Here is a 114,735-nt window from a genome sequence, read left to right as displayed (position 1 = left end):
GCCGAGCGGCGCATTCTGTTCGCCGCCTTCGCCCAGACCGATTGCCATCGGCACCATGCCGATCACCATCGCGAGTGCGGTCATCAGCACCGGACGGAAACGTGTGAAGCCCGCTTCGATTGCGGCGCGCACGGCGTCGCCGTGTTCGAGCAGTTGCTCGCGCGCGAAGCTGACCACCAGGATCGAGTTCGCGGTCGCAATGCCGATACACATGATCGCGCCGGTCAGCGCCGGAATCGACAGCGTCGTATGCGTGAGGAACAAAATCCAGACGATCCCCGCGAGCGCGCCCGGCAGGCCGGTAATGATGATGAACGGATCGAGCCACGACTGGAAGTTCACGACGATCAGCAGATACACCAGCACGATCGCGAACACGAGGCCGGCGAACAGGCCGTTGAACGACGAGTTCATCGTCTGCACCTGGCCGCGCAGCTCGATGGTCGAGCCCTTCGGCAATTGGGCTTTCGAATCCGCGATGATCTTGTTGATGTCGTCGGACACCGCGCCGAGATCGCGGCCGTCGGCCGTGCCGTAAATATCGATCGTGGTTTGCGCGTTGTAGTGCGTGAGCACCGCGTTGCCGGCCTGCCGGTGCATCGTCGACAGCGCGCCGAGAATGTTGCTGTGGCCGTTCGCGGTAAGCGGAATGTTGGCGAGCGACTGCAGCGAATCCATCGTGTACTGCGGCGCTTCGGTGATCACGTTATAGCTGACGCCGTTGCGCGGATTGAGCCAGAAAGTCGGCGTGGTCTGCTGGCTGCCCGACAGCGTGATCAGCAGATCGCTGGCGACGTCGTGCTGCGAAAAGCCGGCCTGCTGGGCGCGCGTGCGGTCGACGTCGATGAAGATGCGCGGCAAGTCCGCGGGCTGCTGGATGCGCGCATCCGCGAGGCCCGGGATGTTGCGCAGCTTGTTCAGCAGCTGCGCGGCGAACACGCGATTGGCCGCCACGTTGCGGCCGACGATTTGCACGTCGATCGGCGAGGGCGCGCCGAAGTTCAGCGTCTGGCTGACGATGTCCGCCGGCAGGAACGAGAACTGCACGCCGGGGAATTCGTCGGTCAGCGTGCGGCGCAGTATGCGCACGTAGTCGGCAGTCGGACGATGGTCTTCGTTCAGCGCGATCAGGACGTCCGCATCCGATGTGCCGATCGTGCCGGTGTTCGAGTACGACAGGTTGATACCCGACACCGGCAAGCCGATGTTGTCGATGATCGAATGCAGTTCGTCGCGCGGAATCAGCTGGCGAATCCGCGTATCGACGCGATCGGTGATGACCGCGGTTTCCTCGACGCGCATGCCGGTTTTCGCGCGCAGATGCAGCGCGATCGTGCCCGCGTCGACCGACGGGAAGAAGTCGCGGCCGAGAAACGGAATCAGCAGCAGCGACAGCAGACAGCACACCAGAAAGCCGGCGGTGAACGGACCGGGACGTGCGACGCGCGCCACCAGAAAGCGCCGGTAGCGCTCACGCAGAACCGAAAAACCGCGCTCGAACGCGAGGTGCACGCGCATGAACGGGTTGCGCGTTCTCGCGTGCGCGTGCATGTCCTCGGGACGATGGTGATTGCGCAGCAGATACTTCGCCAGCGTCGGCACCAGCGTACGCGAGAAGAAGTACGACGCGAGCATCGCGAACACCACCGCTTCTGCAAGCGGAATGAACAGATAGTGCGCGACGCCTGAAAGCAGGAACATCGGCACGAACACGATACAGATCGACAAGGTCGACACCAGCGTCGGCACGGCGATCTGGGCGGCGCCATCGAGAATGGCCTGTTCGAGGTTCTTGCCCTGCTCCAGCTGATGGCTGATGTTCTCGATCGCCACCGTCGCATCGTCGACCAGAATCCCGACCGCGAGCGCGAGACCGCCGAGCGTCATGATGTTGATCGTCTCGCCCAACGCCGACAGCGCGATGATCGACGTGATCATCGACAGCGGAATCGATACCGCGATGATCAGCGTAGCGCGCCAGCTGCCGAGAAACAGCAGGATCATCAGGCCAGTCAGGCACGCGGCGATCAGCGCCTCGCGCAGCACGCCCTGCACCGACGCGCGAACAAAGATCGATTGGTCCGCCACCGGATCGATCTTCATTGACTCGGGCACAAGGTTGTGCAGGATCGGCATCATCTCCTTGATGCGGCTGACGATCTCGAGCGTCGACGTATTGCCGCTCTTGTTGATCGTCAGCAACGCCGCACGCTGGCCGTCCACCCGCACGATGTTGGTCTGCGGCTGGAAGCCGTCGCGTACGTGCGCGACGTCGCGGATATAGACGGTGCCGTTCGCGGTGGTCTTGATCGGAATGTTGTTCAGACCCGCGAGCGAATCCGGGCTGCCGTTCATCTGCACCGAGTATTCGGTCGAGCCGATTTTCGCGGTGCCGGTCGGCACGATCAGGTTTTGCGCGGTGATCGAATTGACCACGTCCATCGGCGACAGATTGCGCTCCTGCAGCTTGCGCGAATCGATGTCGACCATGATCTGCCGCTGCTTGCCGCCATAGGGCAGCGGTGCCGATGCGCCCGGTACCGTCGCGAGTTCGGTCTTCAGGAAGTTATTGCCGTAGTCGAACAGTTCCTGCTCGGTAAGCGTCGGCGACGATAACGCGAGCCGCAGAATCGGGACCGTCGACGCGTTGTAGCGCAGGATGTTTGGCGGCGTGATGCCGGCCGGCAGCGAACGCAGTTGCGATTGCGACAGTGCCGTGACCTGCGCGAGCGCTTCCTGAATATTTGCGTGAGGCTGAAAGAAGATCTTGATGACCGCAATGCCATTCAGCGAAGACGATTCGACGTGCTCGATATCGTTGACGCTCGTGGACAGGCTGCGCTCGTAATTGAGCACGATGCGCCGTTCCATCTCGTCTGCGGGAAGACCCTGGAATGTCCAGATCACCGATAGAACCGGAATATCGATGTTCGGGAAGATGTCGGTAGGCGTGCGCAGGATCGTCAGCGGCCCGACGATCATCAGCAGCAGCGCGAGAACGACAAACGTATAGGGGCGCCGCAGCGCGAGACGAACTATCCACATGTACGGTGCGGTCCGTTGAGGGCCGAAGGGACGGCGCCGCCGAGGCAGCGAGCGTAGCGCCGGCGCGGCAAGCTGGTCACCGCGCGCGACAGGAATATAACGCGTATCGTAGTGTACATGTCCAGTTTCGCGAGTTGCATGCCGAACGGTTTATCATCGGTCTGTTACTGCACGTTACAAGTCAGCGTTTCGTAAGTCGAATTTATGGCGGACGTCATTGAATTAATGGGCACGCCCTTTTTGTTTATGGTTTGAACGCGCGTGTAATGTGGTATCAATGATGACGTAACAAACCGGTGGTAACTATGAGCCTGCCCCTTTCATTTTCGAATCGGGTGCGTGCACAACGGTTCGCACGAAGGGCGTTTTTATCGTCACATTGACCGGCGCAATCATAAAGCCGGCAGATGGAACGGGGAAATATCATGCAAGTCGGTTCTATTGTTCGTTCCGTTCATATCGCTGTCCCGCACGGCGCACGCGGCATCGTGATGCGCATTCTCGGCGACATGGCCATGGTCACCTGGTACGCAGGCGAACCCGGCACGTCCACGCAACTGAGCACCGAACCCTTCTTTCTCGAAGACCTGATCGACACCGGCGACCTCGTGCGTCCGGCCGGTACCCAGGTCCACTAGGCGAGTGCAACGCCGCGTGTGCGCTGCAACGCTCGTCACAGACGGCGGCGCGGCGCACAATGCGGCATGAACGACGAAACCCACGATCCCGAGGGCAGCGCCGCTGTCCCCTTCGCCCGGCTCACGCCGGAACGCGTGCTCGATGCGCTCGACACCGTGCTGATGACGGTCGGTGTACGCACTGACGGCCGCATGCTGCCGCTCAACAGCTATGAGAACCGCGTGTACCAGATCGGCGTCGAAGATGGCGCGCCGGTGGTCGCCAAGTTCTACAGGCCAGAACGCTGGACCGATGCGGCGATTCTCGAGGAACACGCGTTCGTCAGCGAGCTTGCTGCGCGCGAGATTCCGGCGGTGCCGGCGCGTGAGTTTGAAGGCCGCACGCTGCATGAATTCGAGGGCTTTCGCTTCTCGATCTTCGAGCGTCGCGGCGGCCGGGCGCCGGATCTGGACCGGCGCGATACGCTCGAGTGGCTGGGGCGGTTCATCGGGCGCATTCATGCGGTGGGCCGCACGCAGCGCTATGTCGAACGGCCGACTCTCGACATTCAGAGCTTCGGTTATGAGTCGCGCGAGTTCCTGCTGACGGAGGGCTTCGTGCCGTCGGACCTGCGCGAAGCGTGGCTTACGGTAGTGAATCTCGCACTGGAAGGCGTCGAACAGGCGTTTGAGCGTGCGGGCGAAATCGACTTGTTGCGCACGCACGGCGACTGCCACCCGAGCAACGTGCTATGGACCGACGCAGGGCCGCATTTCGTCGATTTCGACGACAGCAGAATGGCGCCCGCCGTGCAGGATTTGTGGCTGTTGCTGCCTGGTGAGCGCCACGAGGCGTCGCGCGCGCTGACCGATCTGCTTGCGGGCTATGAGGACTTCTGCGAGTTCGAGCCGCGCGAACTGCATCTGGTCGAAGCGCTGCGCACGCTGCGGCTGATTCACTACGCGGCGTGGCTCGCGCGGCGCTGGAACGATCCGGCGTTTCCCGCTGCATTTCCGTGGTTCAACAAACAGCGCTATTGGGAAGACCGCATTCTCGAATTGCGCGAGCAGATCGGCGCGATGCAGGAAGGGCCGCTGTGGCCGGTGTGATGCGTGCCGGTGCGGTTGCGGCGGTTGCTGCGGGTGCCGCGCCGTAAGCCTGCGATGCTGCAATTGCGTCAAACGGTGCGGTGCGCGTTCAAGGCGCTTCAGCGACGACTTTCGATTGCCTTGCCGGTTTAAAGACCGGCAGCTCGTTTTGTGCGGAGCCGTTCGACGCGGCCGGCGCTGCCGCGCCGGCGCGCGCGGTGCCCGGCAGCGTCGATTTGACGATGACCTGCGCACGGACATCCCGCCCGATGGTTTCCATGCCCGCCCGCATTTGTGCGAATTCGCCGGGCGAACACACTTCGCTTGCAAAGCGCGTGCTGCCGTCGCGTGTCATCGTGATTGCGTTCGACGCGCGATCGTAGCGGTAGCTCGAGCGGAAATCGACGAAATGGTCATCCGCCTCTGCGGCTTCGGGCATGTCCAATACCTCGAAGTTCGCGGGTAGTGCGATGCGCGCGCGTTCATGCAGCGCCACATTGCGGCAGATGAATGGCTGCGTGCGCTGCCGTTCGCCCAGCCAGTAGCGCGCATCCGACTGGAAACCGCCGACGAAACTGGTCAACGCCGGAATCGACGCGGCAGCGCCCGGCAACACGAAATCTTCCAGCGTGCCTTTCATGGTGATCACCAGCGGACCTTCGGCGACGTCGAGGCCGTTCGTGGCGAGTGTCGCGCTGCCGGTCAGATTGACCGAGCGTAGCTCTGCCTGAATCGATTCTTCGCGCTGCGCGGGCGTTTGCATGCGCAGCAGCGTACGCGCCTGCTCCGCGGCCCAGCCGTTTGCTTCTAGCTGATAGACGAAGCTTGCCGAGCCGTCCGGCGCGACCGTGATCGTCAGATCTGTGTTGCGCGCCATTGCTTCGGTTGCCGGTGTATGGGCCAGCGTGCCCTGGTTGACCAGCACCGCGGGCCGGTTCATATCGCCGGCAGGCAGATAGCCGAAGCCGACATTGGGCGCGGTCGAATCGGCATAGATCTGCAGGTCGGGCAGCCAGGTGATCACATGATTGAGCACGCCGAAGCCGGGCACGGACGGCAACGAATAGATCGAGCCGCTGTTGATCAGCGCGGGTTCGTTGCGGATGCCGACGGCGTCCAGCAATGCGCCGTATAGCGCGACATGATCCTTGCAATCGCCGTAGCGCAACTTGAGCACATCGGCGGCGCGATGCGGTACGACCGCGCCGCGCCCCACGTTGACCGCGACATAGCGGATGTTCTTGCGCACCCAGTCGTACAGCGTTTTCGCCTGCGCGCGCGGTGTGGAATCCGCGGCGGTCAGCGTACGCGCGAGCTTGCCGATCGCGGCGTCGTTCGCGCTCGGATCGATTGCCGATGCGCGGTATGTCGCGGCAAAGTCCGCGTAGTCGCGATAGGTCGACACCATCAAGCGGTCGCCGTAGCTCACATACGAGATCGAGCCGTATTCGAGGCGGCCGAAGCGCGCCTTGTCGTAGCGAAACACATAGCGGGTGCGGCCGTCGCGCGTGACCGCCGGTTCCGCGGTGAAGCCGCGAGCATCGGAGTAGAGCGGCTTACCGGCCGGCAGGTCGTAGATCAGCGTGAAATTGTGCGTGGGCGCGAGATCGGGCGGCGTGAAGTCGCTGAAATAGCCGGGCACGATCGGCACCTGCTGGTTTTTGCGGTACTTCAGATGGACGCGTGCGCCCGGCTCCACCGCGGGAAATACGATCACCTTTTCGAGGATGTCCTGGAAGGTCGGCGCGTCGAACGAGCGGGCTTCCTGCACGTCGCGGATCTGCTCGGGCTGGACGTCATGGCGTACGCCATCGGCGCCTGTCGTGTAAGCCTCGAGAATGTCGACGCTCGCCATATTGCGGTTGAACCAGATGTAGTACTGCGCCACGCGCGCCACGCCGGCTTCGGTATTCACGCGCAAGGTCATTTCGTCGACCTTCGCATATGAACCGTCTGCGTTGACGGTGAAGGTTTGTGTCTCCCGTTCGTTTGTGTACGGCTCGACGGGCTGGGCGCTCGGGTTGGTTTCAGCGCTGGAAACCGTGGGCGGGTTGGCGAACTGGTTGGAAAGCGGCCCGCCGCCGGTCGAAGCAGAGCCGGTGTTGCCGCTTGCCGCCGCTGCGCCGCTGCTCAACTGTGCAGCGACGACAAGGGCAGACGCAAAGAAACGCGTGAGGTTGCGCATGAGGTCGGATCAGCGGGCAAATGAGGAGCGGGCAAATGAGCTGGCGGAGGACCGGGTAATAGCGGACAAACAAGCGGGCGATGTTCTTGCGAAGCCTCAAGTCCATTGCGACACTTAAAGTTTCCACAAATCTGTTGTCAAGCGGCGGGCGCACACAGGCCTGCAACAGCACGATAACGCTGAAGACACGAGCGCGCACGGCGTCCGCCGGCAGCAAGCAGTACCAAGGCGCAGCGCGCGGTGACACTAACCGCGCGACGCCAGGCGTTTGGGTGCATCCACTTGCTGAGGTGCTTCTTCCTGCTGCGCTTCCCGGTGCTGCACGGCGTCTTCAACGGATGTGCCCAGATTGGCCAGCTTCACCGCACCATCGGGAAAGCGCGCGATGATCTCGAGCTCACCGCCTAACGCGCGGATATGGTCGCGCAGCGTGGACAGGTACATGTCCGAGCGCTGCTCGAACTTGGCGACGCTCGGCTGCTTCACCTGCAGCGCCGCCGCCAGTTCTTCCTGCGACAGGCCGCGCGCGCGGCGCAGATCGCCGAGCGCCATCTCGGCCATCAGCTCACGCGCCTTCTCGTCGGCGCGGGCTTGGGAGGCGGGTGACATTTTGGCCCGCAAATCGGCAAACTTCTTGGCCATGATCGTTTTCCTCTTTCAATTGCGCGAGATGCTCGCGAAACAATGCTTCGGCATGCGGAATGTTCCGTTCGTACCAGCGGCCCTGGCCGGTCTTGTTGCCACCCAACAGCAGGATGGCGGTGCGCGTGGGATCGAACGCATACAGCACACGATAGGGTTCCCCCTCATGCTGGACGCGCAATGCGCGCAACTGACCAAACTGTGAGCCCTTTATCTGGCTCGAATACGGATGACGCAATTCCGGACCGTACTCTTCGAGCAGCCTGACTGAAGCCGCAACCGACTCCTGTTCGGACTCGCCCAAAGCGTCCCACCACTCGCCGAAGAAGTTGGTGTATTCGACGTTCCACGACATAAATATAGCCTCCGGTGAATATTCCGTCAAGGGAATGATTGACGGAAATTTCGACGTGGCGGCACGGCGGCCGGCACGCACGCCGCTGCCGGCGCGCGCGGCGCGGCTCGGCAGCAATGAGGCTTTATGCTAGGGATATCGAGGTTGGTCGGGCAGTCAGCCGAATGGCTAACGATGGGGAGCGAGGGCGTCGCAACGTGCCATGGAGGCAATGGCAGCGAGCAAGGCCACTGCAAGCGTGCCTGCGGCCACCGCACGTCGCATGCGCCAGCCGGCAGGCGGTACCGCTTTCTATCTATCGATGCGGTGCGCTGAAGTCGGCCACGACGCCGCACACCGTACCGCCGTTCGCGGCGATTTCACGCGCGGCCTTTGCGCCTTCCACCTGCAGCAGCGTCGGCAGCGATACGCCGTTCTTGGCAGCCGTGACCTCGGCGAGAATCGACACCGCGATTTCCGGCGGCGTGCGGCTGCCGATATAAATGCCGACCGGCCCATGCAGCCGCGCCAGTTCGGTATCGGTCAGATCGAATTCCTTCAGACGCTCGCGGCGCGCCGCATTGTTGCGGCGCGAGCCCAGCGCGCCGACATAAAACGCAGGCGTCTTCAGCGCTTCCATCAGCGCGAGGTCGTCGAGCTTCGGGTCGTGCGTGAGTGCGATCACCGCGCAGCGTTCGTCGAGCTTCATGTCGAGCACGGTATCGTCGGGCATCGTGCGCACGATCTTCGTGCCGGGCACGTTCCACTCGTCGGTGTATTCTTCGCGCGGGTCGCACACCGTCACCTGATAATCGAGGCCCACGGCGATGTTGCACAGATAGCGCGACAGCTGCCCGGCGCCGATCACCAGCATCCGGTAGCGCGGCCCGTGAATGGTCAACAGGCGCAGTTCGTTGAAGTCGACGCCGTCGGTGGCCTGCGCCGGACCGTAATGCACCGCGCCGTTCGCCATGTCGAGTGTGCGCGCCACCAGCCGTCCGTCTTCGACCGCCTCGCACAGTTCGGCAATGCCGCTTGCCAGCGTCAGCGGTTCGAGCACCAGCTGGATCGTGCCGCCGCACGGCAGTCCGAAGCGATGCGCCTCTTCGGCACTGATGCCGTATTTGACGGCTTCCGGCCGGGTCTGCTCGATACCGCGGCGGCGCACGCGGTCGATCAGATCGTCTTCGATGCAGCCGCCCGATACCGAGCCAACCACCAGCCCGTCGTCGCGCACCGTCAGCATCGCGCCTTCCGGCCGTGGCGAAGAACCCCACGTCTTCACCACCGTGACCAGCAACGCCCGGTGGCCCTCTTCGAGCCAGCGTGCGCTGGATTTCAGGACTTCGAGATCCACGCTGTCCATGATTTCTTTCCTTTCGTTTCGGTGCCGTCCGCGATTTGCGCGGTGGCGTCTGTTTGCTCGTCAGCGTGGGCGGAAGTATCGCCCGCGCCAGCGTCCGCGCCGGTTACCTGCGCGCTGAAGCGCTTGAAAAATTCGCCGGCGATCTTGCGCGCGGCGCCGTCGACCAGCCGTGAGCCGATCTGCGCCAGCTTGCCGCCCACCTGTGCGTTTGCCGTGTAGGCAAGCGTGGTGGCTTCATCGCCATCCGGCTCGAGGGTTACGTGGGCGTTGCCTTTGCCGAAGCCGGCCGCCCCGCCCTGACCTTCGAACACGATGGTATACGTATGCGGCGCGTCGATGTCGGTGAGCAGCATACGCCCTTTGAAGCGCGCCTTAACAGGACCGACCGACGCACTCATCGATACCACATACGCATTTTCGCCGTCGGGATCAATGCTTTCGCAGCCCGGAATCGATGCGCGCAGGATCTCGGTGTCGTTCAGCGCTTCCCACGCACGTTGTTGCGGGACGGGCAGCTTATAACTTTCGGTCAATTCCATGGCGTCGCTCCTGAGGATATCCTCACGTTTGCCGGGTTACGGCCTCGCGCGGGTCAGCTGGGTCAGTTGGGCCAGATCGCGGCCGAATGCGGCGAGGCTGTCGAGATTATGAACTGGCCGGTGTGCATCCACGTGCGGCAGGATCGCCTGCACGCCGCGCGCTTTCGGCGTGAATTCGCGGTAGCGCAACAACGGGTTGAGCCACACGATGCGGTGCGCAAAGCGGCGCAGGCGGGCCATTTCAGCGCTGAGCAGGTCGATCGCTTCGTGATCGAGACCGTCGGTCACGAATACAACGGTCGCCCTGCCGGCGAGCACGCGACGTGCCCAGCGCCGGTTGAATTCGGCAAGCGCCGCGCCGATGCGCGTGCCGCCGGACCAGTCCAGCACCTGGTCGGTAAGCGCGGCGATCGCCACGTCCGGATCGCGTTCGCGCAGCGCGCGCGTCGCGTTGGTCAGCCGCGTGCCGAACAGGAACACCTGCAGCCGTTCACGCGATTGCAGCAGCGCGTGGCAGAAGTACAGCACCGCGCGCGAATAACTGCTCATCGAACCCGAGATGTCGAGCAGCAGTACCAACGGCGGTTTGCGCTCCACTACGGCGCGGTATTTCCACACCGTCCAGTCGCCGCCGGCGCGCACCGCGTGCCGCGCACTCGCGCGCAGATCCGCGTGGGTGCCGCGCGAAGCCGCTTTCAGGCGCCGCGTCGGTTCCAGTGCCAGAGGCATCCGGTGGCTGCGGATCACATGGCGCAGCGTGCGCCATTCGTCTGCGGTGAGCGTGTCGAAGTCGCGGTGGCGTAAGCGCTCTTCGGCGCTGAAGGTGACGTGGGCGTGTAGCTCGTGCTGCTCGGTCGGCGGCGGGTTGCGCGCCTTGCTGGTTGCCGGTGCGCGTACCGCGAGCGCGTCGGCCAGCCGGTTGTTGCGCTTTGGCGGCGGCATGCCGTCGCCTACTTTTGGCAGCAGCAACGCGCGCAGCTTGCCTTCCCAATCCGGGTCGCGCCAGAACAGGTCGAAGGCAGCATTGAACAGGTCGCGCTCGTCAGGCGCGCACACGAGCAGCGCCGCCAGTGCCGAGCGTACGTCGTCGCGGCGTGTGAGGTCGATCCAGCGCAGTGCGGCGAGCGCGTCGACGGTTTGTGCCGGCGACATCGGCAAGCCGGCCGCGCGCAACAGCCGCACGAAATGCACGACGTTGCGGGCGATCGCAGGGAAGCCGGCTATCTCGGGGGTGTCTGGGGTGAGCGCGGATACCGGCGCTTGCGGGCGCGCGCGAGGCGATGCACCCGACACACCAGACACACCCAACGCCCCGCCCTGCGCGCCACGCACAATGTCCAGCCGGTCGTCGCGCCCAGGTCCGGTCGTCACGCGCGTGGCTCCGTGGTCGTCAGGCACTGTTCGATCTGCTCAGTGTTGAGTTGAGCAAGATCGTCCTGATACTTCAGCAGCACCCCAAGCGTGTCCTGCACCGATTGCGGATCCAGTTCCGTCACGCTCAACGCAGCGAGCGCGCGGCACCAGTCGATCGTTTCCGCGATGCCCGGCGCCTTGAACAGATCCATGCTGCGTAGCCGATGCACGAAATCGACCGCGCGCCGCTGCAGCTCAGCGCTGGTTTCGGGCGCGCGCGCCGCGACGATCGCCAGCTCGCGCTCGCGGTCTGGGTAGCCGATCCACTGGTACAGGCAGCGCCGTTTCAACGCGTCGTGCACTTCGCGCGTGCGGTTCGACGTCATCACCACGAGCGGCCGCTGGTCGGCTCGCACGGTACCGTACTCGGGGATCGACACCTGGAAGTCGGACAGCAGCTCCAGCAGAAACGCCTCGAACGGTTCGTCGGCGCGATCGATTTCGTCGATCAGCAGCACGCGGCGCGCGCCCGGGTGCTGCTCGTCGGGCAGCAGTGCCTGCAGCAGCGGCCGCTTCAGCAGGAATTCGCTGCGGTACAGCGTGTGGCTGTCCGGCCGCTCGCCGGCCGCTTCGGCCACGCGCAGCGCCATGATTTGCCGCGGGTAGTCCCATTCGTAAAGCGCGCTCGCGGTGTCGAGGCCCTCGTAGCACTGCAGCCGCAACATCGACGTGCCGAGCATGCCCGCCGCCGCCTTCGCCAGCTCGGTCTTGCCGACGCCCGGTTCGCCTTCGACGAACAGCGGCCGCTCCATGCGCAGCGCGAGGAACAGCGCGGTCGCGAGTTCGCGGCTCGCAAAGTAGCTTTGTGCGCCGAGTTGCGCGAGAGTGTCGTCGATGGAGGCGGGCGGCATGGCGATGGACATGATGGTCTCGAACGGAAAGCGCGCAGGCCGCGTTCACGCAGTGCTGCACGGCCCGGACGCGCCGGGCCATGCACTGCGCGACGGCAACGCGTAATCGATCGCCTAGCCGTTGGCCCGCTCGACCGCGCGTGCGGCGATGATCGGAATCAGGTGTGCACGATATTCTGCGCTTGCGTGCAGGTCCGTGTTGAGACCTTGCGCCGACACCGTCACCGCGCGCGCCGCGGCCGGCGAAAAGTCCGCCGACAACGCCTTTTCGAGTTCCGGCACGCGAAATACCGAAGGCGCCGCACCGGTTACCGCCACGCGCACGCTGCCGCCGGCCTGCTTCGCGACGAACACGCCGACCAGCGCGAAGTGAGAGGCCGGATTCCTGAACTTCTCATAAGCGGCCCGTTCGACCAGCGGGAACTCGACCGAGACGATCAGTTCGTCCGCGGCGAGCGCGGTCTCGTACATGCCGACGAAAAAGTCCCCGGCGGAGATGCGCCGGCGGTCGGTCACCACCGTTGCGTCAAGGCCGAGCACTGCGGCCGGATAGCATGCCGCCGGGTCGTCGTTGGCGAGCGAGCCGCCGAGCGTGCCGAGCGAGCGCACCTGACGGTCGCCGATATGCGCGGCGAGCTCGGCGAGGCCGGGCAGCAGGCGGCGCACGTCCGCGTGGCTCGCGACGTCCGCATGGCATACCGCGGCGCCGATCGAAACCATCTTTGCGTCTGCGCGGATTTCCTTCAACGCCGCGATGCGCGTCACGTCGATCAGCTGGCTCGGCTGCGCGAGGCGCAGGCGCATGGTCGGCAACAGGCTTTGGCCGCCGGCCAGATATTTGGCATCGGCGTCCGCTGCGAGCGCCGTTACCGCGGCTTTCGGGTCGGCTGCACGTTGATATTCGAAGGTGTACATGTCGGCTCCTCGGCTCAGGGTTGTTTAGCGGTGCGCGCGGCTTCCAGCGCGGACCAGATGCGGTGCGGCGTGGCCGGCATCTGCAGATCGGTCACGCCGAGCGGCGCGAGCGCGTCGATCAGCGCATTGATCACCGCCGGCGGCGAGCCGATCGCGCCTGCCTCGCCGCAGCCCTTCACGCCGAGCGGATTGTGCGTACACGGCGTGCCCTTGGCCGTTTCCACCGTGAAGTCCGGCAGATCCGACGCGTGCGGCATCGCGTAGTCCATATACGAACCGGACAGCAGCTGGCCGCTTTCGTTGTCGTACACGCAGCGCTCGAGCATCGCCTGACCGATGCCCTGGCCGAGGCCGCCGTGCACCTGGCCTTCGACGATCATCGGATTGATCACGTTGCCGAAATCGTCGACGGCGGTGAAGCGCTGGATGCGCGCCTCGCCGGTGTCGGTATCGACTTCGATCTCGCAGATATACGCGCCGGCCGGATACGTGAAGTTGGTCGGATCGTAGAACGCGCTTTCGTCGAGACCGGGCTCGAGCTTGTCGAGCGGGTAGTTGTGCGGCACGTAGGCAGCCAGCGATACGTCGGCGAACGCCTTCGTGCGGTCCGTGCCGGCTACGCGGAAGATGCCGTCCTTGAACTCGATATCGTCGGCCGATGCTTCGAGCAGATGCGCGGCGATCTTCTTCGCTTTCGCCTCGATCTTGTCGAGCGCCTTCATGATCGCCGAGCCGCCGACCGCTATCGAACGCGAGCCGTAGGTGCCCATGCCGAACGGAATGCGGCCGGTGTCGCCGTGCACGATGTCGATGTTTTCGAGCGCAACGCCGAGCCGGTCCGCCACCACCTGCGCGAAGGTCGTCTCGTGCCCCTGGCCGTGGCTGTGCGAACCGGTGAACACGGTGACCGAGCCGGTCGGATGCACGCGGATCTCGCCCGCTTCGAACAGGCCCGCGCGCGCGCCGAGTGCGCCCGCGACGTTCGATGGCGCGAGGCCGCACGCTTCGATGTAGCACGAGTAGCCGAGGCCGCGGCGCTTGCCGTTCTGCTCGGACGCTTGCCGGCGGGCGGCGAAGCCGTCGACGTCGGCCAGTACCATCGCGCGATCGAGGATCGTGTCGTAGTCGCCGGTGTCGTAGGTGAGTCCGACCGGCGTCGCGTACGGGAACGAGCGGATGAAGTTGCGGCGCCGCAATTCGGCGGGCGCCAGGTTCAGCTCGCGCGCCGCGGTTTCGACGAGCCGCTCCACTACGTAGGTCGCCTCAGGCCGACCCGCGCCGCGATAGGCATCGACCGGCACGGTGTTGGTGAACACCGCTTTCACTTCGGCATAGATAGCAGGCGTCGCGTACTGGCCGGCCAGCAGCGTCGCATAAAGGATCGTCGGCACGCTCGACGCGAAGGTCGACAGATACGCGCCCATGTTGGCGATCGTGTGCACGCGCATCGCAAGGAACTTGCCGTTGCCGTCGATGGCGAGCTCAGCCTTCGTCACGTGATCGCGGCCGTGCGCATCGGACAGAAATGCTTCGGATCGCTCAGCGGTCCACTTCACCGGGCGGCGCACCTTTTTTGACGCCCATGTCACCGCGACGTCTTCCGCGTACAGAAAGATCTTCGAACCGAAGCCGCCGCCGACGTCAGGCGCGATCACCCGCACCTTCGATTCGGGCAGCGCGAGCACGAAGGCGGCCATCAGCAGCCGTTCGACGTGCGGGTTCTGGTTCGACACATACACCGTGTAGCTGTCGTCGGCGGGCGACCAGGCCGTGTTCACCGCCCGCGGTTCGATCGCGTTCGGCACGAGGCGGTTGTTGACGATGTCGAGCGTCGTGACGTGCGCGGCCTTGGCAAAGGCTGCGTCGGTGGCGGCCTTGTCGCCGTGGCCCCACGTGTAGCAGGTGTTGTCCGGCACGTCGTCGTGCACGGCCGGCTGGCCCGGATCGGCCGCGTGCGCGGTATCGACCGTGGCCGACAGCACGTCGTAATCGACTTCGATCAGCTCCAGCGCGTCTTTGGCAGCGCTGACCGATTCGGCGATCACCAGCGCGACCTGGTCGCCGACATGGCGCACCTTGGTGTGCGCGATCACAGGATGTGCGGGCTCGTGCATCGGCTTGCCGTCGACGCTGTGAATCAGCCAGCCGCACGGCAGCCCGCCGACGTTGTCCGCCGCCATATCCGCGCCGGTGAAGATCGCGATCACGCCCGGCGCCTGTCTGGCCGCGGTCGTATCGATGCTGTTGATGCGCGCGTGCGCATGCGGCGAGCGCAGGAACACCGCATAGCTTTGCTGCGGCAGGACCACGTCGTCGGTGTATTGGCCGGCGCCGGTGAGAAAACGCGCGTCTTCCTTGCGTTTGACGGAGGCGCCAATCATGCGATGGGTTTCGGGTGCGTTCATCGTCGGCTCCTCAAGCGGCTTTGGCAGCGGCGGCGACTTCCGGTTGCATGGCGGCAGCGCCCTGCACGATCGCCTTGACGATGTTGTGATACCCGGTACAGCGGCACAGGTTGCCGTCGAGCTGGGCGCGCACGTCGGCCTCGCTCAAATCAGGCTGCGTCGCGACCAGTGCGGTTGCACTCATCACCATGCCCGGTGTGCAGAACCCGCACTGCAGCCCATGGCACTCGCGAAAGGCGGCCTGCATCGGATGCAGCTGGCCGTTCTGCGACAAGCCTTCAATTGTCGTGAGCGTTGCGCCTTCCGCCTGCACGGCGAGGATGTTGCACGACTTGATCGCGCGCCCGTTCAGATGAATCGTGCAGGCGCCGCATTGAGCTGTATCGCAGCCGATATGCGTGCCGGTCAGCCGCAGCTGATCGCGCAAAAACTGAACAAGTAGCGTGTTGGACTCGACGTTCGCGGTAACGGGCGCGCCGTTCACCGTCAGACTGATGCTGATCGCCATGAACTGTCTCCTGGGTGGGGATCGAGACCGGTGCGGGCCCACATTCACTACCTTCCGCCTGCCTGCTGAGGGTCCGGTTCGGTTGGTGCTGTTTGTATTTGGTGAGCGAAAAGTAAAGCACAAATCGGCGGGGGCGGCTATCGGGGGAAATCGTCGCGGGGCGCGGCGTTCGATGCGTGGCGTATCGCTGGGCATATCCGCAGGCCGCATTTGCCGACGGCGAGCACGACAAAAGACGGCGCGCTCGCGTGTGGCGGCCGTGCTGTTTGAACTGCCTGGAGTGGGTTAGTAAGGAAGCCGCGCTGGGCCGCGAGAGGTGCGGCGCGGCGGCGCGCTCTGCAGATGGGTATATCGCCACAAGCGGCTGCGGCGCGCTTGTGGCTTCAGGCTTTGCGCTTCCGGCAAACAGACTGTCGCCTGCATCCGCGGACTGCCGCTGGCCGGGTTCAGTGAGGCGTTGCGCCGTGCGCGAGCTTCGAATGGCGGCGCGCGTAGCCGAAGTAGATCAGCATGCCGATCGCGAGCCACACGATAAACGCGATCCACGTGATCGCGGCGAGGTTCACCATCAGGAACACGCACGACGCGACCGCGAGCACCGGCACGACCGGCACGCCGGGGCAACGGAAGGCGCGCGGCAGTTCGGGATGCGTACGGCGCAGGATCAGTACGGCAATCGACACCATCGAAAAGGCCGCAAGCGTGCCGATGTTGATCAGTTCGGCAAGCACATTGAGCGGCACCAGCGCGCCGATCAGACCGAAGAACAGCCCGCACAGCCAGGTGGTCAGAAACGGCGTGGCAAAGCGTGGGTGCACGCGCGACAGCGCGGCAGGCAGCAGGCCGTCGCGTGACATCGCGAAGATCACGCGGGTCTGGCCGTAGGCCATCACGAGAATCACGGTCAGCATGCCGAGCACGGCGCCCAGGTCGATGAAGCCGGCCACCCACGTCTGGCCCGCGACCTGCAACGCATACGACACCGGGTGCGAAATGTTCGCGAACTGCGCGGACGGCACGATGCCGGTCACGACGGCGGCCACCACCACGTACAGCACCGCGCACACCGCGAGCGACGCAATGATGCCGATCGGCAGGTCGCGCTTCGGATTCTTCACCTCTTCCGCCGCCGACGATACCGAATCGAAACCGATGAACGCAAAGAACATCACGGCTGCCGCGCCGAATACGCCGGACCAGCCGTTCGGCATGAACGGATGCCAGTTGGCCGGCTTCACGTGAAATACGCCGACGGCGATCACCAGCAGCACGACGATCACCTTGATCGCAACCATCACATTATTGATGCGGGTCGACTCGCGCACGCCGACCGACAGCAGCGTGGTGATCGCCATCATCACGAGGAACGCCGGCAGGTTGAACAGCGTGGTGTGGCCGGGCAATGCGCCGGGCGCCGCGCTGAGGATGACCGGCAGCGAGATGCCGAAACCCGACAGCAGCGACTGCAGATAGCCGGACCAGCCGACCGAGACCGCCGACGTGGCGAGCCCGTATTCGAGCATCAGGTCCCAGCCGATGATCCACGCGGCGAGTTCGCCTAACGTTGCGTACGAGTAGGTGTAGATCGAGCCTGCGACCGGGATGGTCGATGCGAACTCGGCGTAGGCGAGCGCGGCGAAGCCGCAGGCGATCGCCGCGAACACGAAGGCAATCATCAGCGCCGGGCCGGCTTGCACGGCGCCGGTGCCGGTCAACACGAAAATGCCGGTGCCGATGATGGCGCCGACGCCGAGGAAGGTCAGGTCGAGTGCGCCGAGCGCTTTCTTCAGGCCGGCGTTGCGCGCGCCGGCCAGCATGTGTTCGACGTTCTTCTTGCGGAAAACGGACATTGGCGGTGGGTCTCGTAAAGGCGCGTGGGGCGCGCCGGATGCCGTGAAACCCTCAATTTTAGCGGATCGGCGCCGGGATCTTTTGGGTTGCTGAAGGATCGGCCGTCGCCAAATTTGAGATGGCGCGAGCGGGCGTCATGTCTGGCCTGCCGCGCACGGTTCCGGCAGTGCGGACGGCGCCGGTGGCAGGCGCGTCGGCAGGGGGCAAACCGCTTGAACAGGTTGAGCGGAGCCGATCAGCGCGGCCAGCCTGGACAGCCAGGGCCGATCAGGCGGTCATCGCCGGATTCAGATCGACGAGCCGGTTCGACATCACGTAGAAGGTGAGCTCCGCGTTGTTGCGCAGCTTCATTTTCTCGAGCAGCCGTGTGCGGTACACGCTGACCGTCTTTACCGACAGCGATAGCGCATTCGCGATATCGGTCAGCCGCTTGCCGGATGCGAGCATGCACAGCGTCTGGTATTCGCGGTCGGACAGCTTCTCGTGCGGCATCTGCTCGCCGTCGAACGACACGTAGTCGGCCAGCGCCTCGGCCATCGCCGGGCTCACGTATTTGCGGCCAGCCGCGACCTGCTGGATCGCGGCGATCATCTGCGCGGCATCGACCGTCTTCGACAGGTAGCCCGCTGCGCCGGCTTTCAGCGCGCGCACTGCGTACTGGTCTTCGCGGTACATCGAAAACATCAGCACCGGCACGCGCGGCACTTTGCGCTTCAGACGCTTCAGCACTTCGACGCCGTTCAGGTCGGGCAGCGAGATGTCGAGCAGAACCACGTCGTACGCGTGCTTGACCGCTTCGGTCAGCGCCTCGGCGCCGGTCTGTGCCTCGGCGACGTCGCTTGCGACGCCGCGGTCGAGCAGCAACTGGCGAACGCCCTGGCGTACCACGGCGTGATCTTCGGCAAGGAGGATGCGCAGGTTCATCGCAATGGGCTCACGAACGAAGGGCGGTGCGTCGGCGGCTGGGGCGCGCGGCGGCGGGAACCAGCGCATGCCACGCGAACTGTGCGTGCACTGTGGTGCCGCGCGTGACGCGTGTACCGTCGTGCCGCGGCGCCGCGGTCAGGCTCAGCGTGCCGTCGTAGGCTTCGCAGCGGGCGCACATGCCGGACACGCCGAAGCGGTGCGTCGTCTGCTTGCCGGTGCGGCGCCGCAGGCCGATGCCGTCGTCAGTGACGCTCAGCACGAGGTGCGCGGGCGTCGCTTCGATGCGCACGTCGGCGGCGCGTGCGCGCGCGTGCTTGGCAACGTTGTTCAGGGCTTCCTGCGCGACGCGAAACACCGCCAGTGCCGCATCGGCAGGCAACTGGGGCAGGCGCGCGTCGGCGCTGCAGACGAAACTGGTGCGCAACCCGGTGCGCGCAGCGAAACTGTCGATCCATCGCGTCAGTGCATGGACGATGCCGTGCTCGAGCGGCGGCGCGTGCAGATCGTCGATGGCGCTGCGGGTCGCCTCGCTGGCGGCGTCAAACGACCGCTGCGCAAGGGCCAGCGCGCTCGCGCACTGCGGCGCGGCGTCGGCCGGCAGCCAGGTGGCAACGTTTGCGAGCGCGAAGCGAGAAGCGGTCAGTTCGGCGCCGGCGCTGTCATGCAGCTCTTGAGCGAGCTGGCGGCGCACGGCTTCATGCGCATCGACCACTTGTGCGGCGAGTTCGCGCACGCGTGCATGCAGGCGCGCGATCTCGGCTTCGTGCTCAGTCGGGGTGTTGGGGCTTGTGTTGTTGCAGACGGGCGCACTTGCCGCCACCGGCAGGCGCGGCGCGGCATGATTCGGCACGGAAGCGGCGGCGACGCCGCGCGAGGCAGGCGTACTGACGTCCTCGCCGGCGACGTAGAGCGGCGCATGTGCGCCGATCGGGACGACCATCGACGTATCCATGCAGGCTGTCAAATCGCAGATGAAACGGTGAACCGGCTGTGCCGAAGCGGCACGTAGTCGGAAAAACGCATGCGAACTCCGCTTCCAGACGTGTCCGCCGCGGACGGTGCCGTGACGGACATTCGCTATATCGTGGCGTAACGAAATTTACATTCGGTAACAAGTCGGCGCCGCGTATGGCAGCCGGCGCGCACTAGGTGTAGCGCCGCGATGATATCTCAAAAACAGAAAAAAATGCTGATAGACATAGACCTGGCATGCGATTCTCATGCATTGGGTAATCTTTGCTGGTCGGTTCTATGTAGGAAAAATGCCTACAGGCGCCGTACGGTTCGCTGTGTCAATTTGTAACTGTAAGCGCGAAGTGTTACTGGATAAGGCCGTCCGAGAATTTTTCCCGCGCCAGCCAGACTTCGCGCCGATCCGCACCTGCTTTGCGACACGCGAAAAAAAAGACCGGAACAAAAGTTCCGGCCCTTGTTGTTTTTTTGCAGCTAAGCGACGCGCTCAGTGCGCGCTGCCGTCAACGAGGCTCAGCCGACGAAGGCCTTTTCGATCACATAGTGGCCCGGCTGGTTGTTGCTGCCTTCCTTGAAGCCCAGCCCGTCGAGCAGTTCGCGCGTGTCGCGCAGCATGTGCGGGCTGCCGCACAGCATCACACGGTCGTTTTCCAGCGAGAAGCCCGGCAGGTCGAGATCGGCGAACAGCTTTTCGGTTTCGATCAGCTCGGTGATGCGGCCGCGGTTCTGGAAGGCTTCGCGCGTGACCGTCGGGTAGTACACCAGCTTGTCGCGGATCAGCTCGCCGATGTGCTCGTGCGCCGGCAGGTGATCGGTGATGTATTCCTTGTACGCGAGTTCGTCGACGAAGCGGCAGGTGTGCGTCAGCACGACCTTGTCGTAGCGGTCGTACACGTCCGGATCCTTGATGATCGACATGAACGGCGCGAGGCCCGTGCCGGTGGACAGCAGCCACAGCGTCTTGCCGGGCAGCAGGTTGTCGGCCATCAGCGTGCCGGTGGGCTTCTTGCCGATGAGTACCTGATCGCCGACCTTCAGATGCTGCAGCCGCGACGTCAGCGGGCCGTCCTGCACCTTGATGCTGAGAAATTCGAGGTTCTCTTCGTAGTTCGCACTCGCCATGCTGTAGGCGCGGATCAGCGGTTTGCCGTCGACTTCGAGGCCGACCATCGTGAACTGGCCGTTTTCGAAGCGGAACGACGCATCGCGCGTGCAGGTGAAACTGAAAAGCGTATCGGTCCAGTGGTGGACGCTCAGAACGGTTTGTGGATTCAGGTTGCTCATGGCTTCTTGGATGGTGCGAATACAAAGATGGCCGGGTAAAAATGACCGACCGGCACGGCAAGTCGATGCGCCGGCCTGAGTAGGCCAAGACGCGGGCAAATGCTGCGTAGTCCGCTATTTTACCGCGTTACGGCTTTGCGGGCCGCCTGGCGGTAACGGCGGCCATCGTCGCCGATCTTGGCGGATCATCGCGTGAGCGCTTCTGGCGAGGTGACGGCCGCTTGATAGCCGGCCGATGGCTGGCTTGACTGCGCTGATAAAGATGCTCAAAGCAACGCTCGAAGCACGTACAAAGCCGCCGCGCGGTGCAATAACGGCACTGCGCCGCACCGCGACACGCAGGTGCGGCGAGTGCCGCGACCTGGGCCACGGCGGTGAATGCGAAGCAGCCGGATCGTGCAGCGGCTGGCGGCGCGTGGCGGCTCTCGCTGACGCTTCGGGCTTCGTGTGCTCTCGGCGCCCGGCAACCCGGCGCCAGCAAGGACGACAGGTGGGGCGATCATACCGGAAAGGCGCCGCGCGGCGCGCCATTGACCCTGCTTGCGAAGCTGGAACCTGGCGTGCGGTGCGCCGGCCCGCTTCAGCGCTCCGCGATAAGCTTCGCACCCAGCCCGACGAAGACCGCGCCACATGCCGCATCGATCGGACGGCGCAGCTTGCGGTAACTGCGCTGCGTGCGCTCATTGGCGAACATCAACGCGACGCTGCTGTACCAGCCGACCGACAGCATCGCGATCATCGCGAGCACCGCGCCGCAGAACCATAGCGGCGCGTGCGCCGGCATCATCGTCGCGAACACGCTGGTCCAGTACGCACACGATTTGGGATTGGTCAGACACGTGACGAGCCCGGAGCGCCACGCGCGCAAGTGCGAGCCGGCCTGATCGGCGCTAGTGTCGACGCCGTCCGCCGGAGGCGGCGCGCTCACGGCCGGCACTGCGCCGTCGCGCTGCGCACTTGAGCGCAGCAGCTTGATGCCGAACCACAACAGATACAACGCGCCGGCAATCCGGATGCCGCTGTACAGCCAATCGATCTTCTGCAGCACGGTGGCGAAGCCGAGCATCGCCAGCGCGGCCCAGATCGTCGATGCAGTGCCGACGCCGAGCGCGGACGCTGCGCCGAGCTTGCGGCGGCCGGCCAGCGACAACTGCGTGATCATGAAGAAGTTCGGACCGGGAATCATCGCCGCGAGCAGATAGACGAAGGCGATCTGCAGCAGGGTCGGCAGGTAGTGGTATGCGTGCATGCGATTAGGGGTGTTTCGCGTGGGCAGAGGAAAGAACCGCGATCTTACCGCGCGGCGCGCGTGTTCATGACTGGCATCCGCGCAGCCCGCGCCGGCGCGCTTGCGACGGGCATCCGCGTATCGCGGACGGCGCACTCGCAATGAGTCACCGTGCAGCGCAGCGACTTACTCGCGAGACCACGTGCCGGCACGCGGGCGAGCCTGAGCGCCGCCACTTACGCCGCGCGTCACTCGATACGCAAGCGCGCGATATACGGCAAGTGATCCGACAGCCACGCCGTTTCTTGCGCCGGCGTGATCCACTCGATCGGCTTCATGCCGCGCACGAACATCTTGTCGAGCGCAAGCGCCGGCGAAAAAGCCGGAAACGTGCGCCCCGGTTCGCCCAGCAGCGTCGCGACTTCGAACAGCCCATGTTCGCCGAACAGCGGCACCGAGTCGTTGCGCCAATCGTTGAAGTCGCCCGCCAGCACCAACGGGCCATCCGGTGCCTCCTTCGCGATCCAGTGCGCAATCCAGTGCATCTGCCGCAAACGCGCAGAGCGCGTCAACGCAAGATGCGCGCACAGCAGCGTGACCGCCTCGCCGCCGAAGGTCGCTCGCGCGACCAGCAGCCCGCGCCGCTCGAAGCGGTGCGCGGAAATATCCCAACGCCCACCGAGATCGAGCGGATGCGGCGACAAAATCGCATTGCCATGCCGCCACGACGGCTTGAATACATTCGGCCCGAGCGCGATCTGCAACTCGAGCGCTTGCGCAATTTCAGTCGCCTGGCAATGCCAGATGTCGTCGGCGGGCTCGGTGAGCGGCGCGCCGAACGTGCGCGACAGCACCGGCGCCGGCATCCGGCGCGCCATCGCTTCCTGCAGGAAATAGGCGTCGGCGTGAGTCGACTCGACCCAGCGCTGCATCGCCTGCCAGGCCTGAAAGCCGAGCGGCGAGCGCCCCTTGTGCAGATTCCAGCTCACTGCGATGAAGTCGTTGTGCTGCGCGGTTTCGCGTATCAGTTCTTCGGGGTTTCGCATGCCGCGTTATCCACGTTGTTCGATGAAGTCACGGAGTCACGGTTGTCACGGGTTCGCGGCGACGCTTGCGCGTACGCGATAGACGAGGTTCGGATCCTTGTCGACGATTTGCCAGCTGGTCCACTGATTGGGCGGCACCGCAAGGCCCGGATGGTTGGCCGCGATCTGACGCGGCTGCGGCGGCAGCTTGCAGCCTTGCCCCGTTTTCTGTGGGCCTGGCTCTTCGAGCGTTTCCTGCGCGTCGATGGCGAGCGTCACGCCGTTCGCGTCCGCCTGGGTCGGCGACACCGTCAAGGTGCGCTGCAGGTCGATGCTGCCGGCTGGCTGGTCTTTGCAGCCGACGTTGTTCTGTACGACATGATGATGCGTGTCGGTGCGTGCCTGGCCGACCGTGGTCGTGCCTTCGAACGTGTCGATCTGCTGGCCGTCGCGCATCACCTGCAACTGCCATTGCACGACGGGTTGCGCCGTGCGCTGCTGCGCCGGCGCGACAAGGGGCATGCACGCGACCAGAGCGACAAAGCTGGTCTTCCACATGAACAGGGTCTCCGTTAAGTCATTGCGGCAGGCCGGTCTGCGATAGCCGACCATCTTACGCCTGAAGCGAAAACCTTTTTCTGACCCTCGTCGGCAGGCCGGGTTCAGTCACCCGGTCTTGCAGATTGTGGCGCAAACCCCGCAACACAAGCACTTATTAGCAGCAGACCCGCGCCGCTGCTGGCTTGCATGGCGGTTGCACATGGTTACACTGAATCAGCGGCGCGACCTGTGCGCCTGCGCCGCACCGACAACGAGCAGGACGTCAACAACGGGGTGAGCGATGACAACAGCGATGATCAAACAACAGATCGCGGTAGCGTCTTTCAGCAAGGTGTACGAGCTCGAACAGGTGGAGACTGCGCTGAACGATCTCGGCGACGGCGCCAACGAAGCGCTGCGCGCAACCTACGAAAAGATGCTGAAGACCGGCAATCTGCGCTTTTGCGTGAAGCCGAACCGGATGCCGTCGATCGACGATCTGATCGGCACACTGCCGAATTTCGCCGAGCCGCTCGACGATGTGCGCAAACAGGTCGCGCTGTGCCTCGAAACCGAAGACCGCCTCGAACTGATGCCGATCCTGCTGCTCGGCGACCCGGGCATCGGCAAGACGCACTTTGCGAAGCAGCTGGCGCGCCTGCTCGGCACGTCGTATCACTACGTCGCGATGGGTGCGCTGACCGCGGGGTGGATCCTGTCGGGCGCGTCTTCGCAATGGAAGAACGCGAAGCCCGGCAAGGTGTTCGATGCGCTGGTGCACGGCAGCTACGCGAACCCGGTGATTGCCGTCGACGAAATCGACAAGGCAAGCGGCGATTCGCAATACGATCCGCTCGGCGCGCTGTACGCGCTGCTCGAGCACGATACCGCGCAGACCTTCATCGACGAATTCGCCGAGATACCGATCAACGCGGGCCACGTGATCTGGATCGCGACGGCCAACGATGCGCACGCGATTCCCGAGCCGATCCTGAACCGGATGAACGTGTACGAGATTCCCGCGCCCGATCGCGACGGCGCGCGGCGCATCGCGCAGGCGATCTACGATGAGATCCGCTCGGCGCACGGCTGGGGTTTGCGTTTTCCGGCGCACCTGGGCGACGCGGCACTCGAGACGCTGCAGCGTGCGTCGCCGCGCGAGATGCGGCGCGTGATCCTGAACGGCTTCGGTGCGGCGCGGATCGGCGGCCGCGACGAGATCACCGCGTCCGACCTCAAGCTCGACCAGAACGCGCGGCGCAAGCCGATCGGCTTTTAGCGGATGGCCGCGAAGCGACCGACAGCAAACCGAACTTGAGTGTCCGGTCGCTAACATTAAACTTTTCTTATTAACGGGAATTGACGATAGGTGCTAACTAAACTGCGTCGACGCAACGCACGGGTTGCCGCAACGCATCCGTGCGACCCGCACGCGACACGCTTACGGAGGCGCCATGAAGCTTTTCCCGTTCGCCGCATGGCTGATTCTCGCCACAGCCCCCGCATCCGCTTTCGCTGCCACCGACAGCGTCACACCTGCGCAAACGATTGCCGCAAACGACTCCTTCCCGAAAACACGCGCGCAGGTAAAAGCTGAACTTGCTGCCGCGCGTGAACCCGGCGGCGAACTCAGTACGAATCCGAACCAGCCGCCGTATCCCGAGCAATTTTCGACCGGCGGCTATACCGTGCCGATCGAGCGCTTCAACGCAGCTCGCGACGCACCCGCGCGCGCTTCATCACCCATCGATTGAGTGCCGCACGCGCCATTCCTGTCGCATTCGTGCCGCGCAAAGCGCGCGAATCGTCTGCCGCGTCACACAGTTTGTCCGTCGACGGCGTACACTCCTTCGTCGCGATCATGCGATGCACATTGCGATGCCCGCCGCCGCATCCGGCTGCGGGCATTTGCGTCTCTTATTTGCGTCTCTTAGGCGTCGTACAATTTTGCGGTGCGCATGTGATTGCGTGCGGCGGCGAACCGTCGATGGTTTGAGTTCGGCCGGGCGCGCGTTATCTTCATCTTCACTGTATGGACGAGGCAGAGCGCGGCGTTTGAAGCCGCGCCAACGGACATGGATCAAATCGAATGTGTAGTGGTGGGCGCGGGCGTCGTGGGGCTGGCCGTGGCGCGCGCACTGGCGGCACGCGGGCGCGAGGTGATCGTGCTCGAAGCCGCCGAAGCAATCGGCGTGGGCACCAGCTCACGCAATAGCGAAGTGATTCACGCGGGGATCTACTATCCGCGCGGCTCGCAAAAAGCCGCGCTCTGCGTGCGCGGCCGCGAACTGTTGTACGAATACTGCGCGGCGCGCGGCGTGCCGCATCAGCGTTGCGGCAAGCTGCTGGTCGCAACGGCGCGCAATCAGACTCCGCAACTCGAAAGCATCCTCGCGCGCGGCAAGGAAAACGGCGTGCTCGATCTGATCCGGATCAGCGGCGCGGAAGCGCAGGCGCTCGAGCCCGCGCTCGAATGCGTCGACGCGGTGTTCTCGCCGCAAACCGGCATCGTCGACAGTCATCAGCTGATGCTCGCGCTGCAAGGCGATGCACAACGCGATGGCGCGATGTTCGCGTTTCATTCGCCGGTCGAATCGATCGAAGCATCGAATGGGCGCTTCGTCGTCAAGGTCGGCGGCGCCGCGCCGACCACCATCGGCGCGGCGTGCGTGATCAACAGCGCGGGCCTCTACGCCAACGCGCTGGCGCGCAAGATTCGCGGGCTCGATCCGCGTTATGTGCCGCCGCTTTATCTCGCGCGTGGCAATTACTTCAGCATGTCGGGGCGCGCGCCGTTTAGCCGGCTGATCTATCCGATGCCGAACGAGGCCGGCCTCGGTGTGCATCTGACCATCGATCTCGGTGGCCAGGCGCGTTTCGGTCCCGACGTCGAATGGGTCGACGCGATCGGCTACGACGTCGATCCGCGCCGCGCTGACTCGTTCTATGCAGCGATTCGTGCGTACTGGCCGGCGTTACCGGATCGGGCGCTGCAGCCCGCCTACGCCGGTATCCGGCCGAAGCTGTCGGGCCCCGGCGAAGCGGCCGCCGACTTTCTGATTCAGGGCGCAGCAGCGCATGGCGTGCGTGGGCTCGTCAATCTGTTCGGGATCGAGTCGCCGGGACTGACCGCATCGCTGGCGATCGCGGTGCGCGTATGTGAACTGGCGGGGCGCGCGTAGCCGCACTCAGCCGCTGATAGCCGCGCCCGCCCTGTCAAGCGGCGGGCGGGACCCCAAGCCCGCGCGCTCTGCGCAGGCTGCATGTCGGCAACGCGAGATCCGGCGCTGCGACGCTGTGTCGCAGCGCCGATTCCATGCGCCCGCTGCGCCGTGCCTTGCAAATCCCTTATGGTTGCGATCCGGCACGCCAGTGCGCCGGCTTCATTGCTATCCTTGGGGGCCGCTGTCGACAGAACAGCGCGTCACCACAATACAAATGGAGATTCGCCCCCATGAGTACTTCCCGTCGTACGTTTTTGATCACGAGTCTTGGCGCTGCGTCGGCGCTTGCGCTGACGCGCGAAGCATTCGCCGATGCACCCAAGGTGTCCGAGTCCGATCCCACGGCGCAGGCGCTCGGCTACAAGGAAGATGCAACCAAGGTCGACAAGGCCAAGTTCGCCAAATATGTAGCCGGTGAACAGTGCAGCAACTGCAGCTTCTACCAGGGCAAGCCGACCGATGCGTATGCCGTATGTCCGATGTTTGCCGGCAAGCAGGTCAACGGCAAAGGCTGGTGCAGCGCGTACAACAAGAAGGCCTGACACCGGCCGGTTTATCCCGTCGCCCGGCGCTCTCTATGCCATCTGAATAGCAGCATGAATGCATGGCGCTACAGCGCTCGTGCAACGCGGCGCACACGATGTATCCGCAAATCGAAAAGCGTCTGCCGCTCACCACGCGGCAGGCGCTTTTTGCTTGATAACGCATGAAGCGCTCTTTACACTTCGCAAAACCCGCTGGCTTGCCGCAATCAAACTGCACAACAACACGCTTGCAACGCACTGCACGCGGAGCTGCACTCCGCCGTGCCGGAGAAAACAATGGCACCCGCATTCAGAACGCTCAACGCCCGGGCGGTGACGGCGGCCGTCATCGGCAATGCGCTCGAGTGGTACGACTTCACCGTGTTCGGCTTTATGACGGTGGTGATCGCGGAGCTGTTCTTTCCCACCAGCAGCGACTATTCATCGGTTCTTCTCGCTACCGCGAGTTTCGGCGTCGCCTTTGTGATGCGGCCAGTCGGCGGCATCGTGCTTGGCCTGTATGCGGATCGCGCCGGACGCAAGGCCGCGCTTTCGCTGGTGATCGGCCTGATGACGCTCGGCATCGCGGTGCTCGCGTTCGCGCCGCCTTATTCGGCGATCGGTATTGGCGCGCCGTTGCTGATCGTGGTCGGGCGTCTGGTGCAGGGCTTTTCCGCCGGCGGTGAGTTCGGCAGTTCGACCGCGCTGCTGATCGAAGCCGCGCCTTTTTCGAAGCGCGGTTTCTACGGCAGCTGGCAGATGTCGAGCCAGGCGGCCGCGCTGCTGCTTGGCGCGATCGTCGGGGCGCTCGTGACGCGCGGCTTGTCGCCTGACGCGCTGAAGTCGTGGGGCTGGCGTGTGCCGTTTTTGCTCGGCTTGCTGATCGGCCCGATCGGCTTCTATATCCGCCGCAATCTGGCCGATTCAGAAGCGTTTCTGCACGCGAAGCACCATGCGCGCCGTGCGACGCTCGGCGAAGTGTTCAGGCATCACTCGCGCGATATCGTCTGCGGGCTGGGCGCCGTCATCGCGTTGACGGTGACGATCTATGTGTTGATCAGCTATCTGCCGACCTTCGCGGTCAAGCAGCTGAAGCTGCCCTATGGCGAATCGTTCTATGCGGTGATCGTCGGCAATCTGCTTCTGACGGTGCTGTCGCCGATCGCCGGCGCATGGTCGGACCGGATCGGGCGCAAGGGCTTGTCGCTGTGGTCGCTGGTGTGCACGCTGGCGCTGATCTATCCGCTGTTCGTCTGGCTTGAAAGCGCGCCGAGCGTGTCGAGGCTGATCGTTGTGCAGGCAACCTTGTCGGTCACGCTGTCCGGCTACTACGGTCCGTTCGGCGCGTTGATGGCCGAGCTGTTTCCCGCCAACGTACGCTCGATTGGCCTCTCGCTTGCGTACAACATCGCGGTGATGCTGTTCGGTGGCTTTGGCCAGTTCGTCGTGACGTGGCTGATCAAGACGACCGGCTCGCCGCTCGCGCCGACTTACTACGTGATGGCCGGGCTCGCGCTGTCGATCGTCGCGATCGCGTGCGTGCCGGGGCAGCGTCACGCGGATCTCGACGCGCGGCGCAAGGCGGCGTGAAAAGGGGCAATGCTGGGCTGTAGGGCTGTAGGGCGTTGTGCAACGCGCGCTGCCTGCATGCGCGCCGCAAACCGGATAGGTCCTATCCGATACACCTACACCGGTGGCATTTTTTCGCGCTCAGTTGCTGACCCAGTTGTCTAGCTCTAGCGACGCGCCGGAATCAACGGTGGCCGGCGGTCGAACCACGGCCGCGCCGCCTCGAGCTGAGCAGCAAGCCGCAGCAAGGTCGCTTCGCCGCCATGACGGGTTGCGAACTGCACGCCGATCGGCAAGCCGCGTGCGTTCCAGTAAAGCGGCACCGACATCGCCGGCTGTCCGCTCAGATTGAACAGCTCGGTGCAGCCGGCCCACGCGAAGGCCTTGTCGGCCACTTCCGAAAGCAGTTTCTTCATCAGCACTTCGACGCGCAACATCGTCACCGCGCGCATTTGCAGGCGCTCGGACGCGGTGGGCTGCATCTCGCCAATCTTGATCGGCGCCGACGCGAGCGTCGCGCACAAGATCACGTCGAAGCGGTTCAGCAGATCGGTCAGTTTCGCGGTAACCCGGCGTTGTTCCTCCAGCGCGTCGGGCAGTAGCCGGTCGCCGAACTTGCGGCCGATGTGCGCCATGGTCCAGCTCGCCACTTCGAAGTCGCGGCGCTCGGGTTTGCGGCCGCTGACGCGTTGCGCGTTGAACACGATTTCTTCCGCGCCGACCGACCAGATCGTCAGAAACGCGTGGCGCACCACGTCGAAATCGATGCCGAGTGTCACCGGTTCGACATGATGTCCGAGCGACTGTGCGAGCTGCGCGGCGTCGTCGAGTGCGGCGCGCGCGTCGGCGGACAGCAGCGGCGCGAGCATCGGCTCGGTCACGTACGCGATATGCAGCGGTTTGCCGTGCGGTTCGGCTAGCGCGCCGAGAAAAGTACCGGGTGCACCGGGCGCCAGGCCGGCGTTGCCGGAAGTCAGATCGAGCAGCAACGCGCTGTCACGCACGCTGCGCGAGATCGCGTGGTCGACGCCGAAGTCGCCCGGCAACGGTTCGCCGTTTGGCGGCTGCCGGCCGCGCGACGGCTTGAGCCCGAACAGTCCGCAACACGAGGCCGGAATGCGGATCGAGCCGCCGCCGTCCGACGCGTGTGCAAGCGGCACGATGCCGGCCGCCACCGCGGCCGCCGCGCCGCCGCTCGAACCGCCGGGCGTATGGTCGAGGCTCCACGGGTTGCGGCACGGGCCAAACAGTTCGGGCTCCGTATAAGGCATCTGGCCGATTTCCGGCGTGCTCGTCTTGCCGAATATATTGAGGCCCGCCGCGCGCGTGAGCGTGACCAGCGGTGCGTCGACGGTGGGCACGTAGTGGCGGAAATGGCGGCTGCCCATCGACATCCGCAAGCCGGCCACCGACACGCCAAGGTCTTTGATCAGATACGGCACGCCAGCGAGTGGGCCGTCGCCGAGCTGTTCGGCGCTGCCGTCGCCGTTGCGCTCGCGCGCGGCGCGGCGCCGGGCGGCGTCATAGTCTTTCAGTACGATCGCGTTGATCGCGGGATTGGTGGCTTCGGCGCGCGCAATCGCCACTTCGAGCAGTTCGCGCGCGCTGACTTCGCGCTTCTTCACCAGTTCGGCGAGGCCGATGGCGTCGTGGGCAAGATAATCCGGTAGCACGGCTAGGGCGCCTCCCGAGCAGGCAAACGACGACAGCGGTTTGATGGAACCTGAGTGGAACCTCAGCGGAACCTGATGCCCGGCACCGTTACCGGCGCCGGGCTCATCCGCGCAATTTACAGGCGTTCGCCGAGGAACGTCAGTGTGCGGCCGTGCGCAAGTGCGGAGGAATGCTGGTTATAGCTCGCGCGGTCGCTGCAGTTGAAGCCGTGATCGGCATTCGGATACAGGAACAGTTCGGCATTGTCGCGGCCGGCAAAGCGCGCCTTGACTTCGCCGACATCGGCTACCGTGATGTGCGCATCGAGTTCGCCATAGTGGAACTGCATCGGCACCTTGATCTTGTCGGCGAGTTCGAGCTGGTTCTGGATGCCGCCGCCGTAGTAAGCGACTGCCGCATCGAGCGAACCTTGCGCGGCTGCCAGATAAGCCAAACGGCCGCCGAAGCAGTAGCCGATCGCCGCAACCTTGCCGGTCACTTCGGGCATTGCGCGCAGCGCGGCAGCGGTCGCGCCGATGTCCGCAACGGCGAGGTCGACGTTGGTTTTCTGCAGGATTTCGATCGCCTTGTCGCGATCGGCGCCCGCATAGCCCAGTTCGACGCGCGGCTGCGTGCGCCAGAACACATCCGGCGCGATCGCGACATAACCATCTTGCGCATATTGATCGGCCACTGAGCGGATATGGCCGTTCACGCCGAAAATTTCCTGAATGATGATGACGGCCGGACCTTTGCCGGCTTTCGGCAGCGCCAGATAGGCGCCGAAACTGTCGGCGCCGCCGGCGGGGATGTCGATCCAACGGGAAGTCACGCTCACGTTCATTCTCCTTTGCAACGGGGTGGGGCTGAAGGGGGCGCCAGTTTGCCATCAAACCAGAGGCAATGCAGCGCAAGCCGGCCGGGCGCCCGACATGGTTTCGTCACACGCGGCGGCCGCCGAAAGCGGGCTGAAACGATCAAGCTTGCGCGATGTCGATGGATATCGATCGCCGCTGGACTTTGTCGCCGGCGACACTGACCTTGGGGGGTAATATTAACGGCGACTTGAAGTGCCGGCTTTAGAAAAGTCTCATATATGAACTGTGCGACTAAGCAGAAACCCCCGCTCTCAATCGCATTTTCCGACCACTACGCAAGGGTCTCGATGGGAGTGTGGGATAAACGCTATTGGTAGTGATCCCACTTACTCAAAAAAACCCCACAAATTAATTTGATGGCCTACACTTGCGCGCTGGTACGAAGGGGCCGCCCGCCACAAACGGACTGGTTCCGGTACTTGCCAAGTGCATAACGATGCATCCGGCGCAGTCGTCCACGGGATTTGAGCGACACGTGAAGGACGCGGGGCACAAGGGCGATTACGTTGTTTTTGGGACCGAAACTGGAGACTTACATGAACATCAAGATTCAAAAGCTGTTGCCGATTAGCGCTGCGGCCATGCTGTTTGCGACGTTGGCAACGGGTGCGGTGGCTGACGAGGTCGTCAAGATCGGCCACGTTGCTCCGCTGACGGGCGGCATTGCTCACCTGGGTAAAGACAACGAAAATGGCGCGCGCCTCGCAGTTGAGGAAATCAACGCGAAGGGCCTGACGATCAACGGTCAGAAGGTTACGCTGCAACTCGACGCGCAAGACGACGCAGCCGACCCGCGTACCGCTACGCAGGTTGCGCAGAAACTGGTCGACGACAAGGTCGTTGCAGTGGTTGGCCACTTGAACTCCGGTACTTCGATCCCGGCTTCGAAGATCTACAGCGATGCAGGCATCGTGCAGATCTCGCCGTCGTCCACCAACCCGGCCTACACGCAGCAAGGCTTCAAGACGACCTTCCGCGTCGTCGCGACCGATGCGCAGCAAGGCCCGGCACTGGCGAACTACGCAGCCAAGGGCATGAAGGTGAAGAGCGTCGCGATCGTCGACGACTCGACCGCCTACGGCCAGGGTCTCGCCAACGAATTCGAGAAGACCGCCAAGACGCTCGGCCTGAAGGTGCTGTCGCATGATGCGACCAACGACAAGGCCGTCGACTTCCGCGCGATTCTGACCAAGATCAAGGGTGAAAACCCGGACGCGATCATGTACGGCGGCATGGACGCCACCGGCGGCCCGTTCGCCAAGCAGGCCAAGCAGCTCGGCCTGCGCGCGAAGGTGCTGGCAGGCGACGGCGTGTGTACCGACAAGCTGGCCGATCTGGCAGGCGACGCGACCGACAATATCGTCTGCTCGGAAGCCGGTATGGCGCTCGAAAAGATGGAAGGCGGCAAGGCGTTCGAAGCGAAGTACGAAAAGCGCTTCGGCCAGCCGATCCAGATCTACGCACCGTTCACGTATGACGCGGTGTACATCATTGCCGACGCAATGAAGCGTGCTAACTCGACGGATCCGGCAAAGATCCTCGCAGCGATGCCGAACACCGACTACAAGGGCGTGATCGGTCAAACCACGTTTGACTCGAAGGGCGACCTGAAGCACGGCGTGATCTCGCTGTACAACTACAAGGCCGGTAAGAAGACGCTGCTCGACGTCGTCAAGATGTAAGAGCAGAACAACGGCGGATGGCGGGTTCGTCCCGCCGTCGGCTAGCGCGAATAGCGCATCTGAAGCACGCGGGTTTTCGACTCGCGTGCTTTTTTATTGGGCGCGTTTTTGCATGGCGCGGCGGGATTCAGATGCCGAGCCGCTTCAGCACTTTCGGTCCGGCAATCGCGGTTACCGCGGCGCATAGCGCGACCACCGAAAGCCCGATCGGCAAGGTGGTCAACTGCGCCACGCCGCCGATGATCACCGGCCCGAGCAGCAAGCCGAAGTACGCGAGCCCGGCGACGTGCGCGAGCCCTTCGGCCGCGTGAATGCCTTTCACCCGCGCGGCGGCTGCGAACAGCACCGGCATCATGTTCGCGAGGCCGAGGCCCATCATCGTGAAGCCGGTCATCGCGGTAATCGTGTGCGGCAGCAGCAGTGCGCCGATCATGCCCACGCAGGCGAGCGACGCGCTCGCCATTACCAGTTGCGGCGCACCGAAACGGGCGCGCACCGCGTCGCCGGCGAAGCGCGCCGCGGCCATGCCGCCGGAAAACGCCGCATACGCGGCACTCGAGACCGCGGGCGTTGCGCGCACCACGTCGCGCATATAGACGGTTGCCCAGTCGTACATCGCGCCTTCAGCGATCAGCGCGATCAGTGCGATGATGCCCAGCGCCCACAGCGCCGGCGAACGCCAGCGGCTCGCGCGTGGCGTGTGCGCATCCGGATGGTCGGCGTGCGGCACGTGCGGCAGCACGGCCGGACACGCGACGATCAGCACCGCGGCGCTGACCAGCGCGGCGAGCAGCAGATGCATCACGGGCGTCATGCCATGTGCGAGCAGCGTGCCGCCGATCGCCGCGCCACCCATCCCGCCGATGCTGAACATGCCGTGCAGTGCCGACATGATCGGCCGCCCGAGCGCCTGTTCGACCGCGCTCGCCTCGGCGTTCATCGCGACGTCGAGGGTCGCGAGGCCGGCGCCGAACGTCGCCAGCACAACGAGCAGCATCCAGTAAGCCGGCACGACCAGAATCAGCGCCGCGCAGACGGCCATCGTCATGCCGCCGGCAAAACACGCGCGGCGTGTGCCGACGCGCGCGATCCACGCGCCATTGGCGGTCATCGCCAGAATCGAGCCGCCCGCTACCGCCAGCAACGCGATTGACAGCAGCGCGGGATTCAGCTCGAAGCGATCGCGCACGGTCGGCACATGGATACCCCACGAGCCGTACATCATGCCGGCGATGAAGAACAGTGCCATCGTCGCGTAGCGGGCGCGGTTGCGTGCTGCAACCGACAGGTCTCGGTGGGCGGCGGGGAGCGCGGCGACGTCGGGCGGGCGGTCGGACACAGGCAGTCTCGTTGGGAAGGGAGGGGGAAAGCGCGTTGAAAGCGAACTTGAGATTTTAGCGAAGCGGGCTGCACCGCGCTGAAGCATCGCTCGACTAATATCTACTTCAGCCGCGTGCGCGTTCCTGCGCCTGCCTGGGCTTGCATCTGGGCTTGTACCGGGTTCGCGCGCGGAGCCCGCGGCGAAGCATCACGCCACGCTTCACCCGCCCTGTCGACCGACCGCTCGAGGATGCGCACTTGAAACTTCCTGCCGACGCTTTGCTGCACCTGCTACACCGGGCCACCGCCGGCACGCTTGCTACCCACTCCCGTGCGCCGCAAGGTTTTCCATACCCATCGATCCTGCCGTTCGCGCCCGACGCGCGGCACCGGCCGACCATCCTTGTGAGCCGCCTTGCCGAGCACACGCGCAATCTGCAGGACGATCCGCGCGCGGGTTTCCTGGTGGTCGACGCGCCTGACGGCGACGTGCTCAATGCGCAGCGGGTCACGCTGCTGGGCCGCTTCGAGCCGGTGGAAGCGGCGCCGCCGCTGGTGCGCCGCTACCTGCGCTACCACCCGGATGCAGAGCGTTATCTCGCACTGGGCGACTTCTCGTTCTGGACCCTGAGCCCGGATCGCATGCGTTATATAGGCGGATTCGGCTCGATGGGCTGGATCGAAGCCGGCGATCTCGATCCGCTCGAGCCGCTTGCGCCCGACGAAGAAGCCGCGCTGGTCGACGGTTTCGAGCGCGATGCACGACGCCTGCCGCAGGTCGAACTACTCGGCGTCGACCGCTACGGCGCCGATTTACGCGTGAGCGGGATTCGCATCAGGCAGCCGTTCAGCGCGCCGATGGTCGACCCGCATGCCCTATTCGCTGCACTGGAAGCCTGTCTTTCCGGCCGTGTCGCGACTTGACTGCCGAATGCTTAACCAACTTCAATTTTGCTCAAAAGTTTTCATGAAATGAAAAGTTTCCAGGCCGAATTGAGGCATCCGTTTCATATTTCGAGAGTCGAATCAGAATCCATTCATTGATTACGCCACTTTTCGGCAAAATACGAATCCGATCCGAACGGTCCGCACCGACCTTTCGACACTCCAGTGAAAGTTTAAGAAACGGCAATTAATTAATTTGGGCTCGCACCTATTCGCGCGTTTATATTTTGTGTTAATCTCGCCTGCAAATTCCGAGGCATGATCACCTGCAAAGGACTAAATCGGCATCAGACCGGGGTCCATTTATTGAACGACAAAGGGAACCTATGTCTTCCTACAAGGAACTTCTCGCTCAGCGAGAGAAGCTGGAAAAGCAGATCGAAGAAGCGAAGGAACGCGAATACGCGGAAGTACTGAACGAAATCAAGCAGAAAATGGCCGACTACGGCATTACGCTTGCTGAGTTGGGTGGCGGCCGTGTAAAGCATCCGAAAGTCGGTCGTGCACGCACCGGTGTTGCACCGAAATATCGCGACCCGGATAGTGGCAACACGTGGTCGGGCCGCGGCAAGCCGCCGCGCTGGATTGCTGGCCAGGATCGTGAGAAGTTTCTCATTCAGAATCAGAAGTAAGCGCTTGGATCGGCCTATCGGGCCGATCGATGTCTTACAAAACCGCGTCGCAGGTAGGACGCGGTTTTTGTTTTTGTGCGCAATATGGCGATCAATGCGACAAATTGAACCTGCACTGGTCGCGCGTGCAATGCGCATCACGAGGCATAGTTACCGCGAAACCACCGTGATTGTGACGGGCGCAGACTGGTTTCGTGACATTTCCGGATAAGCGCATGATTCACAAGCAGTTTCCTGCCGGCTAATCTGACGTTTAAGCGTATGCCGGGTAGAATGAAAGGCTTCAACATGGTGCCATTCATATGCCTTCCAGCATGGCCGCAGCGCAATCGGCCGAAAAACACCAGGTCGCGCGCAAAACCACATTCGTCAGCATTGCGCTGAATACGGTGCTGATGGCAGCGCAAATCGCTGTCGGCGTGGTCGCGCATTCGCAGGCGCTGGTGGCGGACGGACTTCATTCGCTCGCCGATTTGATATCCGATTTCGTCGTGCTGGTGGCTAATCGCCACAGCGGCGCGCTGCCGGATGCCGATCACAATTACGGTCACAGCCGCTACGAAACCGTTGCTTCGCTTTTTCTCGGCGCATTGCTGATTGCCGTCGGCATCGGCATGTTGTGGCGCGCCGCCACGCGCCTGACCAATCTGCACGATATCCCCGCCGTCCATATCAGCGCATTGGCCGTTGCGCTGGTGGTGCTGGTGTCGAAAGAAGGGCTATTTCGCTACATGCTGCGCGAAGCGCAGCGCGTGCGCTCCGCGCTGCTGATTGCCAATGCATGGCACGCGCGCTCGGATGCGGCGTCTTCGCTGGTGGTGGCGCTCGGTATCGTCGGCAGTCTGTTCGGCATGCGCCTGCTCGATCCGATCGCCGCGGCGATCGTCGGTTTTATGGTCGCGCGTATGGGCTGGGTGTTCGGCTGGGATGCGCTACAAGATTTGTCGGATCGCGCACTCGACGAGCCCGCTGCCGCCGACGTGCGCGCGTTGCTGCTGTCGACGCCCGGCGTGCGCGACGTGCATCAGCTGCGCACGCGCAAGATGGGCGATCTCGCGCTGGTCGACGCACATATCCTGGTCGATCCGCTGATCTCGGTTTCGGAGGGCCACTATATTGCCGAATCGGCGCGTGCCCGCGTGCTGACCGATCACCGCGTGCTCGACGCGCTGATTCACGTCGATCCGGAAAATGAGGACGAAATCGGGCCGCCGGTCGGCTTGCCGCCGCGCGAGCGGGTGGTGGCCGAAATCGACGCAGCACTCGCGCAGCAGGGGCTGAAGGCAGCCGAGGTGCATCTGCATTACCTGAGTTCCGGGCTCGACGTGGAAGTGACGCTGCCGCCCGCACCTGCTCTCGCGCAGGAAGAGGACGCGCAGCGCTTTGCGCGCGTCGATGTCGACGGGCTGAAACGCAAGGTGGGGGCGCGCAGCTTGAGCGTGCAGCGCACTGTGGACCTGGCGGCACGCGAGGCCGCCGCGGCTGCGACGCGGCGCGCGAGTGCGGATTGAGCGGACGCCTCTGAGCGGCGCCCGCGCGACGGCCGAGTTAAAACCGCCTCAAAGCGGCAATTGCGTATCGAATTTGATCTCGCGCAGCACGACGCTGGTGCGCACCTGCGCGACGGCTGGAATCTTGAAAATGCGGTCGTGCAGGAAGGTGTCATACGCCTTGATATCCGGCGCGACGATTTTCAAGATGTAGTCGGACTCGCCCGTCGTGCTATAGCACTCGGTCACCTCCGGGCAGGTGGCGATTTCGCGTTCGAATTGCTCGACACCGCCCTCGGTATGGCGCGTCAGATGGATATGCGCGAGCGCGCAGACATGCAGCCCCAGCTTTTCACGGTCGAGCAGCGCGGTGTAGCGCTGGATGATGCCCGACTGCTCCATATCCTTGATGCGGCGCCAACATGGCGTGCTGGACAGGCCGACCTGATCGGAGATTTCCTGCACCGAGCGGCGGGCATCCAGTTGCAAAAGGCGCAGGATCTTCTGAGAGAACGTATCGAGTGTCAACTGCGGCCTCCGTTGGCGTCGCCGTACCCATAATGGTAGAGGTCGCGAAAACGAAACGCAATCGAAACACCCTTTTGCGAGACAGATCGCCTAATTTGCGGGTTTGTCGGCGGCGTTTTGTGCTGCATCGTCCCCATCCGCGCCGATCCGCGCCGCGTTCAGGCCCCCCGAGCGCAATTCCGCCAGCATGTTGCAAAAGAGCGCGCCTTGCTCGATGGCGTCGTCGAGTGCCACGTGGGTGTGCGGCAGGTCGTCGAACCAGTGTTTCGGCAGACGCGGCTTGATGCATTTGCGATAAGGCAGGCCGGTCATCGCAAAGGCGAGCGTCTTGATGTCGAGCGCCGACCACGAGAACGGACAGCGCCCGGTGAAACGCATCATGTACCAGAACATGAAGGTGAAATCGAAGCCCGCCGGCATCGCGACGAACACCGGTTTGCCGGGCAGCGCCTCGACCCACTCCACGTACGCGACCAATGCCTCGGCCGGCTTGCGCAGGTCCTTGCGGCATGCCGCCCAGGCGTCCGGCTGGGTCTTCCACCACGCTTCCTGCACCGGGTGGGCCGCGGCGCCATCGAGCAGCTCGAGGTTCGCGGAGAAGGTGCTGATCAGCTGCTTGTCTTCGGTGAACGCTGCGGAGGCGAAGCTCAGCATCGAATGTGGCCCGGGAATCGGCCCGTCCGCTTCGACGTCGGTGCTGACGTAGATTTCACCGTTCATGCGCCGACTCCATCTGCAACATAAGGATTGGTGCGACGCTCGTCGCCGAAGGTCGAGGTGGGCCCGTGGCCGGGGACGAACGTGACGTCGTCGCCAAGCGGCCAGAGCTTGCTGCGGATCGAGCCAATCAGATCGTCGTGATTGCCGCGCGGGAAATCGGTGCGGCCGATCGAGCCGGCGAACAGCACGTCGCCGACCAGCGCAAGACGATGCGTGCGGCTGAAAAACACCACGTGGCCCGGCGTATGTCCGGGGCAGTGAAATACGTCGAGCGTCTCGTTGCCGAACTGCACGGTGTCGCCATCGTGCAGCCAGCGCTCCGGTTCGAACGATTCGGCAGCGGGAAAGCCGAAGCGCACGCTTTGCTCCGGCAGCTTGTCGAGCCAGAAGCGCTCGTCCGGATGCGGGCCTTCGATCGCCACGCCATAGTGCGCGGCGAGTGCCTTCGCGCCGGCGCAGTGATCGACGTGCCCATGCGTGAGCAGGATCTTCTCGACGCGGACGCCTAAGCGTTCGACCTCGCGCTGGATGATCTCGAGATCGCCGCCGGGGTCGACGATCGCGGCACGCTGCGTCGCTTCGCAGACGAGCAGCGAGCTGTTCTGCCGAAACGGCGTGACAGGGATCAAAGTGACTTTCATGGCGGCCTGTGCGGCTGGAAAACATCGATTGTACCGGCGCGGGGCGGGCGCCGCCGTCAGCGCAAAACAGGCTAGAGAAAGCCCCGGGACAGCGCGTCACCACAGTGATTCTTACGGCAACTGTAAAGATTGTTCGAGGACGGTGAGCTGCCGGCTACCCAGTTTTCGAAATTGGGTATAATGGCGAATCGTGTGCGGAAAGCCGCACATTCACCGGTCAACAAATTCCGGGTTTCAGGCAGGTCGTAGAGCAAAACTCATATGATCGTTTGAAACGGGAATGCAGGTTGCCTTCAAGTAAGTGCCGTGCTGTCCGACGGCAAATCCAGCATCGAAATTCGGTGCACACGTCTTGTCCAGCCAGACGCCACGCGTCTGTCACGGCCTTGCTGCCGTAACGCTGGATGGGGCCTACGCCGCCATCCCTGAGCGCTGCTTTGCGGGCGCAAAAATGTGAGTCACCTTGCGTGGCATTTCACATTTGATGGCGGCGAGTGGGGTCTGGCCAAAAACTGCGGGGACAGTTTGCGCCCGACGTGAAAACTAACCGTGCGGTAGCGGCATGTCATGCCGCGTACGGGCTCAACCGCTCTGCGCCTCCATGCGCGGCGTATGGCTGCGCCTTGCCGTCCGGGTCACATGCAACACGCAGCCATCGCGTGGTGTGGCCCGCATTTGTAACATCGTTAGTCTTATGGAAACTCGGCAAACCCGACGTATAGGGGCTTTTTTTGCCTTTTTGGTGCTAACCGGCTGCGCGATGCCGCCGAGCGCTTCGAACCAGGCCAGCACATCGGCGCTGAGCACGAAGGCCGCGCAGGACGCAACCGCACCGCAAGCTTACGGCTCGGCCAGTAACACGCCGGCGCCGGAAGCCCAGCCGAAGGGCAAACTCGCCGACGCGCAAGTGTTGAGCGATGACGGTCCCGATGTGAAGAACTTTCGTCAGACGGGTCGCGCGTCGTGGTACGGCAAGCTGTTTCATGGCCGCCGCACCGCGAATGGCGAGCGCTTCAATATGAATGCGCTGACCGCCGCGCACCGTACGCTGCCGCTCGGCTCGTACGTGCGCGTGACGAACCCTGAAACCAACGACTCGGTCGTCGTGAAGATCAATGACCGTGGCCCGTACGCGCGCGGCCGGGTGATCGACCTTTCGTATGCGGCCGCGGGCGTTCTGCATCTGCAGCACGTGGGCACGGCGCGGGTGCAGATCGCAGGTTTGAGCCAGCGTGAAGCGAAGGCCGAACAGGCTGAAATGCTGGCGGCGAATGGTGGCCCGAACGTTGAAAAGTAGTTCGATTGCGCTCTGATAGCGCCTGGCTGCCTTGGCCGTATGTCGTTTGTTGTTTAGCCTGACAAGCGCGCCTTTGGTGCGGCAGGCTTGTTGTTGACGAAGGGCCGCTGGCGGTCCTTCCGTTTTCTTGTGTTTTAACTTGTGTGCGTGCCGGGGCGCGGCGGGTCGCGGCGCACGCTTTCCCGGTTTGATGCGGCCATTGCCGCCTGCGCCTCTGTGCGCGCCGGGTTCCCGCTCTTACTTCTCAGTCTTTCTTCAGCTGCAGCGCGCGCGCGTACAACACGTTGCGCGACGCGCCGGTCAGCGTCGCCGCGAGCTTCGCCGCGCTACTCACCGACAGTTCTTCCAGCAGCGTATGCAGCAACGCATCGTGATCCTGCTCGCCGGCCGGCTGCGCGCTTGCGCCTTCCACCACCAGCACAAATTCGCCGCGTTGCCGGTTCGGATCGGCGGCGAGCCACGCTGGCCCTTCGGCCAGGGTGCCGCAGTGCAGCGCTTCATGTAACTTCGTCAACTCGCGTGCAATCAGCAGGCGCCGTTCGCCGCCGAACGCGTCGGCCAGTGCGGCAACGGTTTCGACAATCCGGTGCGGCGCTTCGTAGAACACCAGCGCATGCGTGTGGCCGGCCAGCTGTTGCAGCGCGGCTGCACGCTGCTTCGATTTCGTCGGCAGAAAGCCGAGAAACGAGAAGGTCGCGACCCAGTCGCCAGCGGCGCTCACCGCGGTGGCGAGCGCGCTCGCCCCCGGCAGCGGAATCACCGGCAGGCCGGCGCCGCGCACCGCGTCGACAAGCTTGGCGCCCGGGTCTGAAATGCCCGGCGTGCCCGCATCGGACACGTACGCGATGCGCTCGCCCGCCTGCAACTGCTCGACGATGCGCTCGGCCGCGGCGCGCTCGTTGTGCTGGTGCACGGCGACGAGCGGCTTCGAGATGCCGTAGCGCGCGAGCAGCTGGCCGCTGTTGCGGGTGTCTTCGGCGGCGATGCGGTCGACAAGCCCGAGCACGTGCAACGCGCGCAGTGTGATGTCGGCGAGGTTGCCGATCGGCGTCGCAACCAGGTACAGCGCGCCGGGCGGGTAGTCCTGCTGCTGCGCGAGTTCGGAGAGAGGAGTCATGAGACGGAAGACGCAGACGGACGGAGCAAGGCCGACATTGTGCCACCAGGTGTCGGACGGCAAGGCGGCGGGCGAATCCGTCGCCGAGCGCGGTACAGTCACGTTGTCGCCGGGGGCGCAGGCGACGCCGTCGCCACGTACGGCGCGTTCGCCGCGCACCGCGCCGTCATCAGGCACGACGTCCTCGCGGAGCACGGCACGTTCGCGAGGCACGGCGTCCTCACCGCCTACGTCACCTTCGCCGCACACTGCACCTTCGTCGCAACCGACACCTTCACCATCCTCACGCGGAAACGTATCTGCCCGGGCAGAGTCGAAACGAAGCATCGGCGCGAAGTTCGAAGCACACGCGCTCGGTTTCCTGCAACGGCAGCGGCTGCGCTTCGTCGCGCGCAACGTCGTGTGCCGCGGCGGCGAGATCGATCTGGTGATGCGCGATCCGGACGGCGCGCTGGTGTTCGTCGAAGTGCGCGCGCGAGCACGCGCGCGCTACGGCGGCGCGCTGGCGAGCGTCGGCAGACAGAAGCGGCAGCGCCTCGTGCGCGCGGCGCAGTTTTATCTGGCCACGCATGCCGACGAAGCGCCGCGTTGCCGTTTCGATGTGGTCGCTTTCGAAGCGGGCCGGCTGGTCTGGCTGCGCGATGCGTTTCGCGCGGACGACATCTGAAGCGCGATATCGCGTTGCGAGTAAGTTAAACTTGCGGTCGCGCAGCGGGCATTGCGCATCGTGCGTCGCCGCTGCAGCAAACCTCACGGCAAGCCCGGCACGCAGCGCACGCAACACGTAACACGCAACACAACGCAACCCGCCACGTGCCGTACAACGCGCAGTACAAGATAGAGAGTCGATGTCAGTCGAACGCATTCAACAGCACTTCCGCGACAGCGCAGAAGTGACCATCGAAGCCATGGAAAACCTGTCGCTGCCCATTGCCGCGGCAGTCGACACGATGTTCGGCGCGCTTGCCAACGGCAACCGCATTCTGACGTGCGGCAACGGTGGCGCGGCGACCCAGGCGCAGTACTTCGCCGCCGGGTTGATCGGCTGCTTCGAGCGCGAGCGTCCCGCGCTGCCCGCCGTGGCGCTCACTACCGATTCAGCGGTACTCACCGCGCTCGCCAGCGAAGACGCATTCGAGCAGATCTTCGCGAAACAGATCCGCGCGCTCGGCCAGGCCGGCGACGTGTTGCTTGCGATCAGCGCGGCAGGCCAATGCGTGAACGTGCTGGCAGCAATCGAAGCCGCGCACGAGCGCGAGATGGTGGTGGTGGCGCTGACCGGCGACGGCGGCGGCGGCGCGAACGACACGCTGACCGACCTCGACATCCACATTTGCGTGCCATCCGGGCGGACTGCACGCATTCGCGAACTGCATCTGCTGACCATTCACTGTCTGTGCGACGGCATCGACGCGATGCTGCTGGGCGAAGATTGACCACCAAGGAGAGCTAGTTGATGAGCGCATACCGCGTAAAGAGCACGCTGGTGAGGACCACGCTGGTGGTCGGACTCGCGGCCGGCCTGGCCGCGACGTTGCAGGGTTGTGTGCTGGCGGTGGCCGGCGCGGCGGGCGGCAGCGCACTGGTGGCGACCGACCGGCGCACCCTCGGAGCGCAGACGGAAGACCGCGAGATCCAGGTCAAGTCGTTGTCGCAGATCAACCAGGCGCTGGGCGACCCGTCGCACGTGAACGTGACGGTGTTCAACCGTCGCGTGCTGCTGACCGGCGAGGTGCCCGACGAGGCTTCGAAACAGAAAGCCGAAAGCGTCGTGCGCAGCCTGAACAACGTGAATACGATCGTCAACGAAGTGAGCGTGCAGCCGACGGCCGACTTCTCGTCGCGCACCAACGATACCTATCTCGAAGGCCGCGTGAAGACTGCGCTGATCGCCGAAAAGAACATCTCGGCGAACAACTACAAGGTGGTGTGCGAGAACGGCGTGGTCTATCTGATGGGCCTCGTGACGCCGGACGAAGGCGGCATCGGCGCGAACGTCGCGAGCCGGGTGCCGGGCGTGGCCAAGGTGGTCAAGGTATTCCAGTACATCCGTCCGCAGGACGCGGCGGCGGTCGCAGCCGCCGCGGCATCGGCGCCGAGCGCGTCGGACCCGAGCGCCGCTGCCGCGCCCGACGATGTGACGACCGGCGCGATTCCGGATGCGGGCGTGTCGTCAAGGCCGCTCGAGCAGCAGGCGCCGGCGCCGGTATCGAATTCGACGGTAGTGCCCGGCAGTCCGAAGACCGTTCAATGAACGCGATGAAGTGTGTGTTGCAGCGGGCCCGCGGTGTCTCATACATCGCGCGCGTCGCGGGTTGGGCGCTAGTGTTGGCGGCCGCGGCGCCCGCCGCGCGCGCGGCCGATGCGCCGCGCGGCCTCGTGGTGGCGCAGGGCAACGCATGCCTTGGCTGTCACGCAATCGACCGCAAACTGGTGGGGCCTTCGTTCTTGCAAGTGGCGGCGCGTTACAAGGGCAATGCGCAGGCGCAAACGCTGCTCGAACACAAGGTGAAGGACGGCGGCGCGGGTGTCTGGGGCGCGATTCCGATGCCCGCGCATCCGGCGATGAGCGATGCCGATATCCGCACGGTGGTCGCCTGGGTGCTGGCCGGCGCGCCTTCGAAGTGACGGGTGCGGGTTGGCAAAACGCGCAAGCCTTGTGCTAGAATCGCCGGACCGTGGGGCGGTAGCTCAGCTGGGAGAGCGTCGCGTTCGCAATGCGAAGGTCGTGAGTTCGATCCTCATCCGCTCCACCAAAGAATTCCAGATGTCCGCAGCAATGCGGTGCTTTCATCACCAAGTCATCAAGTCACCAAGCCGGCCGAGTGCCGGCTTTGTTGTTTGTGGCGTTCCAGATTGGCCAGGGCAAGCCGCCGCAAATGCGGGCACGGTGAGCGGCGCGCTTCGCGCATGGCCGGATGTCGCGCCACCCACGCGCACGGGCGTCACGGCCTCACGTCACACGGTGCAGCGTAGCGACGCTATCGTACGGACCATGGCCGCATGCGTGGGGATAATATCGCGCATGCTTCGGATACTTGCCGGCGGGCATCGCGACCCGCATCATCGATAGTTACAAACAACGTATAGATGGCGAGGCCCGCATCGTCGCGTGACGGGCGTACCCAGCTGCGATTGATGGAGTTCCGCATGATGCTTGCTGTCGAAGTGCTCGCAGGTTTTGGCGGTATCGCCGTCGCGATCGCGTTGCTGATTCCCGCCGCCGCGCTGATTGTGTTTTACGCCGACAAGGCGTTGCGCGCGATATGCGCCGGCTCTTCCGGCAAGTCCGCGGTGGCGCGGCCGCATTAGTCACCCGGTCACGGGTAGCCCGCGTGCCGCACTTCAGCCGCTACCACCCGAACCGGTACCCCGCCTGCCCGAACACGTTGCGCCGATAGTCGCCGCTGATGCTATGCGCGTACGTCACGTTCGCATACAGCTCCGAGTGTTTGCCGAAACTGCCGGTCATCCCGACGCCGACGTCGAACCACGTCTTGCCCAATTCGTTCTGCAAGCTTGCGCCGCCGACGCTCGTCTGTCCCGGCGTGAAGAAGTCGTGCAGCACGTCCGCGCTCAGATAAGGCGTCAAGGTCGAGTTCTTCGCGTCGTTGCTCAGGTTAGCCTTGAAGAGGCGAAAGCCCAAGCGGCCGCGCAACGCGTTGGTGGTGTTCGAACCGATCTCCGAGATGCCGTCGTCGAAGTGGTTCAGATGCACGTACTGGTACAGCAGCTGCGCCTGCGGTTCGATCGCGATGCCGCTCGCGCCCAGCGCGAAAGGTTTGCCGGCTTCGCCGGACACGCCGGCGCCGAAACCTTGCTGGCGCGCGGCGTCGCCGTAGATGTCGCCGTACTGGTTTTGATAGTGCGTCAGTTGCCCCACTGCATCGAAGTAGGCACCGTCGCGCAGATACCGGGTCCAGTAGCCGCCGACCGACTGCGCCTGCGTCTCGACCGTACCCGCCGCATCCGATAGCTGCCCGGTGATGCCGCGCGCGCTGTCGCTGAACGATGCGGAGGTCGAGCCGAAACTCACCGTCGCGCCCGCGTGCGTGCTGCCGCCTTCGGTGCCGCGCGACAGCGTCCAGTCTTTGCCGAACTGGGCGAAGAAGGTGCGCTCGTCGGCTGAGAAGCGGTCGCCGGCGTCGGCATCGAGATTCTGTCCGCCGATGCGCCCCCACACGCCGTTGCGGTTGGCCGATGGCGTCGCCCCCGACTCCGCACTCGCGATATCGCCAACCCGTTCGTGCAAGCGCCCGAGCAGCGTGAAGCCATAATCGGTATTGAGCAGCGGCGTAACCGAGTACCCGACTACCGCCGGACGATACGCGATCGCCGCGCCAGCGCCGGCGAGTGCGTTGGCGTTTGCAGCCGTACCGTCAGGCGAGCCGGCCGTCGGGTTCGCCCCATTCGTCGCCGGCTCGAATTGCGAGCGCAGATACCAGCCGTTCGCATCGGCCGCGCCGCCTTGATAGAGCAGATATTGATAGGCGCCGGCCTGAATCGGCCCGGCCAGATGGAAGCTGTTCGCCGCCGACGTGCCGCCCACTTGCACCAGTTGAATTCCGTTGCCGACGGTCGCCGCGCCCGTGCCCGAGCGGTTCAACTGAAGCGTCGTGCTGCCGCCCGCGTTGCCGTTCACCGTGAGGCGATCGGTTTGCGACGCACTGCCGCCCTGATTCAGCACTGTGTTCAGCACGACTTGCCCGTTGATGCCGGTGTAGTTGCCGCCGACGTTCAACACGTTGCCGGCCTGCCCGGACGCAGCGGCCAGCTTGACGATGCCGGCGTTATCCAGATTGCCGCCGATGTGCAGCGTGCCTGCGTTTCCCGATGCAAACGCGGACAACGCATTCGCGGCCGCCACCGTGCCGCTGTTGTTCACCGAGCCTGGCACGGAGCCGTAGCCGCCGAGCGTAGCGCCGGCGGAGACCGTGGTCAGGCCTGTGCCAAGCGTCGCGCCCGTGTGCGCCGCGTCGCCGACTGCGAGCGTGCCGGCCATCACGTTGGTGCCGCCGCTGAAGCTGTTCGCGGCGGTCAGGATCGTGGTGCCCGTGCCGACCTGGTTCAGTGCGCCGGTTCCGCTCACGCTATTGCCGAAAGCGAAGGTATCGCTGCGATCGAAGGCCAGCGTAGCGTTATCGGTAACATTGCCGACGATGCTGCCGCTCGCAGCGCCGTTGCCGATCTGCAGCGTGCCTTGCTGGATGGTCCACGCGGTGGCGGTGGTGCCGGTGCCGGTCAGCGCCCAGGTGCTCGTGCCGGTTTTCTCGAAGCTGTTGAAGTTCTGATACTGCGCGGCCGGGCCGATCGACGAAACGTCGAACACGTCGTTGGCGGTGCCGCCGAGAATCAGCGTGTTGCCGGTCGCGGCAGCATTGGCCACCACGTTGCCGACGATTACCGATCCTGCCTGCAGTTCGAGCGTGAGCGCAGCGGTCGCGCCACTCGCCGCCGCCTGAATCGCTGTGGCCTGGCCGCTGCCGGCCTGGATAGTGCCGCTGTTGATCAGCGTGAAAGCCGCGTTGCCGATTACCGCGACGGCGTCGTTTCCGCCTGCGAGCGTGCCCGTGTTGATAATGGGCGCAGCGCCTGTCCTGACGAAGAGCGCCGCGCCCCCCGGGTTGACGCCTGAGAGATCGGAGCCGCCGCGAATCGTGCCGTTGTTGATCAAGGTCGCGCCGAGCACGCCGAAATTGATGCCGGCACCACCCGAGGCGCTGGTCCCATTCGTATTGCCGCCCTGGATCGTGCCGTTATTGATCAGCGTTCCGCCACGCGAGGGCTGAACGCCGAAGCCCGGTGTTCCGCCTGTCAGTGCATTGCCGCCGCTGATCGTGCCGTTATTGACGACCGTCCCGGAGGTCTGAAACAGTCCGATCCCCGCCGCTCCGCCTGCGATGGCGGCGCCGCCCGTGATGTGCCCATTGTTGACGAGCGACGTGCTGACGCTCGAGCCGTTCAACTGCAACCCGGCGCCGGTGGTGCTCCCGCCACCTGTGACGCCAGTCAGCGCGCCGTCGATGGTCACGGTCCCGGACCATATCAGGCCGTTGGCGGTCAGCGTGAAGCCTTGGGTATCGAGCGTGACGGACCGGGTGGCCGCCGGCAGCGAAGCGTTGACTCCAAAGCTGCTGCCAAACTCGATGGTCGAGCTGGCATCGCCCGACGCATTGGCCGCGTTGATCGCATTGATCAGATCGGCCTGGCTATTCACCACGAAATCCTGCGCGCACACCTGCTGCGGCAGCGTGCCGGCAATCGTCAGCGCCACGCAAGAGACGGCAAAGACTTCACGCTGTGTCGCTGTCGCGCGCCGATGCGGCTTGCTGCTTGAAGTCTTACCGCTGCTGAAAGCTCCGCTCACCGAAGCCGCGTACTTGTCGGCAATCCCCGCTTTCCGATGCCTGGCATTCGTCGGCCGATGCGCGTGCTTGTTCATTGGATTTATCTGACGTGTCTGGTGACGCGTGCAAATTATCAGAAGCGTTCAATCGCTTTTGTTAACAAAAGTGAACTGCGACAGCGTCGCCACATCTGCCGCAGCAGCGTTCAACGCGGCCGTCCGCCGTGCACGGTAAACACCGCCACCGCACCGCTCAACCGGGTCGCCTGTTCATCGAGCGAGCCGGAAGCCGCCGCGGCCTGTTCGACCAGCGACGCGTTCTGCTGCGTCACTTCGTCGATCTGGCTGACCGCCTGATTCACCTGTTCGATACCGCGGCCCTGCTCGTCCGATGCGGTCGCGATCTCGCCCACCAGCGACACCACCTGGCGGATCGCCTGCTGCACCTGCGCGGTCGTGCGTCCCGCTTCTTGTGCCTGGCTCGAGCCCGCGTGAATCGTTGCGACCGAGCGCTCGATCAGTTCCTTGATCTCCTTGGCCGCCGCCGACGAACGCTGCGCCAGATTGCGCACCTCCTGCGCGACCACGGCGAAGCCGCGCCCCTGTTCGCCGGCGCGTGCGGCTTCGACCGCCGCGTTCAACGCAAGGATGTTGGTTTGAAACGCGATGCCTTCGATCAGCGACGTGATCTCGGCGATCTTCGCGGAGCTCGCTGCGATTTCGCTCATCGTGCCGACCATCCGTTCGACCGCCTGGCTGCCTTCGTCGGAGATCTGCGACGTGCTGAGCGCAAGCGAACTGGCCTCTTTCGCGTTGTCCGCGTTCTGCTGCACGGTGACGGTGAGTTGCGCGATGCTCGCGGCAGTTTGCTGCAGCGATACCGCCTGCTGTTCGGTGCGGCTCGACAGATCCTGATTGCCGGCGGCGATCTGTTTCGACGCGATACCCACGGCATCGCTGGAAAGCCGCACTTCGGCGACCACTTCGGCCATCCGCCCAAGCAGGCTGTTCAACGCGAGCGCGGTATGGCCGATCTCGTCCATCCGCGCAACCTGCGCCTGCTGCGACAGATCGAGCGAACGGCTGACCCGCTGCAAGGTGTCCTGCAGACGATGCAAACCCGCGCCGATCAACCGGTACAGATGCACACCGAAGCCGCCGGTCGCGACGAACGCGGCCACCACGATTGCGATCAACAAGCCGAACGCCATGCGGAACTGTGCGGTGTTTTCGTCGTGCACGGCCTGGCTGTGCGCGACGTCGTAATCGAGGTGATCGTGCAGCCCTTTATCCAGCGCGACCGCGGCGGTGTGCACGGCGCCGCCGTCGTGCAGCATCGCCAGCGCGCCGTCGCGGTCGCCGGCGCGCAGCTTGTCGAAGAACTGGCCGCGCGCGCTGCGATACGCGGCGATGCGCGCACGGTCCGCGTCGAGCCGTTGCGCGGCTGCCGGGTCGGCCATCCGATCGGCCACTGCACTGGACACCTCAGCGGTCTCGTATTCGGCGATGTGCTGATCGAGACGCTTGTCCGCGTCCGCGACGAGGCCGGCGATGTCGGCGCGGCTCGCATCGTCGAGACCGTCCACCACGTAGCGATACACATTGAGGCGCAGGTCGGCGACATCGTCGAGCGCCAGCGAAATCGATTTGAGCCCGGGGATCGTGTGCATCTCGAGGCTGTCGATGCGCCGGTTCGAGCCGTACAACTGCGCAAGGCCGTAGCCGCCGACCAGCACGAGAGCGAAAAGCGCCACGCCGAGCGTAAGCACGAGGCGTCGAACGATGGTCATGAGGTGCGTCCCGGTTCAGTCATTGGAGGCTGGCGTGGCGAATCGATCTGCGCATCGACGTCGTGCCGGACGTTGCGTCTACGCTTGCATCGCGGTGTGCGTCGCGAGGTGAACATCGACCTCGCGCCGACCTCCACCCAACCCCCACGTTTACGGGCGCGCCGACGCGAACTTGAGCACCCTTCACCGATGCACCCACGCAGCGCATTGCAAGCTTCGCGACAGCAGCGCGCACTTCGTGTCGTGAAACCGGCCGCGTACCTTTCGGATGTCTTCAACTTCGCCATCGGTTGTCAGGCACGACAGGTGCGAAGATTTCAACGTGTCAGCCAGAAATCGTCCCGCATGCAACCAATTTTGAATGGCGCTAGCCTGACAGGTCAGACTGCCTGCGCAACCCAACCGGCCGCCGCGAGAATTCATATGCCACCCCGCCGAGGACGCTCGATCGAAGTGGATTTTTTCCGCGGAATCGTGCTGATCGTTATCGTTCTGGATCACATCCCCGGCAGCGTGCTGTCGCATTTCATGCTGCACGCGTATGCGCTATGCGACTCGGCCGAAGTGTTCGTGTGCCTCGGCGGCTACGCGTCGGCGGCGGCCTACGATGCGGTGCTCGCCAAACGCGGCGTGGCCCCAGCGCGTGTGCGCTTCTTCAAGCGCGGCGTCGAGATTTACCGCGCGTATTTGCTGACGGCGCTCCTGACCTTGCTGTCCGGCGCGGTGCTGGCGTTCCTTCATCTGAATCTGTCGATGGCCGGCATGACCGGCTGGTCGGCGTTTTCCGCCGCGCCCTTGCATTCTGCTTTCGATATCGTGACGCTGCGCCGTCAGCCTTATCTGTCGAGCGTCTTGCCGATGTACGTGCTGTTCCCGTTCACGGTGCCGTTGATGGTGCCGCTCGCCAAACGCTCGGCGGCACTCGCGCTCGCACTGAGCGTGGCGGTGTGGTTACTGGCGAGACCGCTGGCAAGTCTGTTGCGGATCGACGACGTGGCCGACTGGGCTTTCAATCCGTTTGCATGGCAATTGATGTTCGTGCTGGGTATCCTGTGCCGTGTGCGGCCGGTCAGCGACGAATTTCTCGCGTCGCGGCGCGGCCGCTGGCTGATGCGCGCCGCGCTTCTCGCCGTGCTCGGCTTCGCGGCGGTCAGGCTGTTTATCCTGACGCAGCCGTTGCCCGGATATCTGAAACAGAACCTGTCGATCGATCGCGTGATCAATTTCATTGTCATTGCCTGGCTTGCAGTCGGGCTCGTTCGCAACGGCGCCGTGGCGCGCCTCGCGCAGCGTCTGCCGGCGGTCGTCACAGTCGGGCAGATGGGGCTGGTGTGCTTCGTCGGCGGCACGCTGATTTCGCTGATCGTCGATACCGCCACGCCCCGTTCGCTGCATGGTTTCGCGCATGTGATGGCGGCGCTCGCCGGCGATCTGGCTGCGATCATCGCGGTGCTGATGCTGGCGCGCGTGTGGCGCGACCTGAAAGCCCGGGCCAGCCAGGCGCGCGCGGCGGTGCGCGGAGCGGACGTTTGATGGCGGCGCGCACGCTTCACCGCCGTATCTTGCGCGCGTTGGGCTGTGCAGCAGCGTTGTGTGCCGCGCAATTCGCGTTGATGCCGCTATGCGCGGCACAGCCGCAGCGCTGTTCAACCCTGACCGGCCTTACGTTACCGCCGCGCACGATCGCGTTGCCCAACAACGGCGTGACGATCGATTCCGCGACGCTGATTCCAGAGAGCGCATCGGGCAACGAGGCAGGCGACTATTGCCGGATCACCGGCAGCATCAAGGCCGTGAAAAACGGCACGCCGGACATCCGTTTCGACCTGAATCTGCCGAGCCGATGGAATGGCCGCGCATTGCAACTGGGCGGCGGCGGGTACAACGGTGTGGTGGTCAGCGGCGTCGGCACGATGCCGTTTTCGCCGGAGCATGCACCGCTCGCCGAGGGCTACGCAACCTTCGGTGACGATTCCGGACACGTCGGCAATGCCGGGCTTGCGGTGTTCGGGTTGATCGACGACGCGGTGATCAACTTCGGCTATGCGCACCTGAAAAAGACCCGCGACGCCGCCATTGCGCTGATCACGCGCGCGTACGGCCGCGCGCCGGACAAGATCTATTTCGCCGGCGGTTCGACTGGCGGCCGCGAAGGCTACACGGTGATGCAGCGTTTTCCGGACGACTACGACGGCGTGATCGCCGACTCGCCGGCGCTGAATTTCACCGGCGTGCGGCTGATCGGCATCAAGCTCGGCCAGGCGGAATACGTGACCCCGGGCGGCTTCGTGCCGCCGACGCTGCTCGATCGCGTGTACCAGCGCTCGCTGGCGGTGTGCGACAAACTCGACGGTGCGGCCGACGGCATCGTCAGCGATGTGCCGGCGTGCCGCAAACGCGAAGCCGAAGTGCTCGGTGCGCTGCGCTGCGCGCCGGCGGCGCGCGGCACCGCAAACCCCGCAGCCAGCAGCACGCTCGACAGCACGATTGCGCGTGCGCAGCGCGACGACAAATGTCTGACAGACTCGCAAGTCGCGACGCTGATGATCCTGCGCGACGGTCTGAAACTACCGTACCGTCTCGCATGGGACGTCAGCGGTTATCCAGGCTACAACATCTTCGCCGGCACGCGGCTGACCGGCGGCCTCGGCCTCGGTCACGATGCGACGCGCCTCGCGATGCCGACTTTCAACGCAAACGGCTACCTGTTTTCGCAAGGCGACGGCTATCTGCGCTACTTCGTCGCGCAGGACGCGAGTTACAACGCGCTCGGCTTCGACGTGCAGCAGCCGGGCCGCTACCAGCAGCAACTGGTCGACCTGTCGCAGACCATCGGTGCGATGAATCCGGACCTCGCGCGCTATATCGCGCGCGGCGGCAAGCTGATTACGCTGCAAGGCCTCGCCGACGAAGTGATCAGCCCGGATCAGACCATCGCATATCACGACGCGCTGGTCGGCCGCTACGGGCGCGAGCGGGTCGATTCGTTCATGCGTCTGTACATGGTGCCCGGCTATCAGCACGGCAGCGGGGTATTCGTACCGTCGGTCGATCTGCTTGGCGCGCTCGACAACTGGGTGACGCGCGGCGTCGCTCCCGAAACGCTGGTCGCCACCGATATCGCCGGCCCGACCAACGGCCGCACGCGGCCGCTGTGCCGCTATCCGCTGTTTCCACGTTATGTCGGCAAGGGCGACATGAACCGCGCGAGCAGTTTCATCTGCGCAGAGCCTTGATCGGTTGCGTTGCACAGGTCACGTGCTGGACATGCATCCGGCCACGCGTTCTGATCACGCGTTTCGGTCACTGCATAACTGAACTTTCGGCTTCGCACCTTCCCTGCGCCGCCTTCAAAACGCCGCTTCGCACGCACGCAGCATCAGCGTGCGCACCCGCCCCGCGGCGTCATTTTCGCCCGCAATTGCGGGCCGTCCCTGTACTATTGGTTGCTCACGCAAGCGCTTGACGGGGCTCGTCCGCTGCGGCCGCATTACTCGGTAATGTTTGCCCTATTCAGTGCGCGCAAACGATTTGCGCGAAAGTAAATCAAGCAATACTTACTTATTGTCTTATACGGAGAGTCCATGAACCAACCGAAAGGCGCTGCACTCGTCGAAGTGCTGACGCGACACCGCGATACGTTGCTCACCGAGTGGATGAATCAGCATCTGTCTGTTGCGCTGCGTCGCGGCTTGACGACTGAAGCCGAAATGGCCGATCAGTTTCGTAACTTTCTGAATGTGTTCGTCGACACCTTCACCCGTGTCGATACGCTGGATGGCAACCGCCCCGAATGGGAGCCGGTGCGCGCGTTTCTCGCCGAAATCTCCGCGCATCGCGCACGGCAAGGTTTCACGCCGGCGGAAACGGCTACCTTCGTGTTTTCGCTGAAGCAGCCGCTTTACACGCGCCTGCGCGAAGAATTCAGCAGTCAGCCAGCTGAACTGGCCGAGGCCAGCTGGTCGATCAACATGTTGCTCGACGCGCTCGGCATCTACACGACCGAAGTCTTCCAGCGCAGCCGCGAAGCCATCATCCTGCGCCAGCAGGAAGAACTGCTCGAACTGTCCACACCGGTCGTGCAACTGTGGGAAGGCATTCTCGCGCTGCCGCTGATCGGCACGCTCGATTCGGCGCGCACCCAGGTCGTGATGGAAAGCCTGCTGGAGAAGATCGTCGAAACCGGCGCGGCGATCGCGATCATCGACATCACCGGCGTGCCGACCGTCGATACGCTGGTCGCGCAGCATCTGTTGAAGACGGTGGCGGCCGCGCGGCTGATGGGCGCCGATTGCATCATCAGCGGCATCCGTCCGCAGATTGCGCAGACCATCGTGCATCTGGGCGTCGATCTGACCAACGTAACGACCAAGTCGACTCTCGCCGATGCGTTCATCATCGCGCTGCAGCGCAGCGGCTCGAGCATCGACAACGTTGCGCGCCTTCAGAACTGAGGCGGCTGCCATGGACCGCATTCCAATCCTGCGCCTGGGCGACTGTCTGATCGTCGCGATTCAGGTGGACATGCACGACCGCCTCGCGCTCGCGCTGCAAGACGACCTGACCGCGCGCATCGTCAAAGATTCGGCGAAGGGTGTGCTGATCGACATCTCGTCGCTCGACATCGTCGATTCGTTTATCGGCCGGATGATCAGCAATACCGCGGCAATGGCCACCGTGCTCGATGCGCAAACGGTGGTGGTCGGCATGCAGCCGTCGGTGGCGATCACGCTGGTCGAACTGGGTCTCACACTGACCGGCGTGCGCACTGCGCTGAACGTCGAGCGCGGGATGGCGCTGCTCAAGCAGCAGCGCCGCCGCTGATCCGGGGAACCCATCTATGGATCCAACCGGCGTCGCAGTTACATCGTCATTTGAAATCGGCCTGCGCTCGGACCAGGAAATCGTCCGGTTGCGGCAGCTGGTGCGCGATCAGGCCGTCGCGCAAGGCTTCTCGCTGGTCGATCAGACCAAGTTCGTCACGGCGGCCAGCGAACTGGCACGCAACACGCTGATCTACGGGGGCGGCGGCGACGCGCATTTGACTGCGCTCGTCAACGGCACGCGCAAGGGGCTGCGGCTCAGTTTCGTCGACCAGGGCGCCGGCATTGCCGATATCGAGCGTGCGTTGCAGGACGGTTTTACCAGCGGCTCAGGGCTGGGCCTCGGTCTGGGCGGCGCGCGGCGTCTGTCCGACGAGTTTGAGATCCAGTCGGAACCCGGCAAAGGCACTACAGTGACGATCACGAAATGGAAACATCGGTGAGCGGTCTGCGCGCGATGCATATGTCGTTCGACATCGCGGACGCGAGCGGTGTGGCGTTTGCGCGCCGCGGCGCGAACGACGCTGCGCAAAAGTGTGCGCTCAACGAGACCGACCTCGGCCGCCTTGCGCTGATCGTCACGGAAGCGACCACCAACATCCTGAAGCATGCGCAGCATGGCCAGCTGCTGGTGCGCGAGCTGCCGTCGCGCGCCCGCGCCGGTGCGCCAGGCACGTCGTTTAGCGCGCAGCCGGCCTGCGCGGGCGTCGAAGTGATCGCGCTCGACCGCGGCCCCGGCATCACCGACGTGCGCCGCGCGTTCGACGATGGCCGCTCGACGGCGGGCACACCCGGCACGGGCCTGGGCGCGATTCGCCGGCTGTCCGATGAGATGTCGATCTACACGCAGCCGCGCCTGGGCACGGTGTTGCGCGCAGTGGTGCTGAGCCGCGGCGCGGGCGGCAGCGCGGCCGTCGCCGATGCGCGCGCGGCCGCCGCACAACCTGCTTCGGGTACCGATATCGGCGGCGTGTGCGTGCCGTATCCCGGCGAACAGGTGTGCGGCGATGCGTGGGGTGTCGAAGCGGATCAGCATGGCTTGACGATCACCTTGGCCGACGGGCTCGGCCATGGGCCCGACGCGCATGTCGCCGCGGCCGGCGCGATTCTCGCCGTGCAGCGCCGCGCGGGCCGCCTGCCCGGCGAGCTGATGCAGTACGCGCACGACGCACTGCGCACGACGCGCGGCGCGGCGGTGGCGATCGCGCGGCTCGATCTCACGCGCGCGCAGCTGACTTTCTCCGGGGTGGGCAACATCTCAGCTGCGCTCACGGGCGTGGCGCAGCCCACGCTGGTCGGCGGGCACAAGGCGCGCAGTACGCACAGTGCATATGGCGCCGCGGGCGCGGCGAGTGCCGCCCGCGCGGGCGCGAGCCGGCGCGACAACTGGCAATTGACGTCGCGCAACGGCATCGTCGGCCACACGATGCGCGACGTCCAGGAATTCGACGTGGCATGGGCGCGCGAGGCGATGCTGATCCTGCATTCGGACGGCATCGGCACGCGCTGGGATCTGTCGGCTTATCCGGGCCTGCAGCTCCAGCCCGCAACGGTGATCGCGGCAGTGCTGTATCGCGATTTCGTACGCGGGCGCGATGACGCGACCGTGGTCGTGGTAAAGGCGGATCAGGGAGTACATTTCACGCATGGCAACCCAGATACTGCGCATCCGGCTTGATGCCGAAGAAGACGTGGTCGCGGCGCGCCGCCGCGCGCGCAGCATTGCGGCCGGTCTCGGCTTTTCGCCGCTCGACCAGACGCGCATTGCGAGCGCGGTGTCCGAGATTGCGCGCAACGCATTCGAATACGCACACGGCGGCGAAGTGCTGTTCGCCTTCGACGGCGACGCGCGGCCGCAGGCCCTGCTGATCGAGATACGCGACCGCGGGCCCGGCATCCGCGAGCTGGAGGCGGTGCTCGACGGCACCTACCGCTCGTCGACCGGCATGGGCCGCGGCATCGCCGGCAGCCGCCAGCTGATGGATCGCTGCACGATCGATTCGACGCCCGCCTCCGGCACGACGGTGTCGATGGCGCGCTTTCTGCCGGCGGACCGGCCGGAACTGGCTGCCGCCGGGCTCGACCGGATCGTCAGGGAACTGATGCTGGACCCGCTGCGGCCGTCAGGCGGCGGCGCGCCGACGCTGCGCTCGTTCGACGAAGTGCAGCAGCAGAACCGCGAACTGCTGTCCACGCTGACCGAACTGCGCGACCGCCAGGAGGAACTGGTGCGCCTGACCCAGGAACTCGAAGCGACCAACCGCGGCGTGGTGGCGCTATACGCCGAACTGGACGAGCGCGCCGACGAACTGCGCCGCGCCGACACGATGAAATCGCGCTTCCTGTCGAACATGAGCCACGAGCTGCGCACGCCGCTGAGCTCGATTCGCGCGCTGTCGAACCTGCTGCTGAACCGGCTCGACGGCGAGCTCAGCGTCGAACAGGAACACCAGGTGCTACTGATCCGCAAATCGGCCGAGGACCTGACGGAGATCGTCAACGACCTGCTCGATCTGGCGAAGATCGAAGCGGGCCGCACGGACATCATGTTGACCTCGTTCAAGCCATCGTCGCTGTTTGCTGCGTTGCGTACGATGCTCGCGCCGCTGTTGACCGACCCGGCGGTGCGGCTGATTTTCGAAGACTCGAACGGCTTGCCTGCGATCCACACCGACGAAGCGAAGCTCACGCAGATCCTGCGTAATTTCGTCTCGAACGCGCTCAAATTTACCGAGCGTGGTGAGATTCGTGTCTCCGCGCGGCTCGACGAAGACGGCGAGCACATCACTTTTTCGGTGGCCGATACCGGTATCGGCATCGCAGAGGAACACCAGCAAGTGATATTCGAGGAATTCGGCCAGGTGCAAAGCCATCTGCAGCAGCGTGTGAAGGGCACCGGCCTCGGCTTGCCGCTGTGCCGCAAGCTGGCCGCGCTGTTGGGCGGCTACGTTGGCGTCGATAGCGCGTTCGGTGCCGGCTCGACGTTCTATGCGACGCTGCCGCTGCGGCCCGATGTACCCAACGAGGCTGGCGCCGCGCCTGGCAACCTCGCTGGCAACCCCGATAGCAACCCCGATGGCAACCCCGACGACACCCGCGCAATCTCCGGCAGCGCCCACCTGACCGCGGCCCGCGGAGACGCACTATGACCCTACCCCCTTCGCTGATCCTGAACGTCGACGACAACGACGGCGCGCGCTATGCGAAAACCCGCGTGCTGCTGCATGCCGGCTTCGAAGTAATCGAAGCGGCGACCGGCCAGGGCGCGCTCGACCAGGTGCACACGCGCCGGCCCGCGCTGGTGTTGCTCGACGTGAAGCTGCCCGACATCAACGGCATCGAGGTGTGCTCGCGCATCAAGCGCGATCCACAGACGCGCTCGACGCTGGTGCTGCAAACTTCGGCCGCCGCGGTGCAATCGTTCGACAAGGTGCGCGCGCTCGACGGCGGCGCCGACAGCTACCTGACCGAGCCGATCGAGCCGGCCGAACTGGTGGCGAACGTGCGCGCGCTGCTGCGGCTGCACCGCGCGGAAGAAGCGCTGCGCGACGCCGACCGGCTGAAGGACCAGTTTCTCGCGACGCTCGCGCACGAGCTGCGCAATCCGCTCGCGCCGATCCGCAACGCGGTCGAACTGATGGACCCGAAATACCACGCAGCCGACGACGCAGTGCGCGACGCACGGATGATCGCGCGCCGTCAGGTCGAGCATCTGAGCCGGCTGGTCGACGATCTGCTCGACGTGTCGCGCATCACGCACGGCAAGATCGCGCTGCGCATCGAATGCGTCGATATCGCCGCGGCGGTCGCGACGGCGGTCGAGACCAATCAGCCGGCCATCGAGCGCAAGCATCACACGCTGCGGGTCGACGTACCGCATCAACCCTGCGTGATTCGCGGCGACCCGATCCGCGTTGCGCAGGTGATCGGCAATCTGTTGTCGAATGCGTCGAAGTACACGCCGGATGGCGGCATCATCGATCTGAGCGTGCGCATCGCCGACGGCTGGCTGTCGATCCGCGTGGCCGACAACGGCATCGGCATTCCGCCCGAGGAACTGGCGGAGGTGTTCAACCTGTTCATGCAATCGGCCGATTCGCTGGCACGCTCCGAAGGCGGCCTCGGCATCGGGCTGTCGCTGGCGCGCACGCTGACCGAACTGCACGGCGGTTCGATCGAGGCGCACTCGGCAGGCGCCGGCAAAGGCTGCGAATTCATCGTGCGGCTGCCGCTCGCGACGACGCCTGAAGAGACCGTTGCCGTGCCGCCGCCGCGGGTGACCGGCGACGCGCCGCAAAAGCGCCGCGTGATGATCGTCGACGACAGCGTGGATGGCGCGGAATCGATGTCGGCGTTGCTGGAAATGCTGGGCCACGAAGTGCGCGTGATGTACGACGGCCCGTCGGCGCTCACCGCCGCGCAGCAATTCAGGCCCGAGGTGGTGATTCTCGACATCGGTCTGCCCGACATGGACGGCTACCAGGTGGCGCGCGCGCTGCGCGCGCATCCGGCGAGCGCGGGCGCGCTGCTGATCGCGCTGACCGGCTACGGCCAGGACAGCGACCGCCGGCGCACGCGCCAGGCGGGCTTCGATCATCACCTCGTGAAACCGGCCTCGCTCGACGACGTCGAGCGCGCGATCTTGACCGATGGCGCGGGCGGCACGCCGCGCAATCCGGGCGTCGCGGTCAGCGCCGATCCGGCGGGATGAGCGGAACGTACGCCCGAACAACGGGCGGCGCCGCGCACGCGAACGTACAGACGAAGCACGGGCGGCGCGGCTAGAAAGTATCGGTAGAGAATCGGCGAGGTGAGGCTGCGGCCGGCCGGTGCAAAGGCAGCGCAAGAACATCGCAAGGACAGCGAGGAGCAGGTGTGCAGATGAACCCGGACAACCCGATGGCGGACGCGCAGCCTGGCGGCGCGCCGCCGGCTTTTCTGCGCGGCGGCGGCGAGACCGGCGCACTGATCGCGGCGCACGACTGGTCGCACACGTCGCTCGGCGCGCCCGACACGTGGCCGCAAAGCCTGAAGACTGCGATCCGCATCATGCTGACTTCGCGCCAGCCGATCTGGGTGGGCTGGGGCCCGGAGCTGCTGTTCTTCTATAACGATCCGTACAAGTCGATCATCGGCGGCAAGCATCCGGTCGCGCTCGGCCAGCCGACTTCGGTGGTCTGGCGCGAACTCTGGCATGAGATCGGGCCGCTGCTCGCCACCGCGCAATCGGGCGTCGAAGGCACCTACGTCGAGCAGAAGCTGCTGATCATGGAGCGCAACGGCTATCCGGAAGAGACGTACTACACGTTTTCGTATAGCCCGGTGCCCGACGATCATGGCGGCACCGGCGGCATCATCTGCGCGAACAGCGATGAAACCACGCGCGTGATCGGCGAGCGGCAGCTGACGCTGCTGCGCGAGATCGGCACGGCCTCGGCCGATGCACGCACGTGGCGCGAGGCGTGCGCATCCAGCATGCGCGCGCTGTCCAACAATCCGTACGATGTTCCGTTCGCGCTGTTCTATTCGGGCGAGCCGGGCAGCACCAGCGCGGCGCTGGTCGGCGCGTGCGGCATCGAGGCCGGGCATCCGGCCGCGCCGGCGGTGCTGCATGCCGGACAGAGCGCGGTGTGGCCATTTGCCGACGTGTTGCGGCGCCAGTCGGTCGAACTCGTCACCGATCTTGCCGGGCGCTTCGGCATCGCGCTGCCGGGCGGCGCGTGGAGCCAGGCGCCGCACCAGGCTGCGGTGCTGCCGGTGCAGCCGAGCGGCGAGCATGGGCGCGGCGGCGTGCTGATCGTCGGCCTGAATCCGTTCCGGCTGTTCGACGAAAGTTATCGCTCGTTTCTGAACCTCGTCGCGCGGCAGATCGGTTCGGCGATCGGCTATGCGCATGCGTACGAGGAGGAGCGCCGGCGCGCCGAAGCGCTCGCCGAAATCGACCGCGCGAAGACCACCTTCTTCTCGAATATCAGCCACGAATTCCGTACGCCGCTGACGCTGATGCTCGGGCCGCTCGAGGAACTGCTGGCGCGCCCGCAGCCGATGCCGGGCGACGGGCGGGAACTGGTCGAGGTCACGCATCGCAACAGCGTGCGGCTACTGAAGCTGGTCAATGCGCTGCTCGATTTTTCGCGCATCGAGGCCGGCCGCATCCAGATTCATCCGCAGCCCACCGATCTGGCCACCTTTACCGGCGAGCTTGCGTCGTTGTTCCGCTCGGCGATCGAATCGGCCGGCATGACGCTGGTCATCGATTGCGCGCCGCTGCCGCGGCTGGTCGAACTCGACCGCGACATGTGGGAAAAAATCGTGCTGAACCTGCTGTCGAACGCGTTCAAGTTCACGCTGTCCGGCACGATCACCGTCAGCGTGAAGCCGGCCGGCGACGACAGCGTCGAGGTGTGCGTGTCGGATACCGGCATCGGCATTGCAGAGCATGAGTTGCCGCGTCTGTTCGAGCGTTTCTATCGCGTCGAAGGTGCGGCCGGGCGTTCGGTCGAGGGCAGCGGCATCGGCCTCGCGCTGGTGCAGGAGCTGGTGCGCCTGAATGGTGGCGAGATCCGGGTCGATAGCCGGCCTGGCGTCGGCTCGTGTTTCGCGGTGACGCTGCCGGCCGGACCCGCGGCGGCGCAGCCGGCCGCCGTGCAAGGCGGTGTTGCGAGCGCCCGTGCAACCACTAGCCGGCAGGCGCAAAGCTATGTGGAAGCGGCGCTGCGCTGGCTGCCCGGCAGCGACGGTGGCAACGGCGCCGGCAGTGATGCTGTCAGCGGTGCATTTTCCGGCGAGATGGGCGCATTGCAGGGTCTGGCTGCAGACGCAGACACAGACGCCACTTCCGCTTTCAATGCCGCTTCCACGTCGGCGCGCGCTGACGGTGCCGCGGCCCGTGGCGGCGACGCAGGCCGCGTGCTCGTAGTCGACGACAACGCCGACCTGCGCGACTACATGCGGCGCATCCTGAGCGCGGCCGGCCACGACGTGCGGGTGGCCGACGACGGCGTCGCGGCACTCGAAGCGGCGCGTCTCAGTGCCCCCGACCTCGTGGTATCGGACGTGATGATGCCGCGCCTCGACGGCTTCGGGCTGCTGCGCGAACTGCGCGCCGACGACGCATTGCGCGAGACGCCGGTGCTGCTGCTGTCCGCGCGCGCGGGCGAGGAGGCGAAAGTCGGCGGCCTCGAATCCGGCGCCGACGACTATCTGACCAAGCCATTCTCGGCGCGCGAGCTGCTCGCGCGCGTGCAGGGCAACCTCCAGCTCGCGCGGCTGCGCCACGCGACGCGCCAGCGCCTCGCCGACGAATCGCGCACACTCGAAATCCTGAACCGCGTGGGCCGCGCGGTGGCGGCCGAACTCGACCTGAGCCGCGCGGTGCAGACCGTCACCGACGCGGCGACCGAGCTGACCGGCGCCGCGTTCGGCTCGTTCTTCTACAACGTCGAAGACGACGACGGCGCGCGCTATACGCTGTACACGCTGTCCGGCGTGCCGAAGGACAGCTTTGCCAGGTTTCCGATGCCGCGCAACACGGCGGTGTTCGGGCCGACCTTCAACGGCGAAGGCATCGTACGCGTCGACGACATCACGAAAGACCCGCGCTATGGCAAGAACGCGCCGCATGAAGGCATGCCGCCGGGCCATCTGAAGGTGTGCAGCTATCTGGCCGCGCCGGTGGTGTCGCGGACCGGCGAGGTGCTCGGCGGGTTGTTCTTCGGGCATCCGGAAGCCGGCGTGTTCACCGAACGCTCGGAACGGTTCCTCGCGGGCATCGCGGCGCAGGCCGCCAGCGCAATCGACAATGCGCGGCTGTATCGCGCCGCGCAGGACGAAATCGCCGCGCGCACCAAGGCGCAGGACGCGCTGCACCATCTGAACGAAACTCTCGAGGCGCGCGTGATCGAAGCCGTGGCCGATCGCGACCGGTTGTGGGAAGTCAGCGAAGATCTGCTGGTGGTGGCCGGCTTCGACGGCGCGCTGCAGCGCGTGAGCCCGTCGTGGACGCGCGTGCTCGGGCATCCGGTGTGGTCGCTGAACGCGCAGTCGTTTTTCGAGCTGATCCATCCGGACGATCGCGAGCTGGTCGACGCGCGGCTCGCCGAGCTGCGCCGCACCGGCGTGCCGCTGCGCTACGAGAACCGCCTGAAGCGCAGCGACGGCAGCTGGTGCTGGATTGCCTGGACCTTGTCGCTCGATCCGGCTACCGAGCGCATCCACGGCGTGGGCCGCGACGTCACCACCGACCGCGAAACCCAGGACGCGCTGCGGCACGCGGAAGAGGCGCTACGTTTCGCGCAGAAGATGGAGGCGATCGGCAAGCTGACCGGCGGCGTCGCGCACGACTTCAACAACCTGCTGCAGGTGATCGGCGGCAATCTGCAACTGCTCGCCGAAGACGTGGCAGGCTCTGACCGCTCCGCACAGCGCGTGCGCAACGCGCTGGCAGGCGTCGCGCGCGGCGCGAAACTCGCGTCGCAACTGCTCGCGTTCGGCCGGCGTCAGCCGCTTGCGCCGAAGGTCGTGAATCTCGGGCGCTTCGTGCGCGGTCTCGACGATATGCTGCGCCGCGCGCTCGGCGACGGCATCGAGATCGAGACGATCGTCAGCGGCGGATTGTGGAATACGCTGGTCGATCCGTTTCAGGTCGAAAACGCGCTGCTCAATCTGGCGATCAACGCGCGCGACGCGATGGACGGCCTCGGCCGGCTGACGATCGAAGCCGGCAACGCCGCGCTCGACGTCGCGTACGCGAAGCGCAACGCCGATGTGTTGCCGGGGCAGTATGTGATGGTGGCCGTCACCGATACCGGCTCGGGTATGTCGCCGGAAGTGCGGGAGCACGTGTTCGAGCCGTTCTTCACGACCAAGCCGGAAGGCCAGGGCACCGGCCTCGGGCTCAGCATGGTGTATGGCTTCGTCAAGCAGTCCGGCGGGCATGTGAAGGTTTATAGCGAGCCGGGCCAGGGCACGACGATCCGGCTTTATCTGCCGCGCGTGCGTCAGGAAGAGGATCTCGAGGCGGACGTCGACGTCGGTCCGTCGAAGGGCGGCGAGGAGACCATCCTCGTGGTCGAGGACGACGAAGACGTGCGCACGACGGTGGTCGAAATGCTGTCGAGCCTCGGCTATCGCGTGCTGCGTGCGAAGGATGCGCAAAGCGCGCTGGCGATCATCGAGAGCGGTGTGCCGATCGATTTGCTGTTCACCGATGTCGTGATGCCCGGGCCGTTGCGCAGCACCGAACTCGCACGCAAGGCGCGCGAGCGGCAGCCCGGCATCGCGGTGCTGTTCACGTCCGGTTACACGGATAACGCGATCGTGCACGCCGGGCGCCTCGACGAAGGCGTCGAGCTGCTCAGCAAGCCGTATACGCATGAGGCGCTGGCGCGCAAGATCCGCCACACGCTGCGTGTGCAGAACACGCAGCCGGTTGCGCGGGCCGGGCTGCAGGCGGAAAACTCGCAGAGCGTGACGCTGGTCGACCGCAGCGGCAATGAAACCTTCGACGCGGTGCGCGGGCTGCGCATCCTGTTCGTCGAAGATGACGAGATGGTCCGCGCGAGCACGGCCGAGGTGCTGCGCACCTTCGGGCTCGATATCTTCGAAGCCGGCAGCAGCGGCGAAGCGCAGCGCGTGCTCGCGCAGCAGCCGGTCGACGTGCTGCTGACCGACGTTGGGCTGGCCGGGGCGTCGGGCATCGAGCTGGCGCTGCATGCGACGCGCCGCCAGCCGCACCTGCGGGTGATCTTCGTGACCGGCTATGCGGTCGAACTGGCGCCCGACCAGCAGTCGTCGCTTGGCAATGCGGTGCAACTGCGCAAGCCGTACGATCCGCTGGATCTGATCAATGCGTTGCGGGCCTGTGTGCCGTGAAGCGTGTTACCTGACGGACCTTGCGTTGCGTATCTGTATCGGGGTAAACGAGTGGCCGGGCCGCGGCGATGGCCGGCAATCTGCCGGACTGCGAAAAGGCATCGCGCGCTCGTCTGCAAACCGGCAGGCTGCCGCTGCGTTCTGCGAAGCGACTTCAGATGACAAAAAAAAACCGCTCGCACCGGGGAGCGCGAGCGGAAAGTCGGAGAGTTACAACATCGCATGCGTTACACATGGGGTCACGCAGCCAACGCAGTGTAGGGGCACGTTTCGATGCCGATAATCAGATAAGTCCCAATCCTTGCCGGCATCGGTCTTTTGGCCAGCTTGTCAGTGCAAGTGGCTCTCCGTACACTCCCGCGTAGTTCTGGCACGGTCTGCGCGCCGCGCCGCGCCGCGTCGCGTCGCAGACCGCCCGGCGTCGGCACCCACTACCAACGACATCCACGCAAAGAGAGGAGACCTCGCAATGGCCGATTCCTATTTTCCCCGCTGGCGCCTGCAGCCACGCAGCGAGGGCCGCGTCATTGCAACCGACGAGCGGCTGCCGTTGCCGCAGATGTTCGCGATGGGGGTGCAGCACGTGGTCGCGATGTTCGGCTCGACCGTGCTCGCGCCGCTGTTGATGGGCTTCGATCCGAACCTGTGCATCTTCATGTCGGGCATCGGTACGCTGTGGTTCTTCGTCGTCACCGGCGGCCGCGTGCCCAGCTACCTTGGCTCGAGCTTCTCGTTTATCGCGCTGGTGATCGCCGTCACCGGCTATACCGGCCATGGGCCCAATCCGAATATTCCGCTTGCGCTCGGCGGCATCATCGCGTGCGGCATCGTGTACATCGCGATCGGCGCAATCGTGTCGGCGCTCGGCACCGCGTGGATCGAAACGCTGATGCCGCCGCTCGTGACCGGCGCGATCGTCGCGGTAATCGGGTTGAATCTTGCGCCGATCGCGGTGAAGGGCGTGAGCACCACGCCGTTCGATTCATGGATGGCGCTCGTCACGGTGGTGTGCGTCGGCGCGGTAGCGGTGTTTGGGCGCGGCATGGTGCAGCGTCTGCTGATTCTCGTCGGCCTGCTGATCGCTTACCTGATCTATGCGATCGTTGCGAACGGCATGGGCATCGGCACGCCGATCGACTTCTCGGTGGTGGCCCATGCGGCGTGGTTCGGCATGCCGCGCTTCATGTCGCCGTCCTTCGATGCGCATGCAATGACCTTGCTGGCGCCGGTCGCGGTGATCCTGGTGGCAGAAAACCTCGGCCACATCAAGGCGGTGTCTGCGATGACCGGACAGAATCTCGATCGTTACATCGGCCGCGCGTTCATCGGCGACGGTCTCGCGACGGTGGTGTCCGGCTTCGCCGGCGGCACCGGCGTCACCACCTATGCGGAGAACATCGGCGTGATGGCGGTGACGAAGATCTATTCGACGCTGGTGTTCGTGATGGCCGCGGTCATCGCACTCGTGCTCGGCTTCTCGCCGAAGTTCGGCGCGGTGATCCAGACCATTCCCGGGCCGGTGCTCGGCGGCGTGTCGATCGTCGTGTTCGGGCTGATCGCGGTGACCGGCGCGCGCATCTGGGTGGTCAACAAGGTGGACTTTTCGGACAACCGCAATCTGATCGTCGCGGCGGTCACGCTGGTGCTGGGCGCCGGCGACTTTTCGCTGAAGCTCGGCGACTTCGCGCTCGGCGGCATCGGCACCGCAACCTTCGGCGCGATCATCCTGTATGCGTTGCTGCGCCGCAAACCGGCACAGGAGCCGGCCGTTTAAAGCTTTCTTTTTGTGCGTCGCTTTTAGACTTGCGGGCCGCGCGCGCGGCGCTAAGCTTCATGCATGGCGCCGCGCGCAGCCCGCAGGGGTGCGTCGCAGATCGCGGCCGTTGCTGCAAAACGCAGCTGACGCACCGTAGCAGTGCGCCGCGCCCCACGCGCGACATCCCGACCTTGCGGGCGGTGCAAGGTGGCGAGCAAAACGCGTGCGAATGTGCGCCGGCGTGCGCATGGACCTTGCTTAAGCACAGGTCACGTCGCACATTTCGAGTACGGGGCCGCGGGAAACGCATTCGCATTGAATGCGGCTTTCGCTCTCGCGTGAGAGGATCGCATGACCACAGCGCAGCAGGAAAGGACGGCCGTCGCGCCGCACGGTTTCGAATTGAGCGTGGCCTCGGGGCTGCACCGCTATTCGGTGCAGCATGGCGACCTGACGTTGACGAGCGTGTTCCAGCCGATCTTCAGCCTGTCGCATATGCGCGCGGTCGGCTATGAAGGATTGCTGCGCGCGCACGATCCATTCGACCGCGCTGTTTCGCCTCTCGATGTATTCGGTCAGGCCGCCCGCGTCGGCGACCTGCTGCAGGTCGACCGGCTGGCGCAGGTGCTGCATATGGAAAACTTCCGTATGCTCGGCGCCGAACGCGAGTGGCTGTTCCTCAACGTGCATCCCGGCGCGCTCACCGATCCATATCATTCGGCCGCATTGCTCGCGAGCCTGCGCAGGCTCGACCTGTCGCCGCGACGTATCGTGCTCGAAGTGCTCGAGCAAAGCGCCGAAGACATCGAACGTCTCGCGGATGCCGTGCGCCAGTTTCGCGAGCGCGGCTTTCTGATCGCGCTCGACGACTTCGGCGCCGGCCATTCGAATATCGAACGTATCTGGCAGTTGAACCCCGACATCGTCAAGCTCGATCGCATCATGCTCGCGCATGCGTCGCATCGCACCGATGTCGCGTCGATTCTGCCGGGGCTGGTCGCGCTGCTGCACGAGGCGGGCAAGCTGGTGCTGATCGAAGGTGTCGAGACCGAGCACGAAGCGCATATGGCGCTCGCCTGTAATGTCGATTTCGTGCAGGGCTTCTTCTTCGGCCGGCCGGTGCCGGGCCCGGCCGACAACGTGCATGCGGCCGACTGCATCGGCGCGCTGACCGAACGCTACCAGACGCTCGCCGAAGCGCGCGAGCGTAATCATCAGACGCGCCTTGCGCCTTATTTGCGTGCGTTCGAGCGGGCCGCCGAACGGCTTGCGGCCGGTGAAATGCTCGACGAAGTGTGCTGGAATTTTCTCGCGCTCGACGCTGCTTCGCGCTGCTATCTGCTCGATGCGAAAGGGCGCCAGGCCGGACGCAACGTGGTGCTGCGCGCGGACCGCGCGTCGCACGAGACGCGCTTCTTGCCGCTCACCGAAGCGCAGGGCGCGAACTGGCTGCGCCGGCCGTACTTCCGCGCGGCCATCGACGATCCGGGCCGGGTGCATGTGACGCGGCCGTATCTGTCGATCAACGAGGCGGTGCCGTGCGTGACGCTGTCGGTGGCTACGCAGGTGGCCGATCGCACCTGCGTACTGTGCGGCGATATCGACTGGTTCGACGACGCGGCGTTCTGACATCATGTCGGTTTTCGTACCGAGAGAACCGACATGCCGCTGGTGATACCTGCCCGCAAGATCCTGCTCGAAGTGATTGCGACCACGGTCGCCGATGCGCAAGCTGCAGAGCGTGCCGGCGCCGACCGGCTCGAACTGGTCACCGCATTCGGCGAAGGCGGCTTGACGCCGAGCATCGGCATCATCGAGGCGGTGGCCGATGCCGTAACGATTCCGGTGAACGTGATCGTGCGGCCGCATAGCCGGTCGTTCGTGTTCGACACGCACGATCAGGCGGCGATGCTGCGCGACGTGCGGGCGATTGCAAAGGCGCGGGCACAGGGTGTCGTGATCGGCATGCTGACTGCGGCGGGCGACATCGATCGTGAGGCGCTGGCGCGTGCAGTCGATGCGGCGCGAGGTCTGGCGATCACGTTTCATCGTGCGTTCGATCAGGTGCGCGATCAGCGTGAGGCGCTTGACGTGCTGTTGCAGTTCGACGCGGTGACGAACGTGCTGACCTCCGGTGGCAAGCCTTCGGTGCTGCAGGCTCGCGAGCGTGTGCGGGAACTGGTTGCGCAGGCGCGCGGATCGCATTGCACAGTGCTTGCGGGGGCAGGGCTAACGGTTGAAGGTATCGGTGATTTCGTCGATGCGACAGGCGTGAGTGCCGTGCATTTCGGCAGCGGCGTGCGGATCGACGGGAACGGGCTCGCGCCGATCGACGAAGGCAAGGTAGCGCGTGTCAGAGCGACGCTCGATGCGTTGCGCTGAGGCGCCAGCGTTTGCAGCGGCATTCACCCCCGATCGCACCCAGACCCGGCCACGCGTCATACCCATCATCTCGCGACGACCACCGGAATACCACGTAATGTTCCAGCGCCCTTCGCCTCGTCGAGCGCCTGTTGCACCGCTACACCGGTCGCCGCTTGCAGATTGAGCCGCGCGGCCAGATCATGCTCGCTGCGTTTCACGGCCGCAAGATTTGCCAGCTTCACATGCCCATAGCCGCGCACGCGCGCATGCAGGTCCGCAAGCTTTGCGACATCGTCGGCATTGGCCGCGCCCAGCAACGTCAGCGCGCGTTCGAGCGTTGCTTCGTAGTCGTCGGCGAGCTGCCGTTCCATGCGGCGCTCGACGCTGCGCCCGAACGGATCGATGCGCGTGCCGCGCAATCCCTTGAACCTGGCAAGCCCGCGCATCACCGGCCACATCCACGATCCGAAGGTGCGCTTGCGAGGTTGCGCAGGCATCGCTCCAGGCGCGCCTGCTTTGGCGCTGCGCGTCAACGACGGCGGCGCAAGGTGGAACTTGATGCTGAAGTCCTTGCCCGCCGTGCCTTCGAATTGCGCTTCAAGCGCCGTGCGAAACGCGGGGTCCGCATACAGCCGGGCGACTTCGTATTCGTCCTTGACGGCGAGCAGACGGTAGAACGTCGTCGCGACCGCACGGCTTACCGGTTCGCCCGCCGCACCGCAGGCACGGCCTTCGGCGCGGCGCGCGGCGTCGACCAGCGCGCGGTAGCGCGTCACATAGGCGCGGCCGCCGTATGCCATCAGGCGCGCCTCGCGGTCGGCAATCAGCGCATCCAGCGTATGTGCATCGTCAGTTCCGGCAATTCCGGCAAATCCGTTTTTTCCGGCGGTTTGCCCGGTTGCCGTCGATGCCGCATGCCGCTGTTGCCACAACGCTTCGAGCGCAGCCGGATCGGCCGCGGCGAGCTGCCCGATCGAGAACGCCAACTGGTTCGCCGGCACTGCGACGTTATTCAGTTCGATCGCACGCATCAGCGCAGCCAGCGACACCGGCACAAGCCCAAGCTGCCACGCAAAACCGAGCATCAGAATGTTCGAGCCGATCGTATCGCCGAGAAAGCGCGTGGCCAGTTTCTGCGCATCGCATGACACCAGACGCTCGTCGCCGGCTGCGTGGCGCATCTTGTCGAGCAATGCGTCGGTGTGCAGATTCGCATCGGGGTTCTGCACGAACGCGGCGTTCGGAATTGCGTGCGTATTCACGACCATCCGCGTGCGGCCGTGCCGTACCGTCTGCAGCGCATCGGCGCTGGCGCCGACCACCATATCGCAGGCGAGCAGCACGTCCGCCTGCTGCGTATCGATACGCACCTGGTTCAGCCATTCGTCGCGCGCGGCGAAGCGCACGAACGACAGCACCGAACCGCCCTTCTGCGCAAAGCCCATGAAGTCGAGCACCGATGCGCTTTTTCCCTCCAGATGCGCGGCCATGCTGATCAGCGCGCCGACCGTCACGACCCCGGTGCCGCCGACACCGGTCACGAGGATGTCGTACGGCGCCGCATCGAGCCGCGCGGCCGGCTGCGGCAGCGCATCGACGCGCGCGGCCAGGGCGGTTGCATCGAACGCGACACCGGCTGTCTTCTTCAGCGCCGCGCCTTCGATGGTGACGAAGCTCGGGCAGAAGCCGTTCACGCACGAGTAATCCTTGTTGCACGACGACTGGTCGATGCGGCGCTTGCGGCCAAGCGGCGTCTCGACCGGTTCGACCGACAGGCAGTTCGACTGCACGCCGCAATCGCCGCAGCCTTCGCACACGGCTTCATTGATAAAGAGCCGCCGGTCCGGGTCGGGGTATTCGCCCTTCTTGCGGCGGCGGCGCTTTTCGGCGGCACACGTCTGGTCGTAAATCAGCACCGTCACGCCGTCGATTTCGCGCAGTTGCCGCTGCACCGCGTCCAGCTCGCTGCGATGGTGGAACGTCGTGCCGTTCGGAAACTGGCCGTGATGGCCGACGTATTTCTCGGGTTCGTCGCTGACCACCACGAAGTGCGACACGCCTTCCGCTTCGACCTGACGCGCGATCTGCGGCACCGAGATGCTGCCGTCGACCGGCTGGCCGCCGGTCATTGCCACTGCATCGTTGTAGAGGATCTTGTACGTGATGGTCGCTTTGGCGGCGACCGCCTGACGGATCGCCAGAATGCCGGAGTGAAAGTAGGTGCCGTCGCCCAGGTTCTGGAACACGTGGCGGGTGGTCGTGAACATCGAATGCGCGGCCCAGTCGACGCCTTCGCCGCCCATCTGGATCAGGCCGGTGGTGTCGCGCTCCATCCACGACGCCATGAAATGGCAGCCGATGCCGGCCTGCGCAATCGAGCCTTCCGGCACTTTCGTCGACGTATTGTGCGGGCAGCCGGAACAGAAGTACGGCGTGCGTTTTACCGCGTCCGCTTCGTTCGACAGGATTTGCGGCGCGACCAGATCGACCACGCGTTCGCGGCGGTCGAGCGCGGGCTTGTGGCGCGCCAGCCAGTCCGCGAACACCGGCAGGATGCGCGACGGGCGCAGCTCGCCGAGTGCGGAAAGGAGCGGCGAGCCATCCTGTGCGTGCTTGCCGATGACGAGCGGGCGCGCGCCGCTTTGACGGTTGTACAGGTATTCCTTGATCTGCTGTTCGACCACCGGGCCTTTTTCTTCGATTACTAGCACTTCGCTCAGGCCACCGACGAATGCGTCGATGCGCGTCATCTCGAGCGGAAACGACAGACCGACCTTGTAGATGCGTACGCCGGCCGCGTCGAGATCCGCGACCGTCAGGTCGAGGCGGCGCAGCGCTTCCATCAGGTCCAGATGCGCCTTGCCGCAGGTGACGATACCGACGTTCGCACGCGGGCTCGGCGCGATCCATTTATCGATGCTGTTGACGCGCGCGAAATGGCGCACGGCGTCGAGCTTGGCGGCGAGCCGCGCTTCGATCGCGAGGCTTGGCAGGTCGGGCCAGCGGTTGTGCAGGCCGTCGTGCGGCGCCTGCGATGCGAACGGTGGATCGGATGTTGCACCAGACGACGCATCGAGCGGGGCGGGCCACTCGGTGCGCAGTGCGTCGAGGTCGACTGTCGAGCCGGATTCGACGGTCTCCGAGATCGCCTTGAAGCCGATCCATGCGCCCGAGAAGCGCGACAACGCCCAGCCGTACAGGCCGAATTCGAGCATCTCGGCGACGTTCGATGGGTTCACCACCGGCATATGCCAGGCGATCATCGCGAAGTCGCTTTGATGCGGCATCGACGACGATACGCAGCCGTGATCGTCGCCCGCGACCACCAGCACGCCGCCGTGCGGCGACGAGCCGTAGGCGTTGCCGTGCTTCAGCGCGTCGCCGGCGCGGTCGACGCCCGGGCCCTTGCCGTACCACATCGCGAACACGCCATCGACGGTGCGTTGCGGGTCGGCTTCGACGCGCTGAGTGCCGAGCACGGCGGTGCCGCCCAGTTCTTCGTTGATCGCGGGCAGGAAGCGGATGTCGTGTGACTGCAGCAGCTTGCCGGCTTTCCATAGCTGCTGGTCGACCATGCCGAGCGGCGAGCCGCGGTAGCCGCTGATGAAACCGGCGGTGGCGAGGCCACGTGCGTGGTCGAGTGCGCTTTGCGTTAGCGCGAGGCGCACCAGTGCCTGGGTGCCGGTGAGGAAGATGCGGCCGCGCGTCGCGGTGAGATTGTCGGACAGCCGGTAGTCGGCCAGCGCGGGCGTGCCTTCGATGGGCGGGCGAGCGGTCATGGGGGCATCTCCTTGTTATGCGTTTGCTCGCGGTGCGGTGCGCATGCGGCGAAAGATGCTCTATTTTTTCGCAGTGGTACGAGGAGATTATTGCTATGTCGGCTGCTGGATCGGTTGATTGCGCGACGTAGCGCGGGTGGCGGCGGATTTTTGAGAGGAATTTGCTGCGGGGTCGGTCATTCGGGGCGACTTGTGCTTCGCGCCCTGTTGCGCAGGCGGCTCGCGCCGGCGACGAGCAGCGCGGAGATGCCCATTGAGACGATGAAGCCGGCCAACAGAAACGTACCGAAGAGGATGTTGTAATCCTGTTCTCCACCGATAGAGCCCATCAGCTTTAGAACGGGATTGAATACATCCCATCCTGAGCCTTCGTCGAACCAGGCTATTAACCAGGGCATACGTGCAATGCCGATGGACACCGGAACGCTCAGGAGCAACGTCAGGGCGGCGAACAGGAGGAATTTTTTCATCTAGCGTCTTAGACGATTTATGGCAGCGGCGCACGTGGTTGAAATGATCAGTGAGATCATGAAGCTAACGGCCAGGACCAGACCAAAGAGTACGTTTTCGTCGTCTTCCGCTCCTATCGCACCGAGCATCTTCAGGATCGGTGCAAGCATGTCCCATCCCGAGCCATCGTTAAACCATGCCCAAAACCATGGCATGCGCGTAATGCCGAGGAAAATCGGCAGCGTTAAAAGCGGCGCGAGAACGGCGCGAACGAACGGTTTCTTCACCTAACCTGAATCGTGCCGTAGTAGATGATCGAGGTGCCAGGAATACGCGTAGTCTGTTGGGCCTTCAAAAAATGCCGAAGACGCTGGAACTGCTTGCGGTCGGGCACGGTGACACAGCCTTTGCTGACGCCATAGATCCCGGCAGGGTGAAGCCGGAAGTTACCGCGTCGTACTCCTTGCACGAACGTAACGTCATCAATTTTCCCGTCATTGCGATAGAGCGCAAACCACTCTGAATACATCGCATTGTTGGCCCATCCATAGTACCAGTCGTATAACCAGCCAAGACGTCCGCCACTCTCGCGATCGACGATGTAATAGAGGCCCTGCGGGAGCGGGCCATCATCGGCCAGATGAGTGAAGTCAGCGTTATTGATATAGCGGCCGCGTCCCGAGTACGCCGCCACATTGCCAAAGCCGGGGCAGGTCAGATTCGATATAGAACGGCGATTCAGGAAGAAGGTGCAGCTCACTGGCATATCGGTTATCCAAGGAGGCAATCTGATCGATCGCCATCCTAATGGATGACCTGATGCTTTTGATCAAGCGGTCTGCTAACTTCTTCCGAATGCAGCAGTCGAAATTTCAGAACTCGATCGGCGAAAGCTAAGGTCACTCCAACCCGCGCACTATAAATCGCAAAACGAAGCGTCAATTCTGAATCACTTCTTCCGCCACGAACGGCACCGCATCATTGAACAGCCCGTAGTCCAGATGAATCGACGCGCCTTCTTCGTGAAGAATATCCACATAGCGATGCTGCCAGCGAATATCCGCGCTTCGCCACGAATGCCGTGCCTGCATCGTCTGTGCGGTGTTCTCGTCCGAGCCTTCGATGGTCAGCAGCAATTCGGCATCCTGCTGCGCCAGCGATTCGGTCGTCTCGCCCGATAGCGGGCTCGCGTCGTCGATCACGTGCATCAGGTTCCAGCCGAACGCGAACATCGGATGTTGATCGCGCACCAGCTGCAAATCGCGAATCCGCCTGATCCGGTAGCCCTCGGCAGTGGTCTCGATGCGCATCAGCCGCAGCCGCGCGCGGGCCTCGGAAATCACGTTTTGCCGCGCGTTCGCGGCGCGCACCATCAGTGTCGTGAGGCCTTCGACCGGATGCACCACCGCCACGCTCGCAAACATGATCTGCGCTTTCGGCCGCGAGAAGCGCGCAAACACCAGCCCGGTTGCCAGCGCAATGCCCGACATGCCGACGAAGATCTCGAGTGTCGCAACCAGGTGCCCGTAGATCGATTGCGGATGCATGTCGCCGTAGCCGACCGTCGCCAGCGTTTCGACGCTGAAGAAAAAAGCACCGATGAACCCCTGCGGATTCTGGTTCGCGATCGATGCGCCGCCGAGCACATAGAGCGTTGCAAAGCCCGTGTTGAGCAGCAGAAACAATGCGGCCAGCGAAGCAAAGAACGTCGGCCAGCGCATCGTCAGCGCGCGGTGATACAGGTCTTGCCAGATCCGCAGCGGCAAGCCGTGCGTGACGATCGTGTGCGAACGCAGGTGCAACGTGCGATCGCGGATCCGGCCGCCTTTGCGTGGGGGAGGGTTCGGCTGTTCGCGCCGGTCCGGTGCGCCGCTTGTGGCCATCGCGTCTCTCTGCGTGATAAAAACGCGCAAAGCGTAGCACGCGGGTCATGCAGCGCTGTGAGGCAAGTGCGTCACGAGAATTGCGGATCGTGCGGCGACGCAGTGGCCGTCGCAGAGCGGCGGTGCAATTGCCGCGCGGTACGGGGTGCCTGCGCCGGCCGCACCCGCATTCAGGCATCTACGCCACCACTCACGCTACCCGTGCCGCTACAGTTCGATTTCGCCGAGGATCCGGTGCGCGAGTGCCTTGGCCTCCTCGAGTGCTTCGTCCGAACTGGCCGAGGTGGATTCGACTTCGTAGACCGTATTTTCGGTCTCGTCGCCCTGGTCGCGCGTCAGCGTGACGAGGCCCTGGTAGCGTCCGCCGCCATTTACCTCGCGCACGGTAGCGGTCGCCGTATAGAGCCCTTTCGTGTAGGTGACGTCCTCCATGATGCTTCTCCTTGGGAAGGAGATTTCATCCTAGCACGTCGAAACGCGCCTTTCAGGCGGTGTTTGCCGAAGTCGGCCCGCAGTAGGCGCGACCTCAGAGCAATCTGCGCGCGACCTCAGCGCGACCTCAGCCCTCAAGCAGTGCGACCACTTCGTCGAGAGTCGGCGCATGCGCGCCCGCGTGGCGGCAGGCCGCTGCGCCGGCGGCCAGCGCGAACGCCAGATGCTCGGCCCACGTGCGCTGCGGCGCGCTCATCTGGCTGAACAGCAAACCGCCGATCGACGCATCGCCGGCGCCGACCGTATCCACCACCTCGACGCGCGGCGGCGCCGCTTCGATCACCTGTTCGCCGTCGATCAGCGTGGCGCGCTCTGCGCCACGCGTGACCAGCACCACCGCGCGTGGATTTAGCGCGCGCAGCTGTGCGATCGCGTCGGCTTCGGAGGTCTTGAAGATCATCCGCAGGTCTTCGTCGGACACCTTGATCAGATCGGCGAGCGCTGCCATCTGCCGCAGCGTCGGCTCGTAGCCGTGCTCCATCAGGTTGCGGTAATTCGGGTCGAAGCTGATCTTCACGCCGGCCGCGCGCAACTGCGCGGCAAGCGCGGCGAGCGTCGCGCCGAGCGGCTGACGCACGAGGCTGATGCAGCCGAAGTGCGCCCATTGCACGTGCGAGATCCAGCCGTGCGGCAACTGCTGCGGATCGAACGCGAGGTCCGCGCCGTTCTCACCCATGAAGAAGTAGGTCGGCGGATGCGTCTGGTGCACGATCGCGAGCAGCGGCGGGCGCTCGACGCGCTGCATGAAACGCATGTCGAGCCCGGCGGCTTCACTGGCTTTCCACAGTTCATCGGAAAACCAGTCGGTGCCGAGCGAGCCGGCGCAGGCCGTCGGCAAGCCGAGCCGCGCGACCGCGCGCGCCACGTTCCAGCCGGCGCCGCCCGGCACCGACAGCCAGTGCGAATCGCCGGTGCGCACGAGATCGGTCAGGATGTCGCCGGCCGAAACGAAGACGGGAAATTCAGTGCTTGCGCTCATCGGGCTCACCGTGCGGTCTGGTTCTGTCGTTCAGCGGCCGCGGCTCGTGCGGCAGTCGCGGCCGGCGCGTGTGCTGTTGCGGCAGCCGTCGCGGCGGCCGCGGTATCGGGCAGCGCGTGGTTCAGCACTTCGTAGCACGCACCCATCGTGTGATAGTCGGTCTTGCCGGCCGGGCTCTTTTCATCGCTGTACTTGCGGTTGTCGCAGGTCAGGATGCGGTACCACGCGCCGTACTGGTGATCGACGAAGTGGTTCCAGCTGTAGCGCCAGATCTCGTCGTACCAGTCCCAGAAGCGCTCGTTGCCGGTGCGTTTGGCAAGCAGCGCGGCGGTCGCGAAGGTTTCCGCCTGCACCCAGAAGTACTTGTCGTGATCGCAGATCGTGCGGTCGGGGCCGAAGCCGTAGTACAGGCCGCCGTGGTCGTCGTCCCATGCGGAGGCCATCGCCGCATCGAACAGCTCGATCGCGCGCGGCAGCAGCCACGGCAGCGGCCGGTGCCGTTCGAGAATCAGCAGCAGCTTCGCCCATTCGGTCTGATGGCCCGGCTGAAAGCCCCATGGGCGGAAGATGTTTGAGCTGTCTTCTTCGTTGTAGTGCCAGTCGACCGACCAGTCTGCGTGGAAATGCTCCCACACGAGCCCTTGCGACAGCTTCGCCTGGCGCAGCGTGATGTTCGACGCGACCCGTTCCGCGCGGTCCAGATAGACGAGGTGGCCGGTGGCTTCGTAGGCGGTGAGCAGCGCTTCGGTGGTGTGCATGTTCGCGTTCTGGCCGCGATACGAGCTCACGCGCCAGTCTTGCGTCGCTTCGTCGGCGTACAGGCCGGCAGCCGCATCCCAGAAGCGGTGTTCCATCAGGTCGAAGGTGGCCGCGATCATCGGCTTCGCTTCGTCGATGCCGGCCATCGCCGCGTGCGCGTACGCGAGCAGTACGAAGGCGAGGCCGTAGCAGTGGCGCGTCGCGTCGAGCGTGCGCTTGTGGCCGTCGCGCCATTCGATTTCCCAGTCGTAGCCCTGGTGGTGCGTGTCCCAATGCGCGTCGTGCAGAAACTTCAGGCCGTGGCGCGCGTATTCCAGATGCTGCGGGTCGCCGAACTGGCGGTAAGCCATCGAGTAGTTGAACACGAAGCGGCAACTGCTCACCAGATGGCGCGTCGAGTGGTTGTAGACCGACCCGTCGTCGCGCAGGAAATGGTGGAAGCCGCCGCTCGGGTCGAGCACGTGCGGCGCGTAAAAGCGCAGCGTGTCGTCGATATGCGCGAGCAGGAACGCCGGGTCGCGGAAATTTTTGACGGCCGGCGCCTTCACTGCGTCGGCGGGAGCGGGTTGGAGCGTGTCGGGTCGTGTCATGACGGGGTCACCTGAGTACTGGCACGGACAACGAGATGGACGGGCAGCCGCACTTCGAGTTCAGCGGGCGCGTCCTCCAGCAGCAATTCGACGCCGCGCCGGCCGAGCGCCTCTTTGTCGACGGCAATCGTCGACAGCGGAGGCGTCGCATGTGCGGCGGCAGGAATATCGTCGAAACCGACGATCGCGATGTCGTCGGGTACGCGCAGGCCGCGTGCGTGGCACACGCGCAACGCGGCGAGCGCGGCCGCGTCGTTGTACGCGAACACCGCATCGGGGCGTGCACCGGGCGCATCGAGCAGCTGTTGCATCGCGCGCGCGGCGCCGGTGTCGGGGTCGAGGCCTGCGTCGATCGCGACTTCGAGCGACGGATCGAACAGCAGGCCCGCTTCGAAGTACGCGCGGCGATAGCCAAGCGCGCGCTGCGCGATGCTGAAGTGCGCGAGCGAGCCGCCGATAAACGCGACGCGCGTGCGCTTCTGCTCGAACAGGTGGCGCATCGCGAGCGCGGCGCCGGCCGCATTGTCGAGATTCACCGAGCGCAAGCCGGGTGCCCACAGGTCGATCAGCACCAGCGGGCGCTGCATCGCGGCGAGCGTCGCGAGCGTTTCCGGTTCGACGAAACCGGCGACGGCGATCGCGTCCGGTGCGTGCAGGCGCATCTGCTGCACGACGTCTTCGGTGGGGCCGGCGGTCAGCACCGACGGCACGATGCCGCGCTCGCGGCACGCGTCTTCGACGCCGTGCAGCACGTGCGAGAAGAACGGGCTAGCCGCGAAGTTGTTGTGCTGGCGATGCAGCAGGAAGGTGAGGCGGCGAATGCGCGGGCGCAGCTGGGCGGCGTCGTAGCCGAGGCGGCGCGCCGTTTCGACGACGCGCACGCGGGTGGCGTCGGACAGGCCCGGCTGGTTTTTCAGCGCGCGTGACACGGTGCCGATCGACACGCTGGCGGCACGGGCGACGTCGCGGATGGTGGTGGCCATCTGAATCTGGAGGCTGTTTTGAGTTCGGGCGATTGTATAGTAAAAATTGTCGCAGAAACCCAACTGGCAGGGCTATCGATACGCGGAGATACCCGTATATGAAGCGCTCTTGCAGTAAGTGGTCGTTTAGTAAAACAGCTAAACAGGGCGTGCCAATGGAAGACTTATGCGGCGGTCTGTGCGAAAGCTTGAGTGCCGTCTCGCCGCGTGCCCGCTCGCTCGAAGAGCGGACCGTCAGCACGAGCAGGCTGCACTTCGCATCGAAGTACAGCCGCAGCGTGAAAATCGAAAGAGGGAAAAAGAGGAGTTACTGCAAGCGGGCCATCGCTGTGACGACGCGTGGCTCAGCCGGTATTCAGTTGATGCTCGCCGGCGCCGCGTCGGTACGCCGGTCCATCATCGCTTCGCTTTCGCCGGCGTCGATCACCACCAGCCCCGAGGCCCGCTGTTTCGCGCGGCGTTTCGCGAGTGCCGCCACCGAAGCGATGTCCTCGCTGCTGTAAAGCGTGCCCGCGAAATCGGGCTGCACGTGCACGCAGCCGATCGCCATCGTGACGAAGCCGAAGAAGGTCGGATTGCCACGCCGGTCTTCGCCGTGGATGCCGCCGGCCAGCCGGTCGGCCGGCGCATAGAAGCGCCGCGCGCCTTCATTGAACCCGAGAATCGCGCGGCTCGCGCGCGCGATGCAATCTTCGCTCTGGAACAGGATCAGGAAGTCGTCGCCGCCGACGTGGCCGAGGAAATCGCGGGTCGGATCGCACACGTCCGCGAGCACCGCTGCGGCGAACTTCAGCACTTCGTCGCCTTGCCAGTAGCCGTACTGATCGTTGAATGGCTTGAAGTGGTTCAGGTCGACGTAGCACGCGTGAAAACCGGCGCGATTGCCCAGTAGCCGGTTGATGTGCGAACTGATCGGAATGTTGCCCGGCAGGAAGGTCAGCGGGTTCGCGTAGCGCGCCGCTTCGATGCGCACTTCGGTCACCGCGCGCACCAGGTTCTCGCCGGTGCCGAGGCCGGCGTAGTGGCCGTTGTCGGTGATCACGAAGCCGTCGGCCAGATAGCGTTGATCGTCGCTGGCGAGCAGCTTCGCCATCTGCTCGACCGTCATCGACTTCTCGATGATCACCGGCGATTCGTTTGCGAATAGCAGGCATGGCCGTTTGCCGAACAGCTCGCGGTGATACGGCAGCGCGTAGCGGTCCATGAACGCGCGGCGATTGATCAGCGCCACCGGTTCGTCGTGTTCGACCACCGCGAGCGCATGCAGATGCGGCAGGCGGTTGAACAGATCGAGCACGTCGTTGTTGGTCGCGTGACGCGGCAGGGCCGGCGCCGGCACGATCATTTTCGCCGAGGCCATGCCGCCGGACGGCGACGCGGACAGCGTGCGGGTGGCTTCCGGAAACACCGCGATATGACCCGCGCGAAGCGCCTCGCGCGCCTCGTCGCCGACCGTGCGCCGCGGCCGTGCATTCGGCTTGCCGAAGAAGTAGCCCTGGCCGCAGTCGATGCCCATGTCGCGCACCACGATCAGGTCGGCCTCGTTCTCGATGCCTTCGGCCACCAGCGTCGCACCGCTCGCGGTTGCGAAGTACTGCATCGCTTTCACCGCTTCGAACTTCAACGGATCGCTGGCGATGTCATGGATAAAGAAGCGGTCGATCTTCACGACGTCCGGTCGCAGCCGCACCCACAGGCTCATGCTCGCGTTCGCGGTGCCGTAGTCGTCGAGCGCGAATTGCGCGCCCGTGGTGCGCAGCTTCGCGATCGCGGGCAGCACGTTGTTCATGTCCGGAATCGCGCTCTGCTCGGTCATCTCGATCACGATGCGGCTCGGGTCGACGCCCGCGTCGGACAGCAGCGCGAAGGTCTCGTCGCGCGCGTCGGCCAGCTGCCGGATCGCGCCGGCGCTGAAATTCAGGAACAGCTTGCCGTCGCAGGCGAGGCGCGCGAAGGCCTCGATGCAGGTGCGCGCGGCGGCGCGCTCGAGCGCGATCGCCACGCCTTCAGCCTCAGCCTGCTCGAACAGCGCAAACGGCGTTTCGAGATCGGAGCCGGCCGGACCGCGAATCAGCCCCTCGTAGCCGAGGATCGCGCCGCCCTCGAAATTGACGATCGGCTGGAACACGGCGGACAAGCCGCGTCCGGCGATCAGTTCAGCGACGCGCGGAGCGCGGGACCGGGCAGACAGGCGAAGTGACATGGCGAACTGCCAAACGGGGGATGTTCGTCATATCGGCGGCGAGCCTCGCGACTTGAGTGAATTTTTCATGACATTTTGCGGCCGTGCGGGCGTGCTTGCGGGCGTGCTGCGGGCGCGGCGTTTTTTGCTTATGCCATCCGGCCAGGCTGACGCCGGGCCGCGCTCACGGTGAAATAACGACGTTGCAACGAAGCGGCAACAACGGCAGGCAAACAAAAAGCCGCATCGAGCGGCTTTCGTCGAACAGTCTCAGGGAGAGAGTGTATGAATGTCTTTTCAGGCTCGCGGGCCCATCTGGCCGCGGCTCACAGTGCCCGCAGCGTCCTGCGTGCCCGCGTGCTTCTGCGCTTTGGCGTCGCGGGCGCCCCAGCGTTGCGCGAGAGCGGCACACGTCATCAACTGCACCTGGTGGAACAGCATCAGCGGCAACACGGCGGCGCCCACGGCGTGGGTGGCGAAGATCACCTTGGCCATCGGCACGCCGGCGGCAAGACTCTTCTTCGAACCGCAGAAGATGATCGTGATCTGGTCGGCGCGGTTGAAGCCCAGGCGCTTGCTGACAAGCATCGTCAGCCCAAGCGCAAGCGCGAGAAGCACCGCACACGCGACCACCAGCCCCCCCAGCGCGGAAAGCGGGATGTGATGCCACAGGCCTTCGGTCACGGCCTCGCTGAACGCGGCATAGACCACCAGCAGGATCGAGCCCTGGTCGACGTACTTCAGCACGCCGCGGTTGCGGTCGATCCACGCGCCGATCAGCGGCCGCAGCAGCTGGCCGCCGACAAACGGCACCAGCAGTTGCAGCACGATGTTCCAGACGGTATGCCAGGGCGACGTGCCGCCGGCGCTCTGGTTGGTCACGATCACACTGACGAGCGCGGGCGTGATGAAGATGCCGAGCAGGCTGGATGCCGAAGCGCTGCATACGGCGGCGGGCACATTGCCCTTGGCTATCGAAGTGAAGGCGATCGACGACTGAACCGTCGAAGGCAGCGTGCAAAGGAAGAGGATGCCGACATAGAGCGCTGGCGTGACGATCGGCGCAAGAAGCGGCTTGAGCGCGAGGCCGAGCAGCGGAAACAGCGCGAACGTGCTTAGCAGCACGACCAGGTGAAGGCGCCAGTGCGTCGCGCCGGCGACGATCGCCTCGCGCGACAGCTTGGCGCCGTGCAGGAAGAACAGCAGGCCGACTGCAATGTCCGTCACCCAGTTGAACGCCGCGGCGGCCTGCCCGTGCACGGGCAAAAAGCTGGCGAGGATCACCGTGCCGACGAGGCACAGCGTGAAGTTGTCCGGAAGCAGTTTCGGGCGAGCCATTTCTTGTTATCTCGATGCGGAGCGACGCGGCTACATTAGGGAAAACACGTATTTTCCATGCAAATGCATTAACCAGGCAAATTCATTTGCCGAATTGATTAATGTGGACGGCGCATGAAAGCGTTGTTATCCATTCGTCAGGCGTTTGGCGTGAGGCGGGGGTGCATGGGCGACCGCTGTTGCCGGAGTTGCGCTGCGCGTGGTCAGCGATTGCAGTCGTCGATGTTCTGACGAAGATCTGGAGGGGTAGGCGTGCGTCGTTTTGCAACAGATTCGATGCGCGCCTTATGTATGGCGAAAGCCTTTTCTGAGGGCGCGAACCGTGCGATTTCCATACTGCGCGGGGCGCGGAAAAACGACCGTAACATGGTGTTACAACCCTGCCGAGGGCATAACATTTTTTGCCTCGACACCACCAGGAGGCACCCATAAATTACTGCTGAAAGGCCGTCGGCACGTTGATAGATGCACCATATGGGTAACCCGTATGGGCAGCCCATGTGGGCCGGGAATTCCCAAGCGTTCCGCAGCAGGTCGCGCCGTTATCCGGACAGCGCACCGCATCGGCCTCGCCGTCGGCGGGTAATTCATTGTGAGCGCAGGACATTTTCGAACAAGGTTTTGGCGGGTTGGACTAGTCGGCGCGGTATTCGCGGCCGTGCTGTCGGTCGCCCATGCGAACCCGTCGCGTGCACCGCACCGCGTGGATGTTCGGCCTGTCGCTTATGGCTCTGTGCTGGCTAGCCCGGCGGAAAACGTTCATCTGTTCGACGCAAAGTATCGTTTGGTGGCGCGGCCCGCGATGCAGTACGCCGGCGTGCAATACGCAGGCGCGATCACGCAGGTCAGCGCCGAGACGCGTGGGGTGCCGCACCCGCCATCGAACGGTCAGTCCATGCATACCGGCTCGATACGCGATGACGTCGCGCGCTATAACGAAGAGCGCGTGTCCCGTCAGATTACGCGTCCCCCGGTCGACTCCGGCCGTCAGCAGGGTGCCTCTCAGTATCGCAACTAGCGGCGTTTCGCCGACGTCGGTGATTCTCGCTTTCGCTGGTTCAACTGTCGTCGCGCGGCTTTCATTCGCGTAAGCCTGTTGCACTCGCCGCATCGAACGCGTTTCGATGTGACGTGAACACGCCACACCGCTCAGACGTCGCGCGTCCCGTCGACACATTCTCTGGTTCATCCCGCCCTCACCGCTGCGTCGCAACGTGCGTGCGCAGCGCGCGCCCGAACATCTCAGCCAGTCCGTTTCCCTACAGGCTTTTCCGCCGTGCCGCGTGATGGCGGCGGCGCCGGCGCGCGCACTTCCCACGTGCCGCGGCGCCCTGCCTGCTGACCAAACTACCCGGACCGCTATACCCGCAATAAGCGCAGATGTTTTTGTCCACAGGGATTGTCCGCAAAGATGACCCCGGCCCAGATTGGCTCGATCCGGAATCGACAACGCGCGACAACGCACAACAACGGACGAGCGCCCCGCCCCAGCCGGATCCCTTTTGACAAAGACAGGAGAACGCATGAGAACAACGATCAGCGGTGCCTCGCGCACCCTGCTGAAGGTGAGCGCCGTGGCCGCGCTCATGGCTGGTGCAGGTGCCGCGTTCGCGCAGTCGAGCGTGCAGCTATATGGTCAGGTTGACGAATGGGTTGGCGCGCAGAAGTTTCCGGGCGGACAGCGGGCGTGGCAGGTGTCGGGCGGCGGCATGTCGACGTCCTACTGGGGTATCAAGGGTTCCGAAGATCTCGGCAACGGAGTCAAGGCGATCTTCACGCTGGAAGATTTCTTCCGTGCCCAGAACGGCCGCTTCGGCCGCTTCGACGGCGATACGTTTTTTGCGCGCAACGCGTACGTCGGCATCGAATCGCCGTACGGCACAGTGACCGCCGGACGGTTGACCACGCATCTGTTCGTATCGACGATCCTGTTCAATCCGTTTATCGATTCGTATGTGTTCTCGCCGATGGTGTATCACGTGTTCCTCGGCCTCGGCACGTTCCCGACCTACACGACCGACCAGGGCGTGGTCGGCGATTCGGGGTGGAACAATGCGATCCAGTACTCGACGCCGAGCTTCGGCGGCCTCTCCGGCAGCGCGATGTACGCCTTCGGCAATTCTGCCGGGCAGAACGGCTCGAAGAAATACAGCGTGCAGTTTTTGTACTTCAACGGTCCGTTCGCGGCGACCGGCGTCTATCAGTACGTGAACTTCAACAACGATCCGACCGATCTGGACACGCTGGTATCCGGCATGAAGAGCCAGGGCGTCGGGCAGCTCGGGCTGACTTACGACATGAAGTACGTGAAGTTCTACGGCCAGTACATGTACACGAAGAACGACCAGCAGATGGGTACGTGGCATGTGAACACCGCGCAGGGTGGCGTGACGATTCCCGCGGGGCCGGGCACGGTGATGGCGTCGTACGCGTGGTCGCGCGACGGCGGCGGGCTCGACCAGACGCATCAGACCTGGGCGATCGGTTACGACTATCCGCTGTCGAAGCGCACCGATGTCTACGCTGCGTATCTGAACGATCACTTCACCGGCCAGTCGACCGGCGACACGTTCGGCGTGGGGATGCGGGCGAAGTTCTGAACGGCACGGTGACCATCCGTCGCCTGTCACGTATCCATGTCGGATCACGACAGCGGTAAGTTGGCGGACGGTCGACTGAAGCAGGACACCTCCCAGAGAACTCGTGCGGGGCTCTCGAATGTTGACCGAGGTCTGTCCGGGGACGCCCAGACGACGCCTTGGCAAAATTTGCCAAACTCTGTAGGCTGCCTTGCATGAGTACGATGAACATTTCCCTCCCAGATTCGCTGAAGGACTACGTCGACGAGCAGGTCAGCGAGTGCGGCTATGGCACAAGCAGCGAGTATGTGCGCGAACTGATCCGCAAGGATCAGCAGCGCATGCATTTGCGTACGCTTATCCTGCAAGGCGCGACGTCAGGTCTCACAGCTCCGGTCGACACCGGATATTTCGACTCGCTGCGCGCACGCGTGCGTACCTCGCGTAAATGAGGGGTAGCCAGTCATCCCGACCCGGATGGCAATGCAGGATGTGGAAACCGAGCTGACCCACTACCTCGTGGACGAAGGCTCGGAGCAAGCCGCGCTCGGGTTCATTGCGGAGATCGAGCAAGCCTATGCGCGCCTCGCGAAGCACCCTGATATTGGGTCCCCACGTTATGGTTATGAACTGGACATACCGGGGCTGCGGTCGTGGCCGCTCGAGCGCTATCCGCATCTGATCTTCTACATTGAGCGTGAGGACCACGTCGAGGTTTGGCGCGTGCTCAACGGCAAACGCGATATTCCGGCGTGGCTGTCAAGCGATGACAGCACGTTTCACTGAAACCATCCACACGACACAACGGCTACGTGCATCCGACGGTCTGAACTACCCCCCAAAGTTGGACACCGATTCGACTCGTGGGTGTTTCCCATGGTGAAGTTACGTCACGCGCTTTATCGACTGTCCTTTGATAAAGTCCATGGAATCTAATCGATTGATTCCTGTCGCGAGCGATTGCCATGGACACCTTGATCAGCATGAAAGTGTTTCGTCACGTCGTCGAAGTCGGCAGCTTTGTCGGCGCGGCGGAGCGGATGGAGATGTCGGCGGCGATGGCGAGCAAGCACGTGATGCATCTCGAACAGCAGCTCGGCGCGCGGCTGCTGAACCGCACGACGCGCCGCGTCGCCACCACCGAGGCGGGCCGCGAATACTACGAGCGCCTGAGCCAGGTGCTGGTCGAACTGGACGAAGCGGAGCAGGCGGTCGGCGCGGCGAGCGTGGTGCCGCAAGGGCGCCTGCGCATCAGCTCGCTGTCGGCGTTCGGGCTGCGGCACGTGATGAGCGCGACTGCCGATTACGCGACGCTGCATCCGCAGGTGACGGTCGACATCACGCTGTCGGACCGCGTGGTCGAGCTGATCGACGAGGGTTTCGACGTCGCGATCCGGGCTTCGCCGAGCGGCTTGAAGTCGTCGTCGCTGATCGCGCGGCAGGTGGCGACCGCCCACCTGGTGCTGTGCGCGTCGCCGGAATATCTGCGGCGGCACGGCGTGCCGAAGTCGCTCGCCGATCTCGCGCAGCATAACTTCATCGAATATGCGGGACGCTCGGTGCTGGATCTCCTCGCCGGCGTACGGGCGGGCAATGCGCCGTTGCGGATGGCGGGCAATATGGTCGTCAACCATCTGGAGGCACTGCGCGTGGTCGTGTTGCAAGGCGCGGCGCTAGGATTGCTCGGTACCGAGGTGGTCGGCGACGATCTCGCCGAAGGGCGGCTCGTGCCGCTGCTGGTTGACGAGTTGCCGCCGCGCGAGTTGCCGATTCACATCGTGTACGCGAGCCGCCGGCATCTGTCGGCGAAGGTGCGCTCGTATGTCGATTTTCTGGCCGAGCGGTTTGCGAGCGAGACGCTGTGGCCGACGCTCGAGCAGGTGTGTGCGCTTGCGGTGAGGTGACGCGCCGCACACCGCATCACCCGGTCGCGAGGCCGCTTGCGCCGGTCCATCCCGCGCTGGGCGTTTCGATATACTGGCAGCCAGCACCCGCACCGCGTGACCACTGCGTCACGCGGCAAACGAACCGGGGGAGACATGACCGATCTTTCCACGCCGCAGCGCATCGGCGGTCACCAGCCGTCCGCGCAGTCGTCTGCTATCGCATCCGCGCCGCCGCGGCGCCTGCGTTTCGTCACTGCTGCCGCGCTGTTCGACGGCCACGACGCATCGATCAACATCATGCGGCGCATTCTGCAGGCAAGCGGCGTCGAGGTGATCCATCTCGGGCACAACCGCTCCGTCGACGAAGTCGCGACCGCCGCGCTGCATGAAGATGCAGACGGTGTCGCAGTGTCCAGCTATCAGGGCGGACACGTCGAATATTTCCGCTATCTGGTCGATCTGCTGCGCGCACGCGGCGGACAGCGCATCAAGGTGTTCGGCGGCGGCGGCGGCGTGATCGTGCCGCATGAAATAACCGAACTCGAGCAGTATGGCGTAGAGAAAATCTACTCACCGCAGGACGGTCAGCGTCTCGGCCTGCAAGGCATGATCGACGACATGATCGCGCGCTGTGCGAGCGCGGCGCGTAGCGATGAAGTAGCCGCGGATGCGGCGGGTGGCACAAACCCCGGCGCAAACCCCAGCGCAAACCCCAGCGCAAACCCCAGCGCAAACCCCAGCGCAAACCCCAGCGCAAACCCCAGCGCAAACCCCAGCGCAAACCCCAGCGCAAACCCCAGCGCAACCGCGCCCGAACAACTGGCCGCGCAAATTCCCGGCGCGTTACACGCAGACGAAACCTTTCTCGCCCCGCACACGCCCGCCGCAGATTCCGACCGCTTCACCCCCGTCTACCGCAAACTCGCGCAACTGGTCACCGCGCTCGAAGCCGGCCATAGCACGGACGCAATTCGCACCGCCCTTGCACCAGCCGCACAAGCGTCGTCCGTACCCGTGCTCGGCATCACCGGCACCGGTGGCGCCGGCAAGTCTTCGCTGACCGACGAACTGATCCGCCGCTTTCGCCTCGACTACGACGACACATTGAGCATCGCCGTGCTAGCGATCGATCCATCGCGCCGCAAGTCAGGCGGTGCACTGCTTGGCGACCGCATCCGCATGAACGCGATCGGCGATTGGGGCGCAGGCTCGCGCGTGTTCATGCGCTCGATGGCGACGCGGGAAGCGTCGAGCGAAATCTCGAACGCGCTGCCCGATGCGATCGACGCATGCAAGGCAGCAGGCTTCGAGCTGATCGTCGTCGAGACGTCGGGCATCGGCCAGGGCGATGCCGCGATCGTGCCGCATGTGGACGTGTCGCTGTACGTGATGACGCCGGAATTCGGCGCCGCGAGCCAGCTCGAGAAAATCGACATGCTGGACTTCGCCGATTTCGTCGCGATCAACAAGTTCGACCGCAAGGGCGCGGCCGACGCGCTGCGCGACGTGGCAAAGCAGGTGCAGCGCAATCGCGCGGATTTTGCGAGCGCGCCCGACAAGATGCCGGTGTTCGGCACGATTGCGTCGCGCTTCAACGACGACGGCGTGACCGCGCTGTATCAGCACATCGCGCCGGCGCTGCGCGCACGTGGGTTACGCGACGGCAACGCGCGTCTGCCACTGATGGAAAAGACTCGCCATTCGAGCGGCCGCAACGCAATCGTGCCGCCGGAGCGCGTGCGCTATCTGTCGGACGTCGCGCAGACGGTGCGCACGTACCGCGCGCATGCCGAGCAGCAGGCGCGCGTGGCGCGCGAGCGCTGGCAGCTGAGCGAAGCGCGGCGCATGCTGGCCGGCGAAGCGGCCGTACAGCACAGCGACGAAGTGTCGACGCAGCACACCGGCGGAGCATCAGCACAGCACACCGGCGGAGCATCAGCACAGCACACCGGCGGAGCGTCAGCACAGCACACCGGCGAAGCATCAGCACAACGCACCGGCGGAGCGTCAGCACAACACACCGCAGATGGCCCGAGCGCGACGACCGCCGGCGCACACGATAAAACGCCCGCCGCCGCCTCACCGGACCCCGCCCTCACCCGGCTCGACGCGCTGATCGCCGCCCGCAGCGCGCAACTCGGCGCACCCGAACAGGCGCTACTCAACGCATGGCCGCAAACCGTCGCCGCCTACTCAGGCGACGAGCACATCGTGAAGATTCGCGAGCGCGAGATCCGCACCGCGCTGACGGTCGAAACGCTATCGGGCTCGATCGTCCGCAAGGTGGCGCTGCCGAAGTTCACCGATCCCGGCGAAATCCTGCGCTGGTTGATGCTCGATAACCTGCCCGGTTACTTCCCGTTCACCGCGGGCGTGTTTCCGTTCCGCCGCGAAAACGAAGATCCGACGCGGATGTTCGCCGGCGAAGGCGATCCGTTCCGTACCAACCGGCGCTTCAGATTGCTGTCGGCGGGGATGCCGGCCAAACGGCTGTCGACTGCATTCGACTCAGTCACGCTATACGGCGAGGAGCCGCACGAACGGCCGGACATCTACGGCAAGGTGGGCAATTCGGGCGTGTCGGTCGCCACGCTCGACGATATGAAAACGCTCTACGACGGCTTCGATCTGTGCGCGCCCGACACATCGGTGTCGATGACGATCAACGGCCCGGCGCCGGCGATCCTCGCGATGTTCTTCAACGTGGCGATCGACCAGCAGATCGGGCGCGCGCAGGCCCACGCGCAGCAGCAAGGCCGCGCGGCGAACGCCGACGAACTCGAGCAGGCGCGTCGCAACGCGTTGCAAAACGCGCGCGGCACCGTGCAGGCCGACATCCTGAAAGAAGACCAGGGGCAGAACACCTGCATCTTCTCCACCGAGTTCAGCCTGAAAGTAATGGGCGACATCCAGGCGTATTTCGTCGAGCACGGCGTGCGCAATTTCTATTCGGTGTCGATCTCGGGCTATCACATCGCGGAGGCCGGCGCGAATCCGATCTCGCAGCTCGCGTACACGCTCGCCAACGGCTTCACGTATGTCGAAGCCTATCTCGCGCGCGGCATGTCGATCGACGATTTCGCGCCGAACCTGTCGTTCTTCTTCTCGAACGGCATGGACCCGGAATACACGGTGCTTGGCCGCGTCGCGCGGCGCATCTGGGCGATCGCAATGCGCGAACGCTACGGCGCGAACGAACGCAGCCAGAAGCTCAAGTACCACGTGCAGACGTCAGGCCGCAGCCTGCATGCGCAGGAGATCGATTTCAACGATATCCGCACCACGCTGCAGGCGCTGATCGCGATCTACGACAACTGCAACTCGCTGCACACCAACGCGTTCGACGAAGCGATCACCACGCCGACCGAAGATTCGGTGCGGCGCGCGATGGCGATCCAGCTGATCATCAACCGCGAATGGGGGCTGGCGAAGAACCAGAACCCGAGCCAGGGCAGTTTCATCATCGACGAATTGACCGATCTGGTGGAAGCCGCGGTGCTCGCCGAATTCGACCGGCTGACCGAGCGCGGCGGCGTGCTGGGCGCGATGGAAACCGGCTATCAGCGCGGCCGGATTCAGGACGAGTCGATGTTGTACGAACACCGCAAACATGATGGCTCGTATCCGATTGTCGGCGTGAACACGTTTCTCGGTGCGCATGCACACGATGCGCCGCCGCCGATCGAACTGGCGCGCTCGACCGATGAGGAAAAACAAGGTCAGCTGGCGCGCTTGCGTGCGTTTCAGGAGCGGCATCGCGACGGCGCGCCGGCTGCGCTCGAGCGTCTGCGGCGCGCAGTGATCGACGATCAGAATGTATTCGCGGTGCTGATGGACGCGGTGCGAGTCTGCTCGCTGGGGCAGATCTCGCACGCGCTATTCGAAGTGGGCGGGCAGTACCGCCGCAATATGTGACGGCGCACAGGATCGCGTAGCTACCGCTCAGCGACCGATCCCGAGCCGCTGCTTCGCGTCGTCGTATTCCTGCTTGAGCCGCGCGACGAGCCCGGCCACATCCGGCACGTCGTCCATCAGTCCGACGCCTTGCCCGGCGCCCCAGATGTCGCGCCATGCCTTGGACTTGTCGCTCGCGAAGTCCATTTTCGTTTTGTCCGATTCCGGCAGCGCGTCCGGATCGAGCCCTGCCGCGACGATGCTTTCGCGAATGTAGTTGCCGTGCACGCCGGTGAACAGATTCGTATAGATGATGTCGGCCGCGCTTGCATTGACGATTGCGTGCTTGTAGCTGTCGATCGCGTGCGCTTCCTGGGTGGCGATGAAACGCGTGCCCATGTATGCGAGATCGGCGCCCATCGCTTGCGCGGCGAGAATCGAACCGCCATTTGCGATCGCGCCGGACAGCACGATCGGCCCATCGAAAAGACGCCGCACTTCGCCGACCAGTGCGAACGGCGAGATCGTGCCCGCGTGTCCGCCGGCGCCCGCGGCAACGAGGATCAGCCCGTCTACGCCCGCTTCGAGCGCCTTCTGCGCGTGACGCAGGTTGATCACGTCATGCAGCACGATGCCGCCGTAGCTGTGCACCGCATCGATGATTTCTCTGGCCGGCGCGCGCAGGCTGGTGATGAAGATCGGCACCTTGTGCTCGACGCACACGCGCACATCGTGTTCGAGCCGCTCGTTCGACTGATGCACGATCTGGTTGACGGCGATCGGCCCGATCACCGCATCCGGATGCGCGGCCTTGTGTTCGGCAAGTGCTGCTTCGATCTGCGTGAGCCATTCGCCGAGCCGTTCGGCCGGGCGCGCATTGAGCGCCGGAAACGAGCCGACGATGCCGGCCTTGCACTGTGCAAGTACGAGTTCCGGATAGCTGACGATGAACATCGGCGAAGCGACGACAGGCAAGGCGAGGTTTTGCAGAACGGCAGGCAGCGCCATGACGGGAGTCTCCTGAGAACGGCCGGCGTTGCATTGCACACCGGTGATATGAGTGTAACGGGAAGCGGCGGCCTCGATCGACGACCGTGCCGGCATGTGCTGCGCCGCTTTGAGAACGATCGTTCGATTATAGGTGAGGCTGGTGGGGTTCGTGTGCTGTCAATGGTTGGAAGGAGAGTTCGGCTTCTACGTTTGAGTGGGCTAACCCACCACGTGCGGACACACCGTGCTTCTACAATGCGCTGACTCACAACGACGAGAGCCCAGCGATGTTTTTCGAGGACTTCACACCATTTCGGTTTGCCGACGGTGAAGTGGATATTCATGGAGTCAAGGGTGGTGCGGGCCCGCCTTTGCTGCTGCTGCATGGCCATCCGCAAAATCATTTGATCTGGCATCGGTGCGCGCCGCAACTTGCGCAACACTTCACCGTGATCGCGCCCGATCTGCGCGGCTATGGCGCATCGGGCAAGCCGGCGGGCGACGCGACGCACCAGACCTACTCGAAGCGCGCGATGGCGGCCGATCAGATGGCGTTGATGCGTCACTTCGGCTATCAGCGTTTTCTGGTATGTGCACACGATCGCGGCGCGCGCGTCGCGCACCGCCTCGCGCTCGATCATCCGGCTGCGGTCGAGCGGCTGATGCTGCTCGACATCGCGCCGACGCTCGCCATGTACGAGCGCACCGACCGTGCGTTTGCTACGGCGTACTTCCACTGGTTCTTCCTGATTCAACCCGCGCCATTGCCGGAGACGCTGATCGAGGCGAACCCGGCCGCGTACGTCGACGGCGTGATGAGCTCACGCCACGCCGGGCTCGCGCCGTTCGCGCCCGAGGCGCTCGCCGCGTATCGCCGCGCACTGGCGCAGCCGGGCGCCGTGCATGCGATGTGCGAGGACTACCGCGCGGCTGCGACGATCGACCTCGAACACGACCGCGCGGACCTCGAGCGCGGCAACAAGATCGGCTGCCCGCTGCGGGTGCTGTGGGGCGAGCATGGCGTGATCGCGCAATGCTTCGAACCACTCGACGAATGGCGCAAGGTGGCGCGCGACGTCAGCGGCCGCGCGCTGCCGTGCGGCCATTACATTCCCGAGGAAGCGCCGGATGAACTGATTGGCGAGATGATGCGGTTTTTCGATGCGATCGAGTCGTAGCGGCGAGTACGGGCGGTTTGGGTTTGCATGCTATGGATTCCGTAGCATGTGCAAAGCGTAAATCGGCTGGATCGATAAAGCCTGCCTTTATGACACACCGGTGGCAGGAACGCCGCGCGGTGTGAGCGTTTCTAGGGAAATCACCGATGCGTGCGGGGCGGCAGCAGAAGTATTATTCGAAGCGACGCTGATCACGTCACAAAAAATATTGCGCCGCTCGCCATCTTGCCGAGCGGCTTTCTTTTTTGTGCCGCGCGTGGGCAGCTTAGGCGGTTCGAGCCATCGAGGCCGCTTCTCAGGCAACCTGGGGCGCGTGAGCCGATTCGGCAGCTTAGGCCGCGCGTGCGCTGATACGCTCGCCGTCGATCTGCAACGGGCCGCCATCGCGGCTCAGTTCTTCGACGATTCGACGCAGCAGTGCCGGCCACGCGCTCTGCGGCGCCAGCATCGACGCTGCGGCGCGCAACGTGTGCGCCTGTTCCAGCATGTCGAGCAACGCCGCGAACTGCGTGCTGCGCATATCGAGCAGCCGGAATACCAGCAAGACTTTCAACGCATTCTTCGCATTGCGCACCGGATCTTCGCGCAGCCAGGCAACGCGCGAGAACGCGCGTTCGAGCGCCTGCTGCACGTTCGAAAACGGCGCACCGTGGCCGGGTATCACTACGGCCACGTCCAGATCGGCAATCATTTCCAGCACGGCTTGTTGTTCGGCGAATCCGCTGGCGCCGTCCAGTTCCGGAAAAATCACGCCAAAGCCGTTTTCCCATAACGCGTCGGCACTGACCAGCAGGCGTTCGCTCGCGCAGTACAGCATCAGCGAATGCGGGTCGTGTCCCGGCGCGCCGAGTACCTGCCAGTCGAGTGAGCCCAACTGAAGCTGCTCGCCCGGCGCGATACTGCCGTTAGCGACAAAGGGCGCGCAGAACTGGCCGGTGGCGCGGAAACTCAGCTGGGTTTCGTCCCACTGCCGCACCTTGTCGATTTCGGCGGCAGGCACCAGCGTTGTGCATGGCCAGCTCTGCTGCAGCAACGCGTTGCCGCCGCAATGGTCGGAGTGCAGATGGGTATTGACGATCAGATCGAGCGGCCGCGTGCCGAGCGCGTGGCGTACCAGCGCGACGGTTTGCTCCGCGTGCGTCGCATAGCCGGTATCGACGAGCGCAGTGCGCGTCGGGTCGATCATCAGCACGTTGTTCGACGACAGCCAGCCGCGCTCGAAGACGCGCAGCGACGCGGGTAAAGGTTTGTTCAACATTCCCGGCTGTCGATTCATCGCGCGGTACTCCCGGCTGCGGCATCGGTGCTTCGCGGCATCACCAGCACCGTCGCCTTGCCGAGCAGCACGACTTCGTCGTGCTGATTCACCGCCTTGCCGTCGAGCTGCGCGAGGTCGCCACCCAGGCTCGCCTTCCAGAACGCGCGGGTGACCTGCCACGAAAGCGTCAGCGTATCGCCGCTGCGCGCCGCTTTTTTCAGCTTCATGTCGAATTCGAGGCCGAGCGGCTGCGCGTACTGCGAGAAATGTGTGGCCACCAGCGCCATCCAGTGTGCGGTCGGCTGGGTTCCCGACGCGATCAGGCCGCCGAACCGGCTTTGCGCCGCATACGCATCGTCGTGATGCAGCGGGTTCAGATCGTTGACGAGCGTCGCGAATGCCTTGATCGACTCGGGCGGCAGTGCCAGCGTCGTGCTGAAGGTCTCGCCGATTGTCACGACTCGCGGCGCGTCGTCGCTCATAGGTTCACCTTGTGCGGCGCGACCAGCTGCGCGTGGCGCACGTCGATCGCGTCCCATACCGCGCGCTTCGCCGTATCGTCGAGCAGCGACCAGCTGGCGATTTCGTCGATCGTGCGCAGGCAGCCGTCGCACCAGCCGGTGGCGGGGTTCATCCGGCACACGTTGATGCACGGCGACGGCACCGGCGTCGGGTTCTGCGTCGGGTTCTGCGCGCGCGGGTCGACGGTTGTCATGGGGCTTCGCGCAGCGCAACGTCCGCGACCGGCGCGCCGGTCAGTTCGACCAGTTGCTGCGGCGACAGGTTGAACACGGCGTGCGGATGGCCGGCCGCGGCCCACAGGCTGTCGAGTTCGAACAGGTCGGCGTCGATCAGCGTGACCGGTGGCGTGGCGTGGCCGATCGGACACACGCCGCCGATCGCATAGCCGGTCATTTCGCGGACGAACTTCGCATCGGCCCGGCCGATCGCGCCGACTTGCGCGGCGACCTTCTGTTCGTCGACGCGGTTTGCGCCGCTTGCGACCACCAGCACCGGTGCGTCGTCGTCGCGGCGGCGAAACAGGATCGACTTGGCGATCTGTGCGACCGAACAGCCAAGCCCTGCCGCCGCTTCGGCGGAAGTCTTGCCGGTTTCCGGCAGCATCACGATGTGGCCCGCGTGGCCGCGTTCGCGTAACAGTTGCGCGACGCGGCGGGCGGAATCGGGCAACGCATCGAAATCGGTGTGGGCGGGGGAACGCTGGGACGAAGCGGGATCGATCATGGTGGTTCGCTGTTCAGTTCTGGTTTCGATGGGTGAATCGGCTTACGCATTGCGCGCCGCGTCGCTCTTTGCCTTCGCGAGCAGCGCCTTGCCCGCGCGCGACGCGTTCGGCTTGCCGATCGTCGCCGAGATGAAATCGCCGGTCTCGACCACTTGCGCGAGGTCGATGCCGGTGTCGATGCCGAGACCGTTCATCAGATACAGCACGTCTTCGGTCGCGACGTTGCCGGTTGCGCCCTTTGCGTACGGACAGCCGCCGAGCCCTGCCACCGATGCATGGAAAATCTCGATGCCTTCCTGTAGCGCAGCGTAGATATTGGCGAGTGCCTGGCCGTAGGTGTCGTGAAAATGGCCGGACAGCTGTTCGCGCGGATACACCTGCGTGACGGCCGCAAACACTTCCTTCGTGCGCCTGGGCGTGCCGATGCCGATCGTATCCGCGATGTCGATCTCGTCGCAGCCGAGCGCGGCAAAACGCTCGACCACGTCGACCACTGACGCCACCGGCACCTCGCCCTGGTACGGGCAGCCGAGCGCGCACGAGATGCTGCCGCGCAGCCGCATGCCTTTCTCCTTCGCTGCGTGCGCGACCGGTGCAAAGCGCTCGATGCTCTCGGCGATGCTGCAGTTGATGTTCTTCTGCGAGAAGGCTTCGCTGGCGGCGCCGAAGATCACGATTTCGTCCGCGGCCGCTGCAAGTGCGCCTTCGAAACCGCGCAGGTTTGGCGTCAGCACCGAGTAGATCGTGCCGGTGCGGCGCTCGATGCCGGCCATCACTTCGGCCGCGTCGGCCATTTGCGGCACCCATTTCGGCGACACGAACGAGGTCGATTCGATATTGCGGAAGCCGGCCGCCGACAGCCGGTTGATCAGTTCGATCTTGATCGCCGTCGGCACCCGTTCCTTTTCGTTCTGCAGCCCGTCGCGCGGAGCGACTTCGACGATTTTCACCGCTTGCGGGATTGCCATGGTGTGTCTCCTGCCGCTCAGCGCGGCGTGTGTTTCATCCAGTGATTGCGTCGTTTCGTGGTGCAGTCGCTCAGTCGTCCCGTGGTGCCGTAATGCAGTCGCGCAATGGTTGGCTGGTTCTCGCCCATTCAATAGCCGCGCGCGAGGTCGACAATGCCGCTAATGGGCTCGCCGCGCATCATGGCTGTGATCTTCGCTGCGATCTGCACCACGCTTTCATGGCGCAGCGTCAGTGCTGAACTGTGCGGCGTGATCGTGATACGCGGCTCGCGCCAGAACGGATGATCGGCAGGCAGCGGCTCTTCACGGAATACGTCGAGCGTGGCCGCGGCGATCTGACCGCTGGCGAGCGCCGCGAGCAGGTCCGCTTCGACCAGATGCGCGCCGCGCGCAACGTTGACCAGATACGCGCCGTGCGCGAGCTTCGCGAAGGTGGCGGCATTCAGCACGTCGTTCGTTTGCGGCGTGTGCGGCAGCAGATTGACCAGCACCTTCACGCCGTCGAGAAACGCATCGAATCGCGCCGGCCCCGCATAGACGTCGACGCCTTCAACCTGCCGCTCGCTGCGGCTGAAGCCGCGCACCGGCAAGCCGAACGACGCAATCGACTGCGCCACATGTGCGCCGAGCACACCGAGCCCGAGCACGCCGACCGTGAACGACTCGCGCGGATGCGGTTCGAGCACGTGCCAGCGGCGCTCGGCCTGCAATTGCGCGTATTCGTCGAAGCGGCGCAGGTAACGCAGCACCGCATGCACGACGTACTCGGCCATCTGCGGCGCCATGCCGGAATCTTCGAGACGCACCAGCGGCACGTTGCGCGGCAGTGTGCCCGGCTGCTCGCGTTCGAGCGCGAGAATCGCATCGACGCCGGCGCCAAGATTGAAGACTGCGCGCAGGTTGTCGCGGGCCGCCAGCATCTCGTACGGCGGCCGCCATACGATGGCGAAATCGGCCGGCGCGCGGTCGCCGGGTTGCCATGCGCGCAGCTCGGCCGTGGGCAGCGCTTCGCGAAGTTCGTGCAGCCATGCGTCGGCTTCGGCCTGCTGCGGCGTGTAGAACAGGATTTTCATGCGAGCCCGTATGCGGGTTGCGGGAACAACGGATACGCGTCATTTTACTTTCTTGCGGTGATGTGCACTTTGTTTGACGGCGCGCGTGCTGCTGCGTGCCGATAAAGCATTGCTGTGGCGTACGGCATCGATATGCAAAGCACGAAAAATTGGTTCAACCGTGTGGGTGCGCACGCGACAATGATTTCACCGAGGTCCGCCGCGAGGAAAAAATCATGTTTTCATGCAAAAAATCGACATGGCCGCCGCGGCTCGTGACTGTTCCTGGTTTGAACGGCAGCGAAGGCGCGCACTGGCAAACCTGGCTCGAGCGACAGTTTCCGCGCGCGCTACGGGTCGAGCAGGCCGACTGGGAGGCGCCGAACCTCGCGCTATGGTCGCAAGCTGTCAACGACGTGCTTGCGCGCGAGCGCGGCCCATTCGTGCTGGCCGCGCACAGTTTCGGCTGCCTTGCGGCGGCGCACGCGTTGCAGCAGCGCGTGCGCTCGGGCGACCCGGCCGAGGTGGCTGGTGTGCTATTCGTCGCGCCTGCGAGCCCCACGAAATTCAGGTTTGCCGGCAACTTCGACGCAAAGCGGCTGGGCGTGCCGTCGATCGTGATCGGCAGCGCGACCGACCCGTGGATGCCGTTGGCCGAGGCGCGCGAACTGGCGCAGCGCCTCGGCAGTGCGTTCGTCAATCTGGGCGATGCGGGGCATATCAACACGGCCGCGGGTTTCGGCCCGTGGCCGCGTGCCAAATATTTCGTCGATACGCTCGCGCATTGCGCCGCGCCGCTCAGGTTTCGCGATGAAGCTCCGGCGGAACCGGCGGCGCCGATGCTGGCCTGACGCAGCGAGCAGCCAGACGCCAGCGCCTGGTGTCAAGGTCGGGCGCAGAGCCCGGCGCTAGAACCAGTGAAAGCCTTTGGCTACCAGCAGGCAGAGGCTGACCATCGCGATCCACGTGATGTGGGAATCGGATCGCTGCGCTTTTCTGAGATCGCGGATGTCGACGCGCAGCGTCTCGAAGTTCTGCGCGACGTTTTCGGGCGTGATGTCGACTCGGGTGGAACGTGCTTCCATAGTTGCTTCTCCAAAATAACGTAGCCGGGCAGATGCGTTCCCGGTTGTGTTTCAGGGTGGTTTCGAATGCTGACGGCCTTCAGCGATCCGGAAGCAATCGTACGGGATGCAGAGTAATGCCGAAACTCAGCCGAATGGCATAGGCAAACCGGAAAAAACAAAGGCCGCCCTCAACGGGCGGCCTCAGGCCTGATGCAACTCGAACGAGAACTTCAACGCCAACTCAGACGCACTTCGTCAACCCGAATGCGCCGCGCGATGCAGCACACACCCGGGCGTAGCGCGCTTCAGTTCGGCATCGCTTGATGCTCATCGCAGCCGTGCGCGCAAGCGGCCGGGCTCGAGCCCGCTTCGCGCGGCATCTGCTGCGCAGCTTCGGCGCGCATGCCCAGACGCGCAAGCAGTTTGCGGTCCGCTTCGGCTTGCGGGTTGCTGGTCGTCAGCAACTGGTCGCCGTAGAAAATCGAGTTCGCGCCGGCGAAAAAGCACATCGCCTGCATCGCTTCATCCATCTGTTCGCGGCCCGCGGACAGGCGCACCATCGCGCGCGGCATCGTGATGCGTGCAATCGCGATCGTGCGCACGAATTCGAACGGATCGAGTGCTTCGGTACCGGTGAGCGGCGTGCCCTCGACCTGCACGAGGTTGTTGATCGGCACCGATTCCGGGTAAGGCTCCATGTTCGCGAGCTGCGCGACCAGCCCCGCGCGCTCGCGGCGCGATTCGCCGAGGCCGACGATGCCGCCGCAGCACACGTTGATGCCCGCGTCGCGCACGTGCTCGAGCGTATCGAGTCGGTCCTGATAGGTGCGCGTCGAGATGATCTGGCCGTAGAACTCCGGCGACGTATCGAGATTATGGTTGTAGTAATCGAGGCCCGCGTCGGCGAGATCTTTCGCCTGTTGCGCTTCGAGCATGCCGAGCGTCACGCAGGTTTCGAGGCCCATCGCCTTCACGCCGCGGATCATCTGCTTGATCGGCTCGAGGTGCCGCTCTTTCGGATTGCGCCACGCGGCGCCCATGCAGAAGCGGGTTGCGCCGTTGTCCTTCGCGGCCTGTGCGGCGCTGAGCACTTCGTCGACCGGCATCAGCTTTTCCGCCTTCACGCCGGTGTCGTAGTGCACCGACTGCGGGCAGTACGCGCAGTCTTCCTCGCAGCCGCCGGTCTTGATCGACAGCAGCGTCGACAGTTGCACCGTGTTCGGATCGAAATGCTCGCGATGCACCTGCTGCGCGCGGAACAGCAGGTCGTTCAACGGCAGCTCGTACAGCGCGACCACGTCGGCCACGCGCCAGCGCGCACGCTCCGCGCCAGCAGCCGGTTGCGCGCTCTCGGTGGCGGCGGTGGCGGTTTGAGCTTGTGTCATGGGGTCAATCCTCATGGATGGATGCGAAATTCGTATGAGTTTAGCGCTGCGCCGCGCGCAGCGTTTGCAACAGCGCGTCGATGTCGAGATGGCCGGCCGCCGTATCGGCCGAAGCCGGCGGCGGCAGATGCGGCACGATCCCGAGTAACGGCGCATCGTACTGGCGCGCGAGCCGCTCGCGCAATGCAGCGATGTTTTCGTCGGCGAACAGCAACGCCGGGTCGACCCGATTGGCTACCCAGCCGGCGATACGCAGCCCGCGCGCGGCAATCGCTTCAGCGGTCAGCAGCGCGTGACTGATGCAGCCGAGCCGCATGCCGACCACCAGCAGCACCGGCAGGTTTAGCGTGACGGCGAGATCGGCAGTGTCGTGGGTATCGGTGAGCGGCACGCGGAAGCCGCCGACGCCCTCCACCACCACCACATCGGCCTGTTGCAGCGCCTGCGCATGGCACGCGGCGATATGAGCGATGTCGAGCTCGACGTGCTCGCGCGCGGCGACGATGTGCGGCGCGGCCGGCTCCTTCAGCAGATACGGCGTGCGGATCTCGGGCGGCAGCAGCACGCTCGATGCGGTGTCGAGCTGATCGGCGTCTTCGTTGTGCCAGACGCCGTCGCGCTCGAATGCGCCGGCTGCCACCGGTTTCATCGCGGCAGCGCGCAGCCCGGCGCGAACGAAGCCGCGCAGCAGCGCCGCGGACACCAGCGTCTTGCCGATTTCAGTATCGGTGCCGGTAACGAACAAGGACAACGCGCGTGACGAGGCGACGGATTCCAACGCACTCATGCCCGTGCCTCCGGCAGCGCGCGCAACGCGGCTTCGAGCCGGTCGAGGTCCGCGTGCGAATGGCCCGCCGACAGCGAAATGCGCAGCCGCGACGTGCCTTCGGGAACGGTGGGCGGCCGGATCGCCGGCACCCACAGCCCCGCGCGGTCGAGCTGCGCGGCAATCTCGAGCGCCGCATCGTTCGCGCCGATGATCAGCGGCTGCACGGCAGTATGCGAATCGACCGGCAGCCACGGTGTGGCTTTGAGCAGCTCGCGCGTGCGTTCGACAAGAGCGTGCAGATGTGCGCGGCGCGAGTCGCCTTCGTCGCCGGCGATCAGGCGCAGGCTTGCCGATACCGCATGCGCGACAGCCGGCACCGACGCGGTCGTGAAGATATACGGGCGCGCGCGCTGCACCAGCCATTCGATCACCGTTTCATGCGCGATGACGAATGCGCCTGAGACGCCAGCCGCCTTGCCGAGCGTGCCGACCATGATCAGATGCGGCGAGCGCAGCGCAGCCTGCGCGAGCGCACCGCGGCCTTGCGGGCCGAGTACGCCGAAGCCGTGCGCGTCGTCGACCACCAGCCACGCGCCGTGTTGCTCGGCGAGCGCGACGAGGCGCTCGAGCGGCGCGATGTCGCCGTCCATGCTGAATACGGTGTCGGTGACGATCAGCTTCACCGGTGCGTCGGACGCGTCGAGCATCGCGCTTAGCGCATCGGCGTCGGCGTGCGGATAGACCTGCACGTCGGCGCGCGACAGCCGCGCGCCGTCGATCAGCGACGCGTGATTCAGCGCGTCGGAAAAGATCAGCGAGCCGCGGCCGGCGAGCGCGGTCAGCGTCGCGAGGTTGGCCATATAGCCGGTGCTGAAGTACAGCGCGCGCGGGGCATCGGAAAAGCCGCCGGAGAATGCGGCGAGTTCGTCTTCGAGCTGCGCGTGCGCGCGCGAATGGCCGCCGAGCAGATGCGAGCCGCCGCTGCCTGCGCCATAGCGCTGCGCGCCTTCGGCCAGCGCCGCGGCGAGCTGCGGATGCGCGGCGAGGCCCAGATAATCGTTGCTGGCAAAACCGATGATGGCGCGGCCGTCGACGGTCATATGCGCTGCGCAGGCGCTGTCGGCGATGCGCCGCTGGCGGCGCAGCCCGTGCGCGGCGAGGTCGTCGAGGCCTTGTGTGAGCGTGTCGAGCAACTGCATCAACGCTCCCCGGCTACCGTGGCCTCGAACGTTTCGAGCGTGCGCGCCGCGAGCAGCGCGAGTTCGGCGTCGTCGAGCACGTACGGCGGCATCAGGTAGACGGTCGTGCCGATCGGGCGCAACAGCAGTTCGCGTTGCAGCGCATGTTCGAAGAAGCGCCGCGAGAAGGTTTTCGCGAGCGCCGTATCGTCGAGCGCGGCATCGAACGCGAAGATCGTGCCGCACTGGCGCAGATTGCGCACGAGCGGATGATGCGCGAGGGGTTCGAGCGCGGCGCGCAGCGTCGCGGCCTTGTTCACATTGACGGCCAGCACGTCGTCGCTGTCGAACAGGTCGAGCGTGGCGAGCGCCGCGCGGCACGCGAGCGGGTTGCCGGTGTACGAGTGCGAATGCAGAAAGCCGCGCGTCGTGTCGTCGTCGTAGAACGCGGCGAAGATCTCGTCGCGCGACAGCACGATCGACAGCGGCAGATAGCCGCCGCTGATGCCCTTGGACAGGCACAGGAAATCCGGCCACACGCCGGCCTGCTCGCACGCGAAGAAGGTGCCGGTGCGGCCGCAGCCAACCGCGATTTCATCGGCGATCAGGTGCACGCCGTAGCGATCGCACAGCGTGCGCAGGCCGGCGATGTACGACGGGTCGTGCATCGCCATGCCGGCCGCGCATTGCACCAGCGGCTCGACGATCAGCGCGGCGATATTGGCGCCGCGCTTCTCGAACAGGCGGCGCACGTCGTCGAGCGCATGGCGCGCGACGTCGGCGGCGCTCTCGCCTTCGCGCGCGAAACGCGCGTCGGGCGAGGCGACCACGTGGGCGTTGCGGATCAGCGGCTCGTAGGCATCCTTGAACAGCGCGACGTCGGTCACGCCGAGCGCGCCGATGCTTTCGCCGTGGTAGCTGTTCGCTACACAGACGAATTCGCGCTTGAAGTCATAGCCGCGGTTGCGCCACGCGTGGAAGCTCATTTTCAGCGCGATTTCCACCGCCGACGCGCCGTCGGACGCGAAAAACGCGTGGCCGAGCGTGTTTTGCGTGCGCGCGGCGAGCCGTTCGGCCAGCAAGACCGCCGGCTCGTGCGTGCAGCCGGCCAGCATCGCGTGCTCGAGCGTGTCGAGTTGATCTTTCAGCGCGGCGTTGATCCGCGGGTTCGCGTGGCCGAACAGGTTGACCCACCACGAGCTGATTGCGTCCAGATAGCGCCGGCCGGTGCGGTCGTACAGCCAGGCGCCCTGGCCGCGCGCGATGGGCACGAGCGGCAATTGCTCGTGGTGTTTCATCTGCGTGCACGGATGCCAGACGGCGCGCAGGCTGCGGGCGACCCAATCGTCAGGCGTATCGGTTGATCTGATTGCTTGCGTATCCAAAAACCACTCCGGGACAAACGCGTGCGGGCGGCTCGGCGCGGGGCTCGGCAGCCGTGCACGGTCATGCAAATGCGTCACGCGAACGGACGGCGAGCGTCCTGCCATGACGTTGCATAGCGTTGCAATAACGCGGTATGCGCGGGGAGGGTGTGAGATTAACCCGTTATCGGCCGTAATGCATCAGGTGAAAAAGGGCGATTTTCGGCCTTGGCGGCGCGGCTTTTCGATGTTAGACGCAGCACGGCGCGAATCGGGCACGAACCGGCCAGATCGCTGCAGATGACGACGGCAGAGTAGCGGGGCGTCTGTGAAAAAAGTGTCGGTTGGGAGTGCGTAGAGGGGCGGCGCGGGGGGAGGCCGGGAGGGCGAAAGCCGGGCAAAACGGGGAACAGCCCGGGCCGGGCGGGACAGCAACACCTGTAGCAAAGGCTGAGACGGGGCCGAGACGAGACGGGCGGGCGCGCGGCCGAACGCGGGCAATGATCGGCCGTCACCGCATGGAGGCGCGTGGAGGCGCCCACCTGCCCGCAGAAATGAAAAACCGCCCGAAGGCGGTTCTGGATCAGTTGCGGCTGGCAAGAGCCCGCTTGCCGTCGGCCCGCGCGTTGCCGGGTTCCGGCTCCGGGCTGCCGCCGCTGCGTTGCGCAGTCTGCGTGTCGGCCGCCGGATCTTTCCACACGACCATGTTGTTCACCGCATAGAGCCGGCACGGATCGCTGCTTTGCTTCTGGCAGTTCGAGATCGCCACCGTCATCGGATCGTCGCCGCCTTCGGCCCACGACCATGCGCCCGAATTGGACACCGCAAACGCCCGGCTCGGGTACTGATGCAGGAAGTTGCGATAACCGTTGCGGCCCGCATCGTCGAGGAACGGAACCGAATCCACCGCGTCGACAGACGCGAAGTCGGAGGGCTGCGGCTGAGCCGGGTCGGACACCTGGTACTGCACGCGCGTCGGCATGCCGGCGCGCGCCAGGAAGCGCTCGACCGCCGGCCACCAGATATGCACGCCGTCGCGGTCGCCGACCAGCCGGTGCGCATCGTTCTTGTAGTCGCCGAAATCGATCATCTTCGCGCTGGCGCCGTGCGCCGCGAAGGCCGCGTACATCTGCGTGACGAGATCGGCCGACCAGATCGAATCGTTATCGCCGTACATCCACAGCGACGGCACGCGCACCTTTTCGCCATAGGTGCCGAATGCATGGGTCAGATTGCCTTGCCAGTCGGTGCACGCATCCTGACGCAAGCCACCCGAGAAATTGATCAGCCCGCGTACGCCCGGCGCGGCTTCGGTGCCGTAGGCGATCGTCGCAAGGCCGCCGTGCGAGGTGCCGGCGATCACGATGTGCTGCGCATCGACATACGGCTGCTGCGACATGTATTCGACGGTCGCGGCGACGTCCGCTGCCTGGCTCATGCCGTTGCGCTCGACGTCGCAGCCGTCCTGCACGTAGGTGCCGCCCGATTGCGCAAAGCCCTGGCGATTCGGGGCGACCACCACATAGCCGCGCCGCACGAACTCGCGGGCAAACGAAACCGGGTCGCTGCGCGCCTGCAGGCGCGGGTCGCCGTGCATCTTGCCGTGATTGAACACGACCATCGGGAACGGGCCCGGGCCTTCGGGCTTGAAGATGGTGGTTTGCAGCGTGACGCTGCCATCCGGACCGGACGGAATGCCGATTACCTGTTCGGACAGCCGTGCCGACGGCAGGTAGTGATCGTCGTCGAGGGCGATACGCGGGACCGGCGCGTTGGCGAGCGGGCCGCCGTCGGCGTCCACGGATCCCGCGTGCGCAACCGATGCGACGAGCGCTACGCACGTCGTCACCATCGCACACCCCGTTCGGACTATCGAAAACACCATCTGCCCACACCCGCTGTCAAGTAACGCCTGAATTTCGCCTGTCGGTGCGTGGTGCCGCCGGCTCCGGGAGTGACACCGGAAAACAGCAAAAAACCCCACGCTGCGTGCAACTGCTGCACACGCACGTCGCTTGAATCGCACCCAATGAATCGTCAACCAGTCGACGCAACCCCATGCGCCGCAGAGGAGTGTCGCGCGATGCCCCTGAGCAGGCCGCCGCACCTTCCGGCTTTGGCCCGTCCGGACATCCTGCGTGGGCGGTTCGACCGCGCCTCCGCTAACGGACGCTCGAAACTATGGCTCGATCCTGGCACGACAATTTCCCTTTGTGCAATTCAGTAGAAACCCCTGCGCGGGCAATCCCCACGCGGCGCAAACATGGGGACAGGCCGGTAACGCAGGCGGGGCGTGCGTTGCAGCAAAGCGGCAAGGCTTACATGTAGCGGACAACCAACAAAATTCGCTGTGCGCGATCGTTACTTTTTATTAAGGAGTGGTCGCGTTTGCTCGGTATATCGAAATAGATCTGTAATAAATCGCTTGTTTTAGCTTTCAGTCACGGCGCCGTCGACGTAGCGCCAGCGGCCGTCTTCGCTGCGCGTAAAGCGGCTCGCCTCATGCAGCCGGTGGGCACGGCCGTCGACCTTGTAGCGCGCGACGAACTCGACCTCGGCGTGCGTATCGTCGAGTGCGGTGAAGCGCTTGATCTGCAGGCCGAGCCAGCGCGGCGCGTCGGGCGCCGCTGGGTCGACGTCGAGATCGGCGGGGCAGGTGTGGGGCGCCCACGTCGCGCGCAGATACGCCGGCGCGCCGAGCACGTAGGCGCTGTAGCGCGAGCGCATCAGCTCCCAGGCGTTCGGCGCCGGCAGGCCGGCGTCGATATAACGGCCGCAGCAGGCCTCGTAGCGCGGCGCTTTGGCCGGCGTTGGGCGGCCGGGTGCTGCGCCGCCGCATGGACACTGTGCGGGACGGCCAGGCGGAAAAATGTGCTGATTCATTGCGGGTTTTATCGGAGCTCGGTGCGGGCGCGGGTTGTGGCGGGTTGTGGCGGATTGCTCGCTGGCCGGTTGCTGCCTGGTCGCGGGTTGGTGCGCCCGGGCGCTGTCAGTTGCTGCTTTGTCAGCGATCAGCTCAGGCCGCGCGCGATCAGAATTTTCTGGATGTCGCTGGTGCCCTCGTAGATCTGGCACACGCGCACGTCGCGATAAATCCGCTCGATCGGGAAGTCGCTCAGATAACCGTAGCCGCCGTGAATCTGCAGCGCGGCGGAGCAGATCCGTTCGGCCGCCTCCGACGCGAACAGCTTGGCCATCGCCGCCTCGGTCAGGCACGGCTGGCCAGCGTCCTTCAGCGCTGCGGCATGCCAGATCAGCTGGCGCGCCGCTTCGAGCTGGGTCGCCATGTCGGCGAGGCGGAACTGCACCGCCTGGTGCTCGAACAGCCGCTGGCCGAAGCTTTCGCGCTCCTTCGCGTAGGCGAGCGCGGCCTCGAGCGCCGCGCGCGCCATGCCGACGCTTTGCGCGGCAATGCCGATGCGCCCGCCTTCCAGGCCCGACAGCGCGATCCGGTAGCCTTCGCCCTCGGCGCCGATCAGGTTCGCGGCAGGCACGCGGCACTGGTCGAAAATAATCTGCGCGGTATCCGACGAATGTTGGCCGAGCTTGTCCTCGACGCGCGCGACCACGTAACCGGGCGTATCGGTCGGCACGATGAATGCGCTGATGCCGCGCTTGCCGGCGGTCTTGTCGGTCACCGCCATCACGATCGCGAGCTGGCCGTTCTTGCCGCTGGTGACGAACTGCTTGACGCCGTTCAGCACATACGCGCTGCCGTCGTCGGAGCGCTCGGCCGTGGTGCGCAACGCCGACGCGTCGGAGCCGGCTTGCGGTTCGGTCAGGCAGAATGCGCCCAGCATCTCGCCGCGCGCGAGCGCGGTCAGCCAGTCGCGCTTTTGCCCTGCGTTGCCGTAGGTCAGCAGGATGCTGCAGACCGGGCAGTTGTTCACCGAAATGGCCGTCGAGGTGCCGCCGTCGCCGGCCGCGATTTCCTCGAGGATCAGCGCGAGCGCCAGCGCGTCGAGCCCGGCGCCGCCGTATTCCTCGGGCACCAGCACGCCGTACGCGCCGAGCCCGGCCAGCTGCCGGTGGACCTGCGCCGGGAAGCTGCGCTCGCGGTCCCATTGCGCGGCGTAGGGGGTCACCGCGTCGCGTACGAAGGTGCGTATCGCGTCGCGGATCATCAGGTGATCCTGGTCAAGCACCATGGGTGAGTCTCCTCGTCGGCGTATGAGCGGTGTTTGCGTGGCGTTACCACTCGATCGGCGCGCCGTCGTACTGAAAGAAGCGGCCGTGAAACAGTTGCGGCGCGGCGGCCGCCTGCGCCAGCAAGTCGCGCATGCCGGCCACGCTGTGCGTGACGTCGAGCGGCGCGGCCGCGCTGCCCATGTCGGTGCGCACCCAGCCGGGGTGCAGCGAGACGCAGGTAGCGGCGCGCGTCTGCAGCGAGGCGACGCGCAGCACGTCGTTCAACGCGGCCTTGCTCGCGCGATACAGCCAGCCGGTGGTGCCGCTCGCTTCGGCGATGCTGCCCATCTTGCTGGACAGCACGGCCAGCACGCCGTGCGCTTCCTCGACCAGCGGCAGCAGCAACGGGATCAACTGCATCGGCGCGCGCACGTTGGTGCTCATCACGTATTCGAACTCTTGCGCCGACACCGACTCGACCCCTTCGGTGCGCGGGCCGTACACGCCCGCGCTGAGCAGCGCGACGTCGAGCCGCTGGCCGGCCAGCTTCGCGGCGAGTGCCGTGATGTCCTCGGGCAGCGTGAGGTCGACTTCGAAGGCCTCGACGCCCAGCTCGGCGAGTGCGCCGAGCGACTGCTCGTCGCGCACGGTGGCGAGCACGCGCCAGCCGGCCTGCGCATATTGGCGGGCGAACTCCTGGCCGATGCCGCGCGATGCGCCCACGATCAGAATGGTCTTCATGCAGTCTCCTCTTTGTATTGTGCTGGTGGGGCCGGGCCCGACGCATGTCCGTCGCCGGGCGCCCCTTCTGCTACGCGCGCTACATCAGCTCGACGCCCATCGCCGTCGCTTCGCCGCCGCCGATGCACAGGCTCGCGACGCCGCGTCGCAAGCCGCGCTGCCTCAGCGCACCCAGCAGCGTGACCAGAATGCGCGCCCCCGACGCGCCGATCGGATGCCCCAGCGCGCACGCGCCGCCATTCACGTTGACCTTGTCGTGCGGCAGGCCATGCTCTTTCATCGCCGCCATCGTGACCACCGCAAACGCCTCGTTGATCTCGTACAGATCGACGTCGCCTGCCTGCCAGCCGTTTCTGCCGAACAGCTTGCGCAGCGCGCCGACCGGTGCGGTGGTGAACTTCGCCGGTTCCTGTGCGAAGGTCACGTGCCCGACCACCCGCGCAAGCGGCGTCACGCCGAGCCGCTCGGCGCTCGATGCGCGCATCATCACGAGCGCGGCGGCACCATCCGAAATCGACGACGAGTTGGCTGCAGTCACCGTGCCGGTCTTGCTGAATGCCGGCTTGAGCGTAGCGATCTTGTCGAGGTTCGCCTTGAACGGCTGCTCGTCACGCCCGACCGTCGTCTCGCCTTTGCGGCTTTCGAGCTTGACCGGCGCGATTTCCCACGCGAACGAGCCATCTTCGTTGGCGCGTTTGGCGCGCGTCAGCGATTCGATCGCAAACGCGTCCTGCGCCTCGCGCGTGAAGTCGAACGACGCCGCGCATTCCTCGGCGAAGGTACCCATCAACCGGCCCTTGTCGTAAGCGTCTTCGAGGCCGTCGAGGAACAGGTGATCGAGCACCTGTCCATGCCCCATGCGCATGCCGGCGCGTGCCTTCGGCAGCAGATACGGCGCATTCGACATGCTCTCCATGCCGCCCGCGACAACCACGTTTGCCGAGCCGGCCGCCAGCATGTCGTGCGCGAACATTGCCGCGCGCATGCCGGAGCCGCACATCTTGTTGACCGTCGTGCAGCCGGTGGCGAGCGGCAGCCCGGCGCCGAGCGCCGCCTGGCGCGCGGGCGCCTGTCCCTGGCCGGCCGGCAGCACGCAGCCCATCAGGGCTTCGTCGATCTGTTCAGGCGTGAGGCCTGCGCGTCGCACTGCCGCTTCGATCGCGACAGCGCCCAGTTGCGGCGCGGTGAGCGATGCGAAGTCCCCCTGAAAGCCGCCCATCGGCGTGCGCGCGGCACCGACGATAACGATCGGATCGTTTGTCTCACTCATGTTTCAGCTCCTTGATGACACCCTGCACTACCTCGGCGATCTTGCCGGTTTGCCCGGCATCGTCTTCCATCGTGTACGCGTTGCCGGCCGACACGGTTGCCAGACCGCCGTTATAGGTTGCATCGAGCGCGTCGGCGTCGGCCACCGTCATGCCGAGATCGCGGATGCGGCCGTCGTGCACGCCGTAGACCCAGCCGTGCACCGTCAGGTCCTGGCCGCGCGCCCACGCGTCGTTGACGATGGTCGTGCGGCACACGTTGACCACCTGCTCGATCGTATTCAGCTCGACGAGGCGGCGGTGCCGCGCATCGCCGATCGGCCATTGCTCGAGCAGCGCCGAGTGCTTCGCGCGCACGTCCTGCACGTGATGCAGCCAGTTGTCGGCGAGCCCGATGCGTCGCCCGTGCAGCGCGGCGCCGACGCCCGAACAGCCGTAATGGCCGACCACCAGGATGTGCTTGACGCGCAACAGGTCTACCGCGAACTGGATCACCGACAGGCAATTCAGGTCGCTATGCACGACCACGTTAGCGATGTTCCGGTGCACGAACACTTCGCCCGGCGGCAGGCCGATGATCTGGTTGGCCGGCACCCGCGAGTCGGAGCAGCCGATCCACAGATATTCAGGCGTCTGCTGGTCGGCGAGCCGCGCGAAATATTGCGGGTCCTCCTCCAGTTTGCGTTTGACCCACGCCTCGTTGTTTTCGAACAGATGCGTGAGCGGGTGATCGGCGGAATAAGCGTGGCTGGTCATGGTGTCTGGATGCGGTAGTGAGGGCCGGCGAGCCGGCCCGTTATGTCGTTTCAGCGTGCGGCGCGCGGCGCTTCATGCGGCACGCGCGGCCGCTGTGGCGGCCGCCTGCGCAGGCGGCGCCGACGCTGCAAAGCGCTCCGGGTAGCGGATGCGAAACCGTACGTCGCGCTCGTATGGGAAAAAATCCGGCAGTTCTCCCTTCAGCAGGTTGTCCTTGTGTCGCTGCCACAGCGCGGCATCGAAGAAGTCGGCGTGATGCGCGAGAAACGCCTCGCGGACGCGCGGGTCGCCAAGCAGGAACGTGCCGTAGGTCTCCGGAAAAATATCGTGCGGGCCGACCGTGTACCACGGCTCGCCCGCCAGTTCGTCTTCTTCGTTGCGCGGCGGCGGCACCTTGCGTACGTTGCAGTCGGTCAGATACTCGATCTCGTCGTAGTCGTAAAACACCACGCGGCCGTGGCGCGTGACGCCGAAGTTCTTGTACAGCATGTCGCCGGGGAAGATGTTCGCCTGCATCAGTTCCTTCACCGCGTTGCCGTATTCCTGGATGCCCCGGTCGACCTGCTCGTCGCTGCCGTTCTGCAGGAACAGGTTTAGCGGCACCATGCGCCGCTCGATATACAGATGCTGGATCACCAGGTTGTCGCCCTCGTATTCGAGCAGCGACGGCACTTCTTTCTGCAGTTCGCGCAGCAGCGCGTCGTCGATGCGCGCGAGCGGCAGCGCGACGCTCGAATACTCGAGCGTGTCCGCCATCCGGCCGAGCCGGTCGTGACGCTTGACCAGTTGATACTTCTGCTGGATCTGCTCGCGAGTGGTTTCCTTCGGCGGCGGAAAGTAATCCTTGATCAGCTTGAACACGTACGGAAACGACGGCAGCGTGAACACCAGCATCACCAGCCCCTTGATGCCGGGCGCGACGATAAACGGGTCGCTCGAATGCGACAGGTGATGCAGCAGATCGCGATAGAACAGGTTCTTGCCCTGCTTCTGCAAGCCGACCGACGTATAGATTTCCGCTTTCAGCTTGCCGGGCATCAGCGTGCCGAGAAACTCGACGTAGGCCGACGGCACTTCCATATCGACCAGAAAGTACGAGTGCGAAAAGCTGAAGATGATCAGCAGCTGTTCGCGCTTCAGCAGGATCGTATCGAGCGCGAGCAGGCCGCGCTTGACGTGATGGATCGGCACCGCGAACGGCACCATCAGGTCGCCGTTGATGATGCGCCCGACGATATACGCGGCCTTGTTCCGGTAGAACAGCGAAGACAGCACGTGAATCTGGAAGTTGGGCGATTCGTCGAAGCTGCCGAAGGTATCGTGAATCGTCTGCAGCACGCAGCCGACGTCGCGTTGCAGGTCTTCGAACGGCGGGTTCAGCTGAAAATTCGTGACGATCCGCTCGAGCGTTGCGGCGAGCCCGTCCTTGCCCGGATAGTACGCACGATACGTAGGCTTGGCAGCGGGCTCGTCGTTCTCGATGTACTCGGTCGAAATGGCCGGCCGCACGAAAATGAAGTCGTTGTTGAAATACGACCGGTGCAGAATCTTGCAGCACACGGAATTGAAGAACGTCTCCGCGCATTCCGGCTGGCGATGCGTGGTCAACAGGCCGATGAAGTGCAGCTTGATCTGCTGCCAGACTTCGTTGTCGATGTTCTGCGCATCGAATTCGTCTTCGAGGCGCTCGACGCATTCGGTCACGCGGTCGTCATATGACGTGATGCGTTCGCGCGCGAGCCGCTGGATGCCGTGCCAGTCCGCCGCTTCGAACAGCGCTTTCGCGTGCAGCGCCGCGTCGCGGAACACGCGGTAGTGACGATCGAACCCTTCGAGCAGCGCTTCCGCGACATCGAAGCCGATTTGCGACGACAGCAGTTTAGGAAAGTGATTCATGTCGACCGCGCATTCGTTCAATGTCGTGAGGACGCTGCGATTGTAGCGTCCGGAGCCGTCTTCCGGCAGCGTGCTGCAAGCTGGTGCAGAGCCACACGACGCTTGCGCCGCGGCGGCTTGCTGGTCGTTTCGCGGCCGTTGCGCGACGTTCAGACGATCTTCGCGCAACGCCGCTGCATCTGCCGGCTTAATATGGATTCAAGTGTGTACTCAAGCGTGCGTGCTGCGTTCAAGCAGGGCGCGTGCCTCTACTTCGTATTGCGCAAGGTCTTCGAGCGTGGCGTCCAGATCTTCGCGCTGGCGCTCGAGCACTTCGCGATGCTGAACGACCGTTGCGAGAAACGCCTGCAATTGCGGCACCGTATCGGTCGGCGATTCGTACAGATCGAGCAGCGTGCGGATTTCGGACAGGGTGAAGCCGAGGCGCTTGCCGCGCAGCGTCAGCTTCAGCCGCGTGCGGTCACGGCCCGAGTAGACGCGCCGCTGGCCGCCTGTGCCCGCGCGGCTCGGTGCGAGCAGGCCCTGGTCTTCATAGAACCGGATTGCGCGCGGGGTGACGTCGAATTCGCGCGCGAGCTCGGTGATCGTGTACTGCTGCTTCATGGGATCATGCATTGCGGTTTGCGGCCCGTGGTTTTTGATCCGCGGGCACCAAGCCGATTTGAACGATAGAATCGGCGTTTACGTTATCGTCAACTTTAGTAAAGCGCAACCAGGGCGCACCGCGATGCGCGCGGGGCAGTAGCCTGCAGTAGCCGCACAGTTGCCCGCAGTTGCTCTGTACTTGCCGCGGAGAGAAGTCCCCACGATGAATGCACTCGAGCATCAACTCGACTATCCGTTCGCCGACACCTTGCCCGAACCGGGCAGCGTCCATGAAGTCGCCCCCGGTGTGTACTGGCTGCGCATGCCGCTGCCGTTCGCGCTCGATCACATCAACCTGTGGCTGCTGCGCGATCAGATCGATGGGCAGCAAGGCTGGACGGTGATCGATTGCGGTATCGCCAACGATACGATCCGCGCGAACTGGGAGCGGGTGTTCGATACGGTGCTCGAAGGCTTGCCGGTGCTGCGTGTGATCGTCACGCATTGTCATCCAGATCATCTGGGGCTCGCACACTGGCTGTGCAGCGGCGGCGACCGGCAGCGCTGGCAGGCGCGCTTGTGGATGTCGCTGGGCGAATATCTGTATGGCCGCGTACTGGCGGCCGGCGACGGCTCGAACGCAGGCGGCGCCGGCGCGGCGCGGCACTTCGCGCGGCACGGTGTCACCGACCCGGAATCGCTCGAGCAGGTGCGCAATCGCAACAGCTACTACTCGAACCTCGTGCCTGCCGTGCCCGGCCAATATCGCCGGATGCGCGAAGGCGACGAACTGCTGATCGGCGGGCGCAGCTGGCGCATCGTGACGGGTTTCGGCCATTCGCCGGAGCACTGCGCACTGCATTGTGCGCAGGCAGGCGTGCTGATTTCCGGCGATATGGTGCTGCCGCGAATTTCGACCAACGTATCGGTGTTCGATATCGAGCCGGAGGGCAATCCGCTCGCGCTTTATCTGCAGGCGCTCGAGCGCTACGAACCGATGGCGGAGGATACGCTGGTGCTGCCGTCGCACGGCAAGCCGTTTCGCGGTTTGCGCACGCGTATCGGGCAATTGCGCGACCACCATGCGGCGCGGCTCGCCGAAGTGCGCGACGCTTGCGTGGAGCATGCGTGCAGCGCGGCGGACATCGTGCCGCTGATGTTCCGCCGCAAACTCGACATTCACCAGATGACCTTCGCGATGGGCGAGGCGCTCGCGCATCTGCATGTGCTGTGGCATGCGGGCGAACTGCGGCGCGTGCAGGGCGATGACGGCGTGATTCGCTTCGCTGCAGTGTAGCTGCGCGCGTGGTGGCGCACGCGGCTACACGCGGCTACACGCGCAACTTCGCAGGGAACTGCGCGGGCAACTGCGCGGGCAACTGCGCAGGCAACTGCGCAGGCAACTTCGGGGGCAACTGGGCCAGCAACGTCGCAAACCGCGTCCTACGAAGATTTCCACGCGCTGCATCGCGTGCTGCTTTGCTGAATGCGAACGCCGCGACTAGGGCTCGTTGCGCAGATAGCCCACCTTCGACGGATCGCGCATGCGCAGCGACACGACAAGGCCGATCGCGCACATTGCGGTGACATACCAGTAGAAGCTGGTTTCATTGCCGGCCTGTTTGAGCCACAGCGCGACATACTCGGCCGAGCCGCCGAAGATCGCATTGGCCACCGCATACGACAACCCGACGCCCAGCGCGCGCACTTCCGGCGGGAACATCTCGGCCTTGATCAGCCCGCTGATCGACGTGTAGAAGCTGATGATCGCCAACGCGGTGACCACCAGGCCGAACGCGGCGAACGGGCTCGTCACGTCTTTGAGCGCATGCAGCAGCGGCACGGTGCCAATGGTTGCAAACAGGCCGAACAGGATCATCGACTGGCGCCGGCCGATGCGATCCGACATCGCGCCGAACAGCGGTTGCATCAGCATGTACACGAATAGCGCCGCAGTCATCACGCTGCTCGCCGTCTTCGCATTCATGTGCGCGGTGTTGACGAGGTACTTCTGCATATACGTCGTGAACGTATAGAAGATCAGCGAGCCGCCGGCGGTAAAGCCGACCACCGTCATGAACGCCTTCTTGTGTTTCCACATGCCGGCGAGCGTGCCTGCATCGCTGCGCTGGCGGGTCGCGGCACTCGATGTTTCGTCGAGCGACTTGCGCAGGTACAGCGCGACCAGCGCGGCGACGGCGCCC

97 protein-coding genes and 1 tRNA gene (1 of these 98 only partly in view) are annotated in these 114,735 nt (G+C 64.8%); 39 read left to right on the top strand and 59 right to left on the bottom strand.

Annotated features, from left to right (window positions below; genetic code table 11):
* A protein-coding gene (locus tag ACYVNQ_RS25490; RefSeq protein ID WP_460905963.1) for an efflux RND transporter permease subunit crosses the window boundary here: on the bottom strand, positions 1 to 3,045 show its 5' portion. Its footprint begins 135 nt before the window's first position; only the first 3,045 of its 3,180 coding nucleotides appear in the window; it begins with the start codon at positions 3,043 to 3,045; the stop codon falls past the left edge of the window.
* A gap of 425 nt (positions 3,046 to 3,470) precedes the next feature.
* Here ACYVNQ_RS25490 and ACYVNQ_RS25485 point away from each other — a divergent pair, with 425 nt between their 5' ends.
* The gene (locus ACYVNQ_RS25485) at positions 3,471 to 3,683 is read left to right on the top strand and encodes a hypothetical protein (protein ID WP_460905961.1); all 213 of its coding nucleotides are present in this window, start codon (positions 3,471 to 3,473) and stop codon (positions 3,681 to 3,683) included.
* A gap of 66 nt (positions 3,684 to 3,749) precedes the next feature.
* Positions 3,750 to 4,772, top strand: coding sequence for a serine/threonine protein kinase (locus ACYVNQ_RS25480; protein ID WP_460905959.1), 1,023 nt, complete (start codon positions 3,750 to 3,752; stop codon positions 4,770 to 4,772).
* 88 nt (positions 4,773 to 4,860) lie between these two features.
* Here ACYVNQ_RS25480 and ACYVNQ_RS25475 read toward each other — a convergent pair whose 3' ends face one another.
* The 17 genes from ACYVNQ_RS25475 to ACYVNQ_RS25395 all read right to left on the bottom strand — a co-directional run bounded on the left by ACYVNQ_RS25475 (position 4,861) and on the right by ACYVNQ_RS25395 (position 23,754).
* Positions 4,861 to 6,936, bottom strand: a complete 2,076-nt coding sequence (locus ACYVNQ_RS25475; RefSeq protein WP_460905957.1) for a DUF3857 domain-containing transglutaminase family protein — start codon at positions 6,934 to 6,936, stop codon at positions 4,861 to 4,863.
* Positions 6,937 to 7,182: 246 nt separating this feature from the next.
* A complete protein-coding gene (locus tag ACYVNQ_RS25470) occupies positions 7,183 to 7,578 on the bottom strand; it encodes an XRE family transcriptional regulator (RefSeq protein WP_460905955.1) in 396 nt (131 codons plus the stop codon).
* Complete coding sequence (locus ACYVNQ_RS25465; RefSeq protein WP_460905953.1) at positions 7,502 to 8,050, bottom strand: type II toxin-antitoxin system RelE/ParE family toxin; 549 nt, start codon at positions 8,048 to 8,050, stop codon at positions 7,502 to 7,504. Before ACYVNQ_RS25465 ends, ACYVNQ_RS25470 begins: the two co-directional genes overlap by 77 nt.
* Positions 8,051 to 8,228: 178 nt before the next feature.
* Positions 8,229 to 9,278 (bottom strand): XdhC family protein, encoded by a 1,050-nt coding sequence (locus ACYVNQ_RS25460; protein WP_460905951.1) that lies wholly within the window; start codon positions 9,276 to 9,278, stop codon positions 8,229 to 8,231.
* Positions 9,251 to 9,817: a CoxG family protein gene (locus ACYVNQ_RS25455; RefSeq protein ID WP_460905949.1), complete on the bottom strand. Its 567-nt coding sequence runs from the start codon at positions 9,815 to 9,817 to the stop codon at positions 9,251 to 9,253. The genes ACYVNQ_RS25460 and ACYVNQ_RS25455 overlap by 28 nt, the downstream gene beginning before the upstream one ends.
* Positions 9,818 to 9,853: 36 nt before the next feature.
* Positions 9,854 to 11,041 (bottom strand): vWA domain-containing protein, encoded by a 1,188-nt coding sequence (locus tag ACYVNQ_RS25450; protein WP_460906099.1) that lies wholly within the window; start codon positions 11,039 to 11,041, stop codon positions 9,854 to 9,856.
* Between the two features lie 143 nt (positions 11,042 to 11,184).
* Positions 11,185 to 12,081, bottom strand: a complete 897-nt coding sequence (locus tag ACYVNQ_RS25445) for an AAA family ATPase (protein WP_460906097.1) — start codon at positions 12,079 to 12,081, stop codon at positions 11,185 to 11,187.
* A gap of 114 nt (positions 12,082 to 12,195) precedes the next feature.
* Positions 12,196 to 12,996, bottom strand: coding sequence for an FAD binding domain-containing protein (locus tag ACYVNQ_RS25440; RefSeq protein ID WP_460905947.1), 801 nt, complete (start codon positions 12,994 to 12,996; stop codon positions 12,196 to 12,198).
* 14 nt (positions 12,997 to 13,010) lie between these two features.
* Positions 13,011 to 15,401, bottom strand: a complete 2,391-nt coding sequence (locus ACYVNQ_RS25435; RefSeq protein WP_460905945.1) for a xanthine dehydrogenase family protein molybdopterin-binding subunit — start codon at positions 15,399 to 15,401, stop codon at positions 13,011 to 13,013.
* Positions 15,402 to 15,411: 10 nt separating this feature from the next.
* Positions 15,412 to 15,909: a (2Fe-2S)-binding protein gene (locus ACYVNQ_RS25430; RefSeq protein ID WP_460905943.1), complete on the bottom strand. Its 498-nt coding sequence runs from the start codon at positions 15,907 to 15,909 to the stop codon at positions 15,412 to 15,414.
* A 446-nt stretch (positions 15,910 to 16,355) separates the two neighbouring features.
* Positions 16,356 to 17,759 carry an amino acid permease gene (locus ACYVNQ_RS25425; protein WP_460905941.1) on the bottom strand — a complete coding sequence of 468 codons (1,404 nt, stop codon included), beginning with the start codon at positions 17,757 to 17,759 and terminating at the stop codon, positions 16,356 to 16,358.
* A 268-nt stretch (positions 17,760 to 18,027) separates the two neighbouring features.
* A complete protein-coding gene (rqpR, locus tag ACYVNQ_RS25420) occupies positions 18,028 to 18,684 on the bottom strand; it encodes a response regulator transcription factor RqpR (RefSeq protein WP_460905939.1) in 657 nt (218 codons plus the stop codon).
* Positions 18,685 to 18,694: 10 nt separating this feature from the next.
* Positions 18,695 to 19,639, bottom strand: a complete 945-nt coding sequence (locus ACYVNQ_RS25415) for a sensor histidine kinase (RefSeq protein WP_460905937.1) — start codon at positions 19,637 to 19,639, stop codon at positions 18,695 to 18,697.
* A gap of 533 nt (positions 19,640 to 20,172) precedes the next feature.
* Positions 20,173 to 20,943: a ferredoxin--NADP reductase gene (locus tag ACYVNQ_RS25410; RefSeq protein ID WP_460905935.1), complete on the bottom strand. Its 771-nt coding sequence runs from the start codon at positions 20,941 to 20,943 to the stop codon at positions 20,173 to 20,175.
* A 580-nt stretch (positions 20,944 to 21,523) separates the two neighbouring features.
* Positions 21,524 to 22,192, bottom strand: a complete 669-nt coding sequence (locus ACYVNQ_RS25405; protein WP_460905933.1) for a LysE family translocator — start codon at positions 22,190 to 22,192, stop codon at positions 21,524 to 21,526.
* Between the two features lie 227 nt (positions 22,193 to 22,419).
* On the bottom strand, positions 22,420 to 23,217 hold the full coding sequence (locus ACYVNQ_RS25400) for an endonuclease/exonuclease/phosphatase family protein (RefSeq protein WP_460905931.1): 798 nt from the start codon (positions 23,215 to 23,217) through the stop codon (positions 22,420 to 22,422).
* A gap of 45 nt (positions 23,218 to 23,262) precedes the next feature.
* On the bottom strand, positions 23,263 to 23,754 hold the full coding sequence (locus ACYVNQ_RS25395; RefSeq protein ID WP_460905929.1) for a hypothetical protein: 492 nt from the start codon (positions 23,752 to 23,754) through the stop codon (positions 23,263 to 23,265).
* Between the two features lie 283 nt (positions 23,755 to 24,037).
* On the opposite strand from ACYVNQ_RS25395, the gene ACYVNQ_RS25390 reads away from it, so the two are divergent.
* From ACYVNQ_RS25390 to ACYVNQ_RS25370, 5 genes are all read left to right on the top strand, one after another.
* Complete coding sequence (locus ACYVNQ_RS25390; protein ID WP_460905927.1) at positions 24,038 to 25,015, top strand: AAA family ATPase; 978 nt, start codon at positions 24,038 to 24,040, stop codon at positions 25,013 to 25,015.
* Between the two features lie 175 nt (positions 25,016 to 25,190).
* Positions 25,191 to 25,490: a DUF4148 domain-containing protein gene (locus ACYVNQ_RS25385; protein WP_460905925.1), complete on the top strand. Its 300-nt coding sequence runs from the start codon at positions 25,191 to 25,193 to the stop codon at positions 25,488 to 25,490.
* Between the two features lie 321 nt (positions 25,491 to 25,811).
* A complete protein-coding gene (locus tag ACYVNQ_RS25380; RefSeq protein WP_460905923.1) occupies positions 25,812 to 26,918 on the top strand; it encodes an NAD(P)/FAD-dependent oxidoreductase in 1,107 nt (368 codons plus the stop codon).
* A gap of 272 nt (positions 26,919 to 27,190) precedes the next feature.
* A complete protein-coding gene (locus ACYVNQ_RS25375; RefSeq protein ID WP_460905921.1) occupies positions 27,191 to 27,502 on the top strand; it encodes a high-potential iron-sulfur protein in 312 nt (103 codons plus the stop codon).
* A 279-nt stretch (positions 27,503 to 27,781) separates the two neighbouring features.
* The gene (locus tag ACYVNQ_RS25370; RefSeq protein WP_460905919.1) at positions 27,782 to 29,074 is read left to right on the top strand and encodes an MFS transporter; all 1,293 of its coding nucleotides are present in this window, start codon (positions 27,782 to 27,784) and stop codon (positions 29,072 to 29,074) included.
* A 146-nt stretch (positions 29,075 to 29,220) separates the two neighbouring features.
* Here ACYVNQ_RS25370 and ACYVNQ_RS25365 read toward each other — a convergent pair whose 3' ends face one another.
* Positions 29,221 to 30,726, bottom strand: a complete 1,506-nt coding sequence (locus tag ACYVNQ_RS25365; protein WP_460905917.1) for an amidase — start codon at positions 30,724 to 30,726, stop codon at positions 29,221 to 29,223.
* Between the two features lie 116 nt (positions 30,727 to 30,842).
* Positions 30,843 to 31,544 (bottom strand): dienelactone hydrolase family protein, encoded by a 702-nt coding sequence (locus tag ACYVNQ_RS25360; RefSeq protein ID WP_460905915.1) that lies wholly within the window; start codon positions 31,542 to 31,544, stop codon positions 30,843 to 30,845.
* A gap of 576 nt (positions 31,545 to 32,120) precedes the next feature.
* Here ACYVNQ_RS25360 and ACYVNQ_RS25355 point away from each other — a divergent pair.
* On the top strand, positions 32,121 to 33,266 hold the full coding sequence (locus ACYVNQ_RS25355) for a branched-chain amino acid ABC transporter substrate-binding protein (RefSeq protein ID WP_460905913.1): 1,146 nt from the start codon (positions 32,121 to 32,123) through the stop codon (positions 33,264 to 33,266).
* Positions 33,267 to 33,393: 127 nt separating this feature from the next.
* On the opposite strand, the gene ACYVNQ_RS25350 is transcribed toward ACYVNQ_RS25355, so the two are convergent.
* Positions 33,394 to 34,605 (bottom strand): MFS transporter, encoded by a 1,212-nt coding sequence (locus tag ACYVNQ_RS25350; RefSeq protein WP_460905911.1) that lies wholly within the window; start codon positions 34,603 to 34,605, stop codon positions 33,394 to 33,396.
* Between the two features lie 239 nt (positions 34,606 to 34,844).
* Between ACYVNQ_RS25350 and ACYVNQ_RS25345 the strand changes: the two genes are divergently transcribed.
* The 3 genes from ACYVNQ_RS25345 (at position 34,845) to ACYVNQ_RS25335 (ending at position 37,674) form a co-directional block, all read left to right on the top strand.
* On the top strand, positions 34,845 to 35,510 hold the full coding sequence (locus ACYVNQ_RS25345) for a HugZ family pyridoxamine 5'-phosphate oxidase (protein WP_460905909.1): 666 nt from the start codon (positions 34,845 to 34,847) through the stop codon (positions 35,508 to 35,510).
* Between the two features lie 347 nt (positions 35,511 to 35,857).
* Positions 35,858 to 36,163, top strand: a complete 306-nt coding sequence (locus tag ACYVNQ_RS25340; protein ID WP_460905907.1) for an H-NS histone family protein — start codon at positions 35,858 to 35,860, stop codon at positions 36,161 to 36,163.
* A gap of 302 nt (positions 36,164 to 36,465) precedes the next feature.
* A complete protein-coding gene (locus ACYVNQ_RS25335; protein WP_460905905.1) occupies positions 36,466 to 37,674 on the top strand; it encodes a cation diffusion facilitator family transporter in 1,209 nt (402 codons plus the stop codon).
* Between the two features lie 48 nt (positions 37,675 to 37,722).
* On the opposite strand, the gene ACYVNQ_RS25330 is transcribed toward ACYVNQ_RS25335, so the two are convergent.
* The 3 genes from ACYVNQ_RS25330 to ACYVNQ_RS25320 form a co-directional block, all read right to left on the bottom strand.
* The gene (locus tag ACYVNQ_RS25330; protein ID WP_012399541.1) at positions 37,723 to 38,181 is read right to left on the bottom strand and encodes an Lrp/AsnC family transcriptional regulator; all 459 of its coding nucleotides are present in this window, start codon (positions 38,179 to 38,181) and stop codon (positions 37,723 to 37,725) included.
* A 90-nt stretch (positions 38,182 to 38,271) separates the two neighbouring features.
* Entirely contained in the window at positions 38,272 to 38,901 is a 630-nt protein-coding gene (locus ACYVNQ_RS25325; RefSeq protein ID WP_460905903.1) for a 3'-5' exonuclease family protein, read from the bottom strand.
* Entirely contained in the window at positions 38,898 to 39,542 is a 645-nt protein-coding gene (locus tag ACYVNQ_RS25320; protein WP_460905901.1) for an MBL fold metallo-hydrolase, read from the bottom strand. The genes ACYVNQ_RS25325 and ACYVNQ_RS25320 overlap by 4 nt, the downstream gene beginning before the upstream one ends.
* A 694-nt stretch (positions 39,543 to 40,236) precedes the next feature.
* Between ACYVNQ_RS25320 and ACYVNQ_RS25315 the strand changes: the two genes are divergently transcribed.
* A complete protein-coding gene (locus ACYVNQ_RS25315; protein WP_460905899.1) occupies positions 40,237 to 40,839 on the top strand; it encodes a septal ring lytic transglycosylase RlpA family protein in 603 nt (200 codons plus the stop codon).
* A 244-nt stretch (positions 40,840 to 41,083) separates the two neighbouring features.
* Here the strand turns inward: ACYVNQ_RS25315 and rsmI are convergent, their stop codons facing one another.
* Positions 41,084 to 41,956: a 16S rRNA (cytidine(1402)-2'-O)-methyltransferase gene (gene rsmI, locus ACYVNQ_RS25310; RefSeq protein ID WP_460905897.1), complete on the bottom strand. Its 873-nt coding sequence runs from the start codon at positions 41,954 to 41,956 to the stop codon at positions 41,084 to 41,086.
* Positions 41,957 to 42,059: 103 nt separating this feature from the next.
* Here rsmI and ACYVNQ_RS25305 point away from each other — a divergent pair, with 103 nt between their 5' ends.
* The 6 genes from ACYVNQ_RS25305 (at position 42,060) to ACYVNQ_RS25280 (ending at position 45,268) form a co-directional block, all read left to right on the top strand.
* On the top strand, positions 42,060 to 42,623 hold the full coding sequence (locus ACYVNQ_RS25305; RefSeq protein WP_460906095.1) for a YraN family protein: 564 nt from the start codon (positions 42,060 to 42,062) through the stop codon (positions 42,621 to 42,623).
* Positions 42,624 to 42,804: 181 nt separating this feature from the next.
* A complete protein-coding gene (locus ACYVNQ_RS25300) occupies positions 42,805 to 43,392 on the top strand; it encodes an SIS domain-containing protein (protein ID WP_460905895.1) in 588 nt (195 codons plus the stop codon).
* A gap of 20 nt (positions 43,393 to 43,412) precedes the next feature.
* On the top strand, positions 43,413 to 44,210 hold the full coding sequence (locus ACYVNQ_RS25295; RefSeq protein WP_460905893.1) for a BON domain-containing protein: 798 nt from the start codon (positions 43,413 to 43,415) through the stop codon (positions 44,208 to 44,210).
* Positions 44,207 to 44,584, top strand: a complete 378-nt coding sequence (locus ACYVNQ_RS25290) for a c-type cytochrome (protein ID WP_460905891.1) — start codon at positions 44,207 to 44,209, stop codon at positions 44,582 to 44,584. Before ACYVNQ_RS25295 ends, ACYVNQ_RS25290 begins: the two co-directional genes overlap by 4 nt.
* Positions 44,585 to 44,636: 52 nt before the next feature.
* Positions 44,637 to 44,712 (top strand) — tRNA-Ala (locus ACYVNQ_RS25285).
* Positions 44,713 to 45,106: 394 nt separating this feature from the next.
* Positions 45,107 to 45,268, top strand: coding sequence for a hypothetical protein (locus ACYVNQ_RS25280; RefSeq protein WP_460905889.1), 162 nt, complete (start codon positions 45,107 to 45,109; stop codon positions 45,266 to 45,268).
* Positions 45,269 to 45,308: 40 nt separating this feature from the next.
* Here the strand turns inward: ACYVNQ_RS25280 and ACYVNQ_RS25275 are convergent, their stop codons facing one another.
* Positions 45,309 to 48,398, bottom strand: a complete 3,090-nt coding sequence (locus ACYVNQ_RS25275) for an autotransporter family protein (protein ID WP_460905887.1) — start codon at positions 48,396 to 48,398, stop codon at positions 45,309 to 45,311.
* 110 nt (positions 48,399 to 48,508) lie between these two features.
* Positions 48,509 to 50,092: a methyl-accepting chemotaxis protein gene (locus ACYVNQ_RS25270; RefSeq protein WP_460905884.1), complete on the bottom strand. Its 1,584-nt coding sequence runs from the start codon at positions 50,090 to 50,092 to the stop codon at positions 48,509 to 48,511.
* Between the two features lie 423 nt (positions 50,093 to 50,515).
* Between ACYVNQ_RS25270 and opgC the strand changes: the two genes are divergently transcribed.
* From opgC to ACYVNQ_RS25210, 12 genes are all read left to right on the top strand, one after another.
* Positions 50,516 to 51,625 carry an OpgC domain-containing protein gene (opgC, locus tag ACYVNQ_RS25265; protein WP_460905881.1) on the top strand — a complete coding sequence of 370 codons (1,110 nt, stop codon included), beginning with the start codon at positions 50,516 to 50,518 and terminating at the stop codon, positions 51,623 to 51,625.
* Positions 51,625 to 53,328 (top strand): tannase/feruloyl esterase family alpha/beta hydrolase, encoded by a 1,704-nt coding sequence (locus tag ACYVNQ_RS25260; protein WP_460905878.1) that lies wholly within the window; start codon positions 51,625 to 51,627, stop codon positions 53,326 to 53,328. Before opgC ends, ACYVNQ_RS25260 begins: the two co-directional genes overlap by 1 nt.
* A gap of 348 nt (positions 53,329 to 53,676) precedes the next feature.
* Positions 53,677 to 54,546: an STAS domain-containing protein gene (locus tag ACYVNQ_RS25255; protein WP_460905875.1), complete on the top strand. Its 870-nt coding sequence runs from the start codon at positions 53,677 to 53,679 to the stop codon at positions 54,544 to 54,546.
* A 10-nt stretch (positions 54,547 to 54,556) separates the two neighbouring features.
* Entirely contained in the window at positions 54,557 to 54,916 is a 360-nt protein-coding gene (locus ACYVNQ_RS25250) for an STAS domain-containing protein (RefSeq protein ID WP_460905872.1), read from the top strand.
* 16 nt (positions 54,917 to 54,932) lie between these two features.
* On the top strand, positions 54,933 to 55,358 hold the full coding sequence (locus tag ACYVNQ_RS25245; RefSeq protein WP_460905869.1) for an anti-sigma regulatory factor: 426 nt from the start codon (positions 54,933 to 54,935) through the stop codon (positions 55,356 to 55,358).
* Positions 55,343 to 56,593, top strand: coding sequence for an ATP-binding protein (locus ACYVNQ_RS25240; RefSeq protein WP_460905866.1), 1,251 nt, complete (start codon positions 55,343 to 55,345; stop codon positions 56,591 to 56,593). Before ACYVNQ_RS25245 ends, ACYVNQ_RS25240 begins: the two co-directional genes overlap by 16 nt.
* On the top strand, positions 56,562 to 58,064 hold the full coding sequence (locus ACYVNQ_RS25235; RefSeq protein WP_460905863.1) for a sensor histidine kinase: 1,503 nt from the start codon (positions 56,562 to 56,564) through the stop codon (positions 58,062 to 58,064). The genes ACYVNQ_RS25240 and ACYVNQ_RS25235 overlap by 32 nt, the downstream gene beginning before the upstream one ends.
* On the top strand, positions 58,061 to 59,626 hold the full coding sequence (locus ACYVNQ_RS25230; RefSeq protein WP_460905859.1) for an ATP-binding response regulator: 1,566 nt from the start codon (positions 58,061 to 58,063) through the stop codon (positions 59,624 to 59,626). The genes ACYVNQ_RS25235 and ACYVNQ_RS25230 overlap by 4 nt, the downstream gene beginning before the upstream one ends.
* Before the next feature lie 170 nt (positions 59,627 to 59,796).
* Positions 59,797 to 64,788 (top strand): response regulator, encoded by a 4,992-nt coding sequence (locus ACYVNQ_RS25225; protein WP_460905856.1) that lies wholly within the window; start codon positions 59,797 to 59,799, stop codon positions 64,786 to 64,788.
* Positions 64,789 to 65,257: 469 nt separating this feature from the next.
* Positions 65,258 to 66,562, top strand: a complete 1,305-nt coding sequence (locus ACYVNQ_RS25220) for a solute carrier family 23 protein (RefSeq protein WP_460905852.1) — start codon at positions 65,258 to 65,260, stop codon at positions 66,560 to 66,562.
* A gap of 333 nt (positions 66,563 to 66,895) precedes the next feature.
* Positions 66,896 to 68,173, top strand: a complete 1,278-nt coding sequence (locus ACYVNQ_RS25215) for a sensor domain-containing phosphodiesterase (RefSeq protein WP_460905849.1) — start codon at positions 66,896 to 66,898, stop codon at positions 68,171 to 68,173.
* Between the two features lie 33 nt (positions 68,174 to 68,206).
* Positions 68,207 to 68,926, top strand: coding sequence for a copper homeostasis protein CutC (locus ACYVNQ_RS25210; RefSeq protein ID WP_460905846.1), 720 nt, complete (start codon positions 68,207 to 68,209; stop codon positions 68,924 to 68,926).
* Between the two features lie 65 nt (positions 68,927 to 68,991).
* On the opposite strand, the gene ACYVNQ_RS25205 is transcribed toward ACYVNQ_RS25210, so the two are convergent.
* The 11 genes from ACYVNQ_RS25205 to ACYVNQ_RS25155 all read right to left on the bottom strand — a co-directional run bounded on the left by ACYVNQ_RS25205 (position 68,992) and on the right by ACYVNQ_RS25155 (position 82,343).
* A complete protein-coding gene (locus ACYVNQ_RS25205) occupies positions 68,992 to 72,687 on the bottom strand; it encodes an indolepyruvate ferredoxin oxidoreductase family protein (RefSeq protein WP_460905843.1) in 3,696 nt (1,231 codons plus the stop codon).
* 176 nt (positions 72,688 to 72,863) lie between these two features.
* The gene (locus ACYVNQ_RS25200) at positions 72,864 to 73,157 is read right to left on the bottom strand and encodes a hypothetical protein (protein ID WP_460905840.1); all 294 of its coding nucleotides are present in this window, start codon (positions 73,155 to 73,157) and stop codon (positions 72,864 to 72,866) included.
* On the bottom strand, positions 73,158 to 73,424 hold the full coding sequence (locus ACYVNQ_RS25195) for a hypothetical protein (RefSeq protein WP_460905837.1): 267 nt from the start codon (positions 73,422 to 73,424) through the stop codon (positions 73,158 to 73,160).
* Positions 73,421 to 73,903 (bottom strand): DUF2778 domain-containing protein, encoded by a 483-nt coding sequence (locus tag ACYVNQ_RS25190; protein WP_460905834.1) that lies wholly within the window; start codon positions 73,901 to 73,903, stop codon positions 73,421 to 73,423. Before ACYVNQ_RS25190 ends, ACYVNQ_RS25195 begins: the two co-directional genes overlap by 4 nt.
* Positions 73,904 to 74,075: 172 nt before the next feature.
* A complete protein-coding gene (locus tag ACYVNQ_RS25185) occupies positions 74,076 to 75,020 on the bottom strand; it encodes an ion channel (RefSeq protein ID WP_460905831.1) in 945 nt (314 codons plus the stop codon).
* Positions 75,021 to 75,227: 207 nt separating this feature from the next.
* Positions 75,228 to 75,452, bottom strand: a complete 225-nt coding sequence (locus tag ACYVNQ_RS25180; protein ID WP_460905828.1) for a hypothetical protein — start codon at positions 75,450 to 75,452, stop codon at positions 75,228 to 75,230.
* 127 nt (positions 75,453 to 75,579) lie between these two features.
* Complete coding sequence (locus tag ACYVNQ_RS25175) at positions 75,580 to 76,491, bottom strand: carbohydrate kinase family protein (protein ID WP_460905825.1); 912 nt, start codon at positions 76,489 to 76,491, stop codon at positions 75,580 to 75,582.
* 5 nt (positions 76,492 to 76,496) lie between these two features.
* Positions 76,497 to 77,840: an AGE family epimerase/isomerase gene (locus ACYVNQ_RS25170; protein ID WP_460905822.1), complete on the bottom strand. Its 1,344-nt coding sequence runs from the start codon at positions 77,838 to 77,840 to the stop codon at positions 76,497 to 76,499.
* On the bottom strand, positions 77,837 to 78,823 hold the full coding sequence (locus ACYVNQ_RS25165; RefSeq protein ID WP_460905819.1) for a LacI family DNA-binding transcriptional regulator: 987 nt from the start codon (positions 78,821 to 78,823) through the stop codon (positions 77,837 to 77,839). Before ACYVNQ_RS25165 ends, ACYVNQ_RS25170 begins: the two co-directional genes overlap by 4 nt.
* 355 nt (positions 78,824 to 79,178) lie before the next feature.
* Entirely contained in the window at positions 79,179 to 81,026 is a 1,848-nt protein-coding gene (locus ACYVNQ_RS25160; protein WP_460905816.1) for an EAL domain-containing protein, read from the bottom strand.
* 276 nt (positions 81,027 to 81,302) lie between these two features.
* Positions 81,303 to 82,343, bottom strand: a complete 1,041-nt coding sequence (locus tag ACYVNQ_RS25155; protein WP_460905813.1) for a bile acid:sodium symporter family protein — start codon at positions 82,341 to 82,343, stop codon at positions 81,303 to 81,305.
* A 658-nt stretch (positions 82,344 to 83,001) separates the two neighbouring features.
* Here ACYVNQ_RS25155 and ACYVNQ_RS25150 point away from each other — a divergent pair.
* The 6 genes from ACYVNQ_RS25150 (at position 83,002) to ACYVNQ_RS25125 (ending at position 90,723) form a co-directional block, all read left to right on the top strand.
* On the top strand, positions 83,002 to 83,361 hold the full coding sequence (locus ACYVNQ_RS25150; RefSeq protein WP_460905809.1) for a hypothetical protein: 360 nt from the start codon (positions 83,002 to 83,004) through the stop codon (positions 83,359 to 83,361).
* A gap of 505 nt (positions 83,362 to 83,866) precedes the next feature.
* The gene (locus ACYVNQ_RS25145; protein ID WP_460905806.1) at positions 83,867 to 84,943 is read left to right on the top strand and encodes a porin; all 1,077 of its coding nucleotides are present in this window, start codon (positions 83,867 to 83,869) and stop codon (positions 84,941 to 84,943) included.
* A gap of 194 nt (positions 84,944 to 85,137) precedes the next feature.
* The gene (locus ACYVNQ_RS25140; RefSeq protein ID WP_460905803.1) at positions 85,138 to 85,374 is read left to right on the top strand and encodes a type II toxin-antitoxin system ParD family antitoxin; all 237 of its coding nucleotides are present in this window, start codon (positions 85,138 to 85,140) and stop codon (positions 85,372 to 85,374) included.
* A 31-nt stretch (positions 85,375 to 85,405) separates the two neighbouring features.
* Positions 85,406 to 85,708: a type II toxin-antitoxin system RelE/ParE family toxin gene (locus ACYVNQ_RS25135; protein WP_460905800.1), complete on the top strand. Its 303-nt coding sequence runs from the start codon at positions 85,406 to 85,408 to the stop codon at positions 85,706 to 85,708.
* Between the two features lie 179 nt (positions 85,709 to 85,887).
* Positions 85,888 to 86,826, top strand: coding sequence for a LysR family transcriptional regulator (locus tag ACYVNQ_RS25130; protein WP_460905797.1), 939 nt, complete (start codon positions 85,888 to 85,890; stop codon positions 86,824 to 86,826).
* Positions 86,827 to 86,961: 135 nt separating this feature from the next.
* Complete coding sequence (locus ACYVNQ_RS25125; protein WP_460905793.1) at positions 86,962 to 90,723, top strand: methylmalonyl-CoA mutase family protein; 3,762 nt, start codon at positions 86,962 to 86,964, stop codon at positions 90,721 to 90,723.
* A 27-nt stretch (positions 90,724 to 90,750) separates the two neighbouring features.
* Here the strand turns inward: ACYVNQ_RS25125 and ACYVNQ_RS25120 are convergent, their stop codons facing one another.
* Complete coding sequence (locus tag ACYVNQ_RS25120) at positions 90,751 to 91,710, bottom strand: NAD(P)H-dependent flavin oxidoreductase (RefSeq protein WP_460905790.1); 960 nt, start codon at positions 91,708 to 91,710, stop codon at positions 90,751 to 90,753.
* Between the two features lie 269 nt (positions 91,711 to 91,979).
* Between ACYVNQ_RS25120 and ACYVNQ_RS25115 the strand changes: the two genes are divergently transcribed.
* The gene (locus ACYVNQ_RS25115) at positions 91,980 to 92,870 is read left to right on the top strand and encodes an alpha/beta fold hydrolase (RefSeq protein ID WP_460905787.1); all 891 of its coding nucleotides are present in this window, start codon (positions 91,980 to 91,982) and stop codon (positions 92,868 to 92,870) included.
* 331 nt (positions 92,871 to 93,201) lie between these two features.
* Here the strand turns inward: ACYVNQ_RS25115 and ACYVNQ_RS25110 are convergent, their stop codons facing one another.
* From ACYVNQ_RS25110 to ACYVNQ_RS25085, 6 genes are all read right to left on the bottom strand, one after another.
* Positions 93,202 to 94,128 carry an MBL fold metallo-hydrolase gene (locus ACYVNQ_RS25110; protein WP_460905784.1) on the bottom strand — a complete coding sequence of 309 codons (927 nt, stop codon included), beginning with the start codon at positions 94,126 to 94,128 and terminating at the stop codon, positions 93,202 to 93,204.
* A 14-nt stretch (positions 94,129 to 94,142) separates the two neighbouring features.
* Positions 94,143 to 94,610, bottom strand: a complete 468-nt coding sequence (locus tag ACYVNQ_RS25105; RefSeq protein WP_460905781.1) for a MaoC family dehydratase — start codon at positions 94,608 to 94,610, stop codon at positions 94,143 to 94,145.
* Positions 94,607 to 94,843, bottom strand: coding sequence for a DUF1289 domain-containing protein (locus ACYVNQ_RS25100; protein ID WP_460905778.1), 237 nt, complete (start codon positions 94,841 to 94,843; stop codon positions 94,607 to 94,609). The genes ACYVNQ_RS25105 and ACYVNQ_RS25100 overlap by 4 nt, the downstream gene beginning before the upstream one ends.
* Positions 94,840 to 95,373 carry a YbaK/EbsC family protein gene (locus ACYVNQ_RS25095; protein ID WP_460905775.1) on the bottom strand — a complete coding sequence of 178 codons (534 nt, stop codon included), beginning with the start codon at positions 95,371 to 95,373 and terminating at the stop codon, positions 94,840 to 94,842. The genes ACYVNQ_RS25100 and ACYVNQ_RS25095 overlap by 4 nt, the downstream gene beginning before the upstream one ends.
* Positions 95,374 to 95,415: 42 nt before the next feature.
* Complete coding sequence (locus ACYVNQ_RS25090) at positions 95,416 to 96,342, bottom strand: hydroxymethylglutaryl-CoA lyase (protein ID WP_460905772.1); 927 nt, start codon at positions 96,340 to 96,342, stop codon at positions 95,416 to 95,418.
* Between the two features lie 128 nt (positions 96,343 to 96,470).
* Entirely contained in the window at positions 96,471 to 97,415 is a 945-nt protein-coding gene (locus ACYVNQ_RS25085; RefSeq protein ID WP_460905769.1) for a 2-hydroxyacid dehydrogenase, read from the bottom strand.
* A 215-nt stretch (positions 97,416 to 97,630) separates the two neighbouring features.
* On the opposite strand from ACYVNQ_RS25085, the gene ACYVNQ_RS25080 reads away from it, so the two are divergent.
* Positions 97,631 to 98,245 (top strand): RBBP9/YdeN family alpha/beta hydrolase, encoded by a 615-nt coding sequence (locus tag ACYVNQ_RS25080; RefSeq protein ID WP_460905766.1) that lies wholly within the window; start codon positions 97,631 to 97,633, stop codon positions 98,243 to 98,245.
* 57 nt (positions 98,246 to 98,302) lie between these two features.
* Here the strand turns inward: ACYVNQ_RS25080 and ACYVNQ_RS25075 are convergent, their stop codons facing one another.
* The 13 genes from ACYVNQ_RS25075 to ACYVNQ_RS25015 all read right to left on the bottom strand — a co-directional run bounded on the left by ACYVNQ_RS25075 (position 98,303) and on the right by ACYVNQ_RS25015 (position 112,549).
* Complete coding sequence (locus tag ACYVNQ_RS25075) at positions 98,303 to 98,479, bottom strand: hypothetical protein (RefSeq protein WP_460905763.1); 177 nt, start codon at positions 98,477 to 98,479, stop codon at positions 98,303 to 98,305.
* A gap of 287 nt (positions 98,480 to 98,766) precedes the next feature.
* The gene (bioB, locus tag ACYVNQ_RS25070; protein WP_460905760.1) at positions 98,767 to 99,846 is read right to left on the bottom strand and encodes a biotin synthase BioB; all 1,080 of its coding nucleotides are present in this window, start codon (positions 99,844 to 99,846) and stop codon (positions 98,767 to 98,769) included.
* 40 nt (positions 99,847 to 99,886) lie between these two features.
* Positions 99,887 to 100,633 (bottom strand): dethiobiotin synthase, encoded by a 747-nt coding sequence (gene bioD, locus ACYVNQ_RS25065; RefSeq protein WP_460905757.1) that lies wholly within the window; start codon positions 100,631 to 100,633, stop codon positions 99,887 to 99,889.
* A complete protein-coding gene (gene bioF, locus ACYVNQ_RS25060; RefSeq protein WP_460905754.1) occupies positions 100,630 to 101,814 on the bottom strand; it encodes an 8-amino-7-oxononanoate synthase in 1,185 nt (394 codons plus the stop codon). The genes bioD and bioF overlap by 4 nt, the downstream gene beginning before the upstream one ends.
* Entirely contained in the window at positions 101,814 to 103,283 is a 1,470-nt protein-coding gene (gene bioA, locus ACYVNQ_RS25055) for an adenosylmethionine--8-amino-7-oxononanoate transaminase (RefSeq protein ID WP_460905751.1), read from the bottom strand. Before bioA ends, bioF begins: the two co-directional genes overlap by 1 nt.
* 457 nt (positions 103,284 to 103,740) lie before the next feature.
* Positions 103,741 to 105,042, bottom strand: a complete 1,302-nt coding sequence (locus ACYVNQ_RS25050) for a dienelactone hydrolase family protein (protein ID WP_460905747.1) — start codon at positions 105,040 to 105,042, stop codon at positions 103,741 to 103,743.
* Positions 105,043 to 105,587: 545 nt separating this feature from the next.
* Positions 105,588 to 106,040, bottom strand: a complete 453-nt coding sequence (locus tag ACYVNQ_RS25045) for a YchJ family protein (protein WP_460905744.1) — start codon at positions 106,038 to 106,040, stop codon at positions 105,588 to 105,590.
* Between the two features lie 128 nt (positions 106,041 to 106,168).
* Positions 106,169 to 107,305, bottom strand: coding sequence for an acyl-CoA dehydrogenase family protein (locus tag ACYVNQ_RS25040; protein ID WP_460905741.1), 1,137 nt, complete (start codon positions 107,303 to 107,305; stop codon positions 106,169 to 106,171).
* Positions 107,306 to 107,348: 43 nt separating this feature from the next.
* Complete coding sequence (locus tag ACYVNQ_RS25035) at positions 107,349 to 108,026, bottom strand: SDR family oxidoreductase (RefSeq protein WP_460905738.1); 678 nt, start codon at positions 108,024 to 108,026, stop codon at positions 107,349 to 107,351.
* Positions 108,027 to 108,105: 79 nt separating this feature from the next.
* Positions 108,106 to 109,296 carry an acetyl-CoA C-acetyltransferase gene (locus tag ACYVNQ_RS25030; RefSeq protein WP_460905735.1) on the bottom strand — a complete coding sequence of 397 codons (1,191 nt, stop codon included), beginning with the start codon at positions 109,294 to 109,296 and terminating at the stop codon, positions 108,106 to 108,108.
* Entirely contained in the window at positions 109,289 to 110,050 is a 762-nt protein-coding gene (gene can, locus ACYVNQ_RS25025) for a carbonate dehydratase (RefSeq protein ID WP_460905732.1), read from the bottom strand. The genes ACYVNQ_RS25030 and can overlap by 8 nt, the downstream gene beginning before the upstream one ends.
* A gap of 72 nt (positions 110,051 to 110,122) precedes the next feature.
* On the bottom strand, positions 110,123 to 111,946 hold the full coding sequence (aceK, locus tag ACYVNQ_RS25020) for a bifunctional isocitrate dehydrogenase kinase/phosphatase (protein ID WP_460905729.1): 1,824 nt from the start codon (positions 111,944 to 111,946) through the stop codon (positions 110,123 to 110,125).
* 210 nt (positions 111,947 to 112,156) lie between these two features.
* The gene (locus ACYVNQ_RS25015; RefSeq protein ID WP_460906093.1) at positions 112,157 to 112,549 is read right to left on the bottom strand and encodes a MerR family transcriptional regulator; all 393 of its coding nucleotides are present in this window, start codon (positions 112,547 to 112,549) and stop codon (positions 112,157 to 112,159) included.
* Between the two features lie 205 nt (positions 112,550 to 112,754).
* On the opposite strand from ACYVNQ_RS25015, the gene ACYVNQ_RS25010 reads away from it, so the two are divergent.
* Positions 112,755 to 113,828, top strand: a complete 1,074-nt coding sequence (locus ACYVNQ_RS25010; protein ID WP_460905726.1) for an MBL fold metallo-hydrolase — start codon at positions 112,755 to 112,757, stop codon at positions 113,826 to 113,828.
* A gap of 204 nt (positions 113,829 to 114,032) precedes the next feature.
* On the opposite strand, the gene ACYVNQ_RS25005 is transcribed toward ACYVNQ_RS25010, so the two are convergent.
* The coding region (locus ACYVNQ_RS25005; RefSeq protein ID WP_460905723.1) for an MFS transporter at positions 114,033 to 114,735 on the bottom strand (703 nt) is incomplete at its 5' end.

It is taken from the genome of Paraburkholderia jirisanensis, from assembly GCF_054782355.1.
The sequence above is the reverse complement of the archived record's forward strand: the minus strand, read 5'-3'. Positions and strand labels throughout refer to the sequence as shown.

What these genes read in the sequence shown, in the direction of transcription:
- ACYVNQ_RS25385 (WP_460905925.1), top strand. Translation starts at nt 25,191, where the DNA reads ATGAAGCTTTTCCCGTTCGCCGCATGGCTGATTCTCGCCACAGCCCCC.
- ACYVNQ_RS25480 (WP_460905959.1), top strand. Translation starts at nt 3,750, where the DNA reads ATGAACGACGAAACCCACGATCCCGAGGGCAGCGCCGCTGTCCCCTTC.
- ACYVNQ_RS25240 (WP_460905866.1), top strand. Translation starts at nt 55,343, where the DNA reads ATGGAAACATCGGTGAGCGGTCTGCGCGCGATGCATATGTCGTTCGAC.
- ACYVNQ_RS25425 (WP_460905941.1), bottom strand. Translation starts at nt 17,759, where the DNA reads ATGTCCGTTTTCCGCAAGAAGAACGTCGAACACATGCTGGCCGGCGCG.
- ACYVNQ_RS25280 (WP_460905889.1), top strand. Translation starts at nt 45,107, where the DNA reads ATGATGCTTGCTGTCGAAGTGCTCGCAGGTTTTGGCGGTATCGCCGTC.
- ACYVNQ_RS25010 (WP_460905726.1), top strand. Translation starts at nt 112,755, where the DNA reads ATGAATGCACTCGAGCATCAACTCGACTATCCGTTCGCCGACACCTTG.
- bioF (WP_460905754.1), bottom strand. Translation starts at nt 101,814, where the DNA reads ATGCAGTTGCTCGACACGCTCACACAAGGCCTCGACGACCTCGCCGCG.
- aceK (WP_460905729.1), bottom strand. Translation starts at nt 111,946, where the DNA reads ATGAATCACTTTCCTAAACTGCTGTCGTCGCAAATCGGCTTCGATGTC.
- ACYVNQ_RS25230 (WP_460905859.1), top strand. Translation starts at nt 58,061, where the DNA reads ATGACCCTACCCCCTTCGCTGATCCTGAACGTCGACGACAACGACGGC.
- ACYVNQ_RS25235 (WP_460905863.1), top strand. Translation starts at nt 56,562, where the DNA reads ATGGCAACCCAGATACTGCGCATCCGGCTTGATGCCGAAGAAGACGTG.
- ACYVNQ_RS25405 (WP_460905933.1), bottom strand. Translation starts at nt 22,192, where the DNA reads ATGCACGCATACCACTACCTGCCGACCCTGCTGCAGATCGCCTTCGTC.
- ACYVNQ_RS25210 (WP_460905846.1), top strand. Translation starts at nt 68,207, where the DNA reads ATGCCGCTGGTGATACCTGCCCGCAAGATCCTGCTCGAAGTGATTGCG.
- ACYVNQ_RS25130 (WP_460905797.1), top strand. Translation starts at nt 85,888, where the DNA reads ATGGACACCTTGATCAGCATGAAAGTGTTTCGTCACGTCGTCGAAGTC.
- ACYVNQ_RS25105 (WP_460905781.1), bottom strand. Translation starts at nt 94,610, where the DNA reads ATGAGCGACGACGCGCCGCGAGTCGTGACAATCGGCGAGACCTTCAGC.
- ACYVNQ_RS25485 (WP_460905961.1), top strand. Translation starts at nt 3,471, where the DNA reads ATGCAAGTCGGTTCTATTGTTCGTTCCGTTCATATCGCTGTCCCGCAC.
- ACYVNQ_RS25125 (WP_460905793.1), top strand. Translation starts at nt 86,962, where the DNA reads ATGACCGATCTTTCCACGCCGCAGCGCATCGGCGGTCACCAGCCGTCC.
- ACYVNQ_RS25255 (WP_460905875.1), top strand. Translation starts at nt 53,677, where the DNA reads ATGAACCAACCGAAAGGCGCTGCACTCGTCGAAGTGCTGACGCGACAC.
- ACYVNQ_RS25135 (WP_460905800.1), top strand. Translation starts at nt 85,406, where the DNA reads ATGCAGGATGTGGAAACCGAGCTGACCCACTACCTCGTGGACGAAGGC.
- ACYVNQ_RS25080 (WP_460905766.1), top strand. Translation starts at nt 97,631, where the DNA reads ATGTTTTCATGCAAAAAATCGACATGGCCGCCGCGGCTCGTGACTGTT.
- ACYVNQ_RS25315 (WP_460905899.1), top strand. Translation starts at nt 40,237, where the DNA reads ATGGAAACTCGGCAAACCCGACGTATAGGGGCTTTTTTTGCCTTTTTG.
- ACYVNQ_RS25245 (WP_460905869.1), top strand. Translation starts at nt 54,933, where the DNA reads ATGGATCCAACCGGCGTCGCAGTTACATCGTCATTTGAAATCGGCCTG.
- ACYVNQ_RS25045 (WP_460905744.1), bottom strand. Translation starts at nt 106,040, where the DNA reads ATGAATCAGCACATTTTTCCGCCTGGCCGTCCCGCACAGTGTCCATGC.
- ACYVNQ_RS25290 (WP_460905891.1), top strand. Translation starts at nt 44,207, where the DNA reads ATGAACGCGATGAAGTGTGTGTTGCAGCGGGCCCGCGGTGTCTCATAC.
- bioB (WP_460905760.1), bottom strand. Translation starts at nt 99,846, where the DNA reads ATGACACAAGCTCAAACCGCCACCGCCGCCACCGAGAGCGCGCAACCG.
- ACYVNQ_RS25175 (WP_460905825.1), bottom strand. Translation starts at nt 76,491, where the DNA reads ATGAGCGCAAGCACTGAATTTCCCGTCTTCGTTTCGGCCGGCGACATC.
- ACYVNQ_RS25300 (WP_460905895.1), top strand. Translation starts at nt 42,805, where the DNA reads ATGTCAGTCGAACGCATTCAACAGCACTTCCGCGACAGCGCAGAAGTG.
- ACYVNQ_RS25455 (WP_460905949.1), bottom strand. Translation starts at nt 9,817, where the DNA reads ATGGAATTGACCGAAAGTTATAAGCTGCCCGTCCCGCAACAACGTGCG.
- ACYVNQ_RS25180 (WP_460905828.1), bottom strand. Translation starts at nt 75,452, where the DNA reads ATGGAGGACGTCACCTACACGAAAGGGCTCTATACGGCGACCGCTACC.
- ACYVNQ_RS25200 (WP_460905840.1), bottom strand. Translation starts at nt 73,157, where the DNA reads ATGAAAAAATTCCTCCTGTTCGCCGCCCTGACGTTGCTCCTGAGCGTT.
- ACYVNQ_RS25160 (WP_460905816.1), bottom strand. Translation starts at nt 81,026, where the DNA reads ATGTCACTTCGCCTGTCTGCCCGGTCCCGCGCTCCGCGCGTCGCTGAA.
- ACYVNQ_RS25390 (WP_460905927.1), top strand. Translation starts at nt 24,038, where the DNA reads ATGACAACAGCGATGATCAAACAACAGATCGCGGTAGCGTCTTTCAGC.
- ACYVNQ_RS25380 (WP_460905923.1), top strand. Translation starts at nt 25,812, where the DNA reads ATGGATCAAATCGAATGTGTAGTGGTGGGCGCGGGCGTCGTGGGGCTG.
- ACYVNQ_RS25460 (WP_460905951.1), bottom strand. Translation starts at nt 9,278, where the DNA reads ATGGACAGCGTGGATCTCGAAGTCCTGAAATCCAGCGCACGCTGGCTC.
- ACYVNQ_RS25190 (WP_460905834.1), bottom strand. Translation starts at nt 73,903, where the DNA reads ATGCCAGTGAGCTGCACCTTCTTCCTGAATCGCCGTTCTATATCGAAT.
- ACYVNQ_RS25140 (WP_460905803.1), top strand. Translation starts at nt 85,138, where the DNA reads ATGAGTACGATGAACATTTCCCTCCCAGATTCGCTGAAGGACTACGTC.
- ACYVNQ_RS25050 (WP_460905747.1), bottom strand. Translation starts at nt 105,042, where the DNA reads ATGGTGTTTTCGATAGTCCGAACGGGGTGTGCGATGGTGACGACGTGC.
- ACYVNQ_RS25270 (WP_460905884.1), bottom strand. Translation starts at nt 50,092, where the DNA reads ATGACCATCGTTCGACGCCTCGTGCTTACGCTCGGCGTGGCGCTTTTC.
- ACYVNQ_RS25220 (WP_460905852.1), top strand. Translation starts at nt 65,258, where the DNA reads ATGGCCGATTCCTATTTTCCCCGCTGGCGCCTGCAGCCACGCAGCGAG.
- ACYVNQ_RS25375 (WP_460905921.1), top strand. Translation starts at nt 27,191, where the DNA reads ATGAGTACTTCCCGTCGTACGTTTTTGATCACGAGTCTTGGCGCTGCG.
- ACYVNQ_RS25335 (WP_460905905.1), top strand. Translation starts at nt 36,466, where the DNA reads ATGCCTTCCAGCATGGCCGCAGCGCAATCGGCCGAAAAACACCAGGTC.
- ACYVNQ_RS25030 (WP_460905735.1), bottom strand. Translation starts at nt 109,296, where the DNA reads ATGAGTGAGACAAACGATCCGATCGTTATCGTCGGTGCCGCGCGCACG.
- ACYVNQ_RS25440 (WP_460905947.1), bottom strand. Translation starts at nt 12,996, where the DNA reads ATGTACACCTTCGAATATCAACGTGCAGCCGACCCGAAAGCCGCGGTA.
- ACYVNQ_RS25475 (WP_460905957.1), bottom strand. Translation starts at nt 6,936, where the DNA reads ATGCGCAACCTCACGCGTTTCTTTGCGTCTGCCCTTGTCGTCGCTGCA.
- ACYVNQ_RS25340 (WP_460905907.1), top strand. Translation starts at nt 35,858, where the DNA reads ATGTCTTCCTACAAGGAACTTCTCGCTCAGCGAGAGAAGCTGGAAAAG.
- ACYVNQ_RS25435 (WP_460905945.1), bottom strand. Translation starts at nt 15,401, where the DNA reads ATGAACGCACCCGAAACCCATCGCATGATTGGCGCCTCCGTCAAACGC.
- ACYVNQ_RS25110 (WP_460905784.1), bottom strand. Translation starts at nt 94,128, where the DNA reads ATGTTGAACAAACCTTTACCCGCGTCGCTGCGCGTCTTCGAGCGCGGC.
- ACYVNQ_RS25185 (WP_460905831.1), bottom strand. Translation starts at nt 75,020, where the DNA reads ATGGCCACAAGCGGCGCACCGGACCGGCGCGAACAGCCGAACCCTCCC.
- ACYVNQ_RS25355 (WP_460905913.1), top strand. Translation starts at nt 32,121, where the DNA reads ATGAACATCAAGATTCAAAAGCTGTTGCCGATTAGCGCTGCGGCCATG.
- opgC (WP_460905881.1), top strand. Translation starts at nt 50,516, where the DNA reads ATGCCACCCCGCCGAGGACGCTCGATCGAAGTGGATTTTTTCCGCGGA.
- ACYVNQ_RS25410 (WP_460905935.1), bottom strand. Translation starts at nt 20,943, where the DNA reads ATGAGCAACCTGAATCCACAAACCGTTCTGAGCGTCCACCACTGGACC.
- bioA (WP_460905751.1), bottom strand. Translation starts at nt 103,283, where the DNA reads ATGGCAGGACGCTCGCCGTCCGTTCGCGTGACGCATTTGCATGACCGT.
- ACYVNQ_RS25320 (WP_460905901.1), bottom strand. Translation starts at nt 39,542, where the DNA reads ATGAAAGTCACTTTGATCCCTGTCACGCCGTTTCGGCAGAACAGCTCG.
- ACYVNQ_RS25215 (WP_460905849.1), top strand. Translation starts at nt 66,896, where the DNA reads ATGACCACAGCGCAGCAGGAAAGGACGGCCGTCGCGCCGCACGGTTTC.
- ACYVNQ_RS25445 (WP_460906097.1), bottom strand. Translation starts at nt 12,081, where the DNA reads ATGCCGCCCGCCTCCATCGACGACACTCTCGCGCAACTCGGCGCACAA.
- ACYVNQ_RS25260 (WP_460905878.1), top strand. Translation starts at nt 51,625, where the DNA reads ATGGCGGCGCGCACGCTTCACCGCCGTATCTTGCGCGCGTTGGGCTGT.
- ACYVNQ_RS25155 (WP_460905813.1), bottom strand. Translation starts at nt 82,343, where the DNA reads ATGGCTCGCCCGAAACTGCTTCCGGACAACTTCACGCTGTGCCTCGTC.
- ACYVNQ_RS25100 (WP_460905778.1), bottom strand. Translation starts at nt 94,843, where the DNA reads ATGACAACCGTCGACCCGCGCGCGCAGAACCCGACGCAGAACCCGACG.
- can (WP_460905732.1), bottom strand. Translation starts at nt 110,050, where the DNA reads ATGACCAGCCACGCTTATTCCGCCGATCACCCGCTCACGCATCTGTTC.
- ACYVNQ_RS25250 (WP_460905872.1), top strand. Translation starts at nt 54,557, where the DNA reads ATGGACCGCATTCCAATCCTGCGCCTGGGCGACTGTCTGATCGTCGCG.
- ACYVNQ_RS25470 (WP_460905955.1), bottom strand. Translation starts at nt 7,578, where the DNA reads ATGGCCAAGAAGTTTGCCGATTTGCGGGCCAAAATGTCACCCGCCTCC.
- ACYVNQ_RS25225 (WP_460905856.1), top strand. Translation starts at nt 59,797, where the DNA reads ATGAACCCGGACAACCCGATGGCGGACGCGCAGCCTGGCGGCGCGCCG.
- ACYVNQ_RS25145 (WP_460905806.1), top strand. Translation starts at nt 83,867, where the DNA reads ATGAGAACAACGATCAGCGGTGCCTCGCGCACCCTGCTGAAGGTGAGC.
- ACYVNQ_RS25170 (WP_460905822.1), bottom strand. Translation starts at nt 77,840, where the DNA reads ATGACACGACCCGACACGCTCCAACCCGCTCCCGCCGACGCAGTGAAG.
- ACYVNQ_RS25395 (WP_460905929.1), bottom strand. Translation starts at nt 23,754, where the DNA reads ATGTGGAAGACCAGCTTTGTCGCTCTGGTCGCGTGCATGCCCCTTGTC.
- ACYVNQ_RS25165 (WP_460905819.1), bottom strand. Translation starts at nt 78,823, where the DNA reads ATGGCCACCACCATCCGCGACGTCGCCCGTGCCGCCAGCGTGTCGATC.
- ACYVNQ_RS25085 (WP_460905769.1), bottom strand. Translation starts at nt 97,415, where the DNA reads ATGAAAATCCTGTTCTACACGCCGCAGCAGGCCGAAGCCGACGCATGG.
- rqpR (WP_460905939.1), bottom strand. Translation starts at nt 18,684, where the DNA reads ATGAACCTGCGCATCCTCCTTGCCGAAGATCACGCCGTGGTACGCCAG.
- ACYVNQ_RS25115 (WP_460905787.1), top strand. Translation starts at nt 91,980, where the DNA reads ATGTTTTTCGAGGACTTCACACCATTTCGGTTTGCCGACGGTGAAGTG.
- ACYVNQ_RS25325 (WP_460905903.1), bottom strand. Translation starts at nt 38,901, where the DNA reads ATGAACGGTGAAATCTACGTCAGCACCGACGTCGAAGCGGACGGGCCG.
- bioD (WP_460905757.1), bottom strand. Translation starts at nt 100,633, where the DNA reads ATGAGTGCGTTGGAATCCGTCGCCTCGTCACGCGCGTTGTCCTTGTTC.
- rsmI (WP_460905897.1), bottom strand. Translation starts at nt 41,956, where the DNA reads ATGACTCCTCTCTCCGAACTCGCGCAGCAGCAGGACTACCCGCCCGGC.
- ACYVNQ_RS25275 (WP_460905887.1), bottom strand. Translation starts at nt 48,398, where the DNA reads ATGAACAAGCACGCGCATCGGCCGACGAATGCCAGGCATCGGAAAGCG.
- ACYVNQ_RS25040 (WP_460905741.1), bottom strand. Translation starts at nt 107,305, where the DNA reads ATGGTGCTTGACCAGGATCACCTGATGATCCGCGACGCGATACGCACC.
- ACYVNQ_RS25095 (WP_460905775.1), bottom strand. Translation starts at nt 95,373, where the DNA reads ATGATCGATCCCGCTTCGTCCCAGCGTTCCCCCGCCCACACCGATTTC.
- ACYVNQ_RS25035 (WP_460905738.1), bottom strand. Translation starts at nt 108,026, where the DNA reads ATGAAGACCATTCTGATCGTGGGCGCATCGCGCGGCATCGGCCAGGAG.
- ACYVNQ_RS25120 (WP_460905790.1), bottom strand. Translation starts at nt 91,710, where the DNA reads ATGGCGCTGCCTGCCGTTCTGCAAAACCTCGCCTTGCCTGTCGTCGCT.
- ACYVNQ_RS25430 (WP_460905943.1), bottom strand. Translation starts at nt 15,909, where the DNA reads ATGGCGATCAGCATCAGTCTGACGGTGAACGGCGCGCCCGTTACCGCG.
- ACYVNQ_RS25415 (WP_460905937.1), bottom strand. Translation starts at nt 19,639, where the DNA reads ATGGATACGTCGATGGTCGTCCCGATCGGCGCACATGCGCCGCTCTAC.
- ACYVNQ_RS25075 (WP_460905763.1), bottom strand. Translation starts at nt 98,479, where the DNA reads ATGGAAGCACGTTCCACCCGAGTCGACATCACGCCCGAAAACGTCGCG.
- ACYVNQ_RS25370 (WP_460905919.1), top strand. Translation starts at nt 27,782, where the DNA reads ATGGCACCCGCATTCAGAACGCTCAACGCCCGGGCGGTGACGGCGGCC.
- ACYVNQ_RS25015 (WP_460906093.1), bottom strand. Translation starts at nt 112,549, where the DNA reads ATGAAGCAGCAGTACACGATCACCGAGCTCGCGCGCGAATTCGACGTC.
- ACYVNQ_RS25205 (WP_460905843.1), bottom strand. Translation starts at nt 72,687, where the DNA reads ATGACCGCTCGCCCGCCCATCGAAGGCACGCCCGCGCTGGCCGACTAC.
- ACYVNQ_RS25400 (WP_460905931.1), bottom strand. Translation starts at nt 23,217, where the DNA reads ATGCGAAACCCCGAAGAACTGATACGCGAAACCGCGCAGCACAACGAC.
- ACYVNQ_RS25295 (WP_460905893.1), top strand. Translation starts at nt 43,413, where the DNA reads ATGAGCGCATACCGCGTAAAGAGCACGCTGGTGAGGACCACGCTGGTG.
- ACYVNQ_RS25090 (WP_460905772.1), bottom strand. Translation starts at nt 96,342, where the DNA reads ATGGCAATCCCGCAAGCGGTGAAAATCGTCGAAGTCGCTCCGCGCGAC.